Genomic DNA, 115,343 nt, shown 5'->3' on the forward strand with positions numbered 1-115,343 from the left:
GATTGCTCCGCCTTTCCAGATCTCGCTATGCAGCGAAATCAACTATCCGGTATTAGCTACCGTTTCCGGTAGTTATCCCAGTCTTGAGGGCAGGTTGCCTACGTGTTACTCACCCGTCCGCCGCTAAGCATCAGGAGTGCAAGCACTCCATCAACTCCGCTCGACTTGCATGTATTAGGCACGCCGCCAGCGTTCGTCCTGAGCCAGGATCAAACTCTCCATGAAAGTTGAGTTCCATTGCTCATTTCAAAACTGACGAGATTATAAAATCTCATTATTGATCTCACCCGAAGGCAAGATCGGTTTAACTCACTCGTTGTTCAGTTTTCAAAGATCAATTCTGTTTCTCATTTCCGAAGTCTCTTGTTTCGACCCGGAATTAGATCATAACACACTGTCTATCTATTTAGCAAGCACTTTTTTCGAGAAGATTTAGAGCCTCGTGTGAACGACTAACTTTCCATACGATCCTCAACCCTAGCGATCAAGCTCTTGGCTTGCTTGTTCTGCTGCAATTTCTTGAGCAGATTTATAATTTAACATACATCCATGCTCACAGCAACTTGTAAAATAACCCAGCTAGCAAGGACAGCTGCACCTCTCTTGAAAAGGTGCTTCTTTCCTCAATAGCCGGGTTAACATGATACAACCACCAACACTTTAGCTTTGCTGCGCAGATAACAAACCCAGCAGTTGCTGAGCTGTCTTTTGCCCGTTCAGGATACAATCCGGAATACCGACTCCATAGTAGGAACAGCCGGCTAGATAAACGCCGGGCCACCGCTCTTGCATAGCGGCCTCCAGCTTCTCTACGATGCGGCGATGCTCTAAATGATAATTCGGCATATTATCCTGCCATCTCGTAACGACAGCCTCCACCGGCTTCTCACTTAAACCTAAAGAAGCAGTTACATCCTGCAGCGCAAGATCCTCCAGTTCCTGATCCGACATGCCACGCAGCTTATCATACTGAGGATTGGAGCTTTTATAGAATAAACGGACTAACAAGCGCCGGCTTTTGGAGGTATGCTCCCACTTCCGGCTGCTCCAGGTGCTTGCATCACATATTAATCCGAACTCAGACGCATTAATAAAGCCTGTCCCATCGCTTGGCAGACGGTGATCGGGAATATCAAACGCCAGATAGATGCTAATCATGGATTTCGTCAACAGGCCTTGAAACATCTCATCTAGCTCTCGGTCTTGAAGCAGTGCCTGGGTTGGAGCGCTGCCTCCGCTAAGCACCACCTGATCCGCTTCCAGTACAGATCCATTCGACAGCCTCAGCTTATAGCCTTGTCCGGACGCTTCCATGCTTTCAGCGGCTACCCCTTTATAAATGATAGCTCCTCCGGAGGAAAGCCTTTCTTCCAGCCTTTGAATCAAGAAAGACATGCCCCCCTGGAAGGAGATGAATTTCTTGTTCGCGGCACCCAGATAAAGCTTCCTGTTCTCATAAAGTCCTTGCACGATGCTGCCGTACTGATTCTTATAATCCAAAAGAAACGGCAGCGTGGATGCAATCGTCAAATCCCGAAGTTGACCGGAATACACTCCGGAAATAACGGGAGCAATCTGCTTTTCCACCAGCTCCTGTCCCAAAAAAGCCTCCAGGAACAAGCCCAGGGAGTCATCCTTGGTAAAAACTTCATTGGGTGTGTATAGATCCTTTAATGCCTCCAGCTTTCCTTCCGAAGAAACCAGCTCACTCTCGACTAAGGCCTGCACTCCCACCGGGATGCCGAACAATGAATCAGCGGGAATCTTCTTCAAGCCCGCATTTGTGTATATATAGGAGGTTCCAGTACCGTTATAAACGACCGCATCCTCGAGCCCCAGCTCCTGAATGAAAGGGAGCACATTGCTTTTTCGTGCCACGATCGAGTCAGCTCCGGTCTCCATGATAAAATCTTCTCTATACACCGTGCGGATCTTGCCTCCCAGCTCCGGCTCTGCCTCCACCAAGATCAGTTTCATGGCATCCTCAGCCGGGCGATCCCCCCGCTGCAAATAATAACACGTCGATAATCCTGTTATTCCTCCGCCAATAACGACGGTTGTTGTCATAATTAAGCACCTCGGTTTAGTTGCATCTTGCCGATTGCTAGTCTCCACCGGCTTTGTCTATTGTACCTCATCCCATCAAACTGCCGCAAAAAGGCCTCCTTCTCCAGACTCCCCTTAAGAAGGGGGCAGTTCATCTCCAGGAACGTTATCGTCAGGATCTGGATTGTATTCCACAATTCGCTCCACGGCATCCAGGTTCAAAGGGCCATAAATGTGCGGAAACTTCTTGCCTGTCTTATATAAGTCCTCATAGACGATGTCAGGAATCACCTTGCTTTCATCAATATAGAGGAGAAACAGTCCTTTTTGGCCCTTATAAAACGTATTCGCTACATTCAGCAGCTGCTCGGGAGTAGAGCAATGAATAAAGCCCTCTTTCTTTAGACTGGGAGGCGCGTATTCGCCGGCGACCAGTGCATTTTTCCAGGCTACCGTGTTCATAATATGCAAGATCATCAGAATCACCTCTATGGATTATTGTTTGGATCGGATCTGAAGCTGTCGATGAAACGCTCTGCACTTTTGGATAAATAGTGGTTCTTGAGCCATACGATGCCCACCTCGGACTGCAGTGCTGCATCCTCAATCTCCAGCATGGTCACCAAGCGCCCCATCGACATGGACATGACGGACTTTGGAAAAATGGTCACGCCAATGCCTTCAGCCACCAGTGACATAATAATAGAAACGCTGGAGCATTCACAAATAACCTGGGGCTCGAAGCCATGCTTTCGGCATTCGTTCATGACGGATTCATGCATTCGCGTTGTATAGTCTGTCTTTAAGGTTAGGATTGGACATTCGGCGAGCTCCGTCATCTTAATGGCGGACTTACCGCCGAACCGCGAAGCCCAGGCGCTCGGGATCACGGCCACGAACGGGTCCGAAGGAAGCGGCAGCACCTCACAGGGATCTGTATAGTGAAAAGCTTCAAAGGGCAGGCGGGCTACAATAAGCTCAATAACCCGCTTTTGCAGCAGGTCCCCGAGATAGGTATGATCCCCTTCCACGATCTTGTACGTCAGCCGGGGATACACCTCCCGCATTCGCTGGATGCGCCCGGGCAGCAGGGATACACAGGAAACGACGGAGCCGATGGAGAGCATGCCTCTCACACCCTCTTCGGTTTCCTTCACTTCATTTAAGGCTTCCTCGAACTGAGTGAGCAGCAGCTCTCCCCGCTGCCTCAGGAGCACGCCGGCCGAGGTCAGCTTCAGATGCCGGGAGCTCCGGTCGAACAGCCGCACTCCCAGCTCCTCCTCTATTTGTTTCAGCTGCCGGCTCAAGGGGGGCTGCTCCATGTTCAGCTTCTTGGCCGCACGGGTGACTTGACCTTCACGAGCGATGGCCAAAAAATATTTCAGCTGCCGTATATCCATACCTTCTCCTTCTTTCATACCGTCAGGGTATAATACCGAAACTAAATAGATACTTTTAATATACTTATTAACATGGTAGCATTCAATTAAGAATAATGTCATAGGGAGCGATGGGCAGTATGGGCACTAGCATCAGTATTGAACTCAGCACACACAAAAAGACTAAACCGCTTGCGAATGAGCGTGGCTTCGGCACTCATTTTTCAGATCATATGTTTATTATGGATTATGCAGAGGGCCAAGGGTGGTATAACCCGCGCGTCGTCCCTTACCAGCCGATTTCCCTGGACCCTGCGGCGAAAGTGTTTCATTATGGACAAACGATTTTTGAAGGCTTGAAGGCTTATAAGACCGGAGACGGAAGAGTGCTTCTGTTCAGACCGAGAAAGAATATGGAACGCTTGAACCGTTCCAATGACCGCTTGGGCGTTCCACATATTGATGAAGATCTTGCACTCGAGGCGCTGAATGCGCTGATCAAGGTCGATCAGGACTGGATTCCTGAAGAAAGCGGTCATTCCCTCTATATCCGCCCTTATGTGATTGCAACCCAGCCGGCACTCGGCGTGGATGCCTCCGCAGAATATAAATTTATGATCATCATGTCACCGGTTGGCAACTATTATCCGGAGGGCGTGAATCCGGTCAAGATCTATGTCGAGAATGAATATGTCCGCGCCGTACGCGGCGGTGTTGGCGAAGCCAAGACTGCGGGCAACTATGCAGCCAGTCTGAAGGCGCAGGAGATCGCCAAGCAGAAGGGCTACTCCCAGGTGCTCTGGCTTGACGGAGTACACCGCAAATATGTTGAGGAAGTCGGCAGCATGAACGTATTTTTCAAAATCAACGGTGTTGTGTACACCCCGGCCTTGAATGGCAGCATTCTGAACGGCATCACCCGCAGCTCCATCATTCAGCTGTTAAGAGACTGGGGGCTGACGGTAGAAGAGACTGCGATCTCGATTGAAGAGCTGTTTGCCGCCGCGCAAAGCGGAGCGCTTGAAGAAGCTTTTGGAACCGGCACGGCAGCCGTGATCTCCCCGATCGGTGAGCTGAACTGGAAGGATGAGAAGGCGGTTATTGGTGGAGGCGTAACCGGAGAGATCTCTGGCAAACTGTACGTTACGCTGACCGGCATCCAAAGAGGCCTCGTGCCAGATCCGTTCGGCTGGATGGTTGAAGTGGAGCTTTAAATCACGTGCGGATTGTATCCTATGGACCAGCCCTGAATGGGCTGGTTTTTTTCAATATTCATTAGATGCTTCAGAGTTGACGTGCCCGCCATCCCCGCCTCTGGAGGATACAGGCAGCTTCACGGTAAACGTGGTGCCCGCCCCAGGTGTGCTTTCAACCGTGATGTAGCCTCCGTGATCTTCAACGATTTTTTGACACAGGGATAATCCGAGCCCTGTCCCCTCCTCCTTCGTCGTGAAAAAAGGATCGAATATCCGATCCAGCACTTCAGATGGAATCCCGGTGCCATTATCCCTGACGGAGATTAGAGCCCAGGGCTCATCCCCCGTGAGTAACGAGAGATGGACGTGACCCGTATTTTCCATGGCCTGAAACGCATTGCGAATCAAATTGATGAGGACCTGGATGATCTTGTCACGATCCATATAAACCGTCACCTCACCCTCCACCTGCTCCATCGTGAAGGCGTGGCCCCTTGAAGCGGCTTCGGATTCACAAAGCGAGAACACTCTGCTCATACAGCCGCTCAAGCTGTCCAGCTTCATATTGCTCATATGCGGCTTGGAAAATTGCAGGAACTCGGCGGTCAGCTCCCCAACCCGTGTAATTTCCCCCATGATAACGTTGTACCAAGGCTGAATATTATAATTCTGCACCTTGGAGAGCTGGACAAAGCCACGGATTGCTGTCAGTGGATTCCGGATTTCGTGGGCCATGCCGGCAGCCAGCTCGCCGACGGTTTTCATTTTGGCAGAACGGATAAATTCCTCCTGGCTCTTCAGCCAGGTCTCGCGCCGCATTTGAAAAATCCGATCCTCGGCTTTACTGATAACCTCCTGAAACGTCCCGGCTTCCTCCGGGTACGTGGTTACACTGTAGGTGATCTGAACTCCTAAATCCTCAAAGGAGTCCAGACCCTTCACCTCACTGTATGCCGGAATTAAGATTGCAAATCGGTCTCCGGCATAACGCGCCGCGGCAAGCATCTCGGCGAAATGGCGGCGAATATGCACCGAGAAACGGACCAGGATGTCATTAGCCGACGTCATATCCTTGGCGTTCAGGGACTGGAAATTGTTAATGTCCAGCAGAACGATACGAAACGCGGTGCGGCTCAGTGTAAGCTGCTGCACTCTTTTCATATAGCCTTCATAATTGAGGAAGCCGGTGAGCGGATCGTGATTCATGAGGTAGTTGTTTTGCTTTGCTAATGTTTTTTTCTCGGTTTCAATGCGAATGATGTTATGGAAAGTAGAAATGATGACAAGTGATGAAATAATATCGAATACCGATACGAGTAAGGAATACGTGGTGAGAGGCGAGTAAGTTAATCGAATGGCCGTATATTGAATCGTAATTAGCGCCGCACAGGGCAGCATATGCTTGAATCTCCAGTTGTACTGGATGACGCCGGTAATCTGAATGTAATAAAGCAGCAGACACCAGTTTAATTGACTGGCATAATGAAAAATACCGAGCAGGCCGAATTGAAGCAGCAGGATATGAGGAAATCTTTTTTCCAGCCACATACTGCCGGTCAGCAGTACCGAGGAGAGAAGCATCAGCGGCAGGCTGCTCTCCAGATCCAGCACCGAAGAAGCTATAATGATGAATAGCACGATCGGCGGGATAAACATTAATTTGAATTTATGAATGGACAACAGACTCACTCCATAGAAGATGTTTGTCATTGCACAAGCTTTTCCATTATCAGTTATAACAAATTCATCGGGAAATGAATAGAAAAAAACATTCCTGTTATCATGTGTAAGCTTCGAAACAGCTTCCAGCTAGAGTGAATAGGTATCGAGCATCAGGACTTCAAACCCCTTTATGCCTGCAGCGTTCATGAATTCCAAATCCCAAGGACCAGCTTACTTCATTTTGGGCATGGCTTTGAACAGCATATGCAAACCTTTGTCTACGCCCAGGGACTCAATTTCATTTCAATCTTTGACTTTAGGGTAAGCATACAGGTACAATAGTCCCTGCCTTAAGCATTTACATAAGCTGGTATGAAGAAATTAGGCGGTTTAAAGAAAGGATTGTCACATGGCTCAGTTATTTTTTAAATATGGCAGCATGAATAGCGGAAAATCGATCGAAATTTTGAAGGTCGCCCATAATTACGAGGAGCAGAACAAGCCTGTGCTGATCTTCACCTCTGCGTTAGATGACCGGGATGAGGTGGGTTATGTGTCCTCTCGAATCGGCCTCAGACGAAAGGCCACTCCGATCTCAGAGCAGACAGATGTTTATGAAATCGTCTCCCAGCATTCTCCAAAGCCCTTCTGTGTGCTGGTTGATGAATGCCAGTTCCTGTCCAAGGATAGCATCCTGCAGCTCGTTCGGATTGTGGATGAGCTACATGTTCCCGTGATGGGCTTCGGACTGAAGAATGATTTCCGCAACGAGCTGTTCGAAGGCAGCCGCTGGATGCTCGTGTATGCTGATAAAATTGAAGAGATGAAGACGATCTGCTGGTTTTGCGAACGTAAGGCGATCATGAACCTGCGATTAAAAAACGGTCAGCCTATATATTCCGGTGAACAGATTGAAATTGGTGGCAATGAATCGTATGTACCGGTATGCCGGAAATGCCACGCCCGCCCGCCGCTGGATCTCCCCGTGTAAGCAGCAGCTTCAAGGCTTAACACTCAGGGTATGTTTGGATTAAAGACATAAATTTATCGGACAAGAACAGGAGCGATCAAATTCATCATGCTGGATTGGTTACAGGAAGCACTACGAACACTTAAACACTTGAATATGGGTCAAATTGAGGCCTGGCTGCAAGAGTATTCCCGCCTGGGCCCGCTCCCCGGCATTCTTATTTCTTTCTTCGAGGCCTTCCTGCCTTTCCTTCCCTTGATTGTTATCGTCATGGGCAATGCTGCCGCATACGGCCTGTGGCTGGGCTTTCTGTATTCCTGGATCGGCGTGTCCCTGGGAGCGCTGGCTGTATTCTGGCTTGTGCGCAAGGTCGGGGGCCGGCTGGGGGAATGGATACAGCGACGGATGCCGGGAGCTCAGCGTTTTTTTCACTGGATCGAGGATAAGGGCTTCACCCCCATCTTTATCCTGTACTGCTTCCCCTTCACTCCGTCCTCGCTGGTTAACATTGCAGCCGGCATCAGCTCAGTTCCCGTGACGACGTTTATGATTGCAGTTCTCTCCGGCAAGGCTGTTATGATCTTCATGGTTGCCTTTATCGGCCATGATTGGCAGGGGTTTATTCAACAGCCGTGGCGTATTATAGTCGCCGTTGCTGTGCTGGGCTTACTCTGGCTTGGCGGCAAGAAACTGGAGAACCGTTATCATCACGCTTAACATGGATCAGATCAGATTACAAATAAGCCCGTTAGAACCATCCGTGCGGCGGAAGGCTCTAACGGGCTTATTCACTAATGATAAGTTGACATTAACCTTGGGTCACGTCATTGCGAGTGGCCCGCTTCTTGGGGGAAGCATCGGCCTGATCCTGATATTGCTTCCGGATTACCGGACCGAGCTCATCATGCTGGCTCTTCTCCCACAGCGGAATTCCCGAGCGGTACGCAGCCCTGCCGTTGAGATGACCAGCCACCGGAGATGTAATAAATACAAATATGATCCCGAGGATCAGCTTCGCGCTAATATGATCGACATAAACCATAAAGTACAGGAAGGCTCCCGTAAGAATCAGGAGCACGCCAAGTGTGGCGCTCTTGGTCGCGGCATGGGAACGGAGATACACATCCGGCAGACGAATCAGCCCGAAAGCACTGACCGCGCTAAGCAAAGCACCTGCCAGCACAATCAAGCCGATCAAGAGTTCCCCGACTTCTTTAATCATTGTCGCGTTCAATGACGTCCCCCCTCTCTATATATCTCGCCAGAGCCGTCGTGCCGATAAAGGTCAGAATGCCGATCAGCAGAATAATATCGAAATAATACATCGTCTCCAGCAGCATCGAAAGAACCGCCACGATGGACAGCAGAATGATTCCGATCGTGTCCAGGGCAATAATCCGATCATTCATTGAGGGACCGGCAATAAGGCGGTATACGCAGCCCAGTACAGCCAGAGAAAGCACGGCAAGTGAGGCCATCAGCAGTACGTCCATCATCGGCGGGTCACCTCCATAATGGCTTTTTCAAACGTGTTCCGGATTTGGCTGGACACCTGATCCACATCATCAATATCCATAGCGTGAATATATAAGGTTTTCTTATCCGGCGATACTTCCATTGTCAGCGTGCCCGGCGTCAGGCAGATCAGCAGTGACAGCACGGTCACCTCCCAGTCCGATTTCAGCTCCGTATCATAAGCAAAAATGCCGGGGCGAATATCAAGCCGGGGGCGAAGCACCTGCGCAATGACCGCGAAGCTGGATTTTAACAGCTCGGAGAGGAAGAGCAGCAGCAGCTTGAATAGAGACCATAGCTTTTTCAAATAGAAATCCTGAGTCCAAAAGCGGTTCAGCATCCCAATGAGAATGGCACCGATGATATAGCCTAGTATAAAGCGGGCAGCGGACAAATCGGAATACAAGAACATCCAGACAACAGCAATAATAATATTGAGCAGGATTTGATGACCCATCAGCATTACTCCTTTAGCACGGCATCGATATAAAGTGACGGATTGGAGAGCACTTCACCCGCTTGCCCGGCAAAAGAATACACCCATTCCGCTCCTAGTCCGAAGCCGAGGACAATAATTAATAACGCAGTAACTGAAACATATACGGGTGCGGGCCATTTCTTGCGGTCTACGGCCGGCAGCATAGGATCATCTCTCCAGAAAGCTCCAATGAAGACGTTCATGAGGGAGTACAGCACCATAAGGCTGGAGAACACGGCAATCCCCGTCAGCCAGTAATCCGCAGCGGAGATTCCGCCGGAGACGATGAGCAGCTTCCCTGCAAAGCCGCTTAACGGAGGAATACCGACCAGCGCCAGAGTGGTGATAAAGAACATCCATCCTACTGCCGGATAGGTCTTGATCAGCCCTCCCATCTGATTCAGACTGCTGCTCCCCGCTGCCGAAATGATCATTCCTCCCAGCAAGAACAGCAAGGCTTTAGCAATCATGTCATGCAGCAGATACAGCACCGTTCCGTCAAAGGCTTCACGGGTACCGACAGACAAGCCGAACGCGATAAAACCAACACTGATAATTACATTATAATTCAGCACGCGGTGAATATCCTTGTATGCCGCTGCGCCAAGGCCACCCAGCAGCATGGTGGCAGCAGCCAGCCAGCCAATCAGCGAATGGGTGAAGCCCTGATCATGATAAAAAATGAGCGAGAAGGTGCGAATCAGCGCGTATAGGCCGACCTTGGTTAATAATGCACCGAACAGGGCAATTACCGCGGTTGGCGGTACACTGTAAGACCCGGGAAGCCAGAAGAATAGAAACAGTCCGGCTTTCAGTGCAAAGACGATGAGGAACATGACTGCAATACTGTTCAGCATGCCTCCTTGCTGCGCTTCTGCCACCCTTTCCGACAAGTGAGCCATATTCAGCGTGCCTACCGCTCCATACAGATAAGCCATAGCAGCCACGAACAGGGTGGAAGATAGAATATTGATCAGTATATATTTCAGCGTTTCGCGCAGCTGCCGTTTGGTTCCGCCCAGCACAATGAGAGCGTAGGACGAGATCAGCATAACCTCAAAGCAGACAAACAGGTTAAACAAATCTCCCGTCAGAAAAGAGCCAATCACTCCGGCCAGCAAAAACTGTACAAAGGGGTAAAAGTAGTATTGCTCCCTCTTCTCTCCGATGGTTCGAAACGCGAACAACAGGGATGCTGCAGCCGCTGCCAGTGTAATGAGCACTAGAAGTGCTGCAAACATATCAGCGACAAAAACAATTCCGTATGGCGGAAGCCACCCGCCCATATACAAGGTCTGAATGCCGTCTCGGCTGATCTGACCTACGAGCAGGACAGTGACAGCCAGATTGATCAGCACACTGACGAGGCTGATTCCGCGCTGAAGCCGAACCTTTTTGGACAGAAAGATCAGAATCACTGCTGTAACGAGCGGAAGCAGCAGTGGAAGCACAACCCAATTATTCATCCTCGTTCCCCCTCAGCTCTTCCATATCATCCGTGCCCAGGCGCTGGTATGCCTTATAGGCCAGCACGAAGAAGAAGGAGGTTACTCCAAAGCTGATCACGATGGAAGTCAGAATCAATGCCTGGGGTAGTGGATCTACATAAGCTTCTGCTTTCTCGCCCAGCAGCGGGGCCGCTCCCGTCTTCAGCTTCGCCGTCGTCAGCAGCAGCAGGTGAATGCCATGCGTTAGCAGTGAAGTGCCCAGAATGATCCGCAGCAGGCTCTTGGACAGAATCAGGTACAATCCCACGGCGAACAGAACGCCGATCGCTATTGCCATATATAATTCCATAACTAATTGTCCCTCCCGATGGAATAGATGATCGTCATCGTGACGCCTACAACCGCGAGGTATACACCCAGATCGAACAGCACGGCCGTCGCAAGCTCGGTATCTCCCAGGAGCGGAAGCATAAAGTGATCAAAGGTATGACTGAGGAACGGAGCATCAAACAGGAATGACCCGATCCCCGTCAGCAGCGCAATGAGCAGGCCCGCTCCGATCAATGTGCGGTAATTCACGGGAATGATCTTCTGGCTGATGTTCAGGCCAAAGGCCATGGACAGAAGCACGAGCGCTGCCGCCGTCATCAAGCCGCCAATAAAGCCGCCGCCGGTGCTGTTATGCCCGGACAGGAACAGATAAAGTGCAAACGTCAAAATAATAAACACGACCAGCTTCGAAATCGTGCGCAGAATTACATCATTGCTGCCTGGCAGCAGCGTATCCACCCGTCTTGCCCCGAAGCCCAAAATCTCGTCTCCGGAATCGATCTTGATCAGTCCATAAATGCCGAGTGCTGCGATGCCAAGCACCATAATTTCAAGCAGCGTATCAAAGCCCCGGAAGTCCACCAGGATGACGTTCACGACATTCTTGCCTCCGGCCAGCGGCTTGCTCTGCTCCAAATAATAATCGGAAATGGCTGTAAACATCGGATTGCTGGCTGCGCCCAGTGCCAGCATCGTAACCATGATGCCTACCGCAACCGAGATCACTGCATTGACCCACTTGAAGCTGGGTTTCACCTGCTCCTTGCTCAGCTTCGGCAAATGATAGAAGCAGAGCAGGAACAGCATGACAGAAACCGTCTCCACAATCATCTGGGTTAACGCCAGATCCGGCGCACGGAACAGAACGAAGAACAGGGTCACCATATACCCGGACATCCCTGTGAGAATAATGGCAATCAACCGATTCTGCACAAACGGCAGCACCAGCACAGAGCCGATCAGCGCGATGATCACAACAGCCTCATAAAAAGAAATCGGGGCAAAGCCTGAAACATCCACCGAGAGGCCGCCGGACTGGACGATTGAATAGGCCAGCAGCAGCACAAAGGCAGCGAAAATGTAGATAACATAATGCCGAATCGATCCGGTCATATAGGTCTTCGTAATTCGGCGGCTGCCGCGGTTGTAAGCTTCAAGCGACCGGTCATACAGCCGATTCAGCGTGAAGCGGTCCGAAAGCGGTGTGCTTAACAGCCGGAATCTGCCCAGCAGCTGATAGATGATAAAGCCGAACACAATGACTCCGAGCGTCATCATAATCTCCAGATTCCAGCCATGCCAGAACGTAATATGAACATCAAACTGCTCTCCCTCTGACAGCAGGCTTGGCATAACCGCAGCCATCGCCGGCTCGATCAGGGAATGGGAAACCAGGCCCGGGAAGAAGCCCAGGATCACGACCAGAGAAGCTAGCACAACCGGCGGGATCAGCATGCCAAGCGGTGCTTCATGCGGGGTTTTCATCAGCTCCTTAGGCTTATACGTGCCTCTGAAGGTTTTGAATACCAGCATCATGCTGTATACGAATGTGAAAATACTCGCTACCCAGGCCACGACAGGAATGAGCACGCCCCAGGTGTCCAGGCTCCAGAAATCCAGCTTCGCTGCATTCAGGACAGAGGTGAAGAACATCTCTTTGCTGAGGAAGCCATTGAACGGAGGCAGGCCCGCCATGGAAAAGGCTCCAATGACCGCGATCGTAAATGTAATCGGCATGAGTGCCATCAAGCCGCCGAGCTTGCGGATATCCCGCGTGCCGGTTTCATGATCGACGATCCCGACAACCATAAACAACGCTCCCTTAAAGGTGGCGTGGTTAATCAGATGGAAGATCGCCGCTGTGGTCGCCTTCGTGTAATACAGAGCTTCCGGCGTGCCGCTGTAATAAGCGGATACCGAGCCCAGTCCGAACAACGACATGATCAGGCCTAACTGGCTAATGGTAGAGAACGCCAGCAGCGCCTTCAGGTCTGTCTGCTTGACGGCTTTGACCGAGCCATAGATCAAGGTGCACAGACCTGCTCCGGAGACCAGCCAGAACCACGCTTGCTGTCCGGCAAACACGGGTGTAAACCTTGCCACCAGATAGATGCCGGCCTTTACCATCGTAGCCGAGTGAAGATATGCACTGACCGGCGTCGGGGCTTCCATCGCATCCGGCAGCCAGATGTGAAACGGAAACTGAGCCGATTTGGTAAATGCGCCGAGAAGGAGCAGCAGCATGGCCGGTATAAAGAGGCTATGGTTCATGATCTCAGCCGACCGGCTGATCAGCTCTCTCACGCTCATCGTATCCGCCATGATCGAAAGCATGAGGAAGCCGGTGAACATCGCGAGTCCCCCGAACACCGTGATGAGCATGGATTTCATAGCTCCATATCTGGACCGCTCCCGGTGGTACCAGAACGCGATCAGGAGGAAGGAGGAAATGCTCGTTAATTCCCAGAACCCGTACAGCACCATCATGTTGTCCGAGAGCACGACACCGAGCATGGCTCCCATAAACAGAAGCAGATAGACATAGAAGCGGTGCACTGCCTCTTTCTTTTTATCCATATAATAGATGGAGTATAGAACCACCAGCATCCCGATTCCGGAGATCAGCAGGGAAAAGAGCAGGCTAAGCCCATCCAAAACGACAGAAAATTGAATGTTCAGAGACGGAATCCAAGGAATTTCGTACAGTTCCCCTCCTTTCTGCTGAACGACCGGTATCCGGCTCAGGAAATAGGCAAATATGAAAACGGGCAGCGGCAGGACAATCCAGCCGGTGTGCAGTCTTTTCACCTTTAAGCCGAACATGCCAGCCACAGCGGCATACAAAAGGGGTGCCAAAATGGCAATGTGAAGAAGCGACAAGATGATTCCTCCTTAAGAAATGAATGTCTTTCCAAAGTATTTCCACTTCAATCCATAAAAACTCTAAAAAACACAAAAAGAGCCCACATTTGGCAGGCTCCTCCGGGACTAGCATATGTATTTGTACATGAACACTAAGTTTAAACCGAAGACCAGTATAGCCTATAAATCATAGCTTTGTCAAAGCGCATGAATGAAAAGTCATGTGGCTGGACATCACTCTATATGAAGGAGTGATTCATAACATGAAGAAAAAGGCCATAATCTGCGGTTTTCTTTTTATACTGCTGTTTGCCGGGGCTGCCTGGATGCATGAGCAGCTTTCATTACCAGCACATAGAGAATCTGAAGATCCTGATTACACTATAACCTCTTTTCCCCGCAGCGAATCGTTTCAGGACCATGACGTTCCTTTTCAGCCTCGGGAATACATTCGTATTATTCAGAAGCCGTAGGCAATTCCTTGAATTCCTTGATGAAGGGGCTTGGATCTTCTCTGACGAGATAAGAATACACACCAAAGCGGGTATGTAAATACAGCATGCCCCCAGACGCTCCCAGATTCCGATACGAAATATCAAACACGTCTTTCATGTTAAAGGTCCGATTCTGGCTTTCAATGCACTGGGGGGACATCAGCAGCTCCCGGTCCTCCTCTTGTACAATCTGCTCTGTAGCCTCTACGCGTCTGACAACCTTGTAATACGGCTGAACTGCCAGCCATGGCTCATTCACGCTTACTCCCCCCCTCTTGCAGTTGCCGCCTTCTCTTCCCGACAAGCCTGTTTATACCTCCATTATACCCACATTAGATCACAGCTTTTCAAGCACGGCACACTGCAGACTTCCACTTACCCTCCTCATTTCAGCTTTACAGTACAATTCCCATTCTGGGATAATGTTAGCAAGATCCCTTGAAAGGAGCTTGTGCTCATGAATGATTTTACCATTGTCCTCATCATTATTGTGGTATGCGTGATCATGATTGTATATGGCAAGCGTCAGAAAAAAAACAATTCCTCCTTCTCCCGCCGTTCAGCTGCCTCTCACGAGATTCTGTGGAAAAATGCGCCGGCCCCTCCACCCGTGGCCGATCGGGACAGCCCCGCTTATTGGTTAAGCGTCAAGCTCAGTCAGTCCTTGCCGCAAGATTACATAGATCGTGTCAAGCACAGGGTCATGAATGACCACCCGGCCCTTTCCGATCAGGAATACGAGTGGCGCTGGGTAGAGCTTCAGCGTTTCTTTATCCTCTGTGCTGTGCTGAAGCAGGTGCCGATGTTTAGCTCCAAGGTCGATGAAATATGGCACGAGATGCTGATGTTTACCCGGGATTATCAGGCATTCTCGCAGCAATATCTCGGTGATATGCTTCACCATGCGCCAAGTGCAGCACCATCTGCCCCTATACCGGACGAGCGGGCATGGTTCGATACCGTCTACACAGAGCTGTTCGGATTAAATGCTTACAGTCAAAGCATTTGGGGAAGCTTTTTTAAGAATCCGCTGCCTAAGAAAGAGCTGGAGTCTTACCTCCACCTCGAAGACATGTCATCTCCCCCTGGGAGGTTCAATCAGCTGCAGTATGATCATATGCCTGAAGCAAGAACAGCTATAGAAGCTGTTGTCCAGAGACTGCATCAGCGTCTTGTTCAGGCGGATCAGCAGAACTGGCAGCCTGGCAAAGAAAGGCTCAGTCTGAACCAGCCAGAGCTCCTGCTGGCATCTGCCGTATATTTCTCCTGGCATGAGCCGGAACAATACAGCAGCTTCATGATGATGGAGGAAGAAGCCCGTAAAGGAGCCCAGAGTCATTCGTCGTGCAGCACAGGCGTCGCTTGCAGCTCCAATGACAGCAGAGATCGTGACAGCGGCAATGACAATGGCTCCTCTTCTTCAGAATCAAGCGACAACGGCTCCTCCGGCTCGGATAGCGGCGGCTCTTCCTGCAGCAGCTGCGGCGGAGGCTGCAGCAGCTAATTTTATATAAAAGATTTGACCAGCTGATGATTAATGGGCTGGTTTTTCTTTGTTTATAAAGGATGTGGAGTAGTAATTCATATATTTTTCTGTAATAATGTGGCTATGTCTGTAAAACATCACGCTTGTCTGAGAGGAGAATGACATGACGACCAAGAGAATGATTACCCCCGAGGACTTATACCGCATAAAATGGGTTAGTGAACCGGCGGTTTCTCCTGTTCAGGATCTAACCGCTTATGTGTATAAGGAAGTATCAGAAAGCAGAGAAGGCTATACCTCGCACATCCGTCTGATTTCCCATGATGGAGCGGAGGAACGAGTGCTTACACAAGGAGAACAGGACTCTTCCCCTGCCTGGTCCCCAGACGGCAGCCAGCTTGCATTTCTTCGCAAGTGCGGATCAAACCGACAGGTGTTCATGCTGCCCATGAGTGGAGGCGAAGCCGAATGTGTAACATCATTGAAGCACGGGGCCAGCTCTTTTCAATGGTCGCCAGACGGGACCGCACTGCTCGTGAAGAGTCAAATTGCATCTGGCGAAGAGGACGATCCTGCAGCCGACGATCAAGTCAAGCTGCCAGAGGCACAGGTATTCAATCGGATCAAATATAAATCGGACGGAAGCGGCTTATGGAATAACCGAAGGTCACATCTGGTCCTGGTATCTTTGTCCGGAACGCGGGAGACCCGGTGTATCACCTCAGGAGATTTTGATGTCACTGATTATGCTTGGGCACCCGACGGCTCTAGTGTTGCCTATGTGACCTCTGTCTCTTCAGAGGCTTGCCGTGATGCAGATCTCTCACGTATAGATGATGTATTTACAGTCCAGCTGCAGGATTTATCTACACAAAAGATGACTGACAGCAGCCTCTCCATTCACTCCGTCTCCTTCACTCCGGATGGCAGTCAGCTCCTGCTGTTAGCCGATGATCTGAGCTGCGGCCTGGCGACACTCACCCGGATTCACCTGCTTCCCTTGCAGGGTGGATCGTGTACAGCTATGTACAGTGTGCTGGATATTCAGATCGGGCACAGCGGTGTCAGTGATATGAGAGCGGGTGCCGGCTCCAAGCCACAATTCAGCACCGATGGCAGCACTGTATATGTTCAGATCAGTCAACAGGGAAGTGTCCACGTTGCCGCATACCAGCTCGATGGCTCTGGCATGAACGTAGTAACCACCGGTGAGCGGGAAGTATATGAATTCGGTGTCGCACACGACGGGCGATTGATACTGGCCTCCGCCGATCCGCTTCATCCGGGTGATTTATATGTGCTCCAGAATTCACATTCCATAGAAATCTCATTAACGAATGTCAATAACGAGCTATGGTCAGAGCTGCAGTTCAGCTTGCCGGAGTCGTTTACGTTTAAGACACAGGATGAATGGAGCCTTCAAGGCTGGATCATGAAGCCGACCCATTTGAAAGAGGGGCAAAAAGCACCTGCTGTGCTTGAAATTCACGGCGGTCCCCAGGCGATGTATGGACATACCTTCATGCTCGAATTCCAGCTGCTTGCGGCGGCCGGATACGCCGTCATTTACAGCAACCCACGCGGCGGTCACGGCTACGGCCAGGTACATGTCAATACGGTGCGAGGCGATTATGGCGGCCGGGATTATCAGGATTTGATGGAGCTGGTAGACTACGTCATTGAAGCCTATGATTGTATTGATCCTTCCCGTCTTGGGGTTACCGGCGGAAGCTACGGCGGGTTCATGACTAACTGGATCGTCGGCCATACAGATCGATTCCAAGCGGCGGTGACGCAAAGATCGATCTCAAACTGGATATCCTTTTATGGTGTCAGTGATATCGGGTATTTCTTCACAGAGGACATGATTCAGGGCAACCCTTGGCAAGATCTGAACAAGCTCTGGGAGCATTCTCCCCTCGCGTATGTACAGCATGTCAATACCCCGTTGCTTATTTTGCATGGAGAGCAGGATCTGCGTTGTCCCATCGAACAGGGAGAACAGCTATTTATCGCCCTGAAGCGGCTCGGCAAGACGACCTCGCTGGTTCGCTTCCCGGGTGCTGACCATAACCTGTCTCAAAGCGGACATCCTGCGCTTCGGGTGCAGCGTTTATCACATATCGTGAACTGGTTTGTAACACATATCAAGCAGGAATAGCTTCCATAAAAAAAGACTTCGGCCGAATATTCAGCCGAAGTCTTTCTCTTCTTAGAGGGTTTAAAGCTACATCGCTTCGATCAGCGGGGATTGTGGTCCAGTCTTGATGACATTGACCCCGTTCATTTCCGCAAATTTCACGATTTCGCGGACACCTTCACATTTGGAATCCAGAAATTTAAACGTATAACGCATGCGCTTACTTTCCTTAAGCTTGAGGCCGAATGCTGCACTGCGGCAGCCGGAAATGCGAATCTCTTCCAGATCTTCAGCACGGATCACTTCGCCGTTAATGACAATACTCTTATGATCGCTCTGGATCATAACGCCTCTTCTTACAAAGCGGGCATACATTTCAATCATTAAAGCCCCCACAAGCACCAAATTCACGGCAATTTGAGCGTAAAAGAAAATCGGGTACGAGGATTTCGTCCATACCCCGATCTGAAACATGACAACGCTAAACAGAAAAGACATAAAGATAACTTCTTTCATTCGCGTGGCATATTTGATTTCATACTTCATCATGTAGTCAACTCCATTTCAAGTGTTTAATGATCTCCATTAGTGCAAGTGCTTACATCCTATTCTACATTATATATACCACTACTGTACATAATTTAGACACATATGAGCCACATTTTTGTCAAAAATATTTTGTATTACAGCTTGATTTTACATAAAAATAATTTTTTAGGGCTCAATAACCAAGAATCAAGGATTGTGTAAAACTATCAAAGTGGAATCTAATAGCATATTTTTTGAAGAATTGGGTATATCACAGGTAGGCTTTTGAATTGAATAGGAGGGATTTCACGTGAAAGCAGTGACGTTTCAAGGCGCACATGATGTAAAGGTTAAAGAAGTGCAGGACCCCGTTCTTCAGCAAGCCGATGATATTATTGTCCGGATTACGTCTACCGCCATTTGCGGATCTGATCTTCACATTTATAAAGGTGCTATTCCGACCGAGAAGGATTTTGTAATTGGACATGAGCCGATGGGCATTGTGGAGGAGGTAGGTCCCGAGGTTAGCAAGGTGAAAAAAGGAGACCGGATCGTGCTGCCTTTTAACGTTTCCTGCGGCTCCTGCTTCTACTGTACCCATGAAATGGAGAGCCAGTGCGACCGCGCGAATGGAAATCCGGAGTTTGATACAGGGGCATACTTTGGATATACGGACCGGTATGGAGACTACGCAGGAGGACAAGCCGAGTTACTGCGGGTGCCTTACGGAAATTTCATGCCCTTTGTCATTCCTGAATCCAGTGAGCTTGAGGACGAGGCGGTACTGTTTATGTCAGATGTACTGCCCACTGCGTACTGGAGTGTCGAGCATTCCGGTATGAAGCCAGGCGACACCGTGATTGTGCTAGGCTGCGGTCCGGTGGGATTGATGACTCAGAAATTCGCTTGGATGAAAGGCGCAAAGCGGGTTATTGCGGTCGATCATGTTCCCTATCGCTTACGTCATGCTGAAAAAATGAATAAGGTGGAAACCATTAATTTTGAGGAATACGACGATACCGGTAAATATTTACGCGAGATCACAAAAGGCGGCGCAGACATCGTCATTGATTGTGTCGGAATGGATGGTAAAAAGAGTGCGCTTGAAGCCGTAGGCCAAAAGCTGAAGCTGCAGGGCGGCACAATCAGCGCACTGGAGATGGCTATGGTCGCTGTTCGTAAATTCGGCACCATTCAGTTAACCGGGGTATATGGCTCTAAATATAACATGTTCCCGCTAGGAAATATGTTTGAGCGGAATTTAACGCTGAAAATGGGACAAGCCCCTGTCATTCATCTGATGCCGATGCTGTTCGATATGATTAATCAAGGCAAGCTGGACCCCACTGAGATCATTACCCATCGAGTCCCTCTTGATCAAGCCAGCGAAGCCTATAAGGTCTTTAATGATCATGAGGATGAATGCATTAAGGTTGTTTTAAAGCCGTAGCTTTAAATAGACCGTGATACAACTGTGAGGCGACGTGTTGAAAAAGGCGGCAATACACCAAAATAAAGACATGGCGGTACTGGGCTTAACTCCCAGACTCCACCATGTCTTTATTTCATTGCTTCATATTACACTCAAGTGAGCTGCCTCGTGAAACTATCTGTTAGAATCTAACAACACTCTCGCGCTTCATCCAAGACGTCATCTTCTCCGATTCCTTCTTGTTGTTCAGCGCCAGATCAAAGTCCTTGTCAGTGCGGCTGTACGTTTCGCTAGTCGCTTCACGCTCAGCCTGACCGTTGCGGCCTTCTACACTCTCGCGTTTCATCCAAGACGTCATCTTCTCCGATTCCTTCTCATTGTTCAGCGCCAGGTCGAAGTCCTTGTCAGTGCGGCTGTGCGTTTCGCTAGTCGCTTCACGCTCAGCCTGACCGTTGCGGCCTTCTACACTCTCGCGCTTCATCCAAGACGTCATCTTCTCCGATTCCTTCTCATTGTTCAGCGCTAGGTCGAAGTCCTTCATAGTGCGGCTGTACGTCTCGCTAGATGCTTCACGCTCAGCCTGACCGTTGCGGCCTTCTACACTCTCGCGCTTCATCCAAGACGTCATCTTCTCCGATTCTTTCTCGTTGTTCAGCGCCAAATCGAAATCCTTGTCAGTGCGGCTGTACGTTTCGCTAGTCGCTTCACGCTCGGCCTGACCGTTGCGCCCTTCTGTACTCTCACGCTTCATCCAAGACGTCATCTTCTCCGATTCCTTCTCGTTGTTCAGCGCCAGATCGAAGTCCTTGTCAGTGCGGCTGTACGTTTCGCTAGATGCTTCACGCTCAGCCTGACCGTTGCGGCCTTCTGTACTCTCGCGTTTCGTCCAAGACGTCATCTTTTCCGATTCCTTCTCGTTGTTCAGCGCCAGATCGAAGTCCTTCATAGTGCGGCTGTACGTTTCGCTAGATGCTTCACGCTCAGCCTGACCGTTGCGGCCTTCTACACTCTCGCGTTTCGTCGTCTTGCTAGCCGTTTCTTTCTCGCTAGAAGCGTTCAAGTCGAGGCCCAAATTGCGCGAGCTCTTGGTATACGTCTCGGTGCTGGATTCACGGCGAGCTTGTTCTGCGTTAGTTTCTGAGCTCGTGTTGGTGCGAGACATAGATTCCTGCTCTTTTGCAGCATTTAAGCTCAACCCGACATCTTGACTGGATTGACGCTTCGTTTCCCGATGGATCTCCCGATGACCAGTATCCTCATTGTTTTCAGTGGAATAACTGGATGAGGACTCCAGCTGCTTGCTGGCATTGATGTCCAGTCCCAGCTGACTTTGGGATTGCTGCTTTTGCATAGATTCCGAGGTATGATGATGGCTATTGCCATACTCACTCTGGCTCCAGCTAGATTGATGTGCTGAAGCGTCTGCCGCAAGGTTCACGTCCAAGCCTGCTTTGCTGGTAGTCTTTGAGTGCTGAGAATGTCCTTCCTCATGATGGCTGCGAGAGTCATCGCTCTCCGCCTGAAGTTGAAGATCTGCATTCAGATCCAGCCCCAGACCTAAACCACTCTGGTTCTTGGACGCATATCCAGAACTATCGTGACTGGTCTTTGTATGATGCTGGGAGCCCACCTGAATTCCAATCTTAGTATCAAGACCCAGCCCCAATGAAGAATTCCCCTTGCTATAGGATGAAGCATAGCCTTCTTGAGAAACACCCATGACACCAAGTACAAAAGTTGCAGACAACACCGACATTTTCGCCCATTGCGGTACCTTTTTCATTTAACATACACTCCTTCTCATTTTTAATTGAATGTTTGGGTTTCAATTGGTGAGAGAAATGTATGCTGTTGCGGCGGTTGACCCGGCGGTGGTTGAGACCACTGGTCACTGCCAAGGAGATACTGCTGTTGAAGCACAACGGAGGTTAAGTTATAAACTCCACTAATCTTATCTGTTAAGTTAGTTATGGGATAAGATGAACCGCTGTTTCCAAGAGAATTGGAAGCAGTGTTGGAGCCTGCCGAGCCGGTGGACGTATTCAAAGGCACCAGCGCAACGCTCGGACGTGTGTTTTTCTGAGTTGGATCGTTGGAAGTATTTCCACTTGTCTCCTCAGCCAAAGATATTTTTTCCTCTGAAGCCACAGGCTCATTGGATTGGTTCTCACCAGCCCGAACATTACCACGATAAGGAGTCGACCTGGTCTCACTCACCAACGCTTGCTCATTTACAGCAGCTTCAGGTTCGCCTACGTTAAGATCTGAATCACTTTGATCCGTAACGTTTACAAGTACTGGAGCCTCTGTGATCGGGTTAGGGAGTTCATTACGCTCCTCATTTTCCGTGTCAGAGATTTCCACTTCGTCCTCTTGAGCTTTGCTCGACGTCTGCGGGCTAAAAGAAGTATCTTTCTGTAGAGATGCTACAGGAACCGCAGAATCTGCAGGCGTTGGAACAGACTGAGCCGGCGGGTTGCTCTTGGACCGCGGCTCTTCTGCCTTAACTTCCACACTTGGAACACTCGCCTTCAGCTCAGGTGTCACCGCTTTAATGGCTGGAGATTGAATCTGAACCGAAGGCACGATCCCCTCATCAGGCTTCACTGCAACTGTCGCTTTGGAAGCTTCAGCTTGAATGCCGAGCGTCTCGACTTGAACCGAGGGAGCCTCCACCTTCACTTGCGGCAAAAGCCGTCCCTCAGGCTTCACGTCCGCAGAAATCTCACCCAACTGGGTTGTCACTAGAGGCGCTTCCACCGTCGTCGTTGAGGTATTGATCCTCACCGCCGGTTGACTTATTTCTGCCTCAATGACGACCTCAGGTGTCTTTACCTTTATAATGGGTGTATCCAGCTGAATAGAGGGTACCTTTAATGGAATTCCCTTCTGTTCCGCATTCTCTGCATTTGACGCGGCTGGCTCTGATGGGTCTGGAGCGGGTCTTACCGGTTTCAAGACAGGTTCAACGATTTCCTTAAGCAGCGCCGAGGCCGTGGGTGCGGTTACCGACTGAATCCAGAAGCTGGCACAGATCAGAATCAGGACTGCGGATAACCTTTGCCAGTTAGAAGAACCCTTCAGTCTCTGCATGAAAGAGTTTCACCTCCCTCCTCTAGATACCGAAGCATCTTTGATGTGTTTACAAAGGATACGTGTTGTCCTCTAAAATGGATCACTATGTCAGCGAACTCATTTAATAATAACCTGTCCCTGTCTTGCTCAACCACGTTAAAGCGATTTAAATGGATGTAAAGCTTGCGTTCTTATCTGAAATCGTGAGATATGTTAATCCGGCATGGGGTGATTGCAATAATGCGTGAAATTCATAGCTGTCATTTACCGGGTATACTTCTTCATACAGCCACCACGCCCCTTGAATATTACCATCCAGCTCCAAAATCACGTAATCCTCGAATGTCACCTTGCATATGTCAGTGAATCCACCGGTGGGATCTAAATGAATGGTGAAAGCTTGTTCATTTTGTTCCACGCCGGTAATTACGCAATCATGGAAACTGAAGTTTTGCAGCAGTTCTCGTTCTATAGCGGTGGAAAGCGAGTGCAGAAAAGCTATATACTGTTCGCTTGCTTTTTGCACCAGTTGATGATTCTCTTCACAAAATTGAGTCAGCGCAGAAATCACGCTTGCGGATGCTTTTTCAAGTGCAAATACTCTAAGGTCTGCAATCTGATTCAGAATGGCGGATGGCAGGGAACGTCTAAACATTTCTTGTTTGTAAAGCTGAATTTCACGAAAACGCACGGCTTCCTGATCGGCGTGTAATGGCTGTCTGATTTCGTCAGCTTGAGATAACAAATCAATCTGCTGATGCAGCTCCAGCCATTTTTCCAGCTCTTGACTATAAACCTCCTCATACAAGCGCTCCGAATACTTCTCTGCTCTAGGTTCTTCTTCCAATCCTAGATGATAGCTTGTCTTCTGCATCAGTTCATACCATTCTTTCGTTAAAAATTTCATACTGTACGCTCCCTTGCAAGCTAATGACATCTGCTATGTGACTGTCTACCTCACTTCCGAATATACTGTCCTCTCTATTCCACTAAAGCTTTCTTTAAAGCATCTCTGTTCATTTCCATAGCGCCGATATAATCGAGATTTTGCTTCAAATCCTCTTCTGTTAAGCCTTCCAGCGGATTCAGCACATCGGTCCTGGCTCCAATTTCATTGGCAATGGTCTGGGCCACCTTAGGCTGAACCAGCTTCTCGAAAAAGATCGTTTTTACGTCATGCTCTCTCGCAAACGTAATAATTTCCGCCATTCGATCCGGAGAAGGCTCCTGATCTGGAGAAAGACCGGCAATTGCAATCTGTGTCAAGCCATACCTTTTCGCGAGATATCCAAACGCTGCGTGCTGCGTAATAAACTCGGTTCGCTTGGCAGCTTTCAAGGCTTCCTCAAAAGATTGATCCAGCTCTTGCAGCTTGTCGATGTAAGCTTCTGCGTTGCTTGCGTAGCTTGCAGCATGAGCGGGATCGGCTTGCTCGTAGGCCTCCAGAATGGTGGCAACCTGCTTCTGGGCAAGTGATGGATCCAGCCATACATGGGGATCTAAGATGGTATCACCCTCTTCATGGGCGTGCTTATCCTCGGCTGCATGGTCGTGTCCCTCTTCATGCTCACCTGCGGACTCACCTTCGTGATCATGACCTACATCATGACCCTCGTGACCTTCTTCATGGCCTTCATGCCCTTCCTCATGACCATGCTGATGCCCGTGATTGTGACCGTCATCTTCCCCTTCCATCAGCTCGATGCCTTCACTGGCTTTGACAACAATCCGCTTTTCGCTCGATGCACTGGATAATGCATCTTCTACCCAGCCTTCTACGCCGCCGTTATATACAAAAATATCCGCTTCCTTAATTTTGGCCATATCCTGCGGGCTGGGCTCCCAGACATGGGGCTCCACTCCTGCAGGCACGAGCGCAACAACGTCTGCATGTTCACCTGCGATCTGCTTGCTGAATTCATACATCGGATAAAAGGTCGTCACCACATTTAATCTCTCAGCTTCGCCGTTTTCACCGGTGACCGTTTCCTTCTCTTCATTCCCACACCCTGTCAGCATCACAACAAGACCTAACGAGACGAATGCTGTTTTGCTCAACCATTTCTTCCATCTATTCATCATAAACTCTCCTTTGTTCTACCTAATTACAATTCAAAATTTAATTCTTACTGATCCGTTACTGCAGCACGGTCTGTATGCCGCGCCGGCTGCTCCTTCTCGTTCTCCATTCCTCTTTCTTTCCGTTGGGTTCCTTTCTTCCACGCCGATACCAGCCGCTTCATTCCCGTGCCGAGAATAAGCATCATCAGCAATACAAAAGCAATGGTGCCTCCCGGTGGCGTGCTCAGCTCGTATGATGCAGTCAAACCCAGGAAAACGCCGGATACACCTACCAGCATGGAAATGACCAGGGCAGCCGCAAAGCTAGACGCAATCCGTATCGCAAGGGATGCCGGCAGCACAATGAGGGAGGAAACGAGAAGAACTCCAACAATTGGCATGGCAGCCGCAACGATCATTCCGGTGACGATACTAAAACCGAGCGAGATCCATTGAACAGGTAATCCATTCGCCGTAGCTGCTTCTTCATCGACGATAATTTGATACAGCGGCCTTCGCATCAGGAAGAAAAAGATCCCGCCGATGACGGCGGCCGCACTCATAATAAACAGCTCCATCTGATTAATGGCAACGACAGACCCAAACAAGTAGGACGTAAATCCGGTACTTACATTTTTGCTCAGGCTCATCAAGATCACAGCGGACGAAAGACCTCCGATCATAATAATGGCGATCGAGATTTCGCTGTACGTGTTATAGGCTTTGCGGACATATTCCACAACGACGGCCCCGATCACAACGATGACGATTCCTGTTATTGTCGGGTTAAGCCCTAGGTACACTCCGCCCGCTACACCGGCAAGAGACACATGTGCCAGCATATCCGCCATCAGCGCTTGTCTCCGAAGCATCAGATAAACGCCGAGTACAGATGCTACTATTGCAATGATGCCGCCGGCACAAAATGCCCGCTGCATGAAGTCGTAGTGCAGCATTTCCATCCCCGGTCCTCCTTTCGCTCCAGCTTCACAATACGATGCACATACTGCTCCATCTCCTGCAATGCGTGGGTGACCATTACGACTGTTCTTCCCTGTCCTACGACCTGATTCTGCAAGCACCGATAAAGATCTTCCCGGCTCTCGGAATCCATTCCAGTCGTCGGCTCATCCAGCAGAAGCAAGTCGGGCTCCAAAGCGAGCGCGCGGGCAATACAAATCTTTTGCTTCTGTCCTCCGGACAGCTCCCCGATTCTCTTTTGTCGAAGCTCCCACATCCCCATCTGCTTGAGCGCGTCTTCCACCATCTCATGATCCTTGGTGTTCAATCTCCGGATCCAGGAGCCGTGCACATGCCGGCCGGAGCGCACAAATTCAACCACAGTGCTGGGGAAGGCCGAATTAAAGGCAGCCACCTGCTGGGAAACATAGCCGATTCTAAGCTTGGTCCCATCCTCTTTACGTTTCGCCAGCTGTACCTTTCCGTTCCAAGGCCTCAGCAAGCCCAGCATCAGCTTGAGTAAAGTCGATTTGGCAGCTCCATTCTGTCCGGTAACAGCTATAAATTCACCCTCATCAATATGTACACTGACTTCCTCCAGACAAGGAACATCGTCGTAGCCAAACTCCACATTATTCATCGATATGATCGTTGCCATCTCTTTGAAACCACCTTTCCCCTTACGAGCCTTACGAACTACATCCTAGCAGCTATATTTCATACGTAAACATTACGATTATTAATAGTAACAATTACGAATAATATTTTAACAACTCCACTCCTCCGCGTCAATGGCAAGATGGCTCCTAGCTTTGACTGGAAAACCGTGCTTCTGCATGCTGCGGAATCTAATGCCAGCAGTGCCCTGCACCCCATTTTAAAGCGTCCGGACGAGAAAAAAGTAACGGAGCACGCCTATGAGAATCCCTGCTTCGTAGAAGATATGGTTCGCCTTGTGGCTGCCGATTTATATGAGATTGAAGAGGTACAAGCCTTTACCGTTGAGTGTAGAAACGAGGAATCGATCCATCTTCATGATGCGATAGCGCGAATCACGTACGACAAGCGAAATGAAAGGCATTGATGATCGGCGGATGAGCTGGCTAATACAGCAAAAGACCCACGAAGCACACGCTTCATGGGTCTTTTAAGCATCTTATTGTATTTTGATCGATTTTACTTCAAAAGGCTTGAAATCCAGTGTAATGCTGCCGTCCTCCACCTTCAGCGCCTGTTGATCCAGCTCATCCTCCAGCAAATTGACAGAAGTGACTCTGATGCCTGGGTAAGGCCAGTTCAAGGTCACGGTTTCCCGGCCTCCTGAGGATTCGTACAGCCGCACGATGGTGCCTTCGCCCTTCTCGGCCGGCTTTACGGTATCGAGGATCACATGGCGGCTGTTCAGCTTCAGCCAGGATAGCTCAGCAGGCCGTGCAGGTGTCGAAGCCGCGGCTTCTTTTAGGGCTTCAACGATGTGAACCGGCGTGTTCAGCTCAGCAGCCTCTCGGACCGTATGGGCCTGACTCCAGCTTCCCTCATGCGGGTACAGCGCGTATGTGAACTCGTGCTCTCCGCGGTCAGCCGCGACATCCGGCCAAGATGGCGCCCGCAGCAAGGACAGGCGCATCACCCCATCCTTGATGTCATAGCCGTATTTGCAGTCGTTCAGCAGGCTGACTCCAAATCCGTTCTCCGACACATCTGCCCAGCGGTAGCCGCACACCTCGAATTGCGCCTGCTCCCAGCTGGTGTTGCGATGGGTCGGCCGCTCCAGTGCGCCGAACGGAATCTCATAGCTTGCTTTGGATGCCACCAGATCTACGGGAAAAGCGACCTTCAGCAGCTTATGATCCTCTTTCCAATCCACATGCGTCTTAAAATCCACCCGTCTGCGATCTTCATAGAAGGTCATTTCTTGGGTGATGACTGATTGTCCCAATTTCCAGGCGAAGCTGAGCACTTGCTTGACCCGTCCTCTCAGCAATACCTTTTTCTGAATCAGCTCCACTTGATCTGCCCGCTTCGTCTCATAACGGGGATCGATGTCCCACGCGTCCCAGTAGGTTGGACGGTCATGGAATAGCTGCAGCTCATTTGCAACGCAGCCTGCAGAGATAAGCTCCCGGTTACTGAGCTTATCATACCAGCTGGTAATTTCACCTTGTTCATTAAAGATCAGCTTGTAAAACGGGGTATCTATCCCCTCTCCCAAATCCTCATGGATTGCAGCAGCTTCGATTCCTGCCGGATCAGAGCCCGATACAGCGGCCGGCTGGACCCAGATTGTCTTATATCCAAATCCCGGAATTTCTTTGACCTGGATCGTTAAGGTTACGCCCGCTCCCGTACCCTGGCTCACATCAAACATAAGGGGACCCTGCACATCATAAACGGCAGCATGGCGCAGCTCTTCGCCGCCTTGAATTTCGATCGTCTCGTTACGGCTCCAGCCCAGGCTGTTATAGATGACATATGCACCTCCATCCCGTGAAGAGACATCTACCTGAGCGGTAATAGCCGCAAGCGAGTTTTTCAAAGACCCTTCTCCAATTTCAAAAATACGCCCGTACTCCGCCGTTGACGTTTCATACGCCTCCGGTATAGCTGTTCCCGGAATAATATCATGGAATTGATTCAGCAGAATCAGCTTCCATCCTTCCTCCAGGTTCTGGGCGGGAAGGGCTGAAGCCACATCCAGTGAAGCCATGGTTCCCCAGAGCTCGGCATCCCGATACAGCCGCTCAGCATAACGGTTATAGCGCTTGTTCTTGGCATGAGTAGTATATGTGCCCCGGTGCAGCTCCAAATACAGATCGCCATGCCACTTCGGCAGCTGAGGCTGCTTCTGTTCGATACTCTGGAAGAAATCTGCCGCCGTCGCAAAGCGCACCTTCGGCTGCCCCGGCATCAGATCACCGCGCCGCACATACTCTACCATCTCATGAGTCACACCGCCGCCGCCATCTCCATGTCCATACAGAAGCATCAGCTCATCCTGCTGATCCTTGTGACCAAAGGACTGCCAGTGCTCGTGAATGTCCTTGGGCAGTGTATGCTCATTCACGCCATGATTCTGATAGGAAAGCAGCTCTGTTCCATCTATACCGACCCAATAAAACAAGTCATACGGAAATTTGTTCGTATCATTCCAGCCCAGCTTCGTCGTCATGAAGTAGCGTACTCCCGCCTGCTTCAGCAGCTGTGGAAGTGAAGCACAGTACCCGAAAGTATCCGGCAGCCACTCAATATCGGAACGCTTCCCGAACTCCTGTTCATAAAATAGCTGACCGTGCAGCATTTGACGCACCAATGACTCGCCGTTCGGAATATTGAGATCCGGCTCAACCCACATTCCGCCGACGAGCTCCCATCGGCCTTCCGCGATGAGCGGCTTAATTTTGCTATACAGCTCCGGGTAATGCTCTTTGACAAAGGCGTATAGAATAGGCTGGCTCTGACTGTATTTAAAGTCCGGATATTTCTCCATCAGCGTGGTAACCGTGGAAAAGGTCCGGCTGACCTTGCGTACCGTTTCCCGGACCGGCCATAGCCAGGCAATATCAATATGGGATTGTCCTACCATATGCATGACGCCATTCAAGCCCTCATCCGGCTTCTCTTGACGTACCTTGTCCATGAGCTTGGACTCAATCGCCGAGATGCGCTGCCCGTCAGCCAGCACTGCATCTGCAGCGCCATACAATTCATCCATCACCTGCGTCAACTGCTTGTGAATGCGAAGACGCCGCAAATCCTCCTCTGGGAGATAGCGGCAGGCTTCATACGCAACTTTTACGGAATGCAGGAGGTTCTGAACCGGTTCATTAACCCAGACCAGCCGGCTCGTAATGCCTGAAATGACAGGCTGAATCACCGCCTGCTGATTTAAAGGATCTACGGGCTCCGGTATGGGATCATACAGCTCGATGTCCAGCTGTGGCGCAGTCCCTACCCTCACCGCAGGCAGCGGTACAAACCAATGGTTACGATCCAGGCCATGATACGGCTCTCCATTCACCTTCAACAGACCTTCGCCACCCGCCTCAAATACAAGAGCAGCCTCTGCACCTTGCCAGTGAGATGGAATTTCCACCTGCTTGCTTAGAAAATACGTAATCCCATGCTGGCTGTTCAACGGATTCACGGAGGTCAGCTCCGGCTGCTCCGTCAACCTTTCATACACCCCGGGCATGATGTATTTAGCCTTTTGCATATTCCATTCAGTAATCTCAATGCTTTCTCTCCACTGCTTATCTGACAAAAATTGAATAAACCGCTGGATGTAAATCATAGGCTGCCGTCCTTTCGTGACTTGAAGAAGTGAGCATAAAGCATATAATGCCTTCTTTATATATTGTTATTTTTGTTATCATCAACTATCATAACGTTATTAGCCTTTAGTGTACTTCGGAGCGTATTATACGTCAATGCGATTTCATGAAGTATTGGAATTAACGGAGAGGAGAATTGAATATGTCACGAAAAGTATCGATTCAAACCTTGGCCGACCAGCTTGGCCTGTCCAAATATGCCGTTTCCAGAGCATTGAGCGGAAAGTCAGGCGTCAGTGAAGCGACACGCAGCCGGGTGCTGGAGCTAGCCAGAGCATCAGGCTATCGCACTTCAATAGCTATGGCTAAGCCTGACAACCAGGAATCGCCGGATGACAACCGGGAGGCTTCCTTCGTGCTGATCTGCATGAAGCAGCAGAACCGCGGCGAGCCGAATTACTGGGAGCGGGTGCTTTCAGGCATGCTTGCAGCCTGTGAGGAGCGAGGATGGCTGCATGCAATCGTATCTCCGCCGCAGGAGCTGTCGCCTGCAGACGTTCCGGCAGAGCAGCTCATTGCCCCTCATGTCCATTGGGATCAATGCATCGGCATTATTGTTATGGGAGCTTTTCCGTATCCGCTGCTGCAGCGAATGGCAGCTATCCAGCTCCCCTTAGTCCTAGTGGATCATCAGGAGCCGCTGCTGCAGTGTGATACGGTTCGCCACGATGATGTGAATGCCGGAGCCACAGCTTCTACGTTTCTCCAGTCACAGCATTGTCGGCGTATTGGCTTCATTACCGATGATGGACGCTCGGCGAGCTTTTTGCAGCGAAGGATCGGTGTGCAATTAGGTGTGGGTGGTGACTTTTTGCAGCAAGGCACGACTCTGCTGGAATGGCAGGTGCCCTATGAAAGAGGTCATTGGGGAGATGAAGTGCTGAAGTCTCTGGAGCAGATCCCGGAGGACGAGCGTCCTGACGGATGGATTGGCGCGAACGATGATATCGCGCTGGAGTGGATGGAGACTTTGCAAAAACACGGCTACTCCATTCCGGAGGACTGCCGGGTCATCGGCATAGATAATGTTTGGGGGGCTTCACTCTCCGCTCCGCCACTTACAACGATTCAGCTGAGCAAGGAAGAGCTGGGCGCCCGGGCCATTGAAGCGCTGGAACGGCGCCTGCATCGCCCGGGGGCACCGGTGGAAACGATCATGCTTTCTACCCGGCTAATTCCGCGGAAATCGGCCTAAAGGTCACTGCCGGCAGTAGATATCATAAAGTGATCCTGCTCCATCGGCTGTCATATTGCTGCAGCCGAGGATGAAGTGAAACCGGCTCGTCCAGAAGCAGCAAGCGAATCTTGACAATCCACTCCTGAAACACATGATAAGAGGCGAAGGCATTGGCTGTTGCTCCGGACACCAGCAGAAAATACGGAGCTGGATTCTTCTCGGTCAGATGGCGGAGGGCGGCTTCGATCGGGACGTATTTTTTCCGTTTGCCTTCCCAGGCGTCCAGCTCGATATCCTCCCTGCCCTGCTCCTGAATCCAGTCCTGTAATGCGTGTTCTCTTTTATAAAAGGAGGTCCCCTCTCGTTTGTACATTCGTTTCATCGTCTGTTCATGGAGCGGATACAGGACAAGCCGCTGAAAAGCCTGCTCCGTCTTCACCTGTACCGCTTGAGACAGCCCTTGCTCTCTGCCGATTTCTTCAAAAGGATCATAATAGATCAGTGTGCCTTTGGTTGTCTCCACAGGGGGGACATATCCATAGGGCACCTTTTGCAGGTTTCGAGTCATACACATTCCCTCCTAACCGTTATACAAGATAGCATGCGGCATCTGGCGCTCTCCTTATTCCTAGAAATAAGGCGCGTGCCGAATCGTCATATCTCCGGGCTGCTTCACCTTGGCTTGGCAGCCTAACCGGTAGCCTTCCTCCAGCTCCTCCGGATCGAGCCGAGCCTCCTCAGCCTCGTTCGGAGCGGAGAGCAGCTCCTCTCCTTCCAATATGATGCAGCGGCATCGCGCACAGGTTCCACGTTTGCAAAAGGAGTTCCATTCAACCTGATGCGTCTCCGCGATCTGAAGAACGGTCTCCCCGATGATTGGCTCTACCGACCTCTGCACACCGGATTTAATGAGAAGCAGGGTGCGCTCTTCGTCCCGCTCCGTTGTGATCACGAGCTCCGGCTCAGGATTAGAAGCGGGCCGCCGGCGTTGATGCAGATATGACTTCAGTCGCTTGAGCATGGAATCACCCCCTCCTTCATATCTCCATGATACACAAAAAGCCTGCGAAATTCATCGCAGGCCCCTGATTCCAATCATAATACCTCTTGCTTAGCTGATTTCGCCCACCATCTGGATGTAATCCTTCTGGTCGATCACCCGGCGTGCAGTCACGTACTTGCTGTCATAGTAAGACTCGCTCAGCTTGCTGATTCTTACACCTTTACTGGTGGAAGCATGCGCAAATTGACCGTTACCAATATAGACACCGGCATGAGATACGCCTCTGCCCGTCGTGTTAAAGAATACCAGATCACCAAGCCTTAAATCATCACGCTCTACCTTCACACCAACGGTAGCCTGGGCTGCGGAGGTACGTGGCAGGTCTACATTATACTTGCTAAATATGTACAAAATGAACCCGGAGCAGTCAAATCCACTTACGGTCGTGCCGCCCCACTTATAAGGGGTTCCGACAAGCTTAGTCACTTCAGCTTGGAGCTTCGGCCCCTGATCTGCGAATGCCGTAACCGCACCCGATGAAAAGATTAAAGCAGAACCTAGTACAGACAATAGCAGCTTCTTCAAAAGATAGTGCTCCCTTCGGTGCCTACGGAGTTAGCTAAGGGTTCGGTTAAGGGTCCCCTATATTCCCTCTCAAACAAGAATAATTCACCCGGCAGTGGTTCCCCCGTTTTCTATATCGAAATTCGGCATATTGATGAAATTTTTGTAACTCTCTCCCTTAATGTAGTACATTAAAGGACAAGCTGTCAATCATTTTTGTAACCAATTTGTCATGGGTTTCAGTCAGGGCTTGGAGCATGACAAAAACGGCCCAAACACATTCTTTAGGAAGTGTTTAGGGCCGTTTATAGGACTTCATAATAGCGTATTAGTTAGGCCGCCATCTCCCGGCAGGCCTTGGCGCACGAGAAGCAGGCCTCCGCACATTGACGGCAGTGCTCATGCTCGTGCTTGCTGCACTCGTTTCCGCAAGCCTCGCACATTTCAGCACAAGCCTCACAAATTTGCTTCATATAGCTGCTATTCATCGACATTGCTTGAGCTGCAAAAGCGCAGAGCTCTGCACATTCCCGATCCAGCTGGATACATTCCTTCATCATTTGCAGGTCTTCTTCCTCCAGGCAGGCATTGTAGCAGCGATTGCATGCCTGCATGCAGCGCAGGCACTCGTCAATACATTGCTGAAGCTTTTCAGGTGATATGGTTGACATAAGATGTGCTCCTTTCCTGTAAAAGATTTATTCTGCCCTAGACAGGTCTCCATTATCATTAACCAGAACCCGCATATTTAATCATTTCTGCTCTTGCTTCGGCTGAAGCAGCAGCAGGCGGTCATCTCCTGGAGATGGTGTCCCGCGTCCGTCGGTATTGTTCGTAATGAGGTAAACTCTATCCTCACTCTTCTGTACATCGCGAATTCTGCCGACACCGTCCAGCACGGTGTTCAGCTTCTTCTTTTCAAGATCAAAGCGGTATAATGCTTCTCCCCTCAGACCCGCAATCAGGAGCATGTCCTCTCGTTCATAAAGAGTTCCCGAAGGGGCAATGGCTTCCTCGCCGGTATGAAACAAAGGAGGTACCATCCCTTCCTGCTGCTCATCCCCGATGTTATCCGGCCAGCCATAATTACTGCCCGGCTCAATGCTGTTTATCTCATCATGCCCGCCGACACGGCCGCTGGGACCATGCTCGGAATTGAACATGCGCCCTGCCGCATCCCAGGCAAGACCTTGAGAATTGCGGTGTCCGTAGGAATACACATAGGAGTTCGGAAAAGGATTGTCATCCGGGATCGAGCCATCCGGGTTCATACGTAATATTTTCCCTCCCAGGCTCTCGACATTCTGTGCCATCTCTCCTTCACCTGCATCCCCGGTAGTCAAATACAGCTTCTCATCGGGCCCCCATTTCATGCGTCCGCCATTATGCACATTAGAGCCCGGGATGTCCTCAATGAACGCCTCGACCTCCTGCCAAGCCTCTTCCTCCTGTCGAATGAGTATGACGCGATTCTTCATTTCGCCGCCTTCCTCGTACGTGTGATAAGCGTAAGCTAATCGGCTGCTAGCAAAGTCCGGGGCCAGCACAAGGCCCAATAGCCCCCCTTCACCCTGCGCCTTAACAGGCTGCTTCGTATCCACCGGAAGACGCTCCCGATGACCATCCTTCAGCGATACAATCTGTCCTTCCCGTTCACTGATGTAAATATCCTTCCCGGAGATCGCAATGGACCATGGAATCTGCAATTCTTCTGCGACTACGCTGTACGTGTACGACCCGTCGGAGCTTTCCTGCTCACTATTCTGCTTCGGCGCTTGGCTGCCGGAAGAATGCTGATCCACAGGGGCTTCCTGGTCCCCGGATGACTCATCCTGTACCGGACTGGATGAGCACGAGGACAATAACGCCGCGGACAGTAACCATATCCAGGTTTTTTTCATGTGCTGAACCTCCTCTGTTTCGATAAATAAAAATACTGCCGGATTTCCGGCAGTATTTAACATTTACACCCGCACCATATGAGACTGGACAATGTCGGCATCACTCATCTGCTGCAACCCGTCAGAAGTGTAGAGGAATTTCTCGTGTCCGCGCCCAGTAATCAGAATCCGATCGCCTGCATTCGCCGAATAAATGGCTTGGAGAATCGCATCCTGACGGTTCGCGACAAATTCACTTTTAGACAAATGCTGCTCCGACAGCCCCTGCCTCATATCGAGAAAAATATCTTCAATTTGCTCTGAGTATACATTGTCTGACGTAAATACAACACCATCTGCCAAATCAGCCGCAATACCGGCCATGATGGGACGCTTCAATCGGTCTCTTTCACCTCGACAGCCCATGACGCAAATAATTTTGCCTGAAGTGCACTCTCGAGCCGTTAGCAGTGCAGCTTTCAGCCCTTCCGGATTGTGGGCATAATCTATGGTAATATTAAAGTTTTGGCCCGTCGATACATCCTCAAATCTTCCGGATATTCCTGTAAAGGATTGCAGCCCTCGGGTAATCTCATCCCAGGACAGCCCTTCGCATGAGCAGATCGCAGCCGCTGCAAGGGCATTGTACACATTATGAAGTCCTGGAACCTTTAATACTACAGGGTACTGATCCCCCGTATAGGTCTGAATTGTGAACCTGGAGCCTTGGTCGGATCTTTCGACCTGAATGCCGCGGAGATGACAGTCTTCACCGAGGCCATAAGTAACCACCTGTGCGGCCGTTCTTTTAGCATAGTATGCGGATGCAGCATCGTCTCCGTTCAACACCGCGGTTTTCTGCATATCGTCTACGCTATTGCCAAGTCTTGAGAACAGCAGCTCCTTAGAGCCTCGATACTCGTCCATATGATGATGATAGTCCAGATGATCGTGGGCGAGATTTGTAAATGCAGCGGTTTGAAAACCACAGCCCAGCACTCTCCCCATATCCAGACCATGAGAGGATACCTCTACGACCGCGTACTCGGCACCGGCATTCGCAATCGTTCTTAAGAATTTCTGAAGTCGCAATGGATCCGGCGTTGTGTTCACGGCTTCTTCCTGAATGTCTTTATAGGTCATACTCAAGGTGCCAACACTACCCGCATTGCGGCCGGATGCATTGAGGAGATGCTCCACCATATGGGCGGTGGTTGTTTTGCCGTTCGTCCCGGTAATGCCGATCAGGCGAAGTCCACAGGATGGATTGTCATAAAAAGCATTGGCGATGATCGGCAGCGCACGCCGGGTGTCAGGCACGATGACGAGACTCACTTCCGGTGGTACACCGGGAATGAAGCGCTCCGCCATAATGGCTGCCGCTCCGTTGCGGATGGCCTCCCCGACGTACTGATGTCCGTCCTGCTGAAAACCGGTAATGCAAATAAACATGCTGCCCGGCTCTATTTTTCGTGAATCGGTCTCAATCTGGCTGATATCAATCTCAAGGTCCCCAGTTATGCGCTTTAGCTTCAGCTGATCAATCATACGTGATAATTTCATGGCGTAACCTCACTAGGAACTAGGATGATGGTCTTTGTATGTTTACCCTATTTCGGACCTGCCTATACCCGGCAGCCGCCCTGCAGGTTCACAACAAGAAAAGAGCATATCTGGTCATTACCCAAAAAATCGCTCTTTGCACCTAAAAAAAGCGGCACGATGAATATATCGGTATAATTGAAGCAACTATTTACCACTGATCAACGAGCAGGGCATACACAATGCCTGGACCATGAACACCAATGGTGAGATCGTTCTCAATGTCTGCCGACCGGCTTGGACCGGATATGAAATGAATACCTGCCGGAAGTTTCTCTCGTCCCGCACTGTCCAGCTCTGCAAGAACTTCGCCCAGCCTGGTCACGAGACGGCTTACAGGGATAATCGCAATCAGCACTGCGGGCAGCAAACTGACGGATCGACCCTGGTGTGCCGAGGATTTAGTAACGAGCGAGCCTGTATAGGCTACGGCATGATCGGCTTCGATTACACCAATCTCAGCCCGCGCCGCATGCTCGATCCCATTGATGTCCACTTCGTCATTCCAGACTGTAACCTGTGCATGCTGCAGCTGCTGTGCAAGCCTTAACCTATCAAGACCGGGCTGATGATGCATTAATATGCGGGTAGCCTTCATTTCTTCTGCAAGGCCTGCGATGAAATTCGCAGCTTCCGACGAGGTTGCTAGATGTACAGCCTGTCCGCCTGCAGCCTGAAAATTGGCTATAAATTGCTGCAGTTGTTCTTCCGTGGTCCATTGAAAGGAGTTCCAGAATTCAGGTGCTCCGCGAAAGGGCTGCTCCGGCTTGGATAGAATACGCGGCCTGTTTAGCTTGGCTGCAATGCCTTCCATAAATGACTTCTGTTTCAGAAGAGAAGCAGCCTGCAGCTCGGCTAGCCAAGCTTCTCGGGAATTCGGACTCCCAGCACCAGATTGATCGGCATTCACATTGTGCGAGTTGGTTCGATTCTGCTTCAAGACACATCACCTCCGCGCTGCCGCTTCTTCAGCTCTAAAGCAAGTCTTTGCTCCAGCTCTTGCGGTATGTTCTGTTGTTCTGACTCTAGCTCCTGCTTCAGATTGGGCCACTGCTGCCTGAACGATTGGTCCGGAATCGCCGGCGTGACACGGTATGTGTTCCACCCTTTCAAAGGCCCAGCTTGAATGGTAATCTCACCTGAGCGTGCCACCAGCTTCTGCCCGACCCGTCCCAGCCGGACTGCAGCACGATAGCGCTTGGAATTATTCATGACGGCGGCAAAGCCCTTCATTCCGATCGCTTCCAGCTTGCTGCCTCGTCCCGCCTCTACCTTGCGCCTTCGTAAATAGACAAGCATGTCATGCAATGGAATCTTGACAGGACAAGCCTCGTAGCAGGCACCGCAGAGACTGGACGCATTCGCAATATCATCCCACTCTGCGACGTTTTTTTTCAGTGCAGGGGTCAGAACCGCTCCGATGGGGCCGCTATAAGTGCCTCCATAAGCATGACCACCAATCTGGCGATACACCGGACATGCATTCAGGCAGGCGCCGCAGCGGATACAATTCAGCAGCTCCTGAAATTCCGGATCTCCGAGCTGCAGAGAGCGGCCATTATCCAGAATAATAATATGCATTTCATCCGGTCCATCTCCATCTTCTGCGCGTCTAGGACCTGTAATTCCTGACATGTAAACCGTCAGCTTCTGCCCGGTCGCTGATCTGGGCAGCAGCGTAGCCATGACTTCAAGATCATTCCAGGAAGGAATAATCCGTTCCATTCCCATCAGGGTGATCTGAGTCTTCGGAACCGTAGTTACCATACGCGCATTGCCTTCATTCTCAAACAGCACAATGGAACCGGTCTCGGCGATGGCAAAATTGCAGCCAGTCATGCCAATATCAGCCTCAAGAAACCTTTCCCGCAGCTTGCTCCGGACAAATCCGGCCAGAATGGAGGTTTCAGGGGGAAGAGTCTCACCTGCTTCCTTGGATAACAGGTCTGCGATCTGATATCGGTTCTTATGAATGGCAGGAATAATAATGTGAGATGGAGCTTCGTTAGCCAGCTGGATAATGTACTCTCCGAGATCTGTCTCGATCGCTTCTACACCGATGGACTCCAGTTCCCGATTCAGATGCAGCTCCTCAGACACCATCGATTTCGATTTAACCACTGACCTCGCAGCGGTTTGCTTCGCAATGCTAAGCGAGAGCTCCACCGCCTCTTGCGCATTGTCTGCAAAATGCACATGCACCCCGTTCGCTCGGGCATTGTCTGCGAACTGGGTCAAGTAATAATCTAGGTGAGCAATGGTGTGCAGCCGGATCTGCCTGCCGCGCTCCCGCCATGCATCCCAATTGCCATGCTCTTCAGAGGCTTTAATCTTGCCGCTGCGCAGCCGCTCCGTCGTAAACCTTACAGCACTGCGGAGGAAATCGTTATCCAGGGCAAGTCGCGAGCGCTTTTTCACACTACCCTTAGGCGCTGAACTCATGCCTGCTTCACCTCCTGCTCCTCAAGCCCCTCGTATAGCAGCTCAGCGAGGTGCATCACTCGAATCTTTTCCCCTCTGAAGCGAAGGTGTCCCGCGATGTTCATCAGACAGGCCATGTCCAGACCGACCAGCACCTCGGCCTCGGTTTCAATGACATGATCTCCTTTTTCCGTGACCATGGCTCCGGAAATATCGGCCATTTTGACCGCGAACGTGCCCCCGAACCCGCAACAGTCCTCCGCGAACGGCAGAGGCACCAGCTCAAGACCCGCGACCTGGCTCATGAGCTGCATAGGCTCTTCTTTTACGCCAAGCAGGCGGCTGCCATGACAGGATGGATGATATGTTACCTTATGAGGAAAGATCGCACCTACATCTGTAATACCGAGAACGTTGACTAAAAATTGCGTAAATTCATACGTTTTGTCTTGAAGGAGCTTGGCTTTGTGAAGATATTCCGGTTCATCCTTGAATAGACTGCTGTAATGATGGATCATATACGTGCACGAGCCGGAGGGAGAAATCACAAAATCACTTTCTGTAAACGCATCCAAAATTGAACGCGCGCTTTTCTTCGCGTCATCCCAATAACCGCTGTTATACGCCGGCTGTCCGCAGCAGGTCTGACTCTCCGGGAAATTCAAATCAAGCCCATAGCGCGCGAGCAGGCGCACCATGGACGTCGTGACATGTGGAAAAAGAGTGTCGCTCAAGCAGGTCGCAAAAATCGATATTTTCATGCGGAGCACCTCCACTTTAATTTATACCGGAATCACTTTAATCCCAAGCTCTTTGCAGGCTTGCAGGCTCTCGGGCTGCACCCGCTCATCTGTAATGATCGTATCCACGCTTTTCAGATCTGCCACCTGCTTAAATGCAAGAATGCCAAACTTGCTCGAATCAGCCAGCAATACAACCTTCTCGGCAATTCCGATCATCTTGTGCTTGACTCTGGCTTGAAGCTCATTGGATTCGCTTAACCCTCGCTCTAGATGCACTCCTTTGAAAGACATAAACGCCAAATCTACGTAATAGGAATCGAGCGCCCGCTCAGCTAGAGGCCCCACAAAAGAAAGAGAACGATGAGCCATAATCCCTCCAACGGATATGACTTCAATCTTTTCCTTGCCTCCTAATTCAGCTGCGGCCTTCATTGAATTGGTCAACACTGTAAGCGGAATATCCGGGATAAGTTGAGCAACGTACCACGCAGTAGAGCTGGCATCTAACAGAATTTTGTGATGTGGCTGTATCAGCTTGACTGCCGCTTCAGCGATCCGCTGTTTCTCCGCTGCATTCGCGACTTCCCTTTCGAAAAACGGCGTCTCTGGCTGGGATCGTCCGGGAGCAGAATGACTATGAACGCTGACCGCGCCTCCATGAGAACGGCGCAGCTGACCGGATCTTTCAAGTCGGTCCAAATCACGCCGGATCGTCTCCTCTGTCACTCCACAAATCTCACTTAATTCGCTCACTCGAATGCTGCCCCGCTCATTGACAAGCTGCACTATTTTTTCGTATCGCTCTACAACCAACATCCCGTTCCATCCCTTTATCAATAAATTTATTTAGAAATTCCAGCGTTCTGTCGAAATGCTTGGTAAGCTTCCTCCCACCTCTGTATTTGCTGAGGCTCATATTCCTTGACTTCAACAGAATTACGGATCACTCTTCTCGCTTCCATGATACCGGAGAACTCGCCTCGTGCAATAAACTGGATCGCAAGATTCCCGATCGCGCTGCCTTCAGCGGGGCCTGCCCATACGGGTCGGCCGATGGCATTCGCTGTCCATTGACACAGCAGCTCATTGTAAATGCCTCCGCCTACCATATGGAGTCCATCAAACACACGTCCTGACACCCGCTCCGTTTCGTCCAGTGTCAAGCGGTATTTCAGGGCCAGGCTCTCTAAAATGCAGCGTGTGATTTCGCCCGGCGTTATTGGTACCGGCTGTGCCGTTCGCTTAGCTAATTCTTGAATGCGTGACGGCATATCTCCCGGGGTTAGAAAGAGATCATGATCGGGGTCGATAACGGTAACAAAAGGCTCCGCTTCTTCTGCCATCTTAACTAATTCCGGAAAGGAATACAAAGCCCCTTTGTTCGCCCAGACACGTCTGCTTTCTTGCAGGATCCACAAGCCCATAATATTTTTGAGGAGACGGTATGTTCCACAAGCCCCTCCTTCATTGGTGAAGTTTAGCTCCAGCGCCTCGGGAGTCATCATAGGATGGTCAATCTCCGTTCCGATTAGGGACCAGGTTCCGCAGCTTAGATAAGCGAATTGGTGCTGCAGAGCAGGTACAGATACTACAGCAGAGCCTGTATCATGCTCCGCTGCAGTATAAAGTGTCATGCCGTTGAGGCCAAGCTCCTGAATAACTGAAGCCCGAATATTTCCCGCGTTCTCTCCGGATTGAAGTACCGGAGGATAAATATTCAAAGGAAGCTGAATCTTGCTGATCAGCTCCTGATCCCAGTTTCCCAGAAGCGGGTTATACATTTGGGTCGTTGAGGCGTTACTAAACTCACTGTACATTTCACCCGTCAAGAAATAACGTAACAAATCAGGAATCATGAGCAGCTTTTTTGCACCGGCAAGCAGCTCGGGCTGATGTTTTCTTATAGAGTACAGCTGATAGATCGTATTAAAGGGCAGAAACTGAATGCCGGTCTTGCTGTAAATCTCTGATTTGGAGACCATGCTTAGAACTTCTTCCATCATTTCTGGGCTATGAAAATTGCGGTAATGGTATGGATTGCGCAGTAGTTCTCCGTCTGTTCCGATGAATCCGAAATCGACAGCCCAAGAATCAATGGCAACCGAGCTCGGTGCGCTTGCGTGTTCCTTAGCCGCCAGCAGGCCTTGCTTTATTTCATGGTACAGCCTGAGAATATCCCAGTGCAGCCTTCCGGAAACAAGGACTGGATCGTTGGGAAAACGATGCAGCTCTTCAACGAACAATCTACCGTTGTCCAATCGACCAAGCAGTGCTCTGCCACTGCTCGCGCCCAGATCAAATGCCAATGCTGTACTCATGCTTGTCATCCCTCTCTAACGCTTCCATAGAATGAGCTACATCACGAATTTCGTGGCAGCAGAACATTTTTCTCATAAGACTTTACTTCTGTCAGCCACTCTTCCCGGACGGGCACTCCATGCGATTCACAATAATAATCCCACACGGCACCAAAAGGGTAGGCCTTGAACTCTTCCAGAAGTGTCAAGCGTGTCGTATAATCCCCCTCATGTTCTGCAGCCTTCAGTAACTCGATAGGCTCCAGCATGGCTCTAAGTATGCCTTTCAATGTATTGCGTGTCCCGATCACCCAGGCAGCAATCCGGTTAATACTGGCATCAAAAAAATCCAGACCCACATGCGTTTTATCCAGAAGGTTCCCGCGAACCAGCTCTCTTCCGATCTCCACAAGCTCGTCATCCATCGTCACGACATGGTCGCTGTCCCAACGCATCGGACGGCTGACATGCAGCAGAATCCCCTCTGTAAACAGTGAAAGCGAAGAAAGCTTACCGGCAATGCCTTCTGTAGGGTGAAAATGACCGGAATCCAGACAGATCAGCTTGTTGTTCAGTATCCCATAGCCCATATAAAATTCATGAGACCCGACAACATAGGCCTCTGAGCCAATTCCAAACAGCTTACTCTCTACCGCGTCAAGGTTAAATTGCGGGTCAAGCTCCTCCTTGAATATTTCATCCAACGATGCTTTCAGCCGCTGTCGAGGAGCCAGACGATCTGCGGGAACATCCTTGTAGCCGTCTGGAATCCATATATTTGTCACACAGGTCTGCCCCAGCTGCTCTCCAAAATGGGCACCAATTCTACGCGCAGCCTGGCAATGCTCAATCCAGAATCTGCGAATCTTCGGATCGCTGTGGCTAAGGGTAAATCCATCACTGGAATTTTTGTGGGAGAAGCAGGTTGGATTGAAATCCAGGCCCAGCCCCTGTTCTTTTGCCCAGTTCACCCAATTTTGAAAGTGCTTAGGCTCCAAGGAATCCAGATCAACCTCTTCCTCCGTGTCGGCATAAATCGCATGGAGATTGATTTTATGCTTTCCCGGAATTAAGGATAACGCTTTCTCCAAATCCTGACGAAGCTGTACTGCCGTCTGGGCGGCTCCAGGATATTGTCCAGTAACGGATATGCCTCCCGTGAGTTCTTTATCTCGGAATAAAAATCCACGCACATCATCGCCCTGCCAGCAATGGATAGAGATTTTAACCTTTTCAAGCTCCTGGAGCACCTTCTCCGTATCAATTCCATGGGCTGCATACAATTGCTTGGCATAATCATAGCTTTGAGCAGTTTCTTTCCTCAACTTTAGTCCCTCCCAATAACGGTATTTACCGAGTGAACGCAGCGGGTACACCGCCGTCGATGGTCAGCATGCAGCCCGTCGTCTTCTCGGCTTTGGAGGAGGCGAAAAATGCAATGCCCTCTGCAATATCTCGGGGGTAAATATTGACCAATAACGTGGTGCGCTTCCGGTAATATTCTTCGAGCTCATGCGGTTCAATACCATACGCCGCTGCACGTTCATTTCGCCAACTGGAATTCCAGATGGCAGAACCTTGCAGGATCGCATCCGGGAGAACGGTGTTCACTCGTATACCGTAGGGTCCCCCTTCGGCAGCAATGCAGCGGGCCAGATGCGCTTCAAGCGCTTTCGCAGAGCTGTATGCACTGGCATTCTTGCCGGCATATATAGAGTTTTTAGAGCCGACAAATACCATGCTGCCCCCAGTATTTTGAGCCTTCATCATTTTGAAACCTTCCCGTGCGACCAGGAAATAACCGGTTCCGAGTACGTTCATATTCAGGTTCCATTCCTTGAGCGAGGTTTCCTCAAATGCATTGGATGTCGCCAAGCCCGCATTGTTGACAAGGATATCCACGCCGCCGTATTGTATCGCAGCCTCCGTGTAAGCCTGGCGAACCGCTTCTTCATCCGTCACATCCATCTTCACAGCATAAGCCATGTTCTCTCCATACACTGCATTAATTTCTTCAGCAACCTGCTTGGCACCTTCTGCATTCAGATCCGCCAGCACCACATGTGCCCCTTCTTGTACCAGACGTCTAGCTGTTTCACTGCCGATCCCGCCAGCTCCCCCCGTTATAAAAGCAACCTTTCGGGAAAATTCCGCTTCAGCAGGAGCTAAAGAGAGCTTGTAAAGCTCGAGTGGCCAATATTCCACGTTATAGGACTCATTCTCAGTCAAGGATACAAAATTCCCAAGCGTGGTAGCACCGCGCATAACTGCAATTGCACGATGATATAAAGCACCACTTACCCGTGAATTTGCCCAGCTTTTTCCTGTGTTAATCATGCCGACACCTGGGATTAGAATCACGCGCGGTGCGGCTTCGAACATGACATCCCCATCGTTATGATTACGCTCAAAATAATCAGCATAGTGCTGCTTGTAGGCTTCTATTTCTTCAATTAGCCTGGACTTCAGTCCTTCCACATCTTCGGCGTCAGGTGTCCAGTCCACAAACAGAGGAACGACTTTGGTATGAACGAGATGATCTGGACAGGCTGCGCCGACCTGAGACAGCTCTGCAGAATTTTTCCCACCGACGAATGTCAGCACATCCTCTGCATCGTCAAATGTAAGAATCATTTTTTTACTGTCGCATACTGCACCGCGAATTACAGGCATAATGGCTGCAGCAACTCGCTTCCGCTCTTCGGCAGGCAGTGCCTTATATTTCTCGCCTCCAAATAGCTGCTCCTGCTCCACATGAGCTTCAATAAAAGCCTCTGCCTCTTTAATAACCTTGATCGTCTGGGCATAGCATTCTTCCGAGGTATCTCCCCAAGTGACCAGTCCATGCTTTTCCATAAGTACAAGCTCAGCGTTCGGGTTTCCAGCTACACCTTCTGCGATCATTTTGGAGAGAGTAAAGCCCGGTCTAATATAGGGAACCCAAACAAATCGATCTCCGAAAATTTCTTGGGCGAGCTCCTTGCCTCGATCTGCACAGCATAAGCTGATAATGGAGTCGGGGTGGGTATGATCGATATGCTGAAAGGGAAGGAATGCATGCAGCAGCGTTTCAATGGACGCTCTTGGAGCTTTGGCATCTACCATACATTGCGCGAGATAAGCCACCATTTCTTCATCTGTCATGCTGTCGCGCTCCATGAGCGGTTTAATATCCTCCATACGAAGACCTGTAAAGTTGGAAGCCTTCATACTAGCTAGATCCGACCCGCTTCCCTTGACGTACATGACCTCAACGTCCCGCCCCCGGAAATCTTGAATAACCATTTTGCTGGAGGTATTTCCTCCTCCCCAGTTGCAAACCGTACGGTCTGAGCCAATTTGGTTAGAGCGTCTTACCAGCTTTTCAAGCTGGCTGTTGTTTTGAATATCTTTGAAAACATTTGAATTATCAATATTACTCATTGACGATCTCCTCTCCACCTCAATATTCGGATTTATCTCATTATAACACGCCCGATTAGTTTTGAATATACTTGTTTATGTTTGTTTTAAAGATTTTACGGAATGAATTAAAAATAAATAAAAAGCTCATATTGGTGCTGTGCTTGGTTCACACAGATAACACCAATATAAGCTTTTTTCATGACACCGTAATCAAAGTAACTTACTAACGGATGTTCAATGGTTATTGCGCCGAGCTGGATTGATCCGCCTTCGCAATGCCCTCCAGCAGAGCCTCCCGGAACTGCTGCTCCTCTTCATTGACATAGCCTTGAAATACGACCTCAGAGATATCCTTATGATTAAAAAATACATTGGAATCCGCCGTTAAATTTCCGTGCGGATAAAAGCAGGCGACATAATCCCAACGTTTTCCGCTCTTGGAGTCGTTCTGCATTCGCCCGTAGATCATCAGATTCTGGTCCCAGTCCTTAAATTTGACCACCGACCCGATCGGCAGCAGCTTCTCTTGTACAGCTTCCATGTTCATTTCTCCTTCATGAGCATTGTTCCTACTTTGTATACCGCGGCAGTCACAAGGGGAATGAAGACCCCCAAGGAAATGCAAATCACGGCCTTTTCTCTAACCTGCAGCGCTGGATCAGCCAAATTGGGAATAATGGTGCCCAGTACGCCGACGACAGCGATGCTGATCATAATTACTTTAAACCGGCTATGCACGGCCTGGCCTCTCCCTTCCATACCTTGCTGTGGATCTTCCTTATTCGACGGTCACGTTGCCTCCTACGCCGACAAGGCTGACTCCAGGGCCAAGAGGAATATGAAATTTCAAACCGCTTTTTCCGACCTCGGCAGAGCCGCCAACGACTCCCAGCGATGCCGAGCCGCCGATATTAAGCTCCTTACCGGTAAACGGAAGCGGAATATTAAATCCGCCTTCATACTTGTTCAGAGTCGCCTCGGCACCAATCTCCAGATTTCCGTTCTTCACCTGGGCCTCGACCTCCGCCTTGGCAAGACTGACAGAGCCCTGAACATAGTCATTCTCATATCCTGCCTCAACCATGGCGCCTTCTGCACTCACCCCGGTCGTTAACCCGGCCGATGCCGAGCCCGTAATTCCTTTGCCATACCAGCCGCCTTCCCGTCGCTCCACCACACTGCCCTCAGCCTCAGCGCCATCCAGAAGCAGCTTGCTTAGCTTTTCGCTGCTCATAGCGGGACCCGCAGTGGCAGAGCCCGCAGCTCCTGCCGTAGTCCCCGCCAATGAAGCCGCCCCCAGCGTCCCGGCAGCAGTACTGACTCCAATGGCTCCTATACCTGCAGCGATACCCGTACTCGATAGATCTGTGGATCGAAAACGATGAGAGATCTGTCTCAGCTCGGTTGAAACATTATGTAAGCATGCTACAAACTGATTCATCGTGCTCCTGGCCTGCTGATAATCTCCGAAAAATCGTTCCCTCGTCATGCCTTCCCATTGACTCTCCATCTGATAGATACTGGACTCTAGACGCCGCACAAGCTCTCTGCCCTGCTGGCTTGCCAGTGAGAAGCGGGAAGAGATGTCATCCAGCTGCTCCGGAGTGACCAAAATACGATTGGACATTATTAACGCTCCTTTCATGTCATTACCTGAAAAACAAACTGTTTAATTCTGGGCATTCTAGTGGATTCCTTGTCTATTACCCTATTTCGTAAACCGATAAATCACAAGTCCTCTACAGCGAAAAGCCCGGAGCTAAGAATAGCCCCAGGCATTTGCAGTACTCTGAATTAGATGAAAAAAAGAGGAACGAGGAAGAGAAAGGCCAAGCTAGCCCAGGCCAAACCTGCATAAGGGTTATAATAAGGATAATATCCGTATGCGGAGGCTTTTACGGGCTTGTTGGACTTTCCGGATTTACCGGGCTTATGAGATAGGATATGCGCCTGTCCCGGCGGCTCTAATACAATCCCGTTGTGATCAACGCTCTTCAGCGTTCCCATCCATTCCGTTCCATCATGAAGCACGGCACAGACCTGCTGGCCAATATATGGACGACAGCCATCCAATGACAATGGATGAATACATTGCATGCTTGTTGCACCTCCCCCTGCTGGATTGATTCCAGTGTATTCGCAAGGGGCTGTCCTCGTTATCCGCTGCTGTCCTCTAGGATCTCAAAGAATACTCCGGATCAGAAATCATGCTGGACTTCACAATCTTCATCTGAGAAATTACTTCTGCAAGGAACCCGGGTGATACACTTGGACTGCTTTACCCAGTGTCCAATATTTTGATACAGGGCTTCGTACGATTGCTCCAGTTGTTCTTCCGATAGATCAGCAGGGTCCTGCGCTCCAAAATACTCTAATTCCATGACGGTGCTCCTTTCTTCCTTTTTCAAACCTCGCCTTCCTCCAGTCTGTGCTGGAAGGAGCATAATTCTATGGATCTCAATCCATAATAAATAGCATGATTTCCACTTATAAAGGCGGTGCTTTGCTTCCATGTCCATCCCGTTACTCATCTGCATCCAGCTCGGTGTGCTTGCTGGTACTCTTAGCTTAGCTGCTGAGGAGCATATCATGCATGCATCCACTATGGTAAATGCTACTGCACCTTTCGCAGTAATAATGCCATTCGATTCAGCATCAGATTCTCAAGCTGCATCTTCTGTCCAGACATCGCAGAAGAAAGGGCTGTTCAAACAGCTTTGCGCCTACCTGAACATGAAGTCGTATGAGCTTCGCGAGGCGTTACAGACCTCCACCCTTGCTGAAATTGCACAGTCTAAGGGCATTCCGCGAGAAGCCTTAAAACTGAAATTGATTGCCCTTATGGAAGAACGGTCACTACACGTCCCTGTTCCTTTAGGCGCGGCAGCAGATTTTGAGCAGGCAGCCGAGCTGTTTATGGATCGCCAAGGCGGCTGGTCTTCTCCGCGCTCTAAGCAACATAAAAAAGCACCGGGCTACTCCAGCCGCCCGGCACTTCAAATTAAGGTATATATTGCTGAATGATTTGAGTCACCTCACCGTTCTCAACAGTGAGATGGTATGGAAACCAACTCATATCAATCAGCTTGTCGTTTTGGAAAATGGAATGGAATTTGGTAACTCTCACTTCCTGATTCCAGATAATCTGGGCATCCTCCCAAGCTCCGGTATGATCATATAGCTGCAAGAATACTTGTGCAGAGTCGCTGACAGGAAGAGTAATCTGTTCCTCTTGATCATTCACAATGTAATACCCGTCTGGCGCTTCAGTCATGTCTGCATCACCTTCCCGTTGACGGAAGATCTCGTTTGCTTCTTCTCCCTCATACCATTCAATTCGATCTACCACGGCGTATAGCTGTCCGTTCATCTTGGTGAATGACTGCATAAATACAGCAAGCTGGTGCTCCGAATGCTCTACCGGTGTATATTGCGAGCTGCCAGACGCAGCTCCGACTGTCGTTGTCATCATCAGAATTAACCCGCACAGCAGGATCCATTTACCCACTCTTGATTTCATTGAAGCCCTCTCCCTACCTTTAGAATTGGAGGCAAGTGACATATACGCTTCATTACCCGAAGGCCATCGGCCTCAAACAGAATAATTACAACATTAAGTATATGCCGATTGGAGCTGAAATGAATTTCAAAAGCTTCTGAATTTAATGACAATAATGCCACACCTTTAGCTCCAGCTTAAGATCAAAACTGGAAGGCTTCCGTCAGCACAGGAACGATCTGCGACTTCCGGGAAACGACGCCTTTGAGAAGAGCGGTATTGTTCTCCAGCTGTACTTGATACGCTCTTTCTACAGCTGCAGCTTCCTTGCCTAGTGCCAGTGCAACGGAATCATTGTTCAAAATATCTGTCACTACAAATACGAACAAATCCAGTCCCTTATTCGCAATAATTGCAGAAATGGCTTCTTCCAGCTCCGCTTGACGGGAGAGCACATCATTCGTGTCCACGGCATTTACCTGGGCGATTTCCACCTTGGCGTTACCCATACTGAATTCCTTCGCATCCAGAGAGATCAGCTGAGGAATTGTCTTGTCGCTCAGATCCGCACCTGCCTTCAGCATTTCGAGACCGTAGCTCTGTGCATCAACGCCTGCAATCTCCGCCAGTTCCTTGGCTGCAGCAATATCTTCTTCGGTGCAGGTTGGAGATTTGAATAGCAATGAATCGGAAATAATCGCCGACAGCATCAGTCCGGCAATTTCCTTGCGAATCGCCACACCGTTCTCCTTGTACAGCTTGTTCAGGATCGTTGCGGTGCAGCCGACCGGCTCAGCACGGTAGTACAGCGGGTGGCTTGTCTCAAAGTTCGCAATACGGTGATGGTCAATAACCTCAAGTACTCGAACTTGATCGATGTCAGCCGCGCTTTGCTGGCGTTCATTGTGATCGACCAGAATGACGTCCTTCGCTTCACCGGCAACCGTCTCAACCAGACGCGGTGCATCAACATGGAACGTGTTCAGTGCATAGCTGGTTTCTCCGTTAACCTCACCTAGACGTACAGCCTCAGCCCCAATACCCAGCTCCTTCTTCAGCTCTGCATAGGCGATCGCGGAGCAAATGGTATCCGTGTCCGGGTTCTTGTGACCAAATACGAGAATATTACTCATGTTCTAAGCCCTCCAATTAAAGTTCATATAGTGTTGTGTATGTGCCACCGAAATGGCGAATCTTGTTCATTCTCTAACGATTATAACTGCAAATTCACCTTATTCCAATGACTTTACCATGATTTTCATTTGAAACTTTAAACGATAACGATTTCTGGCTCGGGCAGAAAGCCGAATTTCCGCTCTATACCTTCTGAAATAACATCCATCAAGTATAAAATATCGGCGGCACTGGCGTGATTCTGATTTAAAATCATATTGCCATGATAAGGTGATATCACAGCCCCTCCGCGGCTCAAGCCTTTCAGCTGCAACTGTTCTACGAGAGAGCCGACAGCAACGCCATAATCATAATTATTCTTAAACACCGATCCGCAGGAAGGAGCATCGAAATGATGCCTGCTGGTGCGGTATTTAATGATGTCCAGCATCGCTGGCGGCGTTGGAATTCCGATTCCGGCCAGGGCATGAACTTCCCCCAATATGTAAGAGAACCATTGAGGCAATGAGGAGGAATGGCAGCCTCTTGTCTTCCACGAATGTACCAATTGCGAGGCATAAAGCAGCTGCTCCTCTGCTGCAATATCTACATTGAGCTTGGCACCGACAATGATCCACGGCTTCTGCTGAAAAATAGACTGCTTATAGCCAAACCCGCACGCCGACGCATGAATAGATTGAACCGATAATCCTTCAGTGCTGGTATCCACGTAATAAACCGTGTCCAGCAGTTCACTTATTTGAAGCTGATTGTACTTCGCATTCATATAGATTCCTGCTCCCAGACAGCCCGGAAGAAGAAAGCTGAGCTCCATACGGGAATCCCCGCCCCGCAGCCCGATCAGAGAGAGCAGAGACATCGGAGTGCCGGCTGATACATACCATTTACCGTCCTGCTCCCGGATTTCGCAATGGCGCTTCAGAGAAATAAATAACAGGTCCGGATCAGGAGCATCCGGAAATAATAGATTGGATCCCATGCCAAAGGAGTACCAAGGCAGTCCACTGGCAAAAGCGGCCTCGTACAGGGTAATGAGCTCTTCTGTCGTTTCCGGCTCTGCCAGAAAACCGGCCTCCCCTCCGATGGCATAGGTAGAATAGGGTGCAAGAGAAGTTTGCCGTCTGCACAGCTGCTCAATAACGGATGATTGCAGGTTCATAGGTGAGAGTCACATCCTTTGGTAGGCTTTCCTTCAATATTATGATAGAACGCAGACGCGGGTGTCAATTTGAAGACATCCATGACCATTTGTGGCCAAAATGAAAAAGCCCCCGCCATGCTGCACCGAGCAAGGCAGGGAACCTTTAAATTACTAAGCAAAGCCATACTCTTTATTCCAGAAAATCCTTCAATCGCTTGCTTCGGCTAGGATGACGAAGCTTGCGGAGCGCTTTAGCTTCAATCTGGCGAATACGCTCCCGGGTCACACCGAACACCTGGCCAACCTCCTCCAGGGTTCGAGTTCTGCCGTCCTCCAGTCCAAAGCGGAGACGGAGCACGTTCTCCTCCCGCTCTGTCAACGTATCCAGCACTTCCTCCAGCTGCTCCTTGAGCAGCTCAAATGCTGCAGCGTCTGAGGGAGCAAGAGCATCCTGATCCTCAATAAAATCCCCCAGGTTCGAATCGCTCTCTTCTCCGACCGGCGTTTCCAGAGAAACGGGCTCCTGCGCCACCTTCAGAATTTCACGCACCTTCTCCGGACTGATGTCCATTTCCTTGCCAATCTCCTCCGGTGTCGGCTCGCGGCCTAAATCCTGCAGCAGCTGTCTGGAGATCCGAACCAGCTTATTAATGGTTTCCACCATATGAACCGGAATCCTTATTGTGCGGGCTTGATCCGCAATGGAACGCGTAATGGCCTGACGGATCCACCAGGTGGCATACGTACTAAACTTGAAGCCTTTAGAGTAATCGAATTTCTCAACAGCCTTGATTAGCCCCATATTCCCCTCCTGAATCAGATCCAGGAATTGCATACCTCTGCCTGCATAACGGCGAGCGATACTGACTACGAGACGGAGGTTCGCTTCGGCCAAACGACGCTTGGCTTCCTCGTCCCCCTCGTTAATCCTCTTAGCCAGCTCGACTTCCTCTTCTGCAGACAGAAGAGGAACCCTGCCAATTTCCTTAAGATACATACGAACCGGATCGCTAATCTTGATGCCAGGCGGAAGCGAAAGATCATCGTGCACCGAAAAATCCTCACTTGGAGAACTGGCCGCCTTGTCCGGCTCCACGGTCTCACGATCCAGTGCAAAATCCGCACTGCTACGGTTTTCCATTCTATGCCCCCCTGTTGACATTTCTGATAGAATATGCTAATCTAGATATGTGTGACTACATAACTTTACTAATTAGTTATCCTTCATTCTATCATATTTTGAGTGAGTTATCAACTTTTGATCTGATTGAAACCGGCCTATGTATAGGCCGGTTTTTTTACGTTCCTATTGCTTTATTCATCTTCACCGAAATAACGCTTGATGACTTCTGATAGCATGGAGGTTTTTAAAGGCTTTGTAAGATAGTCATCCATACCTGCTGTCAGGCAATGCTCACGGTCACCCATCAGCGCGTTAGCTGTTACAGCCACAATGATAGGTATTCGATCGGCGGGCAGCTGCATCCGCATTTGCCGGACCGCCTCTACACCATCCATTTCGGGCATTTGGATATCCATGAATATGAGATCATAATGGCTACTATGTGCCTTGCTTAATGCTTCTTTTCCGTTTTCTGCGATCGTTACCATATGCCCGAGTCTTTCCAGCATCTTGGTAATGACCAGCTGATTGGTCACATTATCCTCAGCTACCAAAATGTTCAGCATACGCGGCCCGCTCTCTGTCACTTGCTCCCTTTCTCCGCCTAAGCTCGATGCATCTCGTGGAAATAGAGAAGCCGGATTTACCGGATTTGGGTGCTCCGACTGCTGAAAATGAAATAAATCTGAAGATATATTAAAGGACTCACCCTGACGGGAGTGCTCCACATAAGAGAGTGGTTCAACATATAGGTTTGACATGGCCAACACCTCCGTTCGGTCCGATCTGGAAAGATTAGTATTATGGCTTCACTGCATTCCAGATCCGCTTGGTTTCTTGATTTAATGTAGTTAGATCTTGTAATTCCTCATCCATGGCTCCAAGATTTGCGGCATGCTTCAGCTGAAGCACGGCTTTCACGCGCTCATCCAGAACTTCCTCTGAAATCTCGCCTTGCTGCACAGCTTCCAGCAGGGATTTCAGAACAGCCTCCTCCAGCTTATAATCATGACCCACAAGCACGATATTACAACCAGCGAGGATTGATTGAACAGCGGCATCACCAATATCATAGCCAGCTTCAGATATAGCCCCCATGGTCAAGTCATCCGTGATAATCACGCCGTCATACTTCATGTCCTCTCGAAGCAGATTCTGAATGACACGTTTGGAAAGAGAAGCAGGAGTATCCGGATCAATACTCGTCATTAATAAATGGGCTACCATGACGACCTCAGCACCCTGCTCAATCGCTTCTTGAAACGGGACCAGCTCTTTAGATTTCAAGCGTTCCCAAGGATGAGCGATCACCGGAAGTCCGGTATGAGAATCAACACCCGTGTCGCCATGTCCAGGAAAATGCTTGACGACAGGAACGACGCCCTCTTCCCGAATCGCTTTCATTTGTGCCAGCCCAAGCTGCGACACCCGCTCGCTTTCACTGCCGAAAGAGCGGTCTCCAATGACCGGATTATCGGGATTACTGTTTATATCCAGCACGGGAGTATAGACCAGATTCATCCCCAGCGCCTTCATCAGCCTCGCAATATGAGTACCGGCATCCGCAGCCAGCTTTGGATCCTCCGTTTGTCCCAGCTTTCCGCTGGAAGGAAGCCTATCGAGCTCTGGAGGCAGCCGGGACACTCTTCCGCCTTCTTCATCCAGGCTGAGCCATAAAGGAACAGGATGATCACCGTTCAGCTGCTTCATCCTGCCGGTCAGCTCCAGCGTCTGGTCAACGGATTCAATATTATCCCCGAAAAAAATAAATCCACCCACATGATACTGCTCCAGCAGCCTTTGCGCCGTTGCATCAGGAACTGTACCCTCCAGCCCGATTACAACGAGCTGGCCTACCTTTTCTTCCAGGGTGAGCTCTTGCATCCACTGCTCTACATGGCTTAGACCCTGCTTCACAGCTGGAGGAGCGTTCGCAGTGTCTGATCCCGGCTCATCGGTGAGACCGCTCTTCGGAGGAGAAACTGGCGGGGCTCCACCGGACGTTCCGGCTTCATCGCCTGCAGCGTTATGATCAGGTGGCGAGACGTTCCCGGCTTGCTTCGAGGGCGAAGAAGCCGGCTGTACCTCGGTGGAGGAATCGCAGCCAGCGACCCCCAGCAGCAACACCAACATAAACAAACAGATATGTAAGGTACGCTTCATGACTTCTTACCTTTCAAATATAATTAGAGGATCAGGGCTAGATCAGACCAAGCTCTCTCGCCTGCTCTTCCGTGAGAATAAATTGCTCGTTCTCCCACACGTCATCCTCTTTGTCCTGCAGACCAAACATGAGGATCAGCTTGTCCCAAATATGTCGATCCAGCGCTTCTTTTTGCGTGATGATGATCTTCATGATATCGACCTCCTGTTCAGCTTGATCCGGCAGCTTCTTTACATAAGATACGTCTCTCATGGAAGCTTGATGTAAACCTTAAGGCTCTACACGTTAATATTATTACAACCAAAGCGGAGACTTAGAAACTTATGTTACAAAATTGAGTTATTTGAAATGATCGCGCTGTATAGGGAAACCGCCCGAGCAATAGCCCCAGGCGGTTAGGATGTGTGTGATTAAGATTTCAAAATCCAGGACAGCGCAATTGTCCCTTCTCCTGCATAAATTCCGGCTACAGGAATAAAGGTCATAATCTCGCTGGGGACCTCCGGGTAGAGCTCACTCAGCTCCCGCTGTACGGACAGCGCCTCCTCCAGATTACCGGCATGCATAATACATATCTTGCTTGTTGAAGCAATATCATTGGATAGGTAATCCAGCATACGCTGCCGTGCTTTTTTGTACGTACGGATCTTCTCGTCAACAATGACTTTTCCGTCATCAAACCGCAAGAGCAGATGAATCTTTAGAAGCTGGCTGAATACGAGCTTTGTGCCTGACATTCTCCCGCCCGCATGCAGTCGCTGGAGGCTAAACGGGATGAGATAGAATTTCGTCATCTCTCTCATTTTGCGGATGCGCTCTGCGATCTCCTCAGCCGAGCATCCGTCCTGATGCCACTGGACACCGGATTGGATCATCTCCCGGACTGGAAACGCGCCGAATTTGGAGTCAATGGCAATCACGTCTGCCTCAGCAATTTCTGCCGCTTGGATCGAGGTATTCAAGGTTCCGCTCAGGCCGGAGGAGCAATGCACAGCTATAATATCATCGTAGCGCTCCTTCAGGGATTCATACAGCTCAATAAATTCGCCGATTGGCGGCTGCGAGCTGCCTACCTTTGGCTCGTTCAGCATTTTCTCATAAAATTGCTCTGCTGAAATATCGACCTGCTCCCGAAATTCCTGATTGCCCAAAATCAGGCGGAGAGGCACCATATAAATATGGTTTTGTTCCATAAAGCTGGGATCTAAGGTACTGGTGCTGTCGGTTACCCAGGCTAATGATCTCATAGGTATGATACAACTCGCTTTCATCTGTTAGATACTGTCTTCTATTAGAATAAATAATATATGATGCTAAGCCAGCGCGCAAATGGGAACGATTTCATAAATATGGCTGTTTAATCATGTGAAGAGCGGGTAATTTCTTGTACAGCAGTTGAATCACAGCTTATACAAAATTGAAATGAAATGAAGGAGGAATTACGATATGAGAAAAACAGCATTGTGGACCGCCGTTGGTGCAGGAGCAGCATACTTGCTGCGTAACAAGGACAGCCGTCAGAAGCTCATGAACCAGTTTCAGGATCTGAAGGGTAAGTATTTCTCTAATGCCGAATCAAGCCAATCATCCGTGAGCCAAGGCAGCTCCGTGATGAACACATCGAGCGCATCCGGAAATTCTCTCCAGCGTTCAACAACTTCTTAAATCAGATTGCCGCGATTGCATAGATTTACACAAGGCTTCACCGATGACTCTCCTCGGTGAAGCCTTTTTATATGAACTGGCCTGCGTGCGGAAAAGATATAATTTTTAGTTCATACTTTCTTGAACTCCAAGAACCTGATAGAATAATAAAGCTGTCGAATCAGGTAGGAGGTTGCATCTTGCGCATTTTTCAGAGGCCGGCATCACGTTTTATGAATCTTCCCATTAATATTCGCTTGTTCTTTCTCGCTAATGTTCTTTATCAGATTGGAACCGGGATGTTTGGAGTGTTGTATAATCTGTACATCCGGGATATTGGATATTCCGATGCGATGAACGGCACGGTTGTCAGTGTCCAATCCTTGGCGACTGCCCTTATGTTTATTCCGATTGGCTTTCTGGGTGACCGCGGCAGCCGGAAACAGCTGCTTGTGATTGGAGCTATGCTCAGCGGAATCAGCCTGATCGTCCGCGCCTGGACAGAGCAATCTACTGGTCTGCTTGGATTAGCGGTTGTAACCGGCATCTTTTCCTCTGTGTTTCAGGTGCTCGCCATTCCGTTTCTGGCTGAGAACACAAAGAAGTCCGAACGAATGAGAATTTTCAGCTACCATGCTTCTCTCATGCTGGGAGCTCAAGTGCTCGGGGGAATGGGGGGCGGGTTTTTGGCTGATTTGCTTCAATTCACCGGTATTAGCCGCGTGACGAGCCTCAGCATCGTGCTTATGATCGGCGGCGTCAGCGCCCTGGCCGCGTTCCTTCCATTGCTGTTTACGCAGGAAGTCTCGGCTGTGGCTGAGAAAGAACCGCAGGAAGCTCCTGCGCCCGTACAAACTGAAGCACAAAGGCGTCAAAGCGCCCGTCAGGATCTCAAGGTTATTGGCCAATTTACGATTGCCCAGCTCCTCATTGGCCTCGGCTCTGGACTGGTGGTTCCTTATCTCAATCTGTATTTTACCAACCGTTTCGAGGTTTCGTTGTCCGCCGTTGGCATCCTGATCTCACTGGGACAGATCATGACCATTTTCTCGATGCTCATTGGACCGTGGCTCGTCCGAAGACTGGGAGCTGTGACTTCCGTACTGTGCTTTCAGCTGCTGTCGCTTCCATTTTTGCTGATCACAGGCTTCACCAATATATTCGCCGTAGCCGCCATCGGGTTTCTATTCCGCCAGGCTCTTATGAACGCAGCCAATCCGATTCAGGCGTCTATTCTCGTGGAACGTGTACCGGATCACCGGCGGGGCATTGCAAATTCCTTCACCCAAACCGCCTTCATGATGGGCTGGGCAACGATGGGACCCGTACAGGCGGCGCTCGTGACCCACTACGGAAGCTATTGGGGATATGCTATTACATTCTGCATCACCGGCGTATTATATATTGCTGCATCGTTCATGTACTATTTCATGTTCAGAGAGAAGAAAGCTCAAGCACTATAACATAACGCTAGGTACACAAAAAGGCCGAAGAGCAGCTCCGCCCGGAGCCGTCCTCGACCTTTTTGCGTTGTTTAAAACGGATTTCTTCAGCACCCTGTTCACTCAGCCGATCATACTCTTCTGCTTCCCCAGAACGATGGCCTCCACCTTCTTGCTCACCCACAACAGGAACAGCACCGAAGCCAGCACCACCAGAACCCACAGCGGCTGCTGGATAAAGCTCTCCACATTAGCGCCGATCAAGGAAACGAGCAGCACCATCAAGCCCTTCCCGGGGATCAATGCTGTCAGATAGGAGCCCATTTTCATTCCTCCCAGGCCGGCAGCGATGTTGATTGCCACAAAAGGCCCTATCGGCAAAATGCTGAGAAGAAATACGTAGCTGAAGCCGTTTCGCTGGATCCAGGCCTGACCTTTGAGTACCTTGGGCTTGGCTGCCCATTTCCGGATCAGCGGGATGCTGCCGGCTTTCTGCACGAGATAAAAGGTAAGCACACAGCCGCTGACAATCCCGATCCAGGAGTACAGGAATCCGGCCCAGAGCCCATAGACCGCCGCATTCAAGCCTACAATCAGAGCCGTGGGCAAGGGCGGCACAAAGGACTTCATAAAGGTTAGCAGAACACCCGGAAGTGGTCCAAGCTCCCGAAAGGTATCTAAAAATAAGGCAAGGGATTCTTCACTCAGCAGTGACATGATTCCGTCTGCCGCAGCCATCTCATTCAAAGCAGGTTCACCTTCTTACCAATCTTCAATAAGAATAGTGTAACGGATTTTAGAGATGTTTTCACAACATTTTTTTATGGAAGCCAGCCGTGATTGAATCAGGAGCAGGCATCATCATTGCAGCTGCCGCCTGGAGCCGCGTTGGCATCCTCAACGAACACCAGCGGAGACGCTTCAGCCGCCGCCTTCTGCAGTGCCTGGGTGAACACCTCGACCGGCTGTGCGCCGGACACAGCGAACTTATGGTCCAGTACGAAGAACGGAACTCCACGGACGCCGATTTCACGAGCCGCCTGCTCATCTGCGAGCACTTCGGAGGAGAACTCCTCACTTTCCAGCACAGAAACTGCTTTATCCCGATTCAAGCCGGCCTGTACGGCAAGGTCTGCAAGCTGCTCTGCATCGTTCAGATCCTTCAAATCGGTGAAGTATGCCTTGAACAGCACCTCTGTCATCTCGTCCAGCTTGCCTTCCTTGTCCGCATATTGCGCCAGACGGTGCGCATTAAACGTATTCGCAGGAATAACGCGGTCCAGATGGTAGGTCAGGCCTGCACGTGCCGCTTGCTCCGTCACACTCCGATTCGCGTCCTCCGCCTGCTGCAGGGTCATGCCATATTTCGCTGCCAGCAGCTCGGTCATGGACACACCAGGCTCAAAGGATGCACCCGGGCTCAGCTCAAAGCTGCGGAATACAACCTCCACCTGCTCCCTGCCAGGAAAATTCTCTAGTGCCTTCTCCAGATGACGCTTGCCGATATAACAAAAAGGACATACCACGTCCGACCATACTTCAATTTTCATTTTGCACCCCTCCATAACTGTTTCTGTACTTATAACTTACTAATTGTAACATGCTTTATATATGATAACAAACATATGAGCATGAAAAAGGACGGCTCCATAGAGCCGCCCGCCTATTTATATTTATGCCAATCCATCTTGCTGTGATTGAGCAAATGCTCAAAATCATTGTCCAGGCGCTTCTGCTCCGCCTTCTTCGCCGCTTCGCGCTCCAGACGCTCCTGCTCCCGCTGCTGCGCTTCCGACGCCTTGAGCTCGGCGGAGGTCTTCTTTAATTGCTCCAGCAGTTCCGGATTCAGTAAATCCTTCAAGGTTGCGGGCTTATCTTCATTTCTGTTCGGGGCGGCTTCTGTCCGCCTTCTGTTATGCTTTGCAGCCATGTCAATCCTCTCCATTTCTTATGAACCGTTGTCCTTAACCAAAAAAGAAGCTGATGTACACCATTACCAGCAGGCCGGCGATAAAAGAGTACGTCGAGGGCCGCTCATAACCGTGTCCGTGACTCTCCGGAATCAGCTCTTTATACACAATAAACATCATGGCTCCGGCAGCAAAGGCCAGACCATACCCGATCATCCAGTCGATATAGCTTGCAGCAAAGTAGCCGGCAACCGCAGAGATCAGCTCCATAATCCCGGTCATAAATACGATCAGAAGCGCCCGCATACGGCTCACCTGACTGTTAATCAGGAACACGGCGAGAATCAGGCCCTCCGGCATATTCTGAGCCCCAATGGAAATGGCTACCATTAAGCCCAGGCCTTCATTCTCACTGGCATAGCTGAAGCCCGTGCTCAGCCCTTCCGGAATGTTATGAATAAATAATGCAATGATGACCAGTAACGATGAGGGATCAAATTCTGCCCAGCGCTTTGAACTGGCGGTCTCCGGATTCGGTATTTTCTCACTGATCAGATCCAGCACAAAAATACCTGCCAGCAAGCCCAGCGTTAGGGAGATCATCCCGCCTTCATCCAATGCCTGAGGCATCAGGCCAAACGTGGACGCCGAAACCATAATTCCCGCTGTAAAGGCGACCAGCACATCCTTCCATTTCTCCGAAAGTGTCCGGACAAACAGAAGCGGAATGGCTCCTAGAACCGTAGCCATCGCCGAGATAAAGCTTCCAATTAATGCTGAAACCATGATGGTTATCCCCTTATCATCAGGAAATGAATATAGCAAAATGGAGAGCTTCCGCTCTCCATTTCCACTTTAAAGGGCGATCGATGGGACTTGAACCCACGAATGCCGGAGCCACAGACCGGTGCGTTAACCCCTTCGCCACGACCGCCATATCAGATGTAATGAACCTGAGACATTAATGTATCATGATTACTATCTGCTTGGCAAGTTGTAATATTTTCCTGCTAATAAACGGTTGTTACATTAGAACTTGAAATCATAGCTCTGATATTTCCGCGCATTTCGGACGGCGCTCCATAGCTCTTCATTTTCAGCACCGGAGTACCAATAAGCGACTCCCGCGAGTCCTCGATCTGCTGCAAGAAGATGCTTGAGCGTAAGAGATCTCTCTTCTTCCGTCCATATGCTGTAGGCGGTGCCCTTCTGGGTGTAGTCTGCGATATACTGCCCGGCAAGGGCGTCCCAGCGCAGACGCGCAGAAGGGAGAGCCGACAGCTGCTGCTGCTCGGTTAACGTAATATCCCGTGATAAGGCCGGGGCACTTCTATTCCAGGCCCTTGTATATAGCGGCAGTGCAAGAATAATCTTAGAAGCTGGCATTTGCGTTAATAACTGATCTACCGCAGAGGTAACCCAGGGAAGAGAGGCAACGGATCCCGCCTTCGCGGAACCGCTCCAGTGCTCTTCATAAGCCATAAGGACGGTATAATCGGCGGCATAGCCAATAGCCTCCATATCAAAAGCTGCTGTCCAGTCCGTGCCGAGATCGGGAGAGACATCCACCGACAAGACGGCTCCTATTGGATGCAGCGCAGCCGATAGCTCCGACACAAACAGGGTCATCAGCTCCCGATCCTGCGGAGATACATTCTCAAAATCCAGATTAATGCCGGCGAGCTGGTACCGCGACACATATCCGGCAACAGATTGAATGACATTTTTACGCTGAGCAGCATCTTGAAGCATCCGGTGGGTGGACTCTTTGTTAAACCGATTCCCCAGCATTCCCCACACGGCCACACGGCTCTTACGGCTCCACTGCAGAATCTGATCATTCGTATGATTGGAAACCGATCCGTCCTCATTGAGAAAGTACCATCTCGGGGATACCGTATTCAGCCCTGCCCGCTGTGCGTAGGCAATATATTGTGCTGCCGTACCATTATAAAGCCAGCCCATGGAGATGCCTGAAGCTGCAGTTTGACCATATGAATCCAGTGCTCTCTTCACGCTCCCGGATTGAAGGATATTACTTAGCAGCATGACAGCCTCTTGCCGCGTGATTGCAGCCCCTGGCCGGAAATCGCCTTGACTGCCCTGCATCCAGCCCAAGGATGTAACGGTGTTCACCTCTTCCCGGGCCCAGCCGGAAATGTCGTCCATATCCTTATAGCGCCGAGCCAGGTTGCTTTGCCTGGCTGTCAGGTCCGAGGCCTGCTTCATCGCTCTTGCCGCAAGTGCGGCTGCCTCTTCCCGTGTAATCCAGCTGGTAGGATCAAATCTCCGCTCTTCCTTGCCCTTCACCATGGACAGGTTAACAGCAGCATGAATCCATCCGTATGACCAGGACTGAGGGGTGACATCATCAAAGGCACGGATGCTGCTGTAGACCGGCTCCAATGCTAACAGCCGGACCAGCATGGCCGTAAATTCAGCCCTTGTAACGGGCTTTTTCGGAAAAAAATGGCCGTGGCCGTCCCCCGACACTATTCCCCTTGCAGCCAGGCTGTGTATATCAGCTTGGGCATAGCTCCCTTCCAGATCTGTAAATTTTACAGATGCAGCAGCTTCGTGGACCACACTCGTAAATAGAAGCATCCCTGCCAGCAGAAGCATCACGATCTTTTTCAATAGAAACGCCTCTCTTCTATGTTCATCACGCTGATCCTACTACCATATCAAAGAAATGAAAGAGGACGCACTGTGTAGTTATTGGTAATTGCAAATAGCCCCGAGCTTGTGCTCAGGGCTTGTGATAGTAGGAGACCGTTTTTTTCATAACGGTGTCAATACACTTCTTGACCGAATGATAGCCAATGGCAAAGCGTCCCTCAGTAGGCTCCCATATCGTATATTCCTTCAGGGAAGCTACAACCAGGTGACTGCTCTTCACCGTCGTTTCTTTCAAAATGTGACGCCTGCCCTTTTCCTTTAAAGCTTTTCTTAGATTGTAAGGCTCCACATAGAACCTCAGATCCTGAATCACACCCTGCTCATACAGGCCTTGAGCCGCCAAGCCCATATTGGCGTGATCCCGGTGATTTCCACCGGCATACGTGAAGGTCTTTACTCTGGCCTGCGGATAACGATCCAGAAACTCCATGATGACCTGCTTGCAGCCTTCCACGGTGGTAGTCCCGTCCTGCATCAGATAGGAGGAATAGTGAATCCACTCCGGCGGAAGACCTAGCGCTTTACAGGAGCGCTCAAATTCGACATTTCGGCAGACGGAAAAGGCAGCTTCATCGAGTATCGCATAGCCTTCGCTATGGGGCTCAAGCTTTTTCCTGAGCAGCGAGCTCTTCTCTTCCCCGTTCAGCTGCCTTCGAACGCCGGAGGACGCTCCATCTGTATATAAAATGACGTGACATTCATCATGCTGATCCAGATGATTGCGGATGCCCGCACCAAACGTCAGGGCTTCATCATCCTGATGGGGGACAAAAAATAAATTTACGGCCATATGCTTCTCCTTCCTCTCATGCCAAGACTTCAGCTTGAAGATTGCAGCTGCTGCAAAATTGAAGTCGTTATTCGCTGTCGTTCTCCCGGACTCACTATATAATAGTAGATATTGTTTATGATGGCTCCGTCCCCCTGGATTTCGTCCCTCTCAATGGTGTCGAGATCAGGCCTGTATTCAGTAAACAACCACTTTATATCCTCCAGGGTTACATTCGTTTTGGTGCTGACCTTCACTTCTTCCAAAATGTCTGTCACTTTAGTCACGCTCGACAGCCGCTTGGCCTGATCCATAATGGCGGCGAGAACCTGTTGCTGTCTGGCATTCCGACCGAGATCACCGCGGGGATCACCGTAACGCATTCTTGAGAATAACAGCGCCTCCTCACCGTTTAAGGACAGTGTGCCTGCCGGATAATCCACACCATCTATGGAGAAGGCAAAGGGATTGTCCACCACAATGCCGCCCAGAAGATCAATGATTTGTGCAAAGCCCTCCATATTCACTTTTACATAGTAATCCATAGGAACATCCAGAAACTGCTCAATGCTTCGGATTGACATAGAGACACCGCCAAAGGCGTAGGCATGATTGATTTTGTCCACGGTGCCACGGCCCACGATCTCGGTACGAGTGTCCCTCGGAATATGAATCATCTTCACGGAGTGCTTATCTGGATTCACGGCCAGCACCACGATCACATCTGATCGTCCCACATCATTCTCCCGCTCATCCACGCCGAGAATGGCCAGCGTAAAGGGGTCTCTCTTGCTGAGCTCTGGCGGGCCCTGCCGGATAGATCCGGCGGCTTCAGCAGCAGGCTGCACCTCTGAAGCAGTCCTGTTGTTCTGCGCAGCAGGCATGGAAGGCTGGGATGGCGGCGGTGTCGTCACCGATTCCATTTCAGAGGGACTGGAGATTACCGGCGTTTCCAAATCCAGCGGCTCATAGATCGCACTCATGGTTCCCTTTACAGCTTGATATAAATAGAGGCTGTATACACAGCCTCCTATCAATATAATTGCGCTGATCATCAGAATCAGCTTCTTCCAGCGCTTCATGAGGGAATCTTCCTGGCAGAGCAGTGCGCTTCAACTTCCTCCCAGGTGCTATACATCTCGATAATATCATCCTCCTGCAGCACGGAGCCCTTCTGGACCTCGATAAATTCCACATCACTATCCGCCTTGATTCCATAATAGACGTGAGAAGGGATCGTAAAGACATCGCCGCTCTTGATGTCAAACACCTCATCATTGAAGACCAGCACACCTTCACCGCTAACAATGTTCAGTGTGGTGCTCCGCTGGCAGTGCTTCTGATAGCTCAGGCACTTCCCTTCCCAGAGACAAATGCGCCGGGTGAGGACCTCCTCCTCCTGCTCATATTTCGTATAATCCAGCACCCGGTACCAGCCCCAGCTTCGCTCTTCATACATCGGCTGCTGATCCGGCGCTACCATATCCTTGACGCGCGGGCTTGCGCTTTTGTCAGACACCAGAATGCCGTCCGGGCTTACCGCAACCACAGCATTGGAGAGGCCAATAACAGTCACCGGAATATCCAGCTCATTGATTAGATGCGTGTTGTCGCAGTCCTCACTGATTCTTCCTTCTCCGATCTGCTGGACGCCCATATTTTCCGTCAGCGTGTTCCAGGTGCCAAGATCCTTCCAGCAGCCTTCATAAGGCAGCACAGCAATATGCTTCTCTTTCTCCACCACCTCATAATCAAAGCTGATCTTCGGCAGCTGGCTGTATTTCTTATTCAGCTCCTCATATTGAACCGGAATCTTGGATTGAAACAGCTTGTCAATCATATAGCCGAGCTTGAAAGCAAACACGCCGCAATTCCAGAGCGCCTGCTCCGCAATCAGCTCCTCCGCTCTCTCCTCCGTCGGCTTCTCTGTAAAGCCTGCTGCGCGCATGACACCATTGGCCGTGGAGGTCTTCTCAGGAATAATATAGCCGTATTTCGAGGATGGATAGGTCGGAGTCACGCCCATGAGGGCAATCCCGGCATCAGTATTCTCCAGCACCTGTTCCAGCTCTTTGATTTTCTCGAAAAAATGGTCCTCCACATAAGGGTCCACCGGCAATATGCATACCGTTTCGTCCAGCGATACCCCTTTCAAGGAATACAGATAAGAGGCTGCCAGGGCAATCGCCGGAAACGTATCTCGGCGTTCCGGCTCAGCGATAATGGGCACCGGGCCAAGCTGATTCTGCAAAATTTCCACCTGCTTGCTGCTGGTAGCAATCAGCGTCGATTGATCCAGGCCGGCCGCCTTGATTTGTCCCCAGACTCGCTGGACCATGGACTCCATTTCCAGGTCTTCATTCTCCAGCACCTTCAGGAATTGCTTGGATCTGGCATCGTTTGACAGTGGCCACAGCCGTTTACCGGAGCCTCCGGACAGCAATACTAATTTCATTTCCATCCCTCCATCGTGTAAGAATGATCCATCATACGATCTTCAGACTGCTCTGCGCCTCTACCTTGGACTGCTCTGATTCAACAATGGTTTCCAGCAAGTAATTCTTGAGCGGCAGTCCGATCCCGTCCCGCTTCAGCGCGAAGTCAATATTGGCCTTCAAATATCCGAGCTTGCTGCCGACATCATACAGCTTGCCTTCGTAACAGAAGCTATACATCTCCTGCTGCTGCGCCAGCGCCTTCAATGCGTCTGTCAGCTGAATTTCGCCGCCTACACCGGCCTCCTGATGCTCCAGGAGATCCATAATTTCCGGATGAAGAATATATCTGCCGATCATGGCCAGGTTGGAGGGAGGGTTAACCTTCGGTTTTTCGACCAGGTTTGTGATCCGCTGCATTTTACCATTCACAGCTTCCCCTTCAATGACGCCATAGCTGCTCACATCCTTCCAGGGCACACTCTCTACCGCGACGATGCTGGACTCGTGCTGGTCATAGACATCGATCATCTGCTTCAGGCAAGGCACCTCATGGTCGATAATCATATCCCCTAGCAGTACAGCAAATGGCTCGTGGTTAATAAATTTACGCGCACACCAGATGGCATGTCCCAGACCGAGCGGCTCTTTCTGACGAACACAATGGATCTCTACCAGATTGGAGACGCTGCGGACAATTTCCAGAAGCTCATCCTTGTTCTTCTCCTCCAGATCAGCCTCCAGCTCGATATTTTTGTCAAAATGATCCTCAATCGCCCGCTTACTCCGTCCTGTCACGATAATAATATCCTCAATCCCTGATGAGATGGCTTCCTCGACGATATACTGAATCGTTGGCTTGTCCACGATCGGCAGCATTTCCTTGGGCATTGCTTTGGTGGCCGGTAAAAAACGGGTTCCTAGTCCTGCAGCGGGAATGATTGCTTTCGTTACCTTTGTCATTGAAAAGCCCTCCTCTGGGGTTATGGAATACTCTTGCGAAGAATGATTTGCCGCGCACTGGCGATCAGGCCGGGATTGAATAGGAGAATGGAGGCACCGTAGAAGAGCACTCCACAAGCCACCTGGATGATGAAATGAACCTCACTTGCAAAAAGCCAATCGGCAAGCCGGTTGAGCAGCAGTACCCCGACCACCATAACGGCTCCAAAGCTTAATCCGGGCAGCATGCTTTTGACATAGTCGGCTCCGCACGGTCCCAGCATTCGCTTGACAGCGAACCGGTACTGCACCACGACCAGGGCGGTTTGAACGAGTAAATAAGCGACAGCCACGCCAATTACACCGCCCAGATACGCCCCGATGAACAGGCCCGGTGCCTGAATGACCATGCTGATCAGGGTGAACTGGAAATAGACATCGGTGCGGCCCTTAGACTGAAGGAGCGGCTGCACCGGCAGCGTCAATGTCCGTACCAGGAGTGTTGCCGACAGAATCTGTATGATCAGGACACTTGGAATCCATTGCTCTCCGAACACGAAAGGAACGAGAGCAGGAGCGGTGACCAGAATCCCCATATAGATCGGCGCATTCAAGTAGCTGACATAGCTCATGACCTTCACATATCCGTTTCGAAGCAGCTCCTGCTGCATCTGCATCTTGGCAAAGATCGGCAGGCTGACGGTGTTAATCAGCGGCGACAGCTTCTGAATGGGCATATTGCATAGTTGAAACGCAAAGCTGTAATATCCCAGGGTCTGGGCTCCGAACATCCGTCCGATGATCATATAATCCAGATTGTAGATCAGGGACTGCAGCAGATTGGAGAACATTTGATAGACACCAAACCGGAGATAGCCCTTCAAATCTTTTCTCGCAAAATGCAGTCTTGGCGTCCATCGGCGCCAGCCCAGAAACAGAAGTCCAACCGATTTAATCAATGCATTGCCTAAATAGGAGCCGACCAGCGCATATACGCCAAATCCGAAATAGGCACCGGCCAGGGCAATGATAAACCCGCCTACGTAAGCCGCGATCTGAATTTTTGAAATGTTGTCAAACTCCAGCTCCTTGCGGCACAGCACCTCAAACTGCTGGCCAAAGGCCGGAATGAGGCAGAGCAGCGACATCCACCTTATCGGATTGATGAGCGCGGGTTCCTCGTAGAAGGCAGCCACATATGGGGCAGATAACCAGATGAGCAAGGAAATAAGAGCACTCATGCCCAGATTCAAAAGATACAGGCTGGACAGATGATTCCGGGTGACATCCTGCCGGTGAATAATCGCATTGGAGATGCCCATGTCCGTTAAATTTACGGCGGCAGCGACAATCACCATAATCATTCCCATGAGTCCATAATCCTTCGGCGAGAGCAAATGGGACACCATGATCAGCTGCAGCAGCTGCACGATAATCGACACCACCGTACCGAGGCTGGACCATTTCATGGCATGAATCCCTTTAGCCTTTAAAGACATGCAAGTCACTACTCCTCGTTACTGTTATAGGTTGTCGATAAAAGCAAGCAGCTGCGCTGCTTTGGAATGCCAGGCCTGAGAAGCCGCACGTCGCTGAACCTCTTCCCTGGAGCTTCTCTCACTTAACGCCCTCTCAAGCTGGGCAGCCATATCATCCAAGTCATGATAGAAATACAGATGCTGTTCATCTCTGCGCGACAGCTCTGGCGTCTTCGTCACGACTGCCGGGAGACCTGCTGCCATATACTCGTACAGCTTCATCGGACTTCGGCCGGCATTCGCCGGATGGTGACTAAGCGGCAGCAGCGCCACATCTGAGTGCTGCAGGAAGGCCGGGATTCGCGAGTAAGGCTTGGCCCCGAGGAGATGCACATTAGTCAATCCCTGAAATGCACGGGCCGCTGCTTCCGGACAGGGGCCGACAATGACGAAGCTGATGTGCGGCTTGTTCTGTGCCAGTCTTGCAAGACCTTCCACATCCAATCGTTCATCAATCGCTCCCACATAAATCGCGCGTGGACCCGCAATAGACTTCAGCTCCTCCGGTTCGTCCGCCGGGGTGGCGAAATGCTCATACTCCACGCCATTCTCCAGAATCATGGAAGGAAGCTGGGGATTATAGGCAATCAGCTCGTGATGGACTGGCGCGGAAGTGGATACCAGCGCAGATACGCGGCCTAACAGCTCCGCCTCTGCTTGGGCCACAACGGGATCGCCAGTCATTTTGCTGTAAATATCTGTTGGCCGGTATACCGTTCTTTTCGGCTGCAGCAGCTGGTCCAGCCCGACGAATCGCGGCTGATCCATAAGCAGCAGATCAATATTTTCCATCCCGTGCTGCTTCATCAAGCCGCGCAGGGAGGGAAGCATCCAGTTCCGTTTTGTTTTTTTGTAAAAAGGACCTGCGATCTCCCAGGGAAGCAAGGACATCGGCACCGCATTCACAGGCCCTTCCTCCAAGCTCCGGGCACGTCCTCTCCACAGCCGGAAGCGGTTCTGTATATCACGATTGTTCCATTTCAGGGCATGGAAGGGACTGAGCGGTGTGCTGACATGCATGACGCGATGTCCTAATTTGTTCATTTCCCGGGCGAGATGATGGGAGCCAACCACGAAATCTCCGCCCATATAAGTATGACTGGCGAACATGATATTCACGTGACACTCCTCCTTTCTTATCCGGTTTCACTTCGGCTGGCATTGTTGATAGGGATTTCATGGGTCCGAGGATCGGCCGTGATGGCCGCGAACGTTTCTTTGGCGCAGCGTTCCCAAGAGAACTTGCTGGACTGCTCGAACCCTCTGGCTCTCATCTGATCCTGCAAATCGGGATCCTTCAGCACCCTTTGAATCTTGCTCGCTATATCCTTCCAGTCATAAGGATCACAGTATATCGCAGCCTCTCCGCACACTTCCGGAATCGAGGCCGTGTGTGATGCGATGACCGGACAGCCGCAGGTCATGGCTTCCAGTGGCGGAAAGCCAAAGCCTTCGTAGAAGGAAGGAAATACGAAGCAGGCGGCATGCTCATAAAGAGCCCTGAGCTCCTCCTCTTCGACATAGCCGAGGTATTTCACGCTGTCCGGCAGCTCTCCTTGCTCCTGAAACAGCTTCGGGTTACTCCCGCCGGCGATGACGAAATCCACATCCTCCACATTTAAATGCTGAATGGCTTTGACAATAGACCCGAAATTTTTGTTTGGGCTCATGCTGCTGACAGCTAGCACAAAGGGCTTGTCCAGCCCATGCTTCTTCAGTACCTCGTGATCAGCAGCGGCTCGCAGCACATGCTCCCGGCCGTGCGGAATGACGCTCATCTTGCTCGAAGGGATCCCGCAATAGCGAATCAGCTGATCCTTGGAAAATGTGGAGCAGGTTAAGATCTGCTGGGACAGAAGCCCTAAAGCCGGAAACATGATCTTGTACCAAAGACGGAACAAGCGGGAATACGTGTCCGGTACGGCATACACAGCAGCGTCATGCAAGGTGACCGCCTGCTTTCTTTTGAACAAAGGTGCGGTGTTGCACGGATTAAGCAGCAGATGACGGAAGGCATGCACGGGCAGCTCCAGCTGCTCCCACAGATGCCCTTTGAGCGCCCCCACCTGCTTGATCCGAATGGCGGACAGGTTCAATGCTGGCAGCTCCACTTTAGGAGTCAAAACAATAAACTCATAATTCTCAAAGCCTTCTGCCTTACGAGAGGACAGATCATCCATGGCTTGAATGAGCTCCAGTCCGTAACGCTGAACTCCCGTCACGGGGTGAGTTAGAAAACGGCCGTTGATGTAGATGGTTTGAGTCACAGGCTATGCTCTCCTTCCGGCTGGCTGCCAGCTGACCAGCTTTTTGGCATTATAGTGAAGCATGAATGTAAACGTCAGAAGGACAATCCAGCATGGGAAAAACCGGCCGCTGCTGAAATACAAATATCGTGGAATTTCCAGGATTCCGACCATCCAGATCGGATACAGGACCATGCCCAGGGTCCCTCCATGTTTAAATCCTGCATACAGCATGCCGCTGACATAGCCGATCAGACCCCAGAACAGCAGCGCCTCGCCCAGACTGTAATCCTGATAAGGAAGCATCAAGCCGGACGGATTGTTAAATTCGGGGTTGCCCCAGCTCTCCAGCGTGGTATTGATTCCCGCCTCAGGATTAATGCCGAATGCAGAGAAGTAGGCATCTCCGCTTATTCCGGGAAATTTCCAGATCCACTCCAGCGTAAAATACGGAAAGGGAACGGATTGGAATCCAAGCTGCTCCAGATACAGTGTCCCTGTGTTCAGCGCCGTTACGTAATAGCCGAAGAAGCGAGTGACAATGAACTCCCAGAAGGAGGGATACACATTCACATAGAAGCTGAGCCAGGATCTGAAATACTCGCTAATTCCAAAAAATCCGATCAGTGCAGCCAGACCGATCAAGGGATAGTAATGCACCAGCCGCAGCTTTTTGCCTTGTTTCTGCTTTACCGCCAGCATAATGATAATCGCCGGAAGCAGAACCTCCATGAGCGCGAGACGCTCGGAGAAGAAGATGGCCCGGACCAGCGTCAGCAGCACGACAATGGCCAGCATCCCGTTAAAATTTCTCTTGCCGTTCGAGACCTGGTAATACACGGCCAGGATGACAAACGGAATTCCGAAATTCGTAAAAGAGGTCACGCCGGTGATGCTCTTGAAGTTCTCGGTAATATCATAAATTGCGCCCGGCTCGCCCTTCACTACATTGAGAAAAAGGGACAGCGTGAAGCCGTTCTGCAGCATAATCAGGAACCAGGCTGCGTATCCGAACAGGGTCAAGGCGAATAGCAGCTTGATCCAGGCCTTTATGTATCCTTCCTGATGCTTGAGCATGCTCGAGAACACTTGCTCCCGCGCAGGCCTTCTTGCTCCAGCAGTCAGGGAAGCAATTACGCTTCCCGCGATAAAGCAGACTGCCGGCAGAATCAGGAACTCTAGGTTGCCATCATGGATATATTTGTCTACCCGATAAAAGGTAATATAGCTGTCCCCTGGAATCAGGTAGGCTCCTGCCACGACGATGCTTATCAGCAGCAGGAACAAGTACGTCGGGTTCATCCACCAGATGGATAAGCTTCTTGCTTTCATGACATCGCTCCCTTGGTGCACAGCGGCTAGATTAGCTGAGCATCATGCTCTCTTCCTTGTAAGGATATAATCCTCCGATGTCTGGCCGGCCGATCGAATAGTATTGAAAGTCTGTCTGGCTGACCTGCTCGCGGGAATAGACATTCCGGCCGTCAATCAGGATGGGCTGCTTCATGAGCTGCTGCAGCTCCTTCAGATCCTGATCCTGGAACTCCGCCCAATCGGTCAGGAGACACAGGGCATCACATTCGGCAGCAGCCGCCTTCGCATCAGGGCTCCATTTTACTAGATCCTCATGACGGAAGCTTTTGCGGAAATTGTCTGCCGCGATGGGATCATAGGCTTTCACGATGGCGCCTTCCTGCAGCAGCTCCTCCATAATCTCCATGGCTGGCGTCTCTCGCACATCGTCCGTATTCGGCTTAAAAGCCAGCCCCCAGATTCCGATCTGCTTGTCCTTCAAATCGCCAAGGCAATGCTTGAGCTTCGCAATGACATTGAAGCGCTGGTCCTTATTGACCTCAACGACTGATTTCAACAGCTTGAACTCATAGTCTACGTTTCCGGCAATTTGAATCAATGCATCTGTGTCCTTAGGGAAGCAAGAGCCGCCATAGCCGATGCCGGCTTGCAGGAAGGAAGAGCCAATCCGCCGGTCCTGCCCCATGCCCGCCGCGACCTCGGTCACATCGGCCCCCACCTTTTCACAGATGTTCGCAATTTCATTAATGAATGAGATTTTCGTGGCCAAAAAAGCATTGGACGCATACTTGATCATCTCTGCACTGCGGATATCCGTGATCATAATATTGCTGCTCAAGGGCCGGTGCAGCTCTGCCATCTTCGCGGCGACGCGCTCGTCCTCCGTCCCGATAATGACCCGATCAGGATGAAGAGTGTCCTGCACGGCCGTCCCTTCCCGCAGAAATTCCGGTGTAGATACGACATCGAAGGGGTGCTGGGACAGCTGCTGCATGATGGATGAGATCAAATCATTCGTGCCGACAGGAACGGTGCTCTTGGTGACAATGATTTTGTAGCCATTCATCTCCAGTGCAATGTCCTGAGCCGCCTGCTTGATATAGGTCAGGTCAGCCTCACCGCTTGCAAGGGGCGGGGTTCCTACGCAGATAAATATGATGTCTGCCTCCTGCACCGCCTCTGACAGCCGGCTTGTAAATTTCAGTCGGCCCCGGGATTGATTCTTCTGGATTAACTCCTTCAGTCCCGGCTCATAGATCGGGACATGCCCCCGGTTCAGCTGCTTTATTTTGTCCTGATTACTGTCCACACAGGTCACCTGATTGCCAATCTCGGAGAAGCACACGCCGGATACCAGCCCTACATAACCCGTTCCAATAAACGTCAAGTTCATCTGATCTTCTCCTTTTCTTTATAGTACTTGAGGTATTTCAAGGTCTGTGCTCCGCAAGCGGGACGCACTCTTTACAGCCAGCTTGGCGTCAATGAAATCCTTCAAATTCCGCTTGAAGGCATCCGGAGTGAAGGACATTGCGTTTCTCCGGCATTGCTCCGGTGAGATTCTGCGGCCTTCTGCTTCAAACCGCTGTACGCCTGCAATGATAGAGCCAACACTTTGCTCCTCGAAGAACACGCCGGTTGGATTCGGCGAATCCAGCCCCTGGATCGTTTCCAGAGAGCCGCCTTTTCCATAAGCAATGACTGGGGTTCCGCAAGCCTGGGCCTCCACGACCGTAATACCGAAATCCTCTTCGGCAGCGAACACAAACGCCTTCGCCCGCTGCATCCGCTCAATGAGCACCGCATCCTCCTGGTAGCCCAAGATCTGAACGTTACTGCCAGCCCGCTGCCGAACCTTTTCCATCTCCGGTCCGTCTCCGATCACGACCAGCTGTTTATCCGGCATCTTCGAGAATGCTTCCACGATGAGATCCATCTTCTTATATGGAACCATTCGCGAGGCGGTCAGATAGAAATCGTCCTTCTCTTCCTGATAAGCGAAGGCCGAGACGTTAGCCGGCGGATAGATCACCTGGGATTCACGGCGATAGACCTTCCAGATCCGGCTGGAGATGAATCCGGAGTTCGCGATGAAATAATCCACTCCATTGGAGGTGCGGTAATCCCACATTCTTATTTTGCTAAGCATCCATTTGGCAGCCATTCCCTTCAGGCCCTTTTGAAGTCCGGATTCCTTCAGGTATTGGTGCTGCAGGTCCCAGGCATAGCGGATTGGTGAATGCACGTAAGAGATATGAAGCTGATTCGGCCCGGTTATGACCCCCTTCGACACCGCGTGAGAGCTCGATAGAATCAGGTCGTACGGAGATAAGTCAAACTGCTCAACAGCCATGGGCATAAGCGGAAGATATTGCCGATATTTCTTTTTGGCAAGCGGCAGCTTTTGAATAAAAGAGGTATGCACTTCCTTGCCCCGCAGAAACTGCCGCTCTGAGCCGCTCAGGAAATCAACGGTACTGAAGAGATCTGCTTCCGGGAAAAGCTCCAGCATCTGCTCCAGCACCTTTTCCGAGCCTGCATAAGTGGTCAGCCAATCATGTACAATTGCAACCTTCATGCTGTGTCTCCTTTCCCTTGTCTTATCTGCACCTCAGTAAGCTCCCTTTTTCAGCAGCACATTCCATACGGTTGCAAATAATATCTTGATGTCCAGCAGAATTGACTTGTTATAGACGTAATACAGCTCCAGATGAACCCGCTCCGGATAACCGACACTGCTGCGTCCGCTCACCTGCCAGTAACCGGTAATCCCGGGCTTGACGGAGAGAAGATCCGCTTTCTTCTCCTTGTATTCAACCAGCTCGTTCGCGACGACCGGGCGCGGTCCGACAAGACTCATCTCGCCTTTGATCACATTGATCAGCTGCGGCAGCTCGTCCAGACTGCTCTTTCGCAAGAACCGGCCCAGCTTAGTGATCCGCGGATCTTCTTCAGGCTCGAGCTTGTAATTGTTGGCAAGATACTTCTCATACAGCGCCGGGTTTTGCTTTAATTTGACTTCTGCATCGGTCACCATGGAACGAAATTTGTAAATATGAAACAGCTTGAAATCCTTACTGACACGGGGCTGCTTGAAAAAAACAGGGCCGGAAGGCTCCTTCGCCTTGATAATAATGGCCAGCAGGATGAATACAGGCAGAAGCACAATCAAGCCTACAAGCGCGAGGATCAGATCCATGCTTCGTTTGGTGAAGTGAAACAGAATGCCTTTATCCCAGGCCAGCTTAGAAGACGCTGTGCGGGTGTACTCCATCGACTTGGCTTCATTGTTGATCATGTTCATTGCGTCATAGCCTCCGATCTTGTGTCTTGAAATGTCAGGTTTGGTTGAATACAGCTCCGATAATTTCTGCATGCACATGCTCCATGCTGTGCTTGACCCGTTTCACCTGGGCTTTGGAAGCCATCCCGTCTCCAATGACAAGGACGACCCCATCCGATAAGGTTGCGAGAATCTGGGCATCGGCATAGGCAATCGACGGCGGAGAGTCCATGATGATCAGGTCATAGGTCTGCGACAGCTCACTGAGGATTCTCTTCAATCGTTCCGATCCCAAGAGCTCAGAGGGCTTGGGCGTAGCAGTTCCTGAGGGAAGCACATCCAGATCAGGAATCTCGGATTCCGAGATACATTCGCTCAGGGGGTGGTGCCCGGTCAGCAGATCGGTCAGCCCTTGACGACCCAGTGGCTTCCGAAAGAACTGCTGCAGCGAAGGCTGCCTCAGATCTCCCTCCAGCAGCAGCACCTTATGTCCTTCCTGGGCATAGGTCACGGCCAGATTGGCCGCCGTTGTCGTTTTCCCTTCTCCGCTTACAGCGGAGGTGATCAGCAGCACCTTATACGCTTTCTCCGCAGAAGAGTATCGAATGTTGGTTCGGAGCATTTTGTAAGCCTCAGACAGCGAAGAATTCGGATTCACGCTTGTAATCAGGCCCTGCTCCACGGCAGTTGTGGCCATAGATGTTCGCCTCCCATATTTGATCGTTTCATAGCATGACAGAGCGGACAATTACAGAAACACAGACTGATAAATTTCCTCCAGCTTTCGGTTCTGCCGCAATAAATCAAATTGCTCGCTGACCCATTGACGTCCCTGCTCACTGAACCGCTTGCGCTGCAGTTCATTGGTCAGCATCGAAAGAATGTTCTCACTCAGCGCTTTGATATCTTTCTCTGGCGCCAGCAGTCCTGTTTCACCATGCTTCACCGCTTCAGGAATGCCTCCTGTTGCAAAGCTGGCTACAGGCAGCCCCATTGCGCTTGCTTCCAGAAAGACGGTACCCAGCCCCTCTTCTGCACCGCTCTCTACAGACACACTCGGGGCACAGAACACCTGCGCTTGATTCATCCAGCGCTTGATTTCAGCCGGGCTTTGCAAGCCGAGAAATTGATAATCTCTAAGCGATTGCTTCGCAGTCTGCTCCAGCTCTGAGCGCAGCGGGCCATCCCCGATCACTACCAGCTGCACATGCGGCAGCTGCTCCTGCACGGTCTTCATCGCCTGAAGCAGGTAGGCACAGCCCTTTACCTCTACCAGTCTCCCTACGAAGAGAACAATGGGCTTTCTCTGGATAGCCGGATCGGGACAGAAACGGGCAGGATCAATGCCGGTGTAATGCCTCACAATTTTGTGGGCAGGATACCCCTGATCCATCAGCTTGCGCCTGATAAAGTCAGAAACGGCGATAAACAGGGCTCCTTCCTGCTGAAGGCGGGATCTTTTTTTCAGATAATTTCGATGGGTATAGTATGATTTCTTGGCGTATTCGTCCCTCGTTGTGGCATCATACCCGTGGAAGGTTGAAATCAGCGGAACCCTCAATTGGTCGGCCAGCGGCAGTGCAAGTGCGGCATCCGTTCCGAAATGGGCATGAATGAGCTGCGGCTGCAGCTTCCTTAGCTCTCTGGCAAGCCCCCAATTCAAGCCAGTCAGCTTGAAGCCGATTTCTTTGAACCGCCCGAGAGCGCCGCCGCGATTGACAACAAAACGCGCCTCCTCCTCAATCTCAATCCCTTGGACCAGCCGGGAGCCCATGTAGTAGGGACGATAGGTTACAAGACCTTCAGCCTGTGCCCGAATGAACGTTTCTGAAGGGGGCAAGAGATGATCTCTATAGATCAGAATGCTTCTTCTGTCTTCCAACGCTCCATTCCCTCCGCTCTGGTTATAGATGCCTTGCGTTCGCTTTGTTCATGGTTTTGGCGGCGGCTGGGGAGGCTGCCGGCTTGGCATCCTGCTTGTTCTGCTGCACCCAATCGCGCTTTTTGGCTTTCCTTGTCTTAGCCAGCACGGTCAATCCCAGCACCTGCTCGATTTCCTGCTCGGAAGAAATGGAGTCGTCCAGATAGCTGATCAGGAATAGAATGCCGTAACCAAGCGCAAGTCCCAGCATCGCTGCGAACAGATAAAGAATGACCGCCCGGTTATTTACCGGGTCTGGAGAAGCGTTAAGATTCGCTTCGTTTAAAATGCTGACATTATCCACGTTCATGATGGTGGACACTCGCTCAATGAACACCTGCGATACCGCGTTGACGATGACAGCCGCACGTTCGTACGATGCATCCCTGGCCGAAAGATTAATGACCTGGGTATCCTTCATCGTATTGATGGTGACCTTGCTGCTGAGCTCCTGAGGACTTAATCCCAGCTCCGGATGCTGCTGTGATACGTATTTCGTAATCGCTTCTGAGGTCATGATCTGCCTGTACGTATTGATCAGCATCAGGTTGGTGTTGATCGAATTCGGATTTACCAGCGACTCCCCTGCATCGGCACCTGCAGGCTGGTTCACAATCAGATCTGCTGAAGCCTCATACACAGGCTTGTCATAAAACGTGGTGTACACATACACCAGCGCCAGACAGCAGAATACGGTAATCACAGGAATCCACCATTTCCGGGTGATCACCCTGAAATACTCCTTTAACTCCATCGCTTTCCCTCCGTCATCTGAATTTGGTGTTGCTGTTCTCAAAATGCATCTATGTATGGTCACATCTACGACCGGGAGCGGCCGTACATGAGGATGCCGGAGCGTATACCTCTAATCCTATATTTCTAGGATTTGTAAGGACTTTTTACCTCTTATATCCTGCGATAGTTTTAGGTTTAACCCCCTCTTAAGTCCCTGAAACATTCAAATATTTAACAACTTAAGAACTATTAAGGGAATGTAGTAAAGGATATGGAAAATTTATGTAAGCGCTTTAAATTAACAATATGGCTATTTATTGAGCACGATATATATAGAAGGTTTTTTATAAGCAAGCAGACAAGCAAATACAAATAAAAAGACCCCCCTCTTTTTCAGCAGAGGACGGTCATCAGCACGCAATTTTTTTTTAAAACCCCAGGTTATGATCGCTGGATACCGTTCCTTTCATGAATTTTGTTGGAGAAAGTCGGGAGCCCTCCACCTGATTACGGCTGAATTGAATCTCTCCGATCTCCCCCTCGCCCCAGATTCCGATGCCGTCATGCTCCGCATCTCTCAAGATATTGTCCTCTACCCTGATCCGGTCCACCTTCCCATGTGAAGCATAAATCAACAGATTGGGGTGTCCACTTCCTGCTCGAGTGCCCGTGTGGTGAATTTCATTGTGAGTCACTGTAATATCAAGCGTATCTGCTGTGTTCCAGTTTTTCTCCGAAGCGAGATAGATTCCAGCCATACTTGTATCCTGTACTGTGTTGGAATCAATGACCACCTGCTTCCCGCCGACAACAGAAATTCCCCGGGCATTGGAGCCGTAACCGACATTGTTATTGCGGATCTGAATGTCGCTTACGGCCTCCCTGTCCTCTTTGTAGCTAACGACGGCAATGGCATCATCACCCGTTCCGGAGACCTTGTTGCCTTCCACGGTAATGTTGCTGCTCTCGCCTGTAATGTGAATTCCGTCCGCCCCGGTATCCTGGATCATATTGTTCATAACTTGACCATTCCGGGACCCTCCTGTCACCAAAATTCCGGCTGTACTCGCTTTATGTACCGTAACCTGATGGATCCCGAACTTCTCCGCTTGCGTCACCGTAATACTGTTCTTCTCATTCGCACCATCTCCCCGCGCCACGATCGATGCGTAGCGGTGTGTCAGATCACGCAGCTCGACGCCCTCGCCCCTCAGGATGATTGAGCCTTGAGCAGGATTTGTGGAAACCAGGATCGACCCGGTTCCTTCTCCCTTCATGATCATTCCGGTTAACGTGATGCTCCTGCTCATTTCATACTGTCCTTCGGGGACGAGCAGCGGCTTTCTTTGGTCTTGAGCCTGATCAATACATGCCTGAATCGCCTCGACATCATCCTGGCCGTCATCCGCGACCGCACCACAGTCCTCAATGGACAGGGTCTGGCTGCCCAATATCCTGACACTCACCAGAATCACCGAGATCAGCACAACGACCCCCAGGCTCGTGAGCCAGAGTCTTCTTTGGGGTTTACTAATACGCATGCAGCGCCTCCTTTGTCGATGATGACTTTAGTCCCTATACTTTTACCTGACTCTGGAGCACTGTAAACGAATTTTAATCAATTCGACAATTATCGTCATTTTCTGTTTCACAATGGGTACTCTCGGTTAATAACGTTACAACGTTTTCTTGAAAAATAAAAAATGCCGGCATCAGCGCTACCTGATCCCGACATTTTCTGTTTTATTTTTCAAGAGAAGCTTTACATCGGCCTTGGCAGCCTGGTTTAAAACCCGATATTTTGCATCAAATGGATGATTCCATTGCTGAATGTTGTATTGGCACCTACGCTGTTGATGAGCGTATTGTTGGTAAAGTAAATGTTCTTGATGTTTCCGTCGCCCCATACGCCAAGGCCCCGATGGGCGGCATTCCGGAACATATTGTTACTGAAGGTAACGTTGTCGATGCTGCCTTGGGAAGCATATACCAACGCATTGGGATGCTTCTGCGGTGCACTGATTCCTGTATGGTCCACCACGTTATTATTAATATTGATATAATTTACGTTAGCCGTATTGTAGCTGCCCTCCACGGCAATATAGATGCCTGCCATATCCGTATCCTTGACACTATTGCCTTGAATATCTACATGGAATCCACCTACAACCGCAATTCCACGCGCCTTCGAGCCATATCCTGTATCATTGTCCTTGATGGTCACATGATGAACCGCTGCTCCATCCTGCAGATAGCTGACGACAGCGATCGTATCATCTCCTACACCTTTCACGGTATTCCCCGAAACTGTAATATAGCTGCTACCATCGGTGACATGAATGCCATCCGCATTTGTTGCTTCTACTCTGTTGTTCGAGATGACACCCTGCTTCGCCTGCCCCTGCACAAGAATGCCGGCAGTGCTTGCTTTGTATACATAAACATTGTCAATTAGAAATTGAGATGCACCGCGAACTGTAATGCTGTTCTTCTCATTGGCACCATTACCGCGAGGAACGACGGTGCTGTACGTATGCTTGAGATCTCTTAGCTGAACCCCGACGCCTTTCATATCAATGGACCCGTTCTCGGGATTCGTTGATATCAACGTAGTCACCTGAGGCCCTGCGCCCTTCAAGCTAACACCATCCAGTGTGAGAATCCGGCTTAACTGAAAGCTTCCGGCCGGAACATACACGCTTTTGCCCTCTTTCTTCGCTTGATCCAATGCAGCTACAAAAGCTGCATAATCATCTTTGTTGTCATTGGCAACTGCGCCAAATCCCTCAACATTCAGATGATTAACAGGTGGGGTCTCAGCCGCAGCTCCGCTTGAATCAGATATGCCTGCTGCTGGCGACTGTGCCGGAGTAAAGTCAACGCGGGGATTCCATAAGGTATGGTCATTGTTGATCGAATTCACCCTGTTGATAATAAAATGAATCTTCGCCCCCTGCTTCACCGGAACCTCCGATACTCCGCTAGGGGTTACCTCCGCCTTAGACGTCACATGAGCACTCCATAGCTTTACCGAGTCCTTCTGTATGATGGCTCGGATACCATCTCCCAGCGAATCCCCCTTGGCCACCGTGCCGCTGATCGAAATCTTGCCGTCTGCCGGCGCTACCCATGTTCGAACAGAATCAAAATCCTTGCCAGGATGCCCCGCATTGGACGATACCCATGGATAAGAGCCGCTATGATCCCAGCGACGAGTCGCTGAATTATAGCCCAGGTCTGAGAACACGGTGCCGGACAGCTTCTGATATCTCCATAGATCTTGGCCCGCTGTACTGCTGTAACCGGCTGATGCGCTGTAGCTCTGAGTCCCGGACTGCGCTTGGGCTTTCCCCAATGCTCCGGTAAGGGTAGCCGTCATGGTGAGCGTTACGACGAGAGCACTGGATACTAAATATTTTATTTTCAAAATGTCGCCTCCGATGTAGGGTTAAGATAAACATTACGACAGGACGAGACAGTTACGATATTGTCATAATTAGATTAATAAAATGACACTTTTGAAGTAGTTTAGCACCGCCTTTACTATAAAATTCACGTTACAAGTGTTCATATTATAATATTTTCCACCTTACGTCTACACTTTGATGAAAAATATGTAATTCTTATATCGGATTTTGTCGAATAAAAGATTAGTCTTTTCTAAAAAAAAAACAAAAATCCATCTTCCGATGAAAGATCTTTATCCTACATCCTATTGGAAGACTGGATTCTTGGTCTTCTTCGACTATCCTCGTGCCAGGATTAACGTACATATGCCTTCGATCTGAAGTGTATCCGAACTGCAACTAACGATATGCTCTTCTCCAAACAGCACCTCCCAGTCTCCCCCCTCCGGCTCTGGCAGTTGAAAAGACACTTGCTGCTGACCCGCATAGTGAAGCACAAGCAGTTCTTGTTCGTTGGTCCCCCTATCCGGAGGGAGAATACGATAGGCGACACTTTGATAAGGAGCCTCCAGGAAGAGAAGTCTCTTCCGGATTTCAGACGCTGTTCTCAGCCTAAACCCTGCATGCTCCTTCCGAAGCGCAATGAGCCGGTTTAGCTGCTTAATGTCCGCTTGATAAGCCGCGGCCCGTCCCCAGTCCATCCGGTTGACTTGATCACTGGACTTGTAGCTGTTCTCGACCCCGTGCTTCGTGCGGTAAAATTCCTGTCCGGCATGAAGGAAGGGGATGCCCTGACTGGTCAGAATCATGGATGAGGCAAGCCGGTGCATCGCCCGCTGAACATCCTCGCTTTCCTGCGATGCTGACAATTGAATTTTATCCCACAAGGTATGGTTATCATGGCATTCTGCGTAGTTTACATTCTGCTCAGGCTCCTGGGCGAACGATGTGATACTCGCATCATAATGTATCCCTCCAACAATTCCGCTCTTAACATGATCCTGAAATGAAGCAGAGCCGTTAATAAAGCCCTGTTTCTCATGAATAAAAATATCTCCCTTAACGGAATCCCGGAAGTCATCATTAAACTGTCCGATCCTAGGAAGTCTGTCCGCGTGCTGCTGATTTGCACGGCGCTTTTCTGGCAACTCGGTGTCCATCACCCAGCCCTCACCGATCGTGAGAATCGAAGGGTCGATCCTGTCCAGCGCCTGGCGGATTTCATTCATGGTGTCAATATCCATCAGTCCCATGAGATCAAAGCGGAACCCGTCAATGTGATACTCCTTCACCCAATGCAGAATCGACTGCACAATGAATTTACGCATCATCGGGCGCTCTGTAGCACAGTCATTGCCACAGCCCGACCCGTTGGATAACGAGCCATCAGGCTTATACCTTAGGTAGTAGCCTGGTACGAGCTTCGTGAAGTTCACAAGATACCCATCATACACATGGTTATACACGACATCCATAACGACGCGCAGGCCGGCATCGTGTAGACCCTGAACCATTTGCTTCATCTCTGTGATCCTCACTGCTGGGTTGTATGGGTCCGTCGCGTAGGAGCCTTCCGGAGCGTTATAGTTCTTTGGATCATAGCCCCAATTGTATTGAGGCTCATTCAACCGTGTCTCATCCACACTCTCCGTCGCAAAATCATACACCGGAAGCAGTTCCACATGCGTGACCCCCAGCGCCCGAATATAATCAAGTCCCGTGGAGATACCTTCCGGCCCCTTTGTCCCCTGCTCAATCAACCCCAGGAACTTCCCTTTATGCGTTATCCCGCTCTGAGCATCAATGCTGAAATCGCGGACATGAACCTCATAGATTATACTGTCTAAGGGATGTTCCAGCGGCGGCTTTTCTGAGTTCCAGCCTGCGGGGTTTGTCGAGGATAAATCCAGAATCGCCGCCCGGTCACCGTTTACGCCGAGCGCTTTGGCGTATGGATCAGCCGCTTCGTTCCATTGATCTCCAATATGGACGAGATACGTATAATATTTCCCGTTTAAATCCTTGGGAACCTCTGCTGTCCAGGTACCTTGTTCCTTGCGAATCATTGTATGCCGAACAGTTGTCTGTGCATCCCAGTCATCATAGATTAGCAGCACGGCTTCACTGGCCGTGGGTGCCCACAGACGGAAGTGACTTACTTCCGAGGTATAACGGCATCCCAAGTCATCTCCGTCATAATTGTAGGCTTCGTCAAATGCTTGGGAAAAGACGGAAATCCCTCCCGTAACGGAGAGATCGCCGTAATGGATGTACTCATGGTACTCTTTTTGAACGGACATAGTTGTTGCTCACTCCTGCTTCTTCGTCTTCTTCAGTAATCGCTTCAAATGCTGAATATGCTCCTGATTTATAGGTTCATTTCCATATCTCGCCTTCTCGTACAGAGCAGTCAGCTCCTCCGGGGCATTCACTTTGGCAGACTCAAAGTTTCGTAGATCCTCCAGGGTCTCCCGAGGCGTCATATAGCGCTTGAACCGGTAACCCCTAGACATACTTTTCAGCAAAAATTGCTGGTACAGCTGCCGCACTGCCATTCTGTGGTCCTTCGCCCATGCGCCGGCCGCCTTCCTCCGCTCTGGCCTGGAACGCCGGCGGTGCCTTGTCACCTTGCGCTCTGGCTTAATTACCTCCACCGTATCCTCAAACCCTTCAGCAAGACCGTGCTCTCGGGAACGCTGCTGCAACTGCTGCAGCCATCTTGACAGCCGGGACAGCCAGCCATTCATATTCCGCATCAGCTTATACAGGATATAAAGTGCCCCGATCCCGGCTATGGCCAATACAGCGTTCATAAAAAAACGCTCTGCCCAACGCATCCAGGCCGGAGTCTGTGAAGCTTCCTCTTCGCCGGGCAGCATTGGCGGAGGTCCTTCAGGCAGAGGACGCGGTTCTGCTGGAGGGACCTGCTCCGGCTGCTTCAGCCAAGAAGCTAGCCAGGATAAGAGGCTGTGCCATGCCCCTTCCGCGAGGCTTCTAAGCTGAGGCAGCAGCACAACGGCTGCAATGATCACCAGAAGCAGCCAGACCCAGATCTGGTTGTGCAGCAGCACTTTTTTCTCCAAGACCGGTTGCTCCTGATCTGATAGTGTATTTTCCTCCACATAGCTTCGGTTAGACCACAGCAATGTAATCGTTAATGCCACTGCGCCCATCCAGGTCAGCAGGGCTTGATATTGTTGAAATGGCGGGGAGAACTGGATCCAGAGGCTTTTCAATCCGTACAAGATCAAGCCACTCAAAAAATAGCTGCCTGGAAACATCACGGACCATTTCTCAGACCCCATGCGTCCTCCCCGATAAAACGAAATATATATGAAAGGAGCTGCGGCCATCGACACCCCCGTAATTCCGAAGGTCAGACTGGAGACGCTGAGCGTCCAGAGCAAGGCGCCTGCAGCCCTCTTCCAGCGGTGATTCTGCTTGATCCCTTGATGAATACCCCAGCCCGCGCCATATCCAATAACCAGCAAGAGAGCAAACAGAAACGTAAAGGAGATCTGTTGCTTCCCAAGCATACCCGGTATACAGAGCAGCGGAAAGAACAACAGACATTCCACTGCTCCTTGAGTCAGTACGCGAAGCAGAGCTCGTCCGGCACGAATTCTCATCGCTGCACCTCCTGCTTCGTGATGCTGTGATTGTCCAGTGTAAGAAGCTGTATGGTATATCCATCCTGACGGTATTGATCCATTAGACGTTCCAGCTTTTCATTCTTATACGAGGTCAGCAGCACAATATCATGCCCGCATCCGGACTGTGGCAGCTCCATTTCCAGATAATCATGGAATGATCCGGCACGGCGAAAGTCCAGGGCAGCAAGCACTGCCAGAATATCCTCGCACTGTGCAGGACCGCCGCCAGCGGGAATCAAGGTCGTTAGCTTGGAGTCACGGTCCGTCGTTCCATTACTGCCAAAGCCCACAACCATACCCTGTGACAGCAGATGGACGGCAATGCCTGCAGCCAGAGAAACCCCGTATTCCAGCGCTTCGGTATGGGTAGCTCGGCTCCACATATGCTCATGGTCCTCCACATTGAGATAGATCATGATCCTGCTGTCAGCCGTAGCTTCTTTACGGTACACTTGAAGCTCTCCGCTGCGGGCACTGGCTTTCCAGTGAATATCCTTGACGTCATCGCCTTCCCGGTATTCCCGAATACCGGAGGTTTGAAACGGGTCCGGAAGCAGCCATCGCTTGACCAGCATGTCTCCCATCCACGTCTTCACCGGCAACTCCATCTGCGAAATATCCAGTGGTATGGGGTAGACATACAGCACGCCGTTCATCTGATGACTTCTGACCACCTTGGCCATACCGATCAAATCTCCAGCCGTCATGGATACGGTGCCCAGTACATAGACTCCGCGCTGCCGGGCTATCACCTGATGTCGTCTAATGATTCGAGTCCAGGGCATCAGGCTGAAAAAGCTTTTGTGATTCTGATGATACTCCCCTTCACTGACATCCAGATTGGGCTGTCCCTTGAAATACAATCCGCTCCTGAATTGTGATTCTACTCGCAGCCAGGGAACAGGCAGCGCTTTCTTGTTTTCGATTCTTTCGATCAGCTCCACAGCATCCCCTGCATAGCAGGTGGTCACCTGAAAAACACGGGAATACTGAAGCCGGGATAACGCAAATCTGCGAAATAAATAAGCCTGCAGCAGCAGAAGCAAAGCGGCAATGAACAGAACCCAGTAAGCTCCCATAGCTCTGCTCCTATAGGGCTTCCGGATCTTCTGTAGGCACCGGGACCTCCTGCAGAATGCGGGAAATCACTTCTGATGCCGAGGAGCTGGATCGGCTCAGATATGTCCCTTTTAGTACGAGACGATGTGCCCATACCGGAATAGCGAGTGCCTTCACATCATCCGGAATAACGTAGCCCCGGCCTCCTAGAATCGCCTGCACCTGAGCTGCTTTTAGCAGGGCTTGACAGCCCCGTGGGCTAATGCCGATCACAACCGCCTCATCCCCTCTCGTTCGTTCGGCCAGCTGCGTGATATACTCCAGCATCGGATCGCTGACATGCACACCCTGTGCCGTTTCCCTGGCATCGATCAGCTGCTTCACCGTAACGACGGCTTGCAGCTCCTGAAGCGGCTTCCCTTCTATAAAGCGCCTTAGGATCTGGATGCTCTCGTCCGTCTCAGGATATCCCATCGAAAGCTGAAACAGAAAACGATCCAGCTGCGCCTCAGGCAATGGGAAGGTGCCTTGCTGCTCCAGTGGATTCTGGGTGGCAATGACCATAAAGGGCTCCTCCAGCGTATGTGTAATACCATCAATCGTAATCTGCCGCTCCTCCATGCATTCCAGCAGGCTTGATTGTGTTCTGGGTGATGCACGGTTGATTTCATCACCCAGTAAAATATTCGTAAATAACGGTCCCGGACGGAACACAAACTCCGAGGACTTGGGATTAAAGTACGAAATGCCGCTTACGTCCGAGGGCAGCAGATCCGGTGTAAACTGGACTCTTTTAAACTCACATTCCACCGATTTTGCCAAAGCTTTAGCCAGCATTGTTTTGCCGGTGCCCGGCACATCCTGCAGCAGAACGTGACCGGACGTAACCAGAGCGATGAACAGCTTATCAATCAGGTCATCCTTGCCCACGATGACGCTGGAAACGTTTGAGCGGATGGATTCCGCCAGTGATTGTATATCCATATGATGAATGATGATGCACCCCTTCTGGTGAAGTCGTTCTCCCCTCATTCGCCATGGGGTTACTGCAATCCTTTTTCTCACGAAAAAAAGCTCCTCTGTGAAGAGGAGCCGCAGGACAAGCCTGATGATGTGCAGCAAGGGCTATGTCGATGGAGGCGGAGCTTCCTGAAGCAAGGATTGCTCCAGCTGAGCTCTGCTTTCGACACGAATATCAATGTAGCAGGACTGTGCAGGATTCACTTTGAAAAAAGGCTGCAGGGCCTTCAGCCAATCACCCAGCTCCTGAGAGCGATGGAGGCCGTCAGCATAATTCTGAATAGATCCCAAACGAAGCATAATCATATATTCATGCTCGTTCTCCACACATTTGTACAGCTCATGACCCATGTAGCCACGCATCCCGGCAATATGCTCAAACATGGAGCGAACCGCGCTTTCAAAATCATTGTGATTTTCCGGGCTGACGTGCAGCACCAGCTTTTGCAGCAGCATTGACGTTCCCCCCTTATCTGCCATGGACCTTTTATCTAGTCTCGGTTCGTCAGCAGGTCCAGCAACTTGTACGGTTCTATATATATGCTGGTATAATGGGGAAATATACAGCTTGCAAAGGATGATACACATATGGCCTTCGGCATTACGAGACAAGAATTAAGAGCTTGGCAGCAGCAGACCGCAGCCGGAGTCATATCCTTCCTGACCCATTACTGGTATGATCCCAGGTTTCCGCAGTTCACTACGGTGACAAAGGTCGGCTGCAGTGACCTGAACCGGCTTGCAGAGTGGTGCCTCGCACATGACCTGGATCCGGCGTATATCCACCGAAGAATGCCCTATCCGCATTTTGATCTGATCGGACCCAGGCAGAGAGAGATTCTTCGGCAGGCCGGACAAGAGGATCAGCTGCACCGCTTTAAGCTGGACTAGCTCAGGACGGCTGCGCTTTTTTTACGGTAGATTTGTGCGGCCTTCACCATATTTTCCAACGACGCCACGGTCTCCGCAAGTCCTCTCGTCTTCAGTCCGCAGTCCGGATTAATCCAGAACAGCTTATGGTCCAGAACAGACAACGCCCGGTCCATCATGGATACCATTTCTTCCACGGATGGCACCCGCGGGCTGTGAATATCATACATGCCAAGTCCGATCCCGAGATCATACGTATGCTCTTCAAAATGAGAGATCAGCTCGCCATGGGAACGTGAGGTTTCAATCGAGATGACATCCGCATCCAGAGCCCGGATGGAATCAATAATATCGTGAAATTCGCAGTAGCACATATGAGTATGAATTTGGGTCGTATCACTCACGGTGGAGGTGGACAGCTTGAAGGCCAGAACAGCCTCCTCCAGATAGTGCTGGTGACGGCTCTTTTTCAAAGGAAGACCTTCTCGGAGCGCCGGCTCATCAACCTGAATCATTTCAATCCCTGCCTGCTCCAAGGCTTCAACCTCTTGACGCAGTGCAAATGCAATCTGGAATGCCGTCTCCTCACGGGGAATATCGTTGCGCACAAAGGACCAGTTCAGAATGGTCAGCGGACCGGTAAGCATGCCTTTGACGGGCTTCGTGGTCAGAGATTGAGCATACACGGTTTCTTCCGTCGTCATCGGCTTCAGAAATTCCACATCGCCATAGATGACCGGAGGCTTCACGCAGCGCGAGCCATAGGATTGCACCCAGCCGCCGGAGGTAAAGGCGAACCCGCCCAGCTTCTCTCCGAAAAACTCAACCATATCTGTACGCTCAAATTCGCCGTGCACCAGCACATCGAGCCCGATGTCCTCCTGGATCTTGATCCACTTGGCAATCTCCTCCTGAATGAACGTCTGGTACCGCTCTTGAGACCATTCTCCCTTTCTCCAGCTTTGACGCGCTTTACGAACCTCCGTTGTTTGCGGGAAGCTGCCAATGGTCGTCGTCGGAAGCAAGGGGAGCTGCCATTTCTCCTGCTGCTTGTCAAAACGAATCTCAAACGGCGAAGTACGGCTGGACGGCTCCTCATGCCGGTTCGCGACAAGCTGCTGCACATGGGTCTTCTGGCGATGCAGTGATTGATTCAAGGTCTTCACGGCCGCTTCAGCGATATCAATCTCTTGCTGCAGGGCTTCTCTTCCTTGCTGCAACGCCTGCTTTAGAATCCTAATTTCGTCCAGCTTCTCCTCTGCGAACGCAAGGGCGTCCAGAAGAACAGGCTCCAGCTTGCTTTCCCCTTTAGTGCTCACTGGCACGTGGAGCAGGCTGCTCGACGGCTGAATCAAGACACGGTCCAGAGCCACCTGCTTGGCAATGGTCTCCAGAAGTTTCAGCTCGCTATTAAGATCCGCTCTCCAGATACCCCGTCCGTCAATGATCCCCGCTCCCAGCACCTTGTCTTGCGGAAAGCCATGCTGCTCCAGCGCGCGGATATTGTCTGCTTTGCCATGAACAAAATCCAGGCCGATGCCGTCAACCGGAAGCTGAGTCACCGCAGGATAATACTCCACCGCATCAAAATACGTTTGCAGCATCAGCTTCAGCTGTGGAGCAGCCGAGCGCAGCTCGCTATAAATTCGGTTCAAGCTGGCCAGATCCTCTTCCGGCAGCGTCGTCACCAGGGACGGCTCATCCAGCTGAACCCATTGCACGCCGGCAGCCTGCAGCTCTGCGAGCACTTGAGCATACAGTGGAAGAATCCCATCCAGAACCTGCTGACGCTGCTCCGGCTGATACCCCTTGGACAGCTGGACAAAAGTATAAGGCCCGACAAGCACCGGTCTGCCTTCAATGCCAAGCTCCTGCTTCGCTTCCAGATACGCCTCCAGCGGACGGTTGTGAACCAGCACGGGCTGCTTCTCTCCGAGCTCCGGCACAATATAGTGATAATTGGTATTAAACCACTTCGTCATTTCACAGGCTGTGGCATTATCGCTGCCCCGAGCCATCGCGAAGTAATGCTTCAGGGACGGCTTCTCGCCCAGGCTGTCAAAGCGCTGTGGAATGAGTCCGAACATAAACGACAAATCCAGCACATGATCGTACATGGAGAAATCATTAACCGGAATCCAGTCAATCCCTTTCTCCTGCTGCAGTTTCAGATGCTTCAGGCGAATAGACTTCATCGTTTGCAGAAACTCCTGCTCCTCCAGCTTTCCGGCCCAGAATGCCTCCAATGCTTTCTTCCACTCTCGGTTCTCTCCGATTCTTGGATACCCCAAGCTTGCACTTTGTACGTTTGTCATAGTTTCCCCTCCCCAAATTTCAACCCAATGTAACTGCTTTGTGTAAAAAGAAAACAAGAAAAGGGCATCCTCACCTAAAGACATAGGTAAAGATGCCCGCCTGAAATGAAAGCTGCGTGCTTCTTACACCTCCCTATCTCCCGTAGGTATTGCAGTGTTTTCGAAACAGGCAGGTCTCCTGGCTCTCGGGATCATCGCAATCTGGCCGTCTTCCCAATCGACAAGGATGCCGATCAGTGACTTTAATAGCCAGGCTGCTTCTCCGTTACAGTGGCGGGACCGCGCCGGATTTACACCGGTCTTCCCTTTTAAGCGAAAGCGTACTCTCTTTCGCACCTGTTTCTCTCATATAAAGTTGTAGAGTTCAATTATAGCGGGCTACAATTTAGAACATCATAATACACATCCAAGAAAATGGCAATCTATTTTTTACTTTTCCGATGTTATTTATCGGATTTAATAGTTTTAAAGGCTTCTTTCTTGAAAACGTACCTTTTACGAGGATGCTTTGAGCTTCTTCAGCGCTTTGTGAATCCATATGGCAGAAATAACCCCGTCTCCCATTGCAGCTGTAGCCAGCTCGGAATGTACGGCAAGATCCCCGGCAGCCCATACATGCTCAGCTGTCGTCATTTTGGTGCGGGGGTCTGTGATGACATGGCGGTTATGCGCCAGCTCTGCCCCGAGCTGCTTCGCAAGTCCGGAATGCACCTGATTGCCGCCAAAAGAGACAAAGCCGCGCTCGGCCTCTATCATTTCTCCAGATTGGAGCTGAACCCCCTTCAGCCTCCCCTGCTCCTGCAGGATCTGCGCAGCAGGCTGCTCCATATATTGTATTCCATAAGCTTCCATGGACGAGAGCAGCTCCTGATCTACCGGAGTCTGCTCGTGATTGATATAGATCAGGTCCTTCGTCCGCTCCCGCAGCAAGAGTGTCATGCCCGCCCCGGATGAGCCGGAGCCCAGCACAACCGACCTCCGGTCCTGAATCTCATAGCCATCACAGTCTGGACACACATAGACACTCTCTCCCAGCGTTGGATACAGGCCCTCGATTTCCGGAATACGGTCACTCAAGCCGGTCGCTAGCAGCAGCGTTCTAGCTTCATACCGTGAACTCTGCGCTCCCGTCAAGATAAAGCCGTCTGACGTAGATTGAGCGGATTCTATAGAGTCCTCCGCGAACGATACCCCGAAGGATTTCGCCTGCTGACGTCCCCGCCGGCGCAGCTCTTCACCGGAAATCCCCTCAGTCCAGCCCAATATATTGTTATATTTCTTACAGAGCGTCGAACGGCCCTGTCCCTGATCAATGACCAAAACGTCATAATCCACATATCTCCCTAACTGAATTGCAGCCTGGAGGCCTGCGATTCCGCCACCAACAATGATGCAGTCCTTCATCCGTGATCTCCATCTCCTTCGCTACTTTTTACCTAATACATTAAACCAAAAGAAGATGTTTTACTCCGGACACCATAGATCGTCGGTAAAGCGCCAAAAACCGCCCCTGTCAATATGAGGGCAGTGTCGTGTGGGACCCTCAAAGACAAGGAGCGGTTTCAACAGCTCATAGCAGATTGCTGCAGAGCCTCTGAATAATATGCCGGATACCGGCTATACTTTCTACAACTCTGCTTAATACAGGAGGTACATGATGAAAAAGATTCCAGACACATCCTCCCATTACGATGTCGATCTTTCTACTGTGGAATCCCAGCGCAATGATACGGTGGCTGAAGAGTTTCCGGATGGTCCTTATGGCTCTTCTCTTGAGCCTTCCATGGGTAAAAGCACGCCTTGGCGTGAGGAGCAGCGGCCGCCGAACCGTTTTGATTATGAGAACCGGGAGCTGCACGAAAACGATCCTCGGGACTTTCCAGGTGCCGACCAAACGATCCAGTCCGGCCACGATTAGAGCGTGCTTAATGGGTTCCCAGCATGATGCGGTCATCAGCGAGCTGGTGGCCGCTAATATTCTCGAATTCGCCGAGGAGCTGCTCTACCGTTAATCCCTTCTTCCGTTCTTCATCCACATCCAAAATGATTTCTCCTTTGTTCATCATGATCAGACGGTTTCCGAGACGAATGGCCTGCTCCATATTGTGCGTCACCATTAATGTTGTGAGGTTCATATCTCGCACAATTTCATTCGTCAGCTTCGTGATCAGCTCGGCTCTCGCAGGATCCAGCGCCGCTGTATGCTCATCCAGCAGCAGAATCTGAGGTCTTGTAAAGGTAGCCATCAGCAGGCTGAGCGCCTGACGCTCGCCGCCGGACAAGAGTCCGACACGGGCCCGCAAGCGATGCTCCAGCCCGATACCAAGCCGTTCCAGCTCCTGCTTGAACATGGCTCGCCGGGAAGAGGTAACGCCTACGCTGAAGCCGCGGGAGGCTCCGCGGCGGTAGGCCATCGCCAGATTCTCCTCAATGGTCATATTGGGCGCCGTTCCCGCCATCGGATCCTGAAACACTCGGCCGATCCAGCGGCTTCGGCGGTGCTCGGGAAGATGGGAGATTGAATGTCCGTCAATGGTTACTTCACCGGCATCCGGCTTCATCACGCCCGAGATGATATTCATGAGCGTTGATTTACCCGCCCCATTACTGCCAATGACCGTTACAAAATCGCCGGGCTTCATGTCCAGGCGGATGTCCATCAGAGCCACCTTTTCATCAACAGTGCCGGGATTAAACAGCTTGGATACATGATTCATCTTCAGCACAATCAAGCACCTCCATTGCCGGAACCCGACAGAATTTCTTCTGATCGCCTGCGCGCCATTGAGCGCTGCCTCATTGATCGGCGAACGGTTGGAACTACCAGCGCGATAATAACGATCAAAGCGGTGATCAGCTTCAGATCGGACGATTCCAGCCAATCAATTTCATAGGCCAGAGCGACCACAATTCGGTAAATCACAGAGCCGACCACAACCGCCAGCGTAGTGCGAAAGATCGATCCCGTCCCCAGGATGGCTTCACCGATAATGACGGAGGCGAGTCCGATCACGATCATGCCAATGCCGGACGAAATATCAGCAAAGCTTGACTGCTGCGCAACCACCGCGCCCGACAGCGCCACCAGACCATTGGAGAGGCTTAGGCCCAGAATCTTGGTCATGTCAGTGTTAACGCCGAAGCTGCGGATCATCCGGGCATTGTCCCCGGTCGCGCGAAGCGCAAGACCCAGATCCGTCCGAAAAAAAACATCCAGCAAAAGCTTGCCCGCGACGACAATGATCAGCATCAGCCAAAGCGGATCCCATGTGGAAAAGATGTCGTCACTGCCGCTTAAAGAAATCAGCGGCTTGCCCAGAATACGCATATTAATGGAGTACAGGGCAATCATCATAATAATACCGGACAGCAGTCCGTTAATCTTACCCTTCGTATGAAGCAGCCCTGTGCAGACACCGGCGAGCATACCACCGCCGAATGCCGCGAGTGTCGAAATCCAGGGATTCACACCGTGAGTAATCATCACCGCCGCGATGGCCGCGCCTGTCGTGAAGCTCCCGTCTACCGTCAGGTCCGGAAAGTCAAGAATGCGGAACGTAATATACACGCCAAGTGCCATAAGCGCATACAGCAATCCCAATTCAATCGGACCATCCAGGTTGCTTATAAAATCAAAGATGAAGTCAAACAAATGTGGAAACCTCCTTCAGGATTAAGGAAGGCGCGGGCAGTTTCAGCTCCCGCGCCTCACTATTTACTCAATAATGTTATTCTCCGGATCCTTCACTTCCTGCTTCATGTCATCCGTAATCGTAATTCCGTAGTCCGCTGCTGCCTTGACGTTCAGGATCAAGTCCAGCTTATCCGGGAAGGTAACCTCCATCTCTGCCGGCTGCTTGCCATTTTTCAGCACCTCAACGGCCATTAATCCCACTTGGTAGCCGTGGTCAAAGTATTTGAAGCCTACTGTAGCAATGGCGCCCTTCTCAACAGTGTCGCGGTCACTTGAAAAGAACGGAATCTGATTCTCCTTCGCAGTTTGGATGATCGTATCCACACCGCTGACGACATTGTTATCCAGTGTAATGAAGAAGGCGTCTGCCTTCCCTACGAGCGACTCGGCTGCCTGCTTCACCTCCGAGGTGTTCGTTACCGGGGCCTTGATCAGGGTCATGCCGAGTTCCGAAAGGGCTTCCTCCGCAGTCTTGGACATGACTACCGCGTTAGCCTCGCCCTCATTAATGATCAAGCCGACCGTTTTGATTTCTGGAAAATGATCATGGATAAAGGTCATCAGCTGCTTTGTTGCTTCCGGGTTCGTGTCCGATGCGCCCGAAACATTGCCGCCCGGCTGCTTCAGATCGGAAACCAGCTTCGCATCCACGGGATCAGTAACTGCTGCGAACAGGACCGGCTTGTCGGTAACATTCTCCTTTACGACAATTGCAGATGGTGTAGCGATCGCAAGCACAAGATCAGCGTCCGTATTCTTCAGCTTCTGACCAATGGACAGATTATTCGTCGGGTCCGCCTGCGCATTGTTCATATCGACCTTCAGGTTATCGTCTTCGGTGATGCCATTGTCTTTCAGCGCCGCCAGAATTCCTTCTCTTGTTGCATCCAGTGACGGATGCTCTACATACTGGGAAATAGCGATGCTGTAAGATTGCTCATTTGAGCCTTCACCAGTGGACCCGCTGCTTGCATCCGGCTTGTCACCGCAGCCTGCTGCAGTCAGCAGCAGAGCCGATAAGCTTAAAGATAACCATAACTTGTTCTTTTTCATTGTGAATGAACCCCTCTCTCTTCTACATAATCCTGTTTCATGAAAGACAAAAAGCGACACCGCTGAGACGCTTTTATCAATCAAAGCATTGGCGCGTAAAAAAGTTTTGAACAACGGTTTATTAAGTCATTTTAAAGGTTTAACGCCGATTCCGTCAATGTGATTTTCAAACGGGGGTAACTTCGGCTTCTAAGCTGAGCCGCGGGATTCAAAGGCAGCCCCTCCCAAAGTTTCTATACATTAAAGTTGACTAAGACCAGGATTTTCACTACAATTTTATGAGCATGTTTCATGCCTGTCAGACCGAAGCCAAGAAGAAGGAAATCTACCATAGAACAGGTGATATAGATGAATAACGAACAATCTCAAAGCCATCAGCCTCCGTATCAGATTTTGCTGTATTATAAGTTTGTAACTATTCCGGATCCGGAGTCCTTTAAGGATGAGCATCTTCAGTACTGCAAGGAGCTGGGCGTCAAGGGCCGGATTCTGATCGCATCCGAAGGCATTAACGGAACAATCTCCGGAACTGTAGAGCAGACCGAAGCTTATATGCGCCATATGAAGGCAAATCCGCTGTTTGCCGATATGGTATTCAAGGTTGATCCTGCCGAGGAGCACGCCTTCCGCAAAATTTTCGTTCGTCACCGGGAAGAGCTCGTTACCTTCCGTGTCGATGAAGAGCTGGATCCTAACGTGATTAGCGGTAAACGTCTGTCCCCGAAGGAGTTCTACGAGACTTTGCAGCGCGAGGATGTTATCGTACTCGATGGCCGCACTGATTACGAATATGACCTGGGTCATTTCCGTAACGCAATCCGGCCTGATGTAGACTCTTTCCGTGAATTCCCGGAATGGATCCGCGAGAATATGGGGCAATTCAAAGACAAGACGATTCTTACGTATTGCACCGGCGGCATCCGCTGCGAGAAGCTGACGGGCTTCATGATGAAGGAGGGCTTCCAGGATGTTGCTCAGCTGGAGGGTGGCATTGTAACGTACGGCAAAGACCCCGAGGTCCAGGGCAAGCTGTTTGACGGTAAATGCTATGTATTTGACGAGCGAATTTCGGTACGCATTAATAACACGGATGAGGATGTTGTGGTCGGCAAGTGCCATCACTGCGGCAAGCCTGCTGATACCTTTATCAACTGTGCCAACGATGCCTGCCATCTGCAGCACATTTGCTGTGAGGCCTGCGAAGAGCAGCATCATGGTTTCTGCAGTACATCCTGTGAGGAAACCGTAGCCGCAGGCTAATCTGGTTCATTCACTGGACATACATTCAAAACAGGGATGTCAGCCCGGATCGGGTCGACATCCCTGTTCTTTTATGGCTCCAGATAGAGGGCTAGCTCTCCCTCAATCGCACGCTTGATGTTCTCTACACATTCCTCCGTGGTTGCACCAATGACTCTTTTGCCATTGACCAATGCATAAGGACGGAGCTTGCATAGTCCACACAGATTCATACAGTCTGCACGCATGACGGCGATTTCGGGGTACAGCTCTTCCAGCCGTTCCAGCTCCAGAGCACTCATCAGATTACTATCACAGATTTCTACAATGACAATTCCCATAACATCACCACCCCCATTATAGGTAGGTGGATTTTTAATGTCAAATCTAGAAATGGTAAAGCCTCCTGCAAGAGGAGGCTTGTGTAGAGAGCATTAGTGAAGCAGCGATTCTGCTCCGTCAATGTAGACTTCTGTACCGGTAATATGGGAGGCGTCATCGGAGGCCAGGAACAGAACCAGCTTCGCAACCTGCTCCGGCTGACCAGGACCTTCCGCCAACGGCTGATGATACTCAATCGGAATTCGAACCTCTTCAACCTCGGGCTTCTCTTCCATCGATTCGTCAATGTTGGTGGAGATCGCACCCGGACAGATCGCGTTAACCCGAATCTTGAATTGAGCCAGCTCCAGCGCAGCCATCTTCATAAAAGCAACCTGCCCGGCCTTCGTCGTACTATAGGCAGACATGCCAAAGCTCGTGAAGGTCCGGTTTCCGTTGATGGAGCTCGTAATAATGATGCTGCCGCCTTGATCTTTCAGATGAGGAATCGCATATTTAACGGTGGCAAAGGTGCCCCGCAGGTTCGTGTTAATGGTCTGATCCCATTCATCCAGCTCCAATGATTCGATCGGGCTCTTGGTTCCGTTAATCCCTGCATTGGCGAACACAATATCAATGCCGCCCCACTGTTCAATGGCCTGCTTATAGCATTCCACCAGGGACTCCGGCTTCGAAATATCACAATTTCCGCTCAGAGCTTCACCACCCTCAGAGACGATCTTCTCTCTGACCTCTTTTACGGAATCTGAATTAATGTCGATTAACAATACCTTAGCCCCATGCTTGGCCATGAGAAGGGCAGCTGCACGTCCGATTCCTGAGCCAGCGCCGGTGATGACGGCAACCTTACCTTCCAAACGTTTCTCTGACGACATGAGTACAACACCCTCCTTGGATAGTCATAACATTTCAACAGCATGTTATTACATACCCTAAGGGCTTGCTCTCTGAATCTGTCATCTTACAATAATTGTAATAATGACCATCAAAATTAATAATTTAGGTCATAAACCATTTCAATTTCAGAATCTCTATCACTCTCATGGTCCTGATCATTCAAAGACCGCAGGCTTCACACATACAGGCTTGGATTGAGCAACAGTCTTTCCAGTATAGGTAAGCGTGCCATCTTCCTGATTCACCTGGTACATAACCAGGTTATTGCCGTCCCGATTCGCCACGGTCAAGAAGCTCTCACCTGGCAGCATACAGAAATGGCGCGGGTGGCCACCCTCCGTAGAAATATGCTGAAGAAGCTCCAGCTTGCCGTTTTCCGGGTGTATTCTATAAACGGCCAGGCTGTCATGTCCGCGGTTTGAGCCGTACAGGGTGCGACCATCCTTCGACACCGCAATTTCTGCACACCCATTCTCTCCTTCAAACCCTGCAGGCAATGTAGAAACGGTCTGCTGTTCTGTCAGCTCACCTGTTGCTGCCTTGTAGCTGAACGTTGTGATTGTAGAATTCAGCTCATTAATGACGTATGCATATTGCCCGTCAGGATGAAATGCCAAATGACGCGGACCGGCTCCCTGCTTCAGATCAACCACATGACGATTGCTCAGCTTACCGGCCTCTGCATCAATCTGAGATACCATGATTTTGTCTAGCCCTAAATCCTGAGCCATAATGTACTGCTCGTCCGGGCTAAAGAAGACAGAGTGAGCTTTAGGCTTGTCATTCTCTGTCGCTTGAAAAGCGGTGTGACTATACTCCTCCAATAGCTGTGATGGAATTCCGTTCTCATCCAGAGATACCAGATCGACGAAGCCTCCATGATAGCTGGAAAGCAGCAGGTATTGTCCCTTCTCGTCTCGTTGGATGTGGCAGGTGGAGCTGCCGCTGAAATTGCTGCGCGATAGCAGCTTCAATGTTCCTGCGTCGACATCAATAGCAAAGGTCACCACTTCGCCGCGCTTCTGTCCATCCTGCTCCGTCTCACCAATGGCATACAGCAGTCTTCGCTTCGGATCTACATTTAAAAAGGTAGGATTCTTGATGCCTGCTTGCTGATCCAACAGCTCTAAATCCCCGCTTTCAGGATGAAACGCATACACGCATATTCCCGTCTCATGGCTTTCAGCATAAGCACCTGTAAACACCAATACCTTGCCTTCATTGCTTGTATTTCTCATCATCGTTAAGTTCTCCTTTCAGCTTTCGCGTAAGCTATGGCTTCACCGCGTTCCTTGTTCTCATGTTATGTTACACTTCATCGTTGTTCAAAATCAATGCAACTGCTGTTTGCCGCGAGATCAGACAGGGTATGTACATCTATACAGGCTGGACACTTTAGGTTCGGATCGAATCGGATCAAACTGACCTGACTGTACGGACATACGTTATCATAACCCTTGAAGGAGGAATTTTCCATGAATCAGCCATCTGGAGAAGAAGTCAGAAATGAACAAAGCACGGAAACCGACTCCCAGGAGCAGCGCAACAAAGTGAAGAACGGAAGTGACATCGAGCCGCAGGCAGAAAACTGGAATCCGCGCAGCGAAGAGAACACCTCCAGTTCCCCAACCAACGAATAAAGTTCCTGTCACGCCCTGAGAACATTTCTCGGGGCGTGAGCTATGTAATCTTAAAGAGAAGACCGTCCCGCTATCCACTCTCCTGATTTGTTACAGAAAGGGAGTGGATAGCCATGGACGGTCTTTATTTAGGCTGTATTTAAAAATTGAATATTTATGAGTTAAATCTTAGCCTTCCAGAAGCAGAGATTCCGGATCCTCCAGTAGCTCTTTCACCGTTACGAGGAAGCCTACCGCTTCTGCTCCATCTACGATCCGGTGATCGTAGGAAAGAGCGATATACATCATTGGGCGGTTCTCGGAACGCTCGGCATCAATGGCTACCGGACGAAGCTGGATTTTATGCATGCCCAGAATACCGACCTGTGGAGCATTCAAGATTGGAGTGGACAGCAGAGAGCCGAACACGCCGCCATTCGTGATAGTAAAGGTGCCTCCCTGAAGCTCGGACAAGGACAGGGTGTTGCTGCGCGCTTTATTCGCGAGATTCACAATTTCCTTCTCGATGGCAGCGAAGCCCATACGATCCGCGTCGCGAACAACCGGAACTACAAGGCCTTCCTTGGCAGATACGGCAATGCCGATATCATAGAACTTCTTCTCTACGATGTCATCCCCATCAATTTCAGCATTCAGCAGAGGGTAACGCTTCAAGGCGCCAACCACTGCTTTTGTGAAGAAGGACATAAAGCCCAGGTTCACGTCATGCTTATCCTTGAAAGCATCCTTCCGGCGCTTGCGGACGTCCATGATTGCAGTCATATCCACTTCGTTAAAGGTTGTCAGCATTGCTGCGGTCTGCTGTGCCTGCACCAGACGATTCGCAATCGTCTGACGGCGGCGGGACATCCGCTTGCGCTCGACCGGCTTGCCGCCAAACTCTGAAGCTGCTCCAGCAGCTGCAGCCGGGCTGCTTTCCTGTTTAGGTGCAGATGCAGACGGCTTGCTGCTGGACTCATTGTGGTTCTTGACATCCTCATGGTAAATCCGGCCGTTCGGATCGCGTCCCTGAACCTGGTTCAGATCAATGCCGCGCTCTCTCGCAAGCTTGCGGGCTGAAGGAGAAGCGGTCAAACCGCTATTGTCTGCAGGCTCAGCAGCAGCAGCAGCCGGCTGAACCGGCTTCTCTACCGCTTCCTTCGTCACTGCACCCTCAGGCGCAGCCTGGGTTTCGGCAGGCTTGGACGGCGCCGCAGCGTCATTGCTTTGCGCTGAAATGCGGCCAATGACCTCGCCGATTGTCACATTGTCACCCTCCTGGCGGAGGATTTGCTCGATGACGCCCTGGTCTTCTGCGCTGATTTCAAGGTTTACCTTATCCGTCTCCAGCTCCAGCAGCACGTCGCCTACCTGAACCTGATCCCCTTCTTTAACATGCCATTTAAAAATTGTTCCTTCAGTGATTGATTCGCCCATAGCCGGTACAGTAATTTCGCTCACAGCCGTTACCTCCCCAATGAGATCTGATGATTGATAGTTTTACGATTCAGAGCAAAGGACGTGATGCTTTGTTGCTCATAAGCATGCACATCTTGGTATCCACTGGCAGGACTTGAGCGCTCCGGACGTCCATTATAGCGTACTTCTACTTCTTTGCCGGCAACTTCACGGATGCGCGGCTCCATATAGCTCCAGCCTCCCATGTTCTGCGGCTCCTCTTGAACCCACAGTACTTCCTTCAGGCTCGTCAACGGCTTCAGCATGGCTGCAATCTCTTCCTTCGGGAACGGATACAGCTGTTCTACACGCACAATGTGTAGCCAGGAGAAATCTTCTCCCTCTTGCTTATCAAGTGCTTCTTCCAGATCAATCGCTACCTTACCCGAGCACAGGATCAGACGCTCTACCTTCTTCGGTGTTTGTCCGAGGCCCGGCTGCGGAATGACTTCCTGGAAGGAGCCTTCGCTAAAGTCTGTGATGGCAGAGGTTGCACGCGGGTTCCGAATCAAGCTCTTCGGAGCCATCAATACGAGCGGCTTCGCATCCTCTGTGTTCAGCAGACTGGCTTGACGGCGCAGCAGATGGAAATACTGTGCTGCCGTAGTCAGATTAGCGACCATCCAGTTATCTTCACCGCTCAGCTGCAGGAAACGCTCCAGTCTTGCACTGGAATGCTCTGGACCCTGACCTTCATAGCCATGAGGCAGCAGCATAACGAGGCTTGACTTCTGTCTCCATTTGGAGCTGCCGGAAGTAATGAATTGGTCAATAATAACCTGGGCACAGTTTGTGAAATCACCATACTGAGCTTCCCAGATGACGAGCGTTTCAGGTGAATATACGTTGTAGCCATATTCAAATCCCAGTACAGATTCCTCAGAGAGTGGACTGTTATGAATAGCGAACGATGCTTTCGCCTGCGGCAGGCGGTGCAGCGGACAGAATGTTGAGCCGTTCACGGAATCGTGAAGCACCAGGTTACGGTGTGCAAAGGTTGCCCGTTCAGCGTCCTGACCGGTAATCCGGATCGGATTGCCATCGGCAATAATAGAAGCAAAAGCTAGGGTTTCCGCATGTCCCCAATCTACCTTCTCGCCTTCATTCAGCGCCGTGCTGCGGCGCTCCAAAATACGCTTGAGCTTCGGATAGACCGTGAAACCCTCCGGCCAGTTCAGCAGCTCCCGGTTGATCTCCCGCAGCTGCTCCAGAGCCACGCCCGTCTTCGCCTTCGGCTTCTTCTTGTCTCCGCTCGGCTTGATGTTCAGCAGCACGTGATCAGAAGACTCGCTGTTCTTCACGATATCGTACGCCTCTTTCAGGCTGCTCTGAACCTTAGCCTTCAGCTGATCGGCTTCCTCCGCAGTAATCATCTGCTGCTGGATCAGTGTATCTACATAAAGATTGGAGACGCTGGCATGATTCTTCACCTTCTGATAGATGAGAGGCTGCGTGGTTTCCGGATCATCGGTCTCGTTGTGGCCGTATTTTCTATAGCCCACGAGGTCGATCAGAATGTCCTTCTTGAATCGGTTGCGGTATTCGCTTGCGAGACGGGCAGCAGAAATACAAGCCTCCGGATCATCCGCATTGACATGGATAATCGGAATCTCGTAGCCTTTAGCCAGATCACTCGCATAGTAAGTCGAACGGGAATCCCGGCCTTCTGTCGTAAAGCCGATCCGGTTGTTCACGATGACGTGAATGGTTCCCCCGTTACGGAAGCCCGGCAGCTTGTTAAAGTTCAATGTTTCCGCAACGACGCCTTCGCCTGGGAACGCAGAATCCCCGTGAAGAATAATCGTAACGGCCTTGTTCTCATCCTGCTTCGGATATCCAGGCTGTGTGCGGTCTTCTTGTGCAGCGCGGGTGAAGCCCTCAACGACCGGATTCACATATTCCAGGTGACTCGGGTTGTTCGCGAGGGTAACACGCATTTCATGCGCTTCCCCTTCCTTCACGAAGCGGTCTGCTCCCAAATGGTACTTCACGTCGCCCGTCCAGCCATAATTAATGCCCATTGTGCCTTCAGAAGGCACTAAATGCTTGTTCGTAGGAGCATGCATGAACTCCGAGAAAATCTTGCTGTATTCCTTCTTCAGGACATGAGCAAGCACGTTCAGGCGTCCCCGGTGAGCCATACCGATCAATACAGAATCGACATGCTCATGGGCCATTTCCCGAACGATCTCATCCAGCATTGGAACCAAAGCATCATTGCCCTCTACAGAGAAGCGCTTGGCGCCTACGAAATTACGATGAAGGAAATCCTCGAACTGCTCTGCTTCAAACAGACGCTTGAGCAGGTGATGACGTTCTTCCTTGCTCAGGACAATCTGATGCACTACGGATTCAGCATGGCTGTTGAGCCAGTTCCGCTCTTCTTCCTCATGCACATGACTGAATTCATAAGCGATGGTGCCTGTATATATTTGATGAAGTCTCTGAATCGCTTCCCAGCCGTTCTTAACATCCTCTGGAGCTTCGTCCCACACCACCTCGGCAGGCAGTGCTGTCAGGTCCTGCTGACTGAGTCCATAGGTTTCAGGCTGCAGAAGACGAGTATCCGCTTCGGCTGAGATCCCGATAGGATCAATGTCTGCGGCCAGATGACCATACGTTCTGATATTCCACACCAATTTCCCGGCATTTACACTTTTCTTCAGCATTTCACGGTTAAAGCCGGCTGCCGTTGCCTGCGAATCCGCTTTCTTTTCACCATTTGCAAAGGATGGCGGCGGTCCCCAGTTCGCGAATAGCTCGCGGTAAGCAGGATCTACAGACTCCGCATCCTCCAAAAATTTCTCATACTGCTCTTGGATGTACCCTAAATTCGGACCGTGGTACTTCTCCCAGGGTCCCTCTGCTGTTCGGTCAAGGGTCTTCATTGCTGACTCCCTCCGTCAGATTATTTTGATGGTTATGGACGGAATTTCCTAAACATTTTACATTCACATTATACTCTAAATAGCATCCCGTCCGAAAATAGCGCTTTTATATAATATTGATCTCGGAAACAGATGAATCCATAACGACTCTTTACACATTCCATTGCATTTGCTCCAGCTTTGCAGGACCTGTAGGCAACCGAAGCAGCTTCTGAAGCTGCTTGGCATTGGCAGCAGCGTCTCCGCCGGAATTGTTATTAAAAATAATCCAGCAGGTCTTGGTGCTGCCCAGAAGCTGCTCCACGTGCGCCTTCCATTCCTCCAGCTCTTCTTGACTGTAACGGTATAGATACCGGGTCTCCCTCCAGTTATCCTGCCCGCTGGAATGCCAGCCGGAAGGATCTCTGCCGTGAAGCCGGACCATGACCGCATGCTCCTGAGTCGGTTGAAGCACGAGCGGTACAGAACCTGTTCCGGCTTGCGGCTCATCTGCAATGCTATGAATCCAGCCCTCAGACCTCATAAAGTTAAGTGTCTTCTCGCGAAATTCCGGCGCAAACCAACTCTGATGCCGAAACTCGAGCGCTACCGGATAGTCCTGCATCCATTCTCGGGTCTTTTTCAGAATATCCACATTTTTCTTATCACATTCAAACCACGGCGGATACTGAAACAGGACCGTTCGAAGCTTGCCTTCCTCCTTCAGCACGTTTACGGAGTTCTGAAAGGCTGTGAACATGGATCTGGAATCATCGTAGTCATGTTTTCCGCGCTCATGACCGGTCATGCCCTGGTAAGCCTTAACGATAAATCCGAATGTGTCCGGCGTTTGTGCGCTCCACTTCTGCATCCGCTCCCGTGAAGGGATTGCATAGAAAGAATTATCCATCTCGAGGATGTCGAAATGCCGGGCATACACAGCCAGCTTCTCTCCTGCCTTTGTACCCGTCTCGTACAGATCATCATGATCTCCCCAGCCGGACAAGCCAATATGAATATGGCTCGGAGAAGCTTGTTCCATGGTCCTCACTCCCTGCCTTGTCCTGATTCATTTTATATTAACCGTTTTACAGTCACTTCAAAAGCTGCTGCCTGTGCCCTCACTTTTCAATCAAATAAAAAGCATGCCCGGTCCCGGGCACGCTAGACACTTCATATGCATTTAAAGACCATCGCCATTCCCAGGAATGACCAATGTATGGTCCAGAATAAACCGGATTTCCTGTTCGGTTAAGTAGGAACGCTCCAGCAGGTCCCGGATTTTTCGCTCATGCCTGCTGACCAGCTCCAGAAAGTCTTCCAGTTCCTTTATGGCTTCAGCCGCCATCCTGACTCCCCCCTACGGTTAGACTTGCATCTAACCAGTACGATACAGGAGGGCTGTTACCACAGCATTAGCGCTATGTAAAATGAACAGCAGTCTGAGTTAATTTTTGTCCCCATGAAAAACAAGCCTGCCGGACAGCACCCCCTCCTCAATCTCCAGGATCCCCCATGAATACTGTAGCTGTCTTCGCTTGTCTGTCGGCGAACCGGGATTCATCAACAGGATCCCCCTTTCTTCCCGTAAAACCGGAATATGGGAGTGACCATAGATGATGCACTGGATGTTATCCATATTCTTAAAGGCCTGCAGCGCACGCTGCTCGGTCGTTCCCTTGGAGCCGTGACCATGAACGATTCCGATCACGACACCTTGCACTTCAATTACTTTGGTGAGCCCCAGCTGCTGCTTAAGCTCTTCGGGATCTGCGTTGCCAATTACGCCCTCCACAGGAGCGAGCATGGATAATGCTTGAAAGACGTCAGGATGGCTCCAGTCACCAGCATGAATAATCAGGTCGCAGGCGGAGAGCTCTTCTGTCAGCCTGCTCGGCAGCTGCTTCGCCATTCTTGGCATATGTGTGTCCGCCACGACCCCGATACGAAAGATCATGAATATCAGCCTCCTAAACCGTGCACGAATTTCTCTTCATTCCAAATATAGAATGAGGGGCCAGCATCCTGAATATATTGAGTACAGGCTGTCAATGGCAAGCCTATTCTAGTCAATGCGAAGGAGAGAAGCGCATGAGTGTGTTGCTCAGCTATATTTTTCTTGGATTATCCTTGTCCGCTCCGATTGGTCCGATCAATGCCGCACAGCTGGATAAAGGGCTGAAGAAAGGATTTCTGCATTCCTGGCTTCTCGGCGTCGGTGCCGTTCTCGCGGATATTGTGTATATGGTGCTGGTCTATATGGGTGTCGTTCACTTTGTAAGCACGCCGTTTGTGCAGACGTTCTTATGGGCCTTCGGCGCCTTCGTGCTGGTGTATACCGGCATTGAAAGTGTTCTGTCTGCCGGCAAGGTATCCATCAGCGCCCATCATCAGGACGATTCGCTGCTTGCCTCCGTGCGCTCTGGCTTCATCATGTCCCTGTCTAATCCTATGACCATTCTGTTCTGGCTCGGCATCTACGGCTCGGTCATGGTGAAGACCGCTGCAGATCATGGTACCGGCGACCTGCTGCTCTTCAGCGGTGCCATCATCCTCGGCGTATTGATCTGGGATGTGGTCATGGCCGCAATCGCCAGCTCCTTCCGCAAGATGCTAAGTGACCGGGCCATTACCTGGATTTCAGTGCTTTCAGGTTTATCCCTAATCGGCTTTGGCCTGTATTTCGGCTGGCGGGCAGCTGCAGCACTGTTTGGGTAAGGCTATCGAACCGGCTTGGCCCGCAGCTTCGAGGCTGCTTTCCCCTTCCCTTGGAGCTTCTCTGCCTTGCGCCATACCGATTGCATGATAAGCACAACGGCCAGGATTAGCAGAATGAAGCCCAGGCTGATCCAGAAGCCCGGCCGGCTGGTGTGATGAAAAATAGAGCCGCTCACAGCGAGCAGTATGAGCAGCATGCCCGTATATCTTTTGACCTGTCCCCACTTGGTCAGCTTCAAGTTGCGGCCTGCCGACACCAGAATGAAAAACCAGTTGTACAGCAGCATTAATCCGGCAGCCGTCGTCAGGTACTCATAAATCTTGCCGGGCATCAGCAAAGAGAGCACGATGGACAGAAGGAGTCCGCCAGCCGTCAGACTAAGTGCATAGAGCGGCGTTTTTTGTTTAAACATTTTTTTGCTGAACAGCCCAGGGGCATCATGATCCTCCGACAACGTGACGAGCATCGTCGTAACTGCATACAGAGAAGCCACCATCGTTGAGAAGCCGGCCACAATCAGCACCGCATTAAAGACGTGGGGGACAAAGGGCAGCTGGTAAGACCCTAGAGCGACGATGAACGGGCTCTTGGTGGTGGAGAACTGGTTCCACGGCAGCAATGTTAAGGCCAGCCCCAAAGAGAAGATATAGATGATCGTCAGCACGATAATCATAACACGCCCGGATTTAGGTGCCTCCTTAGGATCCTTCAGCCGGATCGCCATTACGCCCATAACCTCAATCCCTCCAAAGGCGTAAAAGGCAAAAATAAGCGAGGACCACAGCCCGAGACCTCCGGTCGGAAACAGCTCGGCTGGTGACAACGGGACATTAGGCTTGATGCCGCCCGATAGCCAGCCCAGGAGCGCAATAACACCAATCACAATAAACATGACGATCGCAGCGACCTTGAGCACCGCCAGCACATTTTCCAATCGATCAAAGACCTTGTTTCCGATCCAGATGACGAGCAGTCCCAGCACCGCATAGCCGGACGCGAACATCCACATCGGCACCTGCGGCAGCCAGAAGCTTGTGAACAGCGCCAGCGCCGTCATCTGGCTTCCCATAATTAATACCTCGGAGCACCAGTACATCCAGCCTGTAGAGAAGCCGGCCCAGCGGCCGTATGCTTTTTTGGCATAGGATCGGAAGGAGCCCTCCTGCGGGTCCTCTGCGGTCATCCTGGCCAGCACATCAAATACAATAAACGTTCCGGCTGCCGCGAGCAGAAAAGCAATCAAGATGGATGGTCCGCCAAGCTTGATGCCGAGGCTCGAGCCCAAGAAATATCCAGTGCCAATCGTAGAAGCAACACCAAGCAGTGAAAGCTGCCACCACTTTAAGGTTTGCTTGTCTTCCTTGACGCCGGGCTTTGCTGCTGCTTTTGTGTTGCTCATCCTGCTCATTCCTCCTGCCTAAAGTGTAACGGCTTGTGAAGCTTATTATGTCTTTAGGCAAGTAAGGCTAATCTGCAAAAAAACCGGAAACCAGCGCTCCTTCTGACGCTGAATTTCCGGAATATCATAGGACTACATAAAGGACTACATAAAATCAAGGAAAACGACAAACACTGGCTCATAGAACCTGTATTGCAAAGAAAGGATGGGCCTCTTATGAGCCAGACACATTACCCCTGGTACATTGTCGGTATTCTCGTGATCAGTGCTTTATTGTTATTTATGTTTGACAGGCATTTGCTCTCGACCAAGAGTCAGGGAGATAAAGCCGCCGTGCGTTCACTGGGCTGGATTCATCTGATTATTGCCGGTGCCGGACTGATTGTACTGCTCATTTATGCAGCATCCATCGGCTGAAAGAGATTCATAAAGTCCAACGCCACTCATTAAGGTGATCGTCACATGGTCACCCATCTGCCAATCCAGGCATCTCGGAATCCGCACGCTTCATGAGAGTATGCATCTCTGCAAAAATCTCGCTCAGCTGAATCGGCTTCATAATGTATGCATCCGCGCCGGCAGCCCTGCACTGCGCCTCATCCTCATCATTTGCCCGCGCTGACAGCATAATAACAGGGAGCTGTTCATAGGCTTCCACCTGACGGAGGCGCGTTAAGGCCTGTAATCCGTCCAGCTTCGGCATCATTCGATCCATCAGAACAATGTCCACCTGCTCGCCGGAGGCTAAAATGTCCAGACCTTCATCCCCATGCTGAGCAGTAAGCACGTTCAGATTGGCCTTTTCCAGCGCATTCGCGAGCCCGTATACATTACGAATGTCATCGTCTACAATCAGTACGGTTTGTCCCTCAAACCTGTAATTTACAGGCTCATCGGAGAAGCCTTCTTCTCCGTCTTCATCCCCCGACCCTTCAGAATCTGAAGGCGGACTGCCGCTCTCCAGGCTCGTTGCAGCCTCCGGCTGCGAGAACATCTGCTGATCCAGCAGAGCCGGCGGCCTTGCCGGGAGGAGCAGCGTAAATGTACTGCCTTCGCCTATCTTGCTCTGCGCCTCGAGATGACCACCCAGCATTCGGGCCAGCTGAAGCGATATGGTCAGCCCGAGCCCTGTGCCGCCGTATTTCCGGGCCGTGGATTCATCTCCCTGACGAAACGCCTCGAACACCGGAGCCAGATTCTCCTCCGCAATTCCGATGCCGGTATCCGTAACCTTGAACGCGATCATCCTGCCCTGCGGCCTCGACCCTTCTGCCGCCGTTTCTTCCAGCATTGCGATAGATAACACAACCCCGCCGGACTCCGTAAATTTAATGGCGTTAGACAGCAAATTCCGCAGAATTTGATGAAGCCGCAGTCCATCCGAGCAAAAGGCATCCGGAACATCAGGCTCAATATGCACGCTCAGCTGCAAATTCTTCTCCTCTGCCTGCTTGCCGAACTGGTTCACGACCATTTCCGGCAGCTCCGTTACATTAACCATATCCATCTCGATTTGCAGCTTGCCGGCCTCCACCTTGGATAAGTCCAGAATGTCATTGATCAGATTCAGCAGCTCCGTACCTGATTTATGAATGACCGAAGCATAGTTCTGCTCCTCCTCCGACAAATTGCCGTTCTTGTTCTCGGACAGAATCTGTGACAGAATCATCATGCTATTCAACGGAGTGCGGAGCTCATGGGACATGTTTGTCAAAAATTGCGATTTGTATTTAGACCCTTGCTCCACCTGCTCCGCATAGCGTTCAATTTCGCTGGCAGCAAACAGGGCAGCGTTCTTCTGCGCTTCCAGCTCATGGTTCAGCTGACGCGTCTCGGCCGACTGAACCTGCAGCTCCTCGGTTTGGCTCTGCAGCTCTTCGGTTTGAGCCTGCAGCTCTTCCGATTTCAACTGCAGCTCCTCGTTCAGGGCCTGGGATTCCCGGTAAAGCTTCTGAATCTCCAGCTTGCTCTTCATGGATCCCAGCGCTTGTCCAAACACATGCAGCAGCTGCTCCAGAAGCTGCATGCAGGCGGCATCTAATGGCTTGAACAAGGCAAGCTCCAGCACGGCTTCCACATTGTCATCCGTCATAATCGGCGCTACGATCAAACAGCTTGGCTCAGCATCCCCCAGTCCGGATTCAATCCGGACATAGTTGGACGGTACGTCCTCAAAGGTTAATATCCTCTTCTCCACCGCGCACTGTCCAACCAGTCCCTCACCCGGCTGGAACCGGTCTCTCACTTTATTCCAGGGCTCGCCGTCGGGATCGGCAAACGCGGACGCCTTCATGAGATGCTGATCCTCATGCTGCAGGAAAAGCGCGGCATAAGGCGCGCCAAGCACTCTCGCTGCACGGTGCGTAAAAAACCGGGTCAGCATGTCCAGCTTGTCGGCGTTCTGAAGGAGTGTCGTCATGGCGGTCACCTGATCCTTGATCCAGGCCTGACGGCTTACGCTTTCCAGCAGCTTATTGGTTTCCTCGGCGAGCGTGTATACCTCATCCCGGGTCGTAACTACAATTCTGCGGGACAGATTGCCTCCCTTGGCGATCTCCCGGATCGTCTCCGACACCTGGTTGATCGGCTTCACGATGGTTCTGGAAATAATGAAAGCTCCGGCCAAGGTAGCCAGTGCGATCCCGCTCCAAAGGCCATACATGGTCCACAGCAGCTCGAGGTTGCGGCTCTTCATCTGATCCACCCTTGAAGCCGTCAGCTCTCTTTCAGCTGTGCGAAAGACGGTAAACTGATTTCGCAGCACATCCATCGTGGACTTCCCGGGATCATTGATAAAGAACTGCAGAGCTTCTTCATCCTGTCCGGCCTGCTTGATCCGAACGGCAGGCTGCCCTGCGGTTTCAATCCACTTCTCAATATTGTTCTTGATCGCTGCAAGATCGTTAATTTGGTTGTCATTGTTCTCGATTAGCCGGATCAATTTGTTATAATCCGACTCCCAGGTGGACAAGGCTTCCTCATAAGGCTCCAGATATTCCGGATCTCCAGTGATCACGAAGCCGCGCTGTCCATTCTCCAGCTCCAGCAAGCTTTTCTCGATTTCATGGGCGAGGCGGTGCACCTCAATGTCATGGCGGCCGATAAAATCGGCCTCCTGATGCAGCACGGTCATACGGCCGGAGACGACCCACAGGAATGCGCCCAGACAGGCGATAACCAGCAGATAGCCGATAATAATTTTTACTCTGATATTAAACGCACGGCGATTCGGCGGCAAAGGACTGGCCTCCCCCTGTAATATCGATCTGCTCATTTAGTCAATATAGTATTTCGGTTCGGGTCGAATCACTTTCTTGAGGAGTGCAAGATCTGCCTCCAGGCGGCTGACCGCCTCCTCCATCACTGCCGGGTCAATGCCCGGCTTCTCCTGCTCTGGCCGCAGCCCGGCTTTCAGATCACGAATAATCATTTGCTGCTCCTGCCATTTATCCATCAAATCCGAGATAGTTGCATAAAAGCGTTCGTAATCCTTAATGACGTCGTCCAGAAAGGTATCCACCTCTTGAGCGTCATAGCCTCTCAGCTTCGTATTGAATTCCTTCTCGTGTATGGACAGGGCATCCATCTGAATTCCCAGCTGACGGAACAGCTTTCTTTGCTTGTCTAATCTTCGTTTCATGTGTTCATCCATCAATAATCCCTCCACTTTCGGGAACAGCTTGCTGACTGTACCCGAGCATTATTGTACCTGATCCAGGACATATCAAAATCATGCTTGCTTTCTATGTAGACCATCTGCTTCTCGTTCATCTCGTTCATGGAGTATCCACGCCTTTTCTTCGCTGAATGATTGCACTGCCCTTCCTCGGGGTAAGGAGACTACATGAAAGTCCGGCATCACCTCTTATTATAATATGGAAGGGAAGGTTATAGATATGAGCCATTTGAGCGAAAAACAAAAGGAAACGTTAAAAGCGCGCCTTCAGGAAGAAAAAGAGCGGCTGGAGCAGCATTTCCGCCCGCAGGAAGGAGATCAGGACGAGAGGCTGTCTGATGAATCGTTGAGAGAGTCTACTGGAGAACTGAGCTCCGCTGATAATCATCCCGGGGATATCGGTACCGAAACCTTTGAACGCAGCCGGGATCTGGCGATCGATGAAAGCTTGACCCAGGAGCAGGATGACATTGAGAACGCTTTTGAGCGTATGGAAAAAGGCACGTATGGCACTTGTGCTGAATGTGGACAGGATATTCCTTATGAACGGCTAGAAGCCATCCCATATACCGCTTATTGTGTAGAGCATACCCCGGAGCAGAATCGATCGGACCGGCGCCCTGCCGAAGAAGAGGTCATCACGACACCTCCCGGCGGAGCAGGTATTCACCGCCAGCAGGCTGAAGGAAAATTCGATGATGCAGGGGCCTGGGATTCGGTGGAGCAATACGGAACAGCGACCTCGCCGGCGATGGATGTCGAGCCCGGTGAGGATGATTACCACAATGAAGGCAAGGCGTAAATAATGACATTTCAAGGCTTGCAAACAGCCGGCAGTCCATCTGCCGGCTGTTTGCGTATGTTTCATAGCCCTAAGAAGGTTAAGGAATAAGAACCCGGCTTGACGTGTGAATAGCCCGCTGACAGGCATCAATGACCCTCATGTTGTAAATGGCATCGTCCATGCCGTAGGGCAGCGGAATTCCGTCCAGCACTGCTGCAGCCATAGCATCCGCCTGCAGCGCAAAGTGATTATGCGCCCCCAGCTTTTCTTCCCGGGTGCCCCGGGGCGTATGAATCAGAATTTGAGCCTGGTCTTCCATCCGTTCCCAGCCGAACGCAGATGGAAGCTCGATGCGTCCTTCCGTGCCGGCAATTTCAAGGCTGCATCTTGAATAAGCCCACATGCCACACTCAAAGGTCAAGCCCAACCCTTCTTCAAACTCCAGCATGCCGTGAGCCATCATATCGACTCCATCATGCTCTTCGGAGAACATCGCATGACAAGTGACGGCTCTGGGCTCCATCCCGTAGATCATGCGGGCGGCAGAAATCGGATAACAGCCGACGTCGTAGACAGAGCCTCCGCCCATTTCCCGGCTGTATCTCACATTACTTTTGTCTCCGGCATTATTGAAGGTGAAGCTTCCATGAATGCCGCGGATCTGACCAATCTCTCCACTTTCGATTAGTTCCCGTACCCGGGCATGCTTCGGATGATAGCGATACATGAACGCCTCAGCAAATACTCGCTTATGCTCCTGCGCCGCTTCCGCAACCTGGCGAATTTCAAGCTCATTCAGGGCAGCCGGCTTCTCGCACAGCACATGCTTGCCCGCCTGCATGGCTTTAATAGACCATGGCTTATGCAGATGGTTCGGGAGCGGAATATAAACAGCATCCACATTGGGATCATTTAGCAGCTCATCATAGCAGCCGTATGATCTCGGGATATCAAAACGCTCAGCGACCTCAGCGGCTTTCTCCGCATTCCGACTGGCAATGGCAGTGACCTCACAGCGATCCGATTTCAGAATGCCGGGTATCATGGAATTCCGGGCAATTTTTGCTGTACTCATAATACCAAAACGTAATTTCGTGCTCACGGAAAAAAACCTCCTTGCTATAGGTCAGTAATTGTCTCTTACTGCTTTGTTCAATATACCTAGACAGCGGTCCAAATCCGTCTTCACCTGCTTCTTATACAGCCTGGCCTTCTCCGCTCCGTCACTTGTAAAGTGATACAGCACAATCTCCTGAAAATCGACTTTAGGATCATTGCCCTTAAGTTGCTTAGTCCGGTAGAAGACGCCCTCCTGCACCAGCTCATGCAGGGCACGATAGATTTCACTCTGCGGCGGCGAATAGCCATGGCTTTTGAACTCTTGCCGCATTTCTTCCAGCATTTGATACCCGTATCCCCGCTGCTGCTCTACCATGGTAATTAAATACACTTTGATAAACGCCCTTTGAGCGATCATAAAGGCCATCTTTCGCCCCCTCCCCCCCAATTCACACTCTATATGTCTCATATTGTATACTATCTGTCCTATGCTTGACTAATCTCGCCTCACTTTCCCTTTTAACCTTCCTGCTTGCTTCTAGAAACGGGAGAAGGATTTACATCATGTAAAATGAACACGATTATTTTTAGAATTTGTTTTTGTGAATTTTTCATATGTTGAAATAGTATTATTAGATGTAAAAAAGAAGCGGCGGTACGATTTCGTCCGCCACTTCTGTAGGGTTAAGCCTTATTTTACAGCAGAGTGTTGTTGTTGGGTAGGCCGTCAATAGTCCGGCTATCTGTACGAGAATACCGATCTGAATTAAGCGAGCGGTTAGAGTTAAAAATATCATGCACATCGTCATGCCGCTCCTCGTCATCAACCAATACCAGGATCCGGCCCTCATTAATATAACCCTCATACTCCCTGGCTTCCTCTTCCGGAATACCTAAGCCGATCAGGCCGCCCACCAGGCCGCCTGCGCCGGCTCCAACGGCAGCGCCTGTTAAGGTTGCCGCGATAGGTCCTGCTGCCAGGATCGGGCCGATCCCCGGAATGGCAAGAGCTCCCGCTCCGGCCAGCAGGCCGGTTACGCCGCCCAGAATTCCGCCTGTAGCTGCTCCCGCTGCAACACCCTCCGGTGCCTTCGTACCGGTTTCCTCCGATACCGTTTCCATCTCCTGCTTGTCCTTCGATAATACAGATATACGTTCCCCTGAAACGCCTCGATCCTGCAGCTGTTGAATGGCTTTGATCGCTTCTTGCTCGGTTTCAAATACCCCTACGACATGCTTTTCCATCGTTAACGCCTCCTTGTTCGGGTGTAGTCTGACATCTATTACCCCGTGCCAGAGTTGGCCAAACGTTAACGGGACGTTCTTGGCTTGACTTTGTTTGTGGCCTCGGCCTCAAGCGGATTTTCCGGCCAGTAGTGCTTCGGGTATCGACCCTTCAAGTCTTTTTTAATGTCAAAATAGGCATGCTGCCAAAAGCTCTCCAGGTCTTTCGTAATCTGCACCGGCCTCCGTGCCGGAGATAATAGATGAAAGGTGAGCGGCGTTCGGGAGGCTCCCAGACGCGGCGTCTGCTGTAGCCCGAATACCTCTTGCAGCCTGACCTCCACATAGGGTGCCGCCGGATCTTCGTATTGAATCGGAATCCGGGATCCACTCGGCACTTGAATATGCGTGGGCGCCCATTCCTCCAGCTTCTGCCGCTGTTCCCAGCTCAGCTTATGGGCAAGCAGTTCTCCCGCCTTCAGTTTCTTAAGATCCTGCCTGCTTCGCACGCCGCTTAAGTATGGGGCCAGCCATTCCTCCAGCGTATCCCGTAAAGCTTCATCGTCCACGCTCGGCCAATCAGGGTTATGACTGCTCATAAACTGCATACGCTGCTTCCATTGCAATGACTGCGTGCTCCAGGACAGAAGTCCCAAGCCTTCCCTGCGAACCGCGCCCACCACAGCTTGAATCACAGCCGCCTCGTCTGGATGTGAGTCCATGCGCTCTGACAGCTTTAGATGCCCTAGCATCACAGCTTGAACCGCTTTAATTCGTCCTGCTTCTTCATGCCAGTTAACACTTTTCTTCATGTACAGCTGTTCCTTAAAATGCCGCTCCAGGACATGGAGCTCCAGGCTCGCTGCAGCCTGAATCGTGGCTGTCGTTCCCCGGTCATCCACAACAGCGGCGGTAATGAGTGGAAGCCTCGCAAGCGGAGTGTCTCCTCGGAACACGGCACCGCGGCCGCTTCGCAGCACGAAATGCCCCTGTTCACGCTGTACTGCAATCCGGTCCGGGTAGGCAAACGCCAGCAGCAGGCTGCTTCCGTCAGCATCCATGGGCAGCACCGGCTTGACGTTCAGCTTGCTCATCAGACGTCTCATTTCCCGACTGATTCCTGACCACGGAGTTCCATCATTGTGGCGGGAGTCTGCTGTATCCCTGGATAGCTGATCTATAAGCCGCTCTATCCTGACGGCAAGATCCGGGTTGCCGCCTGTGTCTGCACCAGACTCTTTTTCCTGCAAAAAAGCCGCCAGTAGGCACGCCAGTGACCCTTGGCCAAGCTCCTTTCCCTTGATCAGCATATGAGCCAGCCTCGGATGAAGACCGAGCTTTGCAAGACTCCGTCCATGCGGTGTCACCTTGCCAGCGGCGTCTACGGCCTGCAGCAGAGACAGCAGCTCTCTTCCAGCGTCCATAGAAGCAGAAGGCGGCTCGTCGAGCCAGTGCAGCTCCGCCGGGTCCTGAATTCCCCATACAGCCAGCTCCAGCGTCAACGAGGACAGATCACTGCGCAGGATCTCAGCAGGCGTATGACTTTGAAGTGCAGCATGCTCCTCCGGACTCCATAATCTGTAGC

General features: G+C 50.8%; 109 protein-coding genes, 1 tRNA gene, 1 rRNA gene, 1 pseudogene and 2 riboswitches (1 of these 114 running past the window's edge). Of the genes and pseudogenes, 19 read left to right on the forward strand and 93 right to left on the reverse strand.

What is annotated here, in order from left to right:
- From ACH6EH_RS14160 to ACH6EH_RS14175, 4 genes are all read right to left on the reverse strand, one after another.
- Positions 1–225, reverse strand: a 16S ribosomal RNA gene (locus ACH6EH_RS14160); the annotation flags it as partial.
- Positions 226–660: 435 nt separating this feature from the next.
- A complete protein-coding gene (gene hemG / locus ACH6EH_RS14165) occupies positions 661–2,067 on the reverse strand; it encodes a protoporphyrinogen oxidase (protein WP_397332797.1) in 1,407 nt (468 codons plus the stop codon).
- 114 nt (positions 2,068–2,181) lie between these two features.
- Positions 2,182–2,523: a DUF952 domain-containing protein gene (locus ACH6EH_RS14170; RefSeq protein ID WP_397332798.1), complete on the reverse strand. Its 342-nt coding sequence runs from the start codon at positions 2,521–2,523 to the stop codon at positions 2,182–2,184.
- Positions 2,524–2,534: 11 nt separating this feature from the next.
- Positions 2,535–3,446, reverse strand: coding sequence for a LysR family transcriptional regulator (locus tag ACH6EH_RS14175; RefSeq protein WP_397332799.1), 912 nt, complete (start codon positions 3,444–3,446; stop codon positions 2,535–2,537).
- Positions 3,447–3,565: 119 nt separating this feature from the next.
- Between ACH6EH_RS14175 and ACH6EH_RS14180 the strand changes: the two genes are divergently transcribed.
- Complete coding sequence (locus ACH6EH_RS14180) at positions 3,566–4,639, forward strand: branched-chain amino acid aminotransferase (RefSeq protein WP_397332800.1); 1,074 nt, start codon at positions 3,566–3,568, stop codon at positions 4,637–4,639.
- A 51-nt stretch (positions 4,640–4,690) separates the two neighbouring features.
- On the opposite strand, the gene ACH6EH_RS14185 is transcribed toward ACH6EH_RS14180, so the two are convergent.
- Positions 4,691–6,301 carry an ATP-binding protein gene (locus ACH6EH_RS14185; protein ID WP_397332801.1) on the reverse strand — a complete coding sequence of 537 codons (1,611 nt, stop codon included), beginning with the start codon at positions 6,299–6,301 and terminating at the stop codon, positions 4,691–4,693.
- Between the two features lie 391 nt (positions 6,302–6,692).
- Here ACH6EH_RS14185 and ACH6EH_RS14190 point away from each other — a divergent pair, with 391 nt between their 5' ends.
- Together ACH6EH_RS14190 and ACH6EH_RS14195 are read left to right on the forward strand one after the other, a co-directional pair.
- On the forward strand, positions 6,693–7,274 hold the full coding sequence (locus ACH6EH_RS14190; RefSeq protein WP_208203551.1) for a thymidine kinase: 582 nt from the start codon (positions 6,693–6,695) through the stop codon (positions 7,272–7,274).
- A gap of 87 nt (positions 7,275–7,361) precedes the next feature.
- Entirely contained in the window at positions 7,362–7,970 is a 609-nt protein-coding gene (locus tag ACH6EH_RS14195) for a TVP38/TMEM64 family protein (protein ID WP_397332802.1), read from the forward strand.
- Between the two features lie 91 nt (positions 7,971–8,061).
- Here ACH6EH_RS14195 and mnhG read toward each other — a convergent pair whose 3' ends face one another.
- From mnhG to ACH6EH_RS14225, 6 genes are read right to left on the reverse strand one after another with little or no spacing between them, the layout of a single operon-like run.
- Positions 8,062–8,475, reverse strand: a complete 414-nt coding sequence (mnhG, locus tag ACH6EH_RS14200; RefSeq protein WP_397332893.1) for a monovalent cation/H(+) antiporter subunit G — start codon at positions 8,473–8,475, stop codon at positions 8,062–8,064.
- Positions 8,468–8,749: a Na(+)/H(+) antiporter subunit F1 gene (locus tag ACH6EH_RS14205; protein ID WP_138225930.1), complete on the reverse strand. Its 282-nt coding sequence runs from the start codon at positions 8,747–8,749 to the stop codon at positions 8,468–8,470. The genes mnhG and ACH6EH_RS14205 overlap by 8 nt, the downstream gene beginning before the upstream one ends.
- A complete protein-coding gene (locus ACH6EH_RS14210) occupies positions 8,746–9,225 on the reverse strand; it encodes a Na+/H+ antiporter subunit E (protein WP_138225931.1) in 480 nt (159 codons plus the stop codon). Before ACH6EH_RS14210 ends, ACH6EH_RS14205 begins: the two co-directional genes overlap by 4 nt.
- 5 nt (positions 9,226–9,230) lie before the next feature.
- Positions 9,231–10,712 (reverse strand): Na+/H+ antiporter subunit D, encoded by a 1,482-nt coding sequence (locus tag ACH6EH_RS14215; protein ID WP_397332803.1) that lies wholly within the window; start codon positions 10,710–10,712, stop codon positions 9,231–9,233.
- Positions 10,705–11,043 (reverse strand): Na(+)/H(+) antiporter subunit C, encoded by a 339-nt coding sequence (locus ACH6EH_RS14220; RefSeq protein WP_138225933.1) that lies wholly within the window; start codon positions 11,041–11,043, stop codon positions 10,705–10,707. Before ACH6EH_RS14220 ends, ACH6EH_RS14215 begins: the two co-directional genes overlap by 8 nt.
- 2 nt (positions 11,044–11,045) lie before the next feature.
- Entirely contained in the window at positions 11,046–13,904 is a 2,859-nt protein-coding gene (locus ACH6EH_RS14225; protein WP_397332804.1) for a Na+/H+ antiporter subunit A, read from the reverse strand.
- 203 nt (positions 13,905–14,107) lie between these two features.
- Between ACH6EH_RS14225 and ACH6EH_RS14230 the strand changes: the two genes are divergently transcribed.
- A complete protein-coding gene (locus ACH6EH_RS14230; protein WP_397332806.1) occupies positions 14,108–14,359 on the forward strand; it encodes a hypothetical protein in 252 nt (83 codons plus the stop codon).
- Here ACH6EH_RS14230 and ACH6EH_RS14235 read toward each other — a convergent pair.
- Positions 14,343–14,639 (reverse strand): hypothetical protein, encoded by a 297-nt coding sequence (locus ACH6EH_RS14235; protein ID WP_208203546.1) that lies wholly within the window; start codon positions 14,637–14,639, stop codon positions 14,343–14,345. The two genes, ACH6EH_RS14230 and ACH6EH_RS14235, sit on opposite strands and share 17 nt — an antisense overlap.
- A gap of 198 nt (positions 14,640–14,837) precedes the next feature.
- On the opposite strand from ACH6EH_RS14235, the gene ACH6EH_RS14240 reads away from it, so the two are divergent.
- Entirely contained in the window at positions 14,838–15,884 is a 1,047-nt protein-coding gene (locus tag ACH6EH_RS14240; protein ID WP_397332807.1) for a glycine-rich domain-containing protein, read from the forward strand.
- A gap of 145 nt (positions 15,885–16,029) precedes the next feature.
- Positions 16,030–18,027, forward strand: a complete 1,998-nt coding sequence (locus ACH6EH_RS14245; RefSeq protein WP_397332808.1) for a S9 family peptidase — start codon at positions 16,030–16,032, stop codon at positions 18,025–18,027.
- A 66-nt stretch (positions 18,028–18,093) separates the two neighbouring features.
- Here ACH6EH_RS14245 and ACH6EH_RS14250 read toward each other — a convergent pair whose 3' ends face one another.
- The gene (locus ACH6EH_RS14250) at positions 18,094–18,555 is read right to left on the reverse strand and encodes a hypothetical protein (protein ID WP_397332810.1); all 462 of its coding nucleotides are present in this window, start codon (positions 18,553–18,555) and stop codon (positions 18,094–18,096) included.
- Positions 18,556–18,844: 289 nt separating this feature from the next.
- Between ACH6EH_RS14250 and ACH6EH_RS14255 the strand changes: the two genes are divergently transcribed.
- Positions 18,845–19,984: a zinc-dependent alcohol dehydrogenase gene (locus ACH6EH_RS14255; RefSeq protein ID WP_397332811.1), complete on the forward strand. Its 1,140-nt coding sequence runs from the start codon at positions 18,845–18,847 to the stop codon at positions 19,982–19,984.
- 163 nt (positions 19,985–20,147) lie between these two features.
- Here ACH6EH_RS14255 and ACH6EH_RS14260 read toward each other — a convergent pair whose 3' ends face one another.
- The 6 genes from ACH6EH_RS14260 to ACH6EH_RS14285 form a co-directional block, all read right to left on the reverse strand.
- On the reverse strand, positions 20,148–21,749 hold the full coding sequence (locus ACH6EH_RS14260; RefSeq protein WP_397332812.1) for a hypothetical protein: 1,602 nt from the start codon (positions 21,747–21,749) through the stop codon (positions 20,148–20,150).
- A gap of 23 nt (positions 21,750–21,772) precedes the next feature.
- Entirely contained in the window at positions 21,773–23,059 is a 1,287-nt protein-coding gene (locus tag ACH6EH_RS14265; RefSeq protein ID WP_397332813.1) for a hypothetical protein, read from the reverse strand.
- Between the two features lie 148 nt (positions 23,060–23,207).
- Entirely contained in the window at positions 23,208–23,948 is a 741-nt protein-coding gene (locus tag ACH6EH_RS14270; protein WP_397332814.1) for a DUF4085 family protein, read from the reverse strand.
- Between the two features lie 74 nt (positions 23,949–24,022).
- Positions 24,023–25,120, reverse strand: a complete 1,098-nt coding sequence (locus tag ACH6EH_RS14275) for a metal ABC transporter substrate-binding protein (protein ID WP_397332894.1) — start codon at positions 25,118–25,120, stop codon at positions 24,023–24,025.
- Between the two features lie 47 nt (positions 25,121–25,167).
- A complete protein-coding gene (locus ACH6EH_RS14280) occupies positions 25,168–26,064 on the reverse strand; it encodes a metal ABC transporter permease (protein ID WP_397332815.1) in 897 nt (298 codons plus the stop codon).
- Positions 26,001–26,720, reverse strand: coding sequence for a metal ABC transporter ATP-binding protein (locus tag ACH6EH_RS14285; RefSeq protein ID WP_397332816.1), 720 nt, complete (start codon positions 26,718–26,720; stop codon positions 26,001–26,003). Before ACH6EH_RS14285 ends, ACH6EH_RS14280 begins: the two co-directional genes overlap by 64 nt.
- Positions 26,721–26,876: 156 nt before the next feature.
- Between ACH6EH_RS14285 and ACH6EH_RS14290 the strand changes: the two are divergent.
- Positions 26,877–27,146 (forward strand): annotated as a pseudogene (locus tag ACH6EH_RS14290) (GTP cyclohydrolase, FolE2/MptA family); the annotation flags it as partial.
- A gap of 72 nt (positions 27,147–27,218) precedes the next feature.
- Here ACH6EH_RS14290 and ACH6EH_RS14295 read toward each other — a convergent pair.
- Positions 27,219–30,353 carry an alpha-mannosidase gene (locus tag ACH6EH_RS14295; RefSeq protein WP_397332817.1) on the reverse strand — a complete coding sequence of 1,045 codons (3,135 nt, stop codon included), beginning with the start codon at positions 30,351–30,353 and terminating at the stop codon, positions 27,219–27,221.
- A 182-nt stretch (positions 30,354–30,535) separates the two neighbouring features.
- On the opposite strand from ACH6EH_RS14295, the gene ACH6EH_RS14300 reads away from it, so the two are divergent.
- Positions 30,536–31,588, forward strand: a complete 1,053-nt coding sequence (locus tag ACH6EH_RS14300) for a LacI family DNA-binding transcriptional regulator (RefSeq protein WP_397332818.1) — start codon at positions 30,536–30,538, stop codon at positions 31,586–31,588.
- A gap of 22 nt (positions 31,589–31,610) precedes the next feature.
- Here the strand turns inward: ACH6EH_RS14300 and ACH6EH_RS14305 are convergent, their stop codons facing one another.
- From ACH6EH_RS14305 to ACH6EH_RS14390, 18 genes are all read right to left on the reverse strand, one after another.
- Positions 31,611–32,138, reverse strand: coding sequence for a hypothetical protein (locus ACH6EH_RS14305; protein ID WP_397332819.1), 528 nt, complete (start codon positions 32,136–32,138; stop codon positions 31,611–31,613).
- Positions 32,139–32,198: 60 nt separating this feature from the next.
- Positions 32,199–32,591 (reverse strand): 2Fe-2S iron-sulfur cluster-binding protein, encoded by a 393-nt coding sequence (locus tag ACH6EH_RS14310; RefSeq protein ID WP_397332820.1) that lies wholly within the window; start codon positions 32,589–32,591, stop codon positions 32,199–32,201.
- A gap of 90 nt (positions 32,592–32,681) precedes the next feature.
- Entirely contained in the window at positions 32,682–33,158 is a 477-nt protein-coding gene (locus ACH6EH_RS14315) for a C40 family peptidase (RefSeq protein ID WP_397332821.1), read from the reverse strand.
- 4 nt (positions 33,159–33,162) lie between these two features.
- Positions 33,163–33,296: riboswitch (cyclic di-AMP (ydaO/yuaA leader) on the reverse strand.
- A gap of 173 nt (positions 33,297–33,469) precedes the next feature.
- Complete coding sequence (locus ACH6EH_RS14320) at positions 33,470–33,808, reverse strand: four-helix bundle copper-binding protein (protein ID WP_397332822.1); 339 nt, start codon at positions 33,806–33,808, stop codon at positions 33,470–33,472.
- A gap of 81 nt (positions 33,809–33,889) precedes the next feature.
- The gene (locus ACH6EH_RS14325; protein WP_397332823.1) at positions 33,890–35,038 is read right to left on the reverse strand and encodes a PQQ-dependent sugar dehydrogenase; all 1,149 of its coding nucleotides are present in this window, start codon (positions 35,036–35,038) and stop codon (positions 33,890–33,892) included.
- A gap of 63 nt (positions 35,039–35,101) precedes the next feature.
- Positions 35,102–36,580 carry a UDP-N-acetylmuramoyl-L-alanyl-D-glutamate--2,6-diaminopimelate ligase gene (locus tag ACH6EH_RS14330; RefSeq protein WP_397332824.1) on the reverse strand — a complete coding sequence of 493 codons (1,479 nt, stop codon included), beginning with the start codon at positions 36,578–36,580 and terminating at the stop codon, positions 35,102–35,104.
- A gap of 190 nt (positions 36,581–36,770) precedes the next feature.
- Positions 36,771–37,529: a LutC/YkgG family protein gene (locus ACH6EH_RS14335; protein ID WP_397332895.1), complete on the reverse strand. Its 759-nt coding sequence runs from the start codon at positions 37,527–37,529 to the stop codon at positions 36,771–36,773.
- A 26-nt stretch (positions 37,530–37,555) separates the two neighbouring features.
- Positions 37,556–39,061: a LutB/LldF family L-lactate oxidation iron-sulfur protein gene (locus ACH6EH_RS14340; protein ID WP_397332825.1), complete on the reverse strand. Its 1,506-nt coding sequence runs from the start codon at positions 39,059–39,061 to the stop codon at positions 37,556–37,558.
- The gene (locus tag ACH6EH_RS14345; RefSeq protein WP_397332827.1) at positions 39,058–39,801 is read right to left on the reverse strand and encodes a (Fe-S)-binding protein; all 744 of its coding nucleotides are present in this window, start codon (positions 39,799–39,801) and stop codon (positions 39,058–39,060) included. Before ACH6EH_RS14345 ends, ACH6EH_RS14340 begins: the two co-directional genes overlap by 4 nt.
- Before the next feature lie 21 nt (positions 39,802–39,822).
- Complete coding sequence (locus ACH6EH_RS14350) at positions 39,823–40,599, reverse strand: DeoR/GlpR family DNA-binding transcription regulator (protein ID WP_397332828.1); 777 nt, start codon at positions 40,597–40,599, stop codon at positions 39,823–39,825.
- A gap of 26 nt (positions 40,600–40,625) precedes the next feature.
- Positions 40,626–42,101, reverse strand: coding sequence for a rhamnulokinase (locus tag ACH6EH_RS14355; protein WP_397332829.1), 1,476 nt, complete (start codon positions 42,099–42,101; stop codon positions 40,626–40,628).
- Between the two features lie 41 nt (positions 42,102–42,142).
- Positions 42,143–43,405, reverse strand: a complete 1,263-nt coding sequence (gene rhaA / locus ACH6EH_RS14360) for an L-rhamnose isomerase (RefSeq protein ID WP_397332830.1) — start codon at positions 43,403–43,405, stop codon at positions 42,143–42,145.
- A gap of 25 nt (positions 43,406–43,430) precedes the next feature.
- Entirely contained in the window at positions 43,431–45,503 is a 2,073-nt protein-coding gene (locus ACH6EH_RS14365; RefSeq protein ID WP_397332831.1) for a bifunctional aldolase/short-chain dehydrogenase, read from the reverse strand.
- A gap of 223 nt (positions 45,504–45,726) precedes the next feature.
- Positions 45,727–46,026, reverse strand: coding sequence for a DUF4176 domain-containing protein (locus ACH6EH_RS14370; RefSeq protein WP_397332832.1), 300 nt, complete (start codon positions 46,024–46,026; stop codon positions 45,727–45,729).
- Positions 46,027–46,028: 2 nt separating this feature from the next.
- Positions 46,029–46,244, reverse strand: coding sequence for a hypothetical protein (locus tag ACH6EH_RS14375; RefSeq protein WP_397332833.1), 216 nt, complete (start codon positions 46,242–46,244; stop codon positions 46,029–46,031).
- Between the two features lie 19 nt (positions 46,245–46,263).
- Positions 46,264–47,112 carry a WXG100 family type VII secretion target gene (locus tag ACH6EH_RS14380; protein WP_397332834.1) on the reverse strand — a complete coding sequence of 283 codons (849 nt, stop codon included), beginning with the start codon at positions 47,110–47,112 and terminating at the stop codon, positions 46,264–46,266.
- Positions 47,113–47,279: 167 nt separating this feature from the next.
- Positions 47,280–47,582, reverse strand: coding sequence for a hypothetical protein (locus tag ACH6EH_RS14385; RefSeq protein WP_397332835.1), 303 nt, complete (start codon positions 47,580–47,582; stop codon positions 47,280–47,282).
- Between the two features lie 101 nt (positions 47,583–47,683).
- The gene (locus tag ACH6EH_RS14390; protein ID WP_397332836.1) at positions 47,684–47,893 is read right to left on the reverse strand and encodes a hypothetical protein; all 210 of its coding nucleotides are present in this window, start codon (positions 47,891–47,893) and stop codon (positions 47,684–47,686) included.
- 103 nt (positions 47,894–47,996) lie between these two features.
- Between ACH6EH_RS14390 and ACH6EH_RS14395 the strand changes: the two genes are divergently transcribed.
- Positions 47,997–48,509 (forward strand): hypothetical protein, encoded by a 513-nt coding sequence (locus tag ACH6EH_RS14395; RefSeq protein ID WP_397332837.1) that lies wholly within the window; start codon positions 47,997–47,999, stop codon positions 48,507–48,509.
- On the opposite strand, the gene ACH6EH_RS14400 is transcribed toward ACH6EH_RS14395, so the two are convergent.
- The 8 genes from ACH6EH_RS14400 to ACH6EH_RS14435 form a co-directional block, all read right to left on the reverse strand.
- Entirely contained in the window at positions 48,487–49,005 is a 519-nt protein-coding gene (locus ACH6EH_RS14400; RefSeq protein WP_397332838.1) for a hypothetical protein, read from the reverse strand. The two genes, ACH6EH_RS14395 and ACH6EH_RS14400, sit on opposite strands and share 23 nt — an antisense overlap.
- Positions 49,006–49,187: 182 nt before the next feature.
- Positions 49,188–50,117, reverse strand: a complete 930-nt coding sequence (locus ACH6EH_RS14405; protein WP_397332839.1) for a manganese-dependent inorganic pyrophosphatase — start codon at positions 50,115–50,117, stop codon at positions 49,188–49,190.
- A 137-nt stretch (positions 50,118–50,254) separates the two neighbouring features.
- On the reverse strand, positions 50,255–51,277 hold the full coding sequence (locus ACH6EH_RS14410) for a UDP-N-acetylmuramate dehydrogenase (RefSeq protein WP_397332840.1): 1,023 nt from the start codon (positions 51,275–51,277) through the stop codon (positions 50,255–50,257).
- A 172-nt stretch (positions 51,278–51,449) separates the two neighbouring features.
- Positions 51,450–52,400 (reverse strand): RNA polymerase sigma factor RpoD, encoded by a 951-nt coding sequence (gene rpoD / locus ACH6EH_RS14415; RefSeq protein WP_138225971.1) that lies wholly within the window; start codon positions 52,398–52,400, stop codon positions 51,450–51,452.
- Positions 52,401–52,573: 173 nt separating this feature from the next.
- A complete protein-coding gene (locus ACH6EH_RS14420) occupies positions 52,574–52,948 on the reverse strand; it encodes a response regulator (protein WP_397332841.1) in 375 nt (124 codons plus the stop codon).
- Positions 52,949–53,183: 235 nt separating this feature from the next.
- A complete protein-coding gene (gene nagZ / locus ACH6EH_RS14425) occupies positions 53,184–54,515 on the reverse strand; it encodes a beta-N-acetylhexosaminidase (protein WP_397332842.1) in 1,332 nt (443 codons plus the stop codon).
- A gap of 67 nt (positions 54,516–54,582) precedes the next feature.
- Positions 54,583–54,738, reverse strand: coding sequence for a hypothetical protein (locus ACH6EH_RS14430; RefSeq protein ID WP_175415279.1), 156 nt, complete (start codon positions 54,736–54,738; stop codon positions 54,583–54,585).
- 218 nt (positions 54,739–54,956) lie between these two features.
- On the reverse strand, positions 54,957–55,793 hold the full coding sequence (locus ACH6EH_RS14435; RefSeq protein ID WP_397332843.1) for a DegV family protein: 837 nt from the start codon (positions 55,791–55,793) through the stop codon (positions 54,957–54,959).
- Between the two features lie 199 nt (positions 55,794–55,992).
- Between ACH6EH_RS14435 and ACH6EH_RS14440 the strand changes: the two genes are divergently transcribed.
- Both ACH6EH_RS14440 and ACH6EH_RS14445 read left to right on the forward strand, forming a co-directional pair.
- Positions 55,993–56,211 (forward strand): hypothetical protein, encoded by a 219-nt coding sequence (locus tag ACH6EH_RS14440; RefSeq protein WP_138225974.1) that lies wholly within the window; start codon positions 55,993–55,995, stop codon positions 56,209–56,211.
- A gap of 179 nt (positions 56,212–56,390) precedes the next feature.
- Positions 56,391–57,653 (forward strand): MFS transporter, encoded by a 1,263-nt coding sequence (locus ACH6EH_RS14445; RefSeq protein WP_397332844.1) that lies wholly within the window; start codon positions 56,391–56,393, stop codon positions 57,651–57,653.
- Positions 57,654–57,755: 102 nt separating this feature from the next.
- Here the strand turns inward: ACH6EH_RS14445 and ACH6EH_RS14450 are convergent, their stop codons facing one another.
- The 27 genes from ACH6EH_RS14450 to ACH6EH_RS14580 all read right to left on the reverse strand — a co-directional run bounded on the left by ACH6EH_RS14450 (position 57,756) and on the right by ACH6EH_RS14580 (position 86,999).
- A complete protein-coding gene (locus ACH6EH_RS14450; protein WP_397332896.1) occupies positions 57,756–58,370 on the reverse strand; it encodes a TVP38/TMEM64 family protein in 615 nt (204 codons plus the stop codon).
- A 107-nt stretch (positions 58,371–58,477) separates the two neighbouring features.
- A complete protein-coding gene (locus tag ACH6EH_RS14455) occupies positions 58,478–59,182 on the reverse strand; it encodes a DsbA family oxidoreductase (RefSeq protein ID WP_397332845.1) in 705 nt (234 codons plus the stop codon).
- Between the two features lie 113 nt (positions 59,183–59,295).
- Positions 59,296–59,562: a YqkE family protein gene (locus ACH6EH_RS14460; RefSeq protein WP_397332846.1), complete on the reverse strand. Its 267-nt coding sequence runs from the start codon at positions 59,560–59,562 to the stop codon at positions 59,296–59,298.
- A gap of 34 nt (positions 59,563–59,596) precedes the next feature.
- Positions 59,597–60,328 carry a ZIP family metal transporter gene (locus tag ACH6EH_RS14465; RefSeq protein ID WP_138225977.1) on the reverse strand — a complete coding sequence of 244 codons (732 nt, stop codon included), beginning with the start codon at positions 60,326–60,328 and terminating at the stop codon, positions 59,597–59,599.
- Positions 60,329–60,403: 75 nt separating this feature from the next.
- Positions 60,404–60,476: transfer RNA gene (locus ACH6EH_RS14470), tRNA-His, on the reverse strand.
- A 95-nt stretch (positions 60,477–60,571) separates the two neighbouring features.
- A complete protein-coding gene (locus ACH6EH_RS14475; RefSeq protein WP_397332847.1) occupies positions 60,572–62,179 on the reverse strand; it encodes an S-layer homology domain-containing protein in 1,608 nt (535 codons plus the stop codon).
- A gap of 112 nt (positions 62,180–62,291) precedes the next feature.
- Positions 62,292–63,011 (reverse strand): PIG-L family deacetylase, encoded by a 720-nt coding sequence (locus tag ACH6EH_RS14480; RefSeq protein WP_397332848.1) that lies wholly within the window; start codon positions 63,009–63,011, stop codon positions 62,292–62,294.
- A 29-nt stretch (positions 63,012–63,040) separates the two neighbouring features.
- Entirely contained in the window at positions 63,041–64,072 is a 1,032-nt protein-coding gene (locus ACH6EH_RS14485) for an LCP family glycopolymer transferase (RefSeq protein ID WP_397332849.1), read from the reverse strand.
- Positions 64,069–65,445, reverse strand: coding sequence for a sugar phosphate nucleotidyltransferase (locus ACH6EH_RS14490; protein WP_397332850.1), 1,377 nt, complete (start codon positions 65,443–65,445; stop codon positions 64,069–64,071). Before ACH6EH_RS14490 ends, ACH6EH_RS14485 begins: the two co-directional genes overlap by 4 nt.
- Before the next feature lie 31 nt (positions 65,446–65,476).
- The gene (gene galU / locus ACH6EH_RS14495) at positions 65,477–66,388 is read right to left on the reverse strand and encodes a UTP--glucose-1-phosphate uridylyltransferase GalU (protein ID WP_138225982.1); all 912 of its coding nucleotides are present in this window, start codon (positions 66,386–66,388) and stop codon (positions 65,477–65,479) included.
- A gap of 20 nt (positions 66,389–66,408) precedes the next feature.
- A complete protein-coding gene (locus ACH6EH_RS14500; protein WP_397332851.1) occupies positions 66,409–67,866 on the reverse strand; it encodes an MOP flippase family protein in 1,458 nt (485 codons plus the stop codon).
- Positions 67,867–67,890: 24 nt separating this feature from the next.
- A complete protein-coding gene (locus ACH6EH_RS14505; protein WP_397332898.1) occupies positions 67,891–69,015 on the reverse strand; it encodes a glycosyltransferase in 1,125 nt (374 codons plus the stop codon).
- Positions 69,016–69,041: 26 nt separating this feature from the next.
- Complete coding sequence (locus ACH6EH_RS14510) at positions 69,042–70,172, reverse strand: glycosyltransferase family 4 protein (protein ID WP_397332852.1); 1,131 nt, start codon at positions 70,170–70,172, stop codon at positions 69,042–69,044.
- A 3-nt stretch (positions 70,173–70,175) separates the two neighbouring features.
- Entirely contained in the window at positions 70,176–71,483 is a 1,308-nt protein-coding gene (locus ACH6EH_RS14515; RefSeq protein WP_397332853.1) for an O-antigen polymerase, read from the reverse strand.
- A gap of 31 nt (positions 71,484–71,514) precedes the next feature.
- On the reverse strand, positions 71,515–72,858 hold the full coding sequence (locus ACH6EH_RS14520) for a UDP-glucose dehydrogenase family protein (RefSeq protein WP_208203504.1): 1,344 nt from the start codon (positions 72,856–72,858) through the stop codon (positions 71,515–71,517).
- A gap of 18 nt (positions 72,859–72,876) precedes the next feature.
- Complete coding sequence (locus tag ACH6EH_RS14525; protein ID WP_397332854.1) at positions 72,877–74,043, reverse strand: glycosyltransferase family 4 protein; 1,167 nt, start codon at positions 74,041–74,043, stop codon at positions 72,877–72,879.
- 33 nt (positions 74,044–74,076) lie between these two features.
- Positions 74,077–74,739, reverse strand: coding sequence for a sugar transferase (locus tag ACH6EH_RS14530; protein ID WP_233281238.1), 663 nt, complete (start codon positions 74,737–74,739; stop codon positions 74,077–74,079).
- 64 nt (positions 74,740–74,803) lie between these two features.
- Complete coding sequence (locus ACH6EH_RS14535) at positions 74,804–75,445, reverse strand: CpsD/CapB family tyrosine-protein kinase (protein ID WP_397332855.1); 642 nt, start codon at positions 75,443–75,445, stop codon at positions 74,804–74,806.
- 51 nt (positions 75,446–75,496) lie between these two features.
- Positions 75,497–76,630: a glycosyltransferase gene (locus ACH6EH_RS14540; protein WP_397332856.1), complete on the reverse strand. Its 1,134-nt coding sequence runs from the start codon at positions 76,628–76,630 to the stop codon at positions 75,497–75,499.
- Between the two features lie 22 nt (positions 76,631–76,652).
- On the reverse strand, positions 76,653–77,423 hold the full coding sequence (locus ACH6EH_RS14545) for a YveK family protein (protein WP_138225991.1): 771 nt from the start codon (positions 77,421–77,423) through the stop codon (positions 76,653–76,655).
- Between the two features lie 409 nt (positions 77,424–77,832).
- A complete protein-coding gene (locus tag ACH6EH_RS14550) occupies positions 77,833–78,945 on the reverse strand; it encodes a right-handed parallel beta-helix repeat-containing protein (protein WP_397332857.1) in 1,113 nt (370 codons plus the stop codon).
- 245 nt (positions 78,946–79,190) lie between these two features.
- On the reverse strand, positions 79,191–80,831 hold the full coding sequence (locus ACH6EH_RS14555) for a right-handed parallel beta-helix repeat-containing protein (protein WP_397332859.1): 1,641 nt from the start codon (positions 80,829–80,831) through the stop codon (positions 79,191–79,193).
- Between the two features lie 318 nt (positions 80,832–81,149).
- Complete coding sequence (gene pulA, locus ACH6EH_RS14560) at positions 81,150–83,111, reverse strand: type I pullulanase (protein ID WP_397332860.1); 1,962 nt, start codon at positions 83,109–83,111, stop codon at positions 81,150–81,152.
- A 9-nt stretch (positions 83,112–83,120) separates the two neighbouring features.
- Entirely contained in the window at positions 83,121–84,440 is a 1,320-nt protein-coding gene (locus ACH6EH_RS14565) for a DUF4129 domain-containing protein (RefSeq protein ID WP_397332861.1), read from the reverse strand.
- Positions 84,437–85,543: a DUF58 domain-containing protein gene (locus ACH6EH_RS14570; protein WP_397332862.1), complete on the reverse strand. Its 1,107-nt coding sequence runs from the start codon at positions 85,541–85,543 to the stop codon at positions 84,437–84,439. Before ACH6EH_RS14570 ends, ACH6EH_RS14565 begins: the two co-directional genes overlap by 4 nt.
- A gap of 10 nt (positions 85,544–85,553) precedes the next feature.
- A complete protein-coding gene (locus ACH6EH_RS14575; RefSeq protein WP_208203497.1) occupies positions 85,554–86,507 on the reverse strand; it encodes an AAA family ATPase in 954 nt (317 codons plus the stop codon).
- A gap of 141 nt (positions 86,508–86,648) precedes the next feature.
- Positions 86,649–86,999: an antibiotic biosynthesis monooxygenase family protein gene (locus ACH6EH_RS14580; RefSeq protein ID WP_175415280.1), complete on the reverse strand. Its 351-nt coding sequence runs from the start codon at positions 86,997–86,999 to the stop codon at positions 86,649–86,651.
- A 132-nt stretch (positions 87,000–87,131) separates the two neighbouring features.
- Between ACH6EH_RS14580 and ACH6EH_RS14585 the strand changes: the two genes are divergently transcribed.
- Complete coding sequence (locus ACH6EH_RS14585; RefSeq protein ID WP_138225999.1) at positions 87,132–87,434, forward strand: hypothetical protein; 303 nt, start codon at positions 87,132–87,134, stop codon at positions 87,432–87,434.
- Here the strand turns inward: ACH6EH_RS14585 and metE are convergent.
- Positions 87,431–89,728: a 5-methyltetrahydropteroyltriglutamate--homocysteine S-methyltransferase gene (metE, locus tag ACH6EH_RS14590; protein ID WP_397332863.1), complete on the reverse strand. Its 2,298-nt coding sequence runs from the start codon at positions 89,726–89,728 to the stop codon at positions 87,431–87,433. The genes ACH6EH_RS14585 and metE overlap by 4 nt on opposite strands.
- A 151-nt stretch (positions 89,729–89,879) precedes the next feature.
- A riboswitch (cobalamin riboswitch) is annotated at positions 89,880–90,083 on the reverse strand.
- Positions 90,084–90,223: 140 nt separating this feature from the next.
- A complete protein-coding gene (locus ACH6EH_RS14595; RefSeq protein WP_397332864.1) occupies positions 90,224–91,132 on the reverse strand; it encodes an NAD(P)/FAD-dependent oxidoreductase in 909 nt (302 codons plus the stop codon).
- Positions 91,133–91,385: 253 nt separating this feature from the next.
- On the opposite strand from ACH6EH_RS14595, the gene ACH6EH_RS14600 reads away from it, so the two are divergent.
- A complete protein-coding gene (locus tag ACH6EH_RS14600) occupies positions 91,386–91,646 on the forward strand; it encodes a hypothetical protein (RefSeq protein WP_138227771.1) in 261 nt (86 codons plus the stop codon).
- Between the two features lie 7 nt (positions 91,647–91,653).
- Here the strand turns inward: ACH6EH_RS14600 and ACH6EH_RS14605 are convergent, their stop codons facing one another.
- The 3 genes from ACH6EH_RS14605 to ACH6EH_RS14615 all read right to left on the reverse strand — a co-directional run bounded on the left by ACH6EH_RS14605 (position 91,654) and on the right by ACH6EH_RS14615 (position 94,475).
- On the reverse strand, positions 91,654–92,454 hold the full coding sequence (locus tag ACH6EH_RS14605) for an ABC transporter ATP-binding protein (RefSeq protein WP_397332865.1): 801 nt from the start codon (positions 92,452–92,454) through the stop codon (positions 91,654–91,656).
- Between the two features lie 2 nt (positions 92,455–92,456).
- Positions 92,457–93,368, reverse strand: coding sequence for an ABC transporter permease (locus ACH6EH_RS14610; RefSeq protein WP_138227772.1), 912 nt, complete (start codon positions 93,366–93,368; stop codon positions 92,457–92,459).
- Between the two features lie 75 nt (positions 93,369–93,443).
- The gene (locus tag ACH6EH_RS14615; RefSeq protein WP_397332866.1) at positions 93,444–94,475 is read right to left on the reverse strand and encodes an ABC transporter substrate-binding protein; all 1,032 of its coding nucleotides are present in this window, start codon (positions 94,473–94,475) and stop codon (positions 93,444–93,446) included.
- A 348-nt stretch (positions 94,476–94,823) separates the two neighbouring features.
- Between ACH6EH_RS14615 and trhO the strand changes: the two genes are divergently transcribed.
- Positions 94,824–95,735 carry an oxygen-dependent tRNA uridine(34) hydroxylase TrhO gene (gene trhO, locus ACH6EH_RS14620; RefSeq protein WP_208203493.1) on the forward strand — a complete coding sequence of 304 codons (912 nt, stop codon included), beginning with the start codon at positions 94,824–94,826 and terminating at the stop codon, positions 95,733–95,735.
- A 71-nt stretch (positions 95,736–95,806) separates the two neighbouring features.
- Here trhO and ACH6EH_RS14625 read toward each other — a convergent pair whose 3' ends face one another.
- The 3 genes from ACH6EH_RS14625 to ACH6EH_RS14635 all read right to left on the reverse strand — a co-directional run bounded on the left by ACH6EH_RS14625 (position 95,807) and on the right by ACH6EH_RS14635 (position 98,191).
- Positions 95,807–96,055, reverse strand: a complete 249-nt coding sequence (locus ACH6EH_RS14625; protein ID WP_138226005.1) for a YuzB family protein — start codon at positions 96,053–96,055, stop codon at positions 95,807–95,809.
- A 93-nt stretch (positions 96,056–96,148) separates the two neighbouring features.
- Complete coding sequence (locus ACH6EH_RS14630; protein WP_138226006.1) at positions 96,149–96,931, reverse strand: SDR family oxidoreductase; 783 nt, start codon at positions 96,929–96,931, stop codon at positions 96,149–96,151.
- A 177-nt stretch (positions 96,932–97,108) separates the two neighbouring features.
- Positions 97,109–98,191 carry a lactonase family protein gene (locus ACH6EH_RS14635; protein ID WP_397332900.1) on the reverse strand — a complete coding sequence of 361 codons (1,083 nt, stop codon included), beginning with the start codon at positions 98,189–98,191 and terminating at the stop codon, positions 97,109–97,111.
- Positions 98,192–98,428: 237 nt separating this feature from the next.
- Here ACH6EH_RS14635 and ACH6EH_RS14640 point away from each other — a divergent pair, with 237 nt between their 5' ends.
- On the forward strand, positions 98,429–98,593 hold the full coding sequence (locus tag ACH6EH_RS14640) for a hypothetical protein (RefSeq protein WP_175415281.1): 165 nt from the start codon (positions 98,429–98,431) through the stop codon (positions 98,591–98,593).
- A gap of 168 nt (positions 98,594–98,761) precedes the next feature.
- Here ACH6EH_RS14640 and odhB read toward each other — a convergent pair whose 3' ends face one another.
- The 5 genes from odhB to ACH6EH_RS14665 form a co-directional block, all read right to left on the reverse strand.
- The gene (gene odhB / locus ACH6EH_RS14645) at positions 98,762–100,033 is read right to left on the reverse strand and encodes a 2-oxoglutarate dehydrogenase complex dihydrolipoyllysine-residue succinyltransferase (protein WP_397332867.1); all 1,272 of its coding nucleotides are present in this window, start codon (positions 100,031–100,033) and stop codon (positions 98,762–98,764) included.
- A 5-nt stretch (positions 100,034–100,038) separates the two neighbouring features.
- Positions 100,039–102,918, reverse strand: coding sequence for a 2-oxoglutarate dehydrogenase E1 component (locus tag ACH6EH_RS14650; RefSeq protein ID WP_397332868.1), 2,880 nt, complete (start codon positions 102,916–102,918; stop codon positions 100,039–100,041).
- A 151-nt stretch (positions 102,919–103,069) separates the two neighbouring features.
- Positions 103,070–103,939 carry a DUF72 domain-containing protein gene (locus ACH6EH_RS14655; protein WP_397332869.1) on the reverse strand — a complete coding sequence of 290 codons (870 nt, stop codon included), beginning with the start codon at positions 103,937–103,939 and terminating at the stop codon, positions 103,070–103,072.
- Between the two features lie 141 nt (positions 103,940–104,080).
- A complete protein-coding gene (locus ACH6EH_RS14660) occupies positions 104,081–104,245 on the reverse strand; it encodes a hypothetical protein (RefSeq protein ID WP_397332870.1) in 165 nt (54 codons plus the stop codon).
- A gap of 99 nt (positions 104,246–104,344) precedes the next feature.
- Complete coding sequence (locus ACH6EH_RS14665; RefSeq protein WP_397332871.1) at positions 104,345–104,854, reverse strand: metallophosphoesterase family protein; 510 nt, start codon at positions 104,852–104,854, stop codon at positions 104,345–104,347.
- Positions 104,855–104,988: 134 nt separating this feature from the next.
- Here ACH6EH_RS14665 and ACH6EH_RS14670 point away from each other — a divergent pair, with 134 nt between their 5' ends.
- Entirely contained in the window at positions 104,989–105,615 is a 627-nt protein-coding gene (locus ACH6EH_RS14670) for a LysE family translocator (protein ID WP_397332872.1), read from the forward strand.
- Positions 105,616–105,617: 2 nt separating this feature from the next.
- Here the strand turns inward: ACH6EH_RS14670 and ACH6EH_RS14675 are convergent, their stop codons facing one another.
- Entirely contained in the window at positions 105,618–107,015 is a 1,398-nt protein-coding gene (locus tag ACH6EH_RS14675) for an amino acid permease (protein ID WP_397332873.1), read from the reverse strand.
- A 216-nt stretch (positions 107,016–107,231) separates the two neighbouring features.
- On the opposite strand from ACH6EH_RS14675, the gene ACH6EH_RS14680 reads away from it, so the two are divergent.
- Positions 107,232–107,432, forward strand: a complete 201-nt coding sequence (locus tag ACH6EH_RS14680; RefSeq protein ID WP_138226012.1) for a hypothetical protein — start codon at positions 107,232–107,234, stop codon at positions 107,430–107,432.
- Positions 107,433–107,481: 49 nt separating this feature from the next.
- Here ACH6EH_RS14680 and ACH6EH_RS14685 read toward each other — a convergent pair whose 3' ends face one another.
- Both ACH6EH_RS14685 and ACH6EH_RS14690 read right to left on the reverse strand, forming a co-directional pair.
- Positions 107,482–110,253 (reverse strand): CHASE3 domain-containing protein, encoded by a 2,772-nt coding sequence (locus ACH6EH_RS14685; RefSeq protein ID WP_397332874.1) that lies wholly within the window; start codon positions 110,251–110,253, stop codon positions 107,482–107,484.
- A 36-nt stretch (positions 110,254–110,289) separates the two neighbouring features.
- Entirely contained in the window at positions 110,290–110,667 is a 378-nt protein-coding gene (locus tag ACH6EH_RS14690) for a DivIVA domain-containing protein (RefSeq protein ID WP_138226014.1), read from the reverse strand.
- A 244-nt stretch (positions 110,668–110,911) separates the two neighbouring features.
- Between ACH6EH_RS14690 and ACH6EH_RS14695 the strand changes: the two genes are divergently transcribed.
- Positions 110,912–111,493 carry a TraR/DksA C4-type zinc finger protein gene (locus tag ACH6EH_RS14695; protein WP_397332875.1) on the forward strand — a complete coding sequence of 194 codons (582 nt, stop codon included), beginning with the start codon at positions 110,912–110,914 and terminating at the stop codon, positions 111,491–111,493.
- A 79-nt stretch (positions 111,494–111,572) separates the two neighbouring features.
- Here ACH6EH_RS14695 and ACH6EH_RS14700 read toward each other — a convergent pair whose 3' ends face one another.
- From ACH6EH_RS14700 to hrpB, 4 genes are all read right to left on the reverse strand, one after another.
- Positions 111,573–112,577 carry a Gfo/Idh/MocA family protein gene (locus ACH6EH_RS14700; protein ID WP_397332876.1) on the reverse strand — a complete coding sequence of 335 codons (1,005 nt, stop codon included), beginning with the start codon at positions 112,575–112,577 and terminating at the stop codon, positions 111,573–111,575.
- A 24-nt stretch (positions 112,578–112,601) separates the two neighbouring features.
- A complete protein-coding gene (locus tag ACH6EH_RS14705) occupies positions 112,602–112,961 on the reverse strand; it encodes a replication termination protein (RefSeq protein WP_397332877.1) in 360 nt (119 codons plus the stop codon).
- 269 nt (positions 112,962–113,230) lie between these two features.
- Entirely contained in the window at positions 113,231–113,779 is a 549-nt protein-coding gene (locus tag ACH6EH_RS14710; protein WP_138226018.1) for a general stress protein, read from the reverse strand.
- 65 nt (positions 113,780–113,844) lie between these two features.
- On the reverse strand, positions 113,845–115,343 hold the 3' portion of the coding sequence (hrpB, locus tag ACH6EH_RS14715) for an ATP-dependent helicase HrpB (RefSeq protein ID WP_397332878.1). It continues 1,006 nt past the right edge of the window; 1,499 of the gene's 2,505 nt are visible here — the last part of the coding sequence; its start codon lies off the right edge, out of view — the gene reads right to left on this strand; it ends in the stop codon at positions 113,845–113,847.

The organism is Paenibacillus sp. JSM ZJ436 (assembly GCF_044383795.1).
In the GTDB taxonomy this organism is placed as follows: Bacteria; Bacillota; Bacilli; order Paenibacillales; family Paenibacillaceae; genus Paenibacillus_AQ; species Paenibacillus_AQ algicola.

Bases quoted from the DNA above. Each gene is read 5' to 3' on its own strand.
- hemG (WP_397332797.1), bottom strand. From the start codon at position 2,067: ATGACAACAACCGTCGTTATTGGCGGAGGAATAACAGGATTATCGACG.
- ACH6EH_RS14170 (WP_397332798.1), bottom strand. From the start codon at position 2,523: ATGATCTTGCATATTATGAACACGGTAGCCTGGAAAAATGCACTGGTC.
- ACH6EH_RS14175 (WP_397332799.1), bottom strand. From the start codon at position 3,446: ATGGATATACGGCAGCTGAAATATTTTTTGGCCATCGCTCGTGAAGGT.
- ACH6EH_RS14180 (WP_397332800.1), top strand. From the start codon at position 3,566: ATGGGCACTAGCATCAGTATTGAACTCAGCACACACAAAAAGACTAAA.
- ACH6EH_RS14190 (WP_208203551.1), top strand. From the start codon at position 6,693: ATGGCTCAGTTATTTTTTAAATATGGCAGCATGAATAGCGGAAAATCG.
- ACH6EH_RS14195 (WP_397332802.1), top strand. From the start codon at position 7,362: ATGCTGGATTGGTTACAGGAAGCACTACGAACACTTAAACACTTGAAT.
- mnhG (WP_397332893.1), bottom strand. From the start codon at position 8,475: ATGATTAAAGAAGTCGGGGAACTCTTGATCGGCTTGATTGTGCTGGCA.
- ACH6EH_RS14205 (WP_138225930.1), bottom strand. From the start codon at position 8,749: ATGATGGACGTACTGCTGATGGCCTCACTTGCCGTGCTTTCTCTGGCT.
- ACH6EH_RS14210 (WP_138225931.1), bottom strand. From the start codon at position 9,225: ATGGGTCATCAAATCCTGCTCAATATTATTATTGCTGTTGTCTGGATG.
- ACH6EH_RS14215 (WP_397332803.1), bottom strand. From the start codon at position 10,712: ATGAATAATTGGGTTGTGCTTCCACTGCTGCTTCCGCTCGTTACAGCA.
- ACH6EH_RS14220 (WP_138225933.1), bottom strand. From the start codon at position 11,043: ATGGAATTATATATGGCAATAGCGATCGGCGTTCTGTTCGCCGTGGGA.
- ACH6EH_RS14230 (WP_397332806.1), top strand. From the start codon at position 14,108: ATGTGGCTGGACATCACTCTATATGAAGGAGTGATTCATAACATGAAG.
- ACH6EH_RS14240 (WP_397332807.1), top strand. From the start codon at position 14,838: ATGAATGATTTTACCATTGTCCTCATCATTATTGTGGTATGCGTGATC.
- ACH6EH_RS14245 (WP_397332808.1), top strand. From the start codon at position 16,030: ATGACGACCAAGAGAATGATTACCCCCGAGGACTTATACCGCATAAAA.
- ACH6EH_RS14250 (WP_397332810.1), bottom strand. From the start codon at position 18,555: ATGATGAAGTATGAAATCAAATATGCCACGCGAATGAAAGAAGTTATC.
- ACH6EH_RS14260 (WP_397332812.1), bottom strand. From the start codon at position 21,749: ATGAAAAAGGTACCGCAATGGGCGAAAATGTCGGTGTTGTCTGCAACT.
- ACH6EH_RS14265 (WP_397332813.1), bottom strand. From the start codon at position 23,059: ATGCAGAGACTGAAGGGTTCTTCTAACTGGCAAAGGTTATCCGCAGTC.
- ACH6EH_RS14270 (WP_397332814.1), bottom strand. From the start codon at position 23,948: ATGAAATTTTTAACGAAAGAATGGTATGAACTGATGCAGAAGACAAGC.
- ACH6EH_RS14275 (WP_397332894.1), bottom strand. From the start codon at position 25,120: ATGAATAGATGGAAGAAATGGTTGAGCAAAACAGCATTCGTCTCGTTA.
- ACH6EH_RS14280 (WP_397332815.1), bottom strand. From the start codon at position 26,064: ATGGAAATGCTGCACTACGACTTCATGCAGCGGGCATTTTGTGCCGGC.
- ACH6EH_RS14285 (WP_397332816.1), bottom strand. From the start codon at position 26,720: ATGGCAACGATCATATCGATGAATAATGTGGAGTTTGGCTACGACGAT.
- ACH6EH_RS14295 (WP_397332817.1), bottom strand. From the start codon at position 30,353: ATGATTTACATCCAGCGGTTTATTCAATTTTTGTCAGATAAGCAGTGG.
- ACH6EH_RS14300 (WP_397332818.1), top strand. From the start codon at position 30,536: ATGTCACGAAAAGTATCGATTCAAACCTTGGCCGACCAGCTTGGCCTG.
- ACH6EH_RS14305 (WP_397332819.1), bottom strand. From the start codon at position 32,138: ATGACTCGAAACCTGCAAAAGGTGCCCTATGGATATGTCCCCCCTGTG.
- ACH6EH_RS14310 (WP_397332820.1), bottom strand. From the start codon at position 32,591: ATGCTCAAGCGACTGAAGTCATATCTGCATCAACGCCGGCGGCCCGCT.
- ACH6EH_RS14320 (WP_397332822.1), bottom strand. From the start codon at position 33,808: ATGTCAACCATATCACCTGAAAAGCTTCAGCAATGTATTGACGAGTGC.
- ACH6EH_RS14325 (WP_397332823.1), bottom strand. From the start codon at position 35,038: ATGAAAAAAACCTGGATATGGTTACTGTCCGCGGCGTTATTGTCCTCG.
- ACH6EH_RS14330 (WP_397332824.1), bottom strand. From the start codon at position 36,580: ATGAAATTATCACGTATGATTGATCAGCTGAAGCTAAAGCGCATAACT.
- ACH6EH_RS14340 (WP_397332825.1), bottom strand. From the start codon at position 39,061: ATGAGTTCAGCGCCTAAGGGTAGTGTGAAAAAGCGCTCGCGACTTGCC.
- ACH6EH_RS14345 (WP_397332827.1), bottom strand. From the start codon at position 39,801: ATGAAAATATCGATTTTTGCGACCTGCTTGAGCGACACTCTTTTTCCA.
- ACH6EH_RS14350 (WP_397332828.1), bottom strand. From the start codon at position 40,599: ATGTTGGTTGTAGAGCGATACGAAAAAATAGTGCAGCTTGTCAATGAG.
- ACH6EH_RS14355 (WP_397332829.1), bottom strand. From the start codon at position 42,101: ATGAGTACAGCATTGGCATTTGATCTGGGCGCGAGCAGTGGCAGAGCA.
- ACH6EH_RS14365 (WP_397332831.1), bottom strand. From the start codon at position 45,503: ATGAGTAATATTGATAATTCAAATGTTTTCAAAGATATTCAAAACAAC.
- ACH6EH_RS14370 (WP_397332832.1), bottom strand. From the start codon at position 46,026: ATGGAAGCTGTACAAGAGAAGCTGCTGCCGATCGGGTCGGTGGTCAAA.
- ACH6EH_RS14375 (WP_397332833.1), bottom strand. From the start codon at position 46,244: ATGGAAGGGAGAGGCCAGGCCGTGCATAGCCGGTTTAAAGTAATTATG.
- ACH6EH_RS14380 (WP_397332834.1), bottom strand. From the start codon at position 47,112: ATGTCCAATCGTATTTTGGTCACTCCGGAGCAGCTGGATGACATCTCT.
- ACH6EH_RS14385 (WP_397332835.1), bottom strand. From the start codon at position 47,582: ATGCAATGTATTCATCCATTGTCATTGGATGGCTGTCGTCCATATATT.
- ACH6EH_RS14395 (WP_397332837.1), top strand. From the start codon at position 47,997: ATGTCCATCCCGTTACTCATCTGCATCCAGCTCGGTGTGCTTGCTGGT.
- ACH6EH_RS14400 (WP_397332838.1), bottom strand. From the start codon at position 49,005: ATGAAATCAAGAGTGGGTAAATGGATCCTGCTGTGCGGGTTAATTCTG.
- ACH6EH_RS14405 (WP_397332839.1), bottom strand. From the start codon at position 50,117: ATGAGTAATATTCTCGTATTTGGTCACAAGAACCCGGACACGGATACC.
- ACH6EH_RS14410 (WP_397332840.1), bottom strand. From the start codon at position 51,277: ATGAACCTGCAATCATCCGTTATTGAGCAGCTGTGCAGACGGCAAACT.
- rpoD (WP_138225971.1), bottom strand. From the start codon at position 52,400: ATGGAAAACCGTAGCAGTGCGGATTTTGCACTGGATCGTGAGACCGTG.
- ACH6EH_RS14420 (WP_397332841.1), bottom strand. From the start codon at position 52,948: ATGCTGAACATTTTGGTAGCTGAGGATAATGTGACCAATCAGCTGGTC.
- nagZ (WP_397332842.1), bottom strand. From the start codon at position 54,515: ATGTTGGTGTTGCTGCTGGGGGTCGCTGGCTGCGATTCCTCCACCGAG.
- ACH6EH_RS14430 (WP_175415279.1), bottom strand. From the start codon at position 54,738: ATGAAGATCATCATCACGCAAAAAGAAGCGCTGGATCGACATATTTGG.
- ACH6EH_RS14435 (WP_397332843.1), bottom strand. From the start codon at position 55,793: ATGAGATCATTAGCCTGGGTAACCGACAGCACCAGTACCTTAGATCCC.
- ACH6EH_RS14440 (WP_138225974.1), top strand. From the start codon at position 55,993: ATGAGAAAAACAGCATTGTGGACCGCCGTTGGTGCAGGAGCAGCATAC.
- ACH6EH_RS14450 (WP_397332896.1), bottom strand. From the start codon at position 58,370: ATGGCTGCGGCAGACGGAATCATGTCACTGCTGAGTGAAGAATCCCTT.
- ACH6EH_RS14455 (WP_397332845.1), bottom strand. From the start codon at position 59,182: ATGAAAATTGAAGTATGGTCGGACGTGGTATGTCCTTTTTGTTATATC.
- ACH6EH_RS14460 (WP_397332846.1), bottom strand. From the start codon at position 59,562: ATGGCTGCAAAGCATAACAGAAGGCGGACAGAAGCCGCCCCGAACAGA.
- ACH6EH_RS14465 (WP_138225977.1), bottom strand. From the start codon at position 60,328: ATGGTTTCAGCATTAATTGGAAGCTTTATCTCGGCGATGGCTACGGTT.
- ACH6EH_RS14480 (WP_397332848.1), bottom strand. From the start codon at position 63,011: ATGGCCGTAAATTTATTTTTTGTCCCCCATCAGGATGATGAAGCCCTG.
- ACH6EH_RS14485 (WP_397332849.1), bottom strand. From the start codon at position 64,072: ATGAAGCGCTGGAAGAAGCTGATTCTGATGATCAGCGCAATTATATTG.
- ACH6EH_RS14490 (WP_397332850.1), bottom strand. From the start codon at position 65,445: ATGAAATTAGTATTGCTGTCCGGAGGCTCCGGTAAACGGCTGTGGCCA.
- galU (WP_138225982.1), bottom strand. From the start codon at position 66,388: ATGACAAAGGTAACGAAAGCAATCATTCCCGCTGCAGGACTAGGAACC.
- ACH6EH_RS14500 (WP_397332851.1), bottom strand. From the start codon at position 67,866: ATGTCTTTAAAGGCTAAAGGGATTCATGCCATGAAATGGTCCAGCCTC.
- ACH6EH_RS14505 (WP_397332898.1), bottom strand. From the start codon at position 69,015: ATGTTCGCCAGTCATACTTATATGGGCGGAGATTTCGTGGTTGGCTCC.
- ACH6EH_RS14515 (WP_397332853.1), bottom strand. From the start codon at position 71,483: ATGAAAGCAAGAAGCTTATCCATCTGGTGGATGAACCCGACGTACTTG.
- ACH6EH_RS14520 (WP_208203504.1), bottom strand. From the start codon at position 72,858: ATGAACTTGACGTTTATTGGAACGGGTTATGTAGGGCTGGTATCCGGC.
- ACH6EH_RS14525 (WP_397332854.1), bottom strand. From the start codon at position 74,043: ATGAAGGTTGCAATTGTACATGATTGGCTGACCACTTATGCAGGCTCG.
- ACH6EH_RS14530 (WP_233281238.1), bottom strand. From the start codon at position 74,739: ATGGAGTACACCCGCACAGCGTCTTCTAAGCTGGCCTGGGATAAAGGC.
- ACH6EH_RS14535 (WP_397332855.1), bottom strand. From the start codon at position 75,445: ATGGCCACAACTGCCGTGGAGCAGGGCCTGATTACAAGCGTGAATCCG.
- ACH6EH_RS14545 (WP_138225991.1), bottom strand. From the start codon at position 77,423: ATGGAGTTAAAGGAGTATTTCAGGGTGATCACCCGGAAATGGTGGATT.
- ACH6EH_RS14550 (WP_397332857.1), bottom strand. From the start codon at position 78,945: ATGCGTATTAGTAAACCCCAAAGAAGACTCTGGCTCACGAGCCTGGGG.
- pulA (WP_397332860.1), bottom strand. From the start codon at position 83,111: ATGTCCGTTCAAAAAGAGTACCATGAGTACATCCATTACGGCGATCTC.
- ACH6EH_RS14565 (WP_397332861.1), bottom strand. From the start codon at position 84,440: ATGAGAATTCGTGCCGGACGAGCTCTGCTTCGCGTACTGACTCAAGGA.
- ACH6EH_RS14570 (WP_397332862.1), bottom strand. From the start codon at position 85,543: ATGGGAGCTTACTGGGTTCTGTTCATTGCCGCTTTGCTTCTGCTGCTG.
- ACH6EH_RS14575 (WP_208203497.1), bottom strand. From the start codon at position 86,507: ATGGATATACAATCACTGGCGGAATCCATCCGCTCAAACGTTTCCAGC.
- ACH6EH_RS14580 (WP_175415280.1), bottom strand. From the start codon at position 86,999: ATGCTGCTGCAAAAGCTGGTGCTGCACGTCAGCCCGGAAAATCACAAT.
- ACH6EH_RS14585 (WP_138225999.1), top strand. From the start codon at position 87,132: ATGGCCTTCGGCATTACGAGACAAGAATTAAGAGCTTGGCAGCAGCAG.
- metE (WP_397332863.1), bottom strand. From the start codon at position 89,728: ATGACAAACGTACAAAGTGCAAGCTTGGGGTATCCAAGAATCGGAGAG.
- ACH6EH_RS14595 (WP_397332864.1), bottom strand. From the start codon at position 91,132: ATGAAGGACTGCATCATTGTTGGTGGCGGAATCGCAGGCCTCCAGGCT.
- ACH6EH_RS14600 (WP_138227771.1), top strand. From the start codon at position 91,386: ATGAAAAAGATTCCAGACACATCCTCCCATTACGATGTCGATCTTTCT.
- ACH6EH_RS14615 (WP_397332866.1), bottom strand. From the start codon at position 94,475: ATGAAAAAGAACAAGTTATGGTTATCTTTAAGCTTATCGGCTCTGCTG.
- trhO (WP_208203493.1), top strand. From the start codon at position 94,824: ATGAATAACGAACAATCTCAAAGCCATCAGCCTCCGTATCAGATTTTG.
- ACH6EH_RS14625 (WP_138226005.1), bottom strand. From the start codon at position 96,055: ATGGGAATTGTCATTGTAGAAATCTGTGATAGTAATCTGATGAGTGCT.
- ACH6EH_RS14630 (WP_138226006.1), bottom strand. From the start codon at position 96,931: ATGTCGTCAGAGAAACGTTTGGAAGGTAAGGTTGCCGTCATCACCGGC.
- ACH6EH_RS14635 (WP_397332900.1), bottom strand. From the start codon at position 98,191: ATGAGAAATACAAGCAATGAAGGCAAGGTATTGGTGTTTACAGGTGCT.
- ACH6EH_RS14640 (WP_175415281.1), top strand. From the start codon at position 98,429: ATGAATCAGCCATCTGGAGAAGAAGTCAGAAATGAACAAAGCACGGAA.
- ACH6EH_RS14650 (WP_397332868.1), bottom strand. From the start codon at position 102,918: ATGAAGACCCTTGACCGAACAGCAGAGGGACCCTGGGAGAAGTACCAC.
- ACH6EH_RS14655 (WP_397332869.1), bottom strand. From the start codon at position 103,939: ATGGAACAAGCTTCTCCGAGCCATATTCATATTGGCTTGTCCGGCTGG.
- ACH6EH_RS14660 (WP_397332870.1), bottom strand. From the start codon at position 104,245: ATGGCGGCTGAAGCCATAAAGGAACTGGAAGACTTTCTGGAGCTGGTC.
- ACH6EH_RS14665 (WP_397332871.1), bottom strand. From the start codon at position 104,854: ATGATCTTTCGTATCGGGGTCGTGGCGGACACACATATGCCAAGAATG.
- ACH6EH_RS14670 (WP_397332872.1), top strand. From the start codon at position 104,989: ATGAGTGTGTTGCTCAGCTATATTTTTCTTGGATTATCCTTGTCCGCT.
- ACH6EH_RS14675 (WP_397332873.1), bottom strand. From the start codon at position 107,015: ATGAGCAACACAAAAGCAGCAGCAAAGCCCGGCGTCAAGGAAGACAAG.
- ACH6EH_RS14680 (WP_138226012.1), top strand. From the start codon at position 107,232: ATGAGCCAGACACATTACCCCTGGTACATTGTCGGTATTCTCGTGATC.
- ACH6EH_RS14690 (WP_138226014.1), bottom strand. From the start codon at position 110,667: ATGGATGAACACATGAAACGAAGATTAGACAAGCAAAGAAAGCTGTTC.
- ACH6EH_RS14695 (WP_397332875.1), top strand. From the start codon at position 110,912: ATGAGCCATTTGAGCGAAAAACAAAAGGAAACGTTAAAAGCGCGCCTT.
- ACH6EH_RS14705 (WP_397332877.1), bottom strand. From the start codon at position 112,961: ATGGCCTTTATGATCGCTCAAAGGGCGTTTATCAAAGTGTATTTAATT.
- ACH6EH_RS14710 (WP_138226018.1), bottom strand. From the start codon at position 113,779: ATGGAAAAGCATGTCGTAGGGGTATTTGAAACCGAGCAAGAAGCGATC.